The 115,343-nt window shown below is 50.9% G+C and carries 94 protein-coding genes and 5 pseudogenes; 49 read left to right on the forward strand and 50 right to left on the reverse strand.

The features are described from left to right. Positions 1-419: 419 nt before the first annotated feature. A complete protein-coding gene (locus EI42_RS21210; RefSeq protein WP_111324646.1) occupies positions 420-1,673 on the forward strand; it encodes a hypothetical protein in 1,254 nt (417 codons plus the stop codon). Between the two features lie 439 nt (positions 1,674-2,112). Next, the gene (locus tag EI42_RS21215) at positions 2,113-3,420 is read left to right on the forward strand and encodes a CHAP domain-containing protein (protein WP_111324647.1); all 1,308 of its coding nucleotides are present in this window, start codon (positions 2,113-2,115) and stop codon (positions 3,418-3,420) included. 1,138 nt (positions 3,421-4,558) lie between these two features. Here EI42_RS21215 and EI42_RS34950 read toward each other — a convergent pair. The 7 genes and pseudogenes from EI42_RS34950 to EI42_RS21260 all read right to left on the reverse strand — a co-directional run bounded on the left by EI42_RS34950 (position 4,559) and on the right by EI42_RS21260 (position 12,253). After that, complete coding sequence (locus EI42_RS34950; protein WP_371860021.1) at positions 4,559-4,708, reverse strand: Dabb family protein; 150 nt, start codon at positions 4,706-4,708, stop codon at positions 4,559-4,561. 1,114 nt (positions 4,709-5,822) lie between these two features. Then, positions 5,823-7,181, reverse strand: a complete 1,359-nt coding sequence (locus EI42_RS21235; RefSeq protein ID WP_111324651.1) for an FAD-binding oxidoreductase — start codon at positions 7,179-7,181, stop codon at positions 5,823-5,825. An 828-nt stretch (positions 7,182-8,009) separates the two neighbouring features. Next, a pseudogene (locus EI42_RS21240) lies at positions 8,010-8,426 on the reverse strand (zinc ribbon domain-containing protein); the annotation flags it as partial. A gap of 96 nt (positions 8,427-8,522) precedes the next feature. Next, positions 8,523-9,164, reverse strand: coding sequence for a hypothetical protein (locus EI42_RS21245; RefSeq protein WP_111324653.1), 642 nt, complete (start codon positions 9,162-9,164; stop codon positions 8,523-8,525). Positions 9,165-9,717: 553 nt separating this feature from the next. Beyond that, positions 9,718-10,125, reverse strand: a complete 408-nt coding sequence (locus tag EI42_RS21250; protein ID WP_211326290.1) for a MarR family winged helix-turn-helix transcriptional regulator — start codon at positions 10,123-10,125, stop codon at positions 9,718-9,720. Positions 10,126-10,186: 61 nt separating this feature from the next. Continuing rightward, positions 10,187-11,137: a quinone oxidoreductase family protein gene (locus EI42_RS21255; protein WP_111324655.1), complete on the reverse strand. Its 951-nt coding sequence runs from the start codon at positions 11,135-11,137 to the stop codon at positions 10,187-10,189. A 516-nt stretch (positions 11,138-11,653) separates the two neighbouring features. Next, positions 11,654-12,253 carry an NADPH-dependent FMN reductase gene (locus EI42_RS21260; RefSeq protein WP_170142798.1) on the reverse strand — a complete coding sequence of 200 codons (600 nt, stop codon included), beginning with the start codon at positions 12,251-12,253 and terminating at the stop codon, positions 11,654-11,656. Between the two features lie 136 nt (positions 12,254-12,389). On the opposite strand from EI42_RS21260, the gene EI42_RS21265 reads away from it, so the two are divergent. Then, on the forward strand, positions 12,390-12,767 hold the full coding sequence (locus EI42_RS21265; RefSeq protein ID WP_111324657.1) for a winged helix-turn-helix transcriptional regulator: 378 nt from the start codon (positions 12,390-12,392) through the stop codon (positions 12,765-12,767). A gap of 582 nt (positions 12,768-13,349) precedes the next feature. Here the strand turns inward: EI42_RS21265 and EI42_RS21270 are convergent. Beyond that, entirely contained in the window at positions 13,350-14,036 is a 687-nt protein-coding gene (locus EI42_RS21270) for a dienelactone hydrolase family protein (RefSeq protein ID WP_111324658.1), read from the reverse strand. Positions 14,037-14,375: 339 nt separating this feature from the next. Between EI42_RS21270 and EI42_RS21275 the strand changes: the two genes are divergently transcribed. The 3 genes from EI42_RS21275 to EI42_RS21285 are packed head-to-tail and all read left to right on the forward strand — an operon-like array spanning position 14,376 to position 15,196. After that, complete coding sequence (locus EI42_RS21275; RefSeq protein ID WP_111324659.1) at positions 14,376-14,708, forward strand: hypothetical protein; 333 nt, start codon at positions 14,376-14,378, stop codon at positions 14,706-14,708. A gap of 15 nt (positions 14,709-14,723) precedes the next feature. Continuing rightward, entirely contained in the window at positions 14,724-14,963 is a 240-nt protein-coding gene (locus tag EI42_RS34955; RefSeq protein ID WP_371860022.1) for an ATP-binding protein, read from the forward strand. After that, complete coding sequence (locus EI42_RS21285; protein WP_137686332.1) at positions 14,864-15,196, forward strand: hypothetical protein; 333 nt, start codon at positions 14,864-14,866, stop codon at positions 15,194-15,196. The genes EI42_RS34955 and EI42_RS21285 overlap by 100 nt, the downstream gene beginning before the upstream one ends. Positions 15,197-15,757: 561 nt before the next feature. On the opposite strand, the gene EI42_RS21290 is transcribed toward EI42_RS21285, so the two are convergent. Both EI42_RS21290 and EI42_RS21295 read right to left on the reverse strand, forming a co-directional pair. Next, entirely contained in the window at positions 15,758-16,888 is a 1,131-nt protein-coding gene (locus tag EI42_RS21290) for a hypothetical protein (RefSeq protein ID WP_111324662.1), read from the reverse strand. Between the two features lie 294 nt (positions 16,889-17,182). Then, positions 17,183-18,919 (reverse strand): flagellar export protein FliJ, encoded by a 1,737-nt coding sequence (locus tag EI42_RS21295; RefSeq protein ID WP_111324663.1) that lies wholly within the window; start codon positions 18,917-18,919, stop codon positions 17,183-17,185. Between the two features lie 94 nt (positions 18,920-19,013). On the opposite strand from EI42_RS21295, the gene EI42_RS21300 reads away from it, so the two are divergent. The 9 genes from EI42_RS21300 (at position 19,014) to EI42_RS21335 (ending at position 29,466) form a co-directional block, all read left to right on the forward strand. Then, positions 19,014-20,027 carry a glycoside hydrolase family 16 protein gene (locus tag EI42_RS21300; protein WP_170142799.1) on the forward strand — a complete coding sequence of 338 codons (1,014 nt, stop codon included), beginning with the start codon at positions 19,014-19,016 and terminating at the stop codon, positions 20,025-20,027. A 639-nt stretch (positions 20,028-20,666) separates the two neighbouring features. Further along, a complete protein-coding gene (locus tag EI42_RS34445) occupies positions 20,667-20,798 on the forward strand; it encodes a hypothetical protein (RefSeq protein WP_282957332.1) in 132 nt (43 codons plus the stop codon). Between the two features lie 37 nt (positions 20,799-20,835). Then, positions 20,836-23,247 (forward strand): alpha-L-rhamnosidase-related protein, encoded by a 2,412-nt coding sequence (locus EI42_RS21310; protein ID WP_111324666.1) that lies wholly within the window; start codon positions 20,836-20,838, stop codon positions 23,245-23,247. Positions 23,248-23,797: 550 nt separating this feature from the next. Next, complete coding sequence (locus EI42_RS21315; RefSeq protein WP_170142800.1) at positions 23,798-24,958, forward strand: GntR family transcriptional regulator; 1,161 nt, start codon at positions 23,798-23,800, stop codon at positions 24,956-24,958. Positions 24,959-25,218: 260 nt separating this feature from the next. Then, positions 25,219-26,694: an ABC transporter substrate-binding protein gene (locus tag EI42_RS21320; RefSeq protein ID WP_111324668.1), complete on the forward strand. Its 1,476-nt coding sequence runs from the start codon at positions 25,219-25,221 to the stop codon at positions 26,692-26,694. Between the two features lie 76 nt (positions 26,695-26,770). Beyond that, complete coding sequence (locus tag EI42_RS33405) at positions 26,771-26,965, forward strand: sugar ABC transporter permease (protein ID WP_211326291.1); 195 nt, start codon at positions 26,771-26,773, stop codon at positions 26,963-26,965. A gap of 102 nt (positions 26,966-27,067) precedes the next feature. Further along, positions 27,068-27,754 carry a carbohydrate ABC transporter permease gene (locus EI42_RS21325; protein ID WP_211326292.1) on the forward strand — a complete coding sequence of 229 codons (687 nt, stop codon included), beginning with the start codon at positions 27,068-27,070 and terminating at the stop codon, positions 27,752-27,754. Positions 27,755-27,774: 20 nt separating this feature from the next. After that, entirely contained in the window at positions 27,775-28,635 is an 861-nt protein-coding gene (locus EI42_RS21330; RefSeq protein ID WP_111324669.1) for a carbohydrate ABC transporter permease, read from the forward strand. 30 nt (positions 28,636-28,665) lie between these two features. Continuing rightward, a complete protein-coding gene (locus EI42_RS21335) occupies positions 28,666-29,466 on the forward strand; it encodes a ChbG/HpnK family deacetylase (protein ID WP_111324670.1) in 801 nt (266 codons plus the stop codon). A gap of 53 nt (positions 29,467-29,519) precedes the next feature. Here the strand turns inward: EI42_RS21335 and EI42_RS21340 are convergent, their stop codons facing one another. Continuing rightward, positions 29,520-31,217: an amylo-alpha-1,6-glucosidase gene (locus EI42_RS21340; RefSeq protein ID WP_170142801.1), complete on the reverse strand. Its 1,698-nt coding sequence runs from the start codon at positions 31,215-31,217 to the stop codon at positions 29,520-29,522. Positions 31,218-31,834: 617 nt separating this feature from the next. On the opposite strand from EI42_RS21340, the gene EI42_RS21345 reads away from it, so the two are divergent. Together EI42_RS21345 and EI42_RS21350 are read left to right on the forward strand one after the other, a co-directional pair. Further along, positions 31,835-33,937: a sialidase gene (locus EI42_RS21345; protein ID WP_170142802.1), complete on the forward strand. Its 2,103-nt coding sequence runs from the start codon at positions 31,835-31,837 to the stop codon at positions 33,935-33,937. Positions 33,938-33,982: 45 nt separating this feature from the next. Continuing rightward, a complete protein-coding gene (locus tag EI42_RS21350; RefSeq protein WP_111324673.1) occupies positions 33,983-34,822 on the forward strand; it encodes a GH12 family glycosyl hydrolase domain-containing protein in 840 nt (279 codons plus the stop codon). Between the two features lie 660 nt (positions 34,823-35,482). Here the strand turns inward: EI42_RS21350 and EI42_RS33410 are convergent. Continuing rightward, positions 35,483-35,710, reverse strand: a complete 228-nt coding sequence (locus EI42_RS33410) for a hypothetical protein (RefSeq protein WP_211326293.1) — start codon at positions 35,708-35,710, stop codon at positions 35,483-35,485. A 75-nt stretch (positions 35,711-35,785) separates the two neighbouring features. Here EI42_RS33410 and EI42_RS32710 point away from each other — a divergent pair, with 75 nt between their 5' ends. After that, complete coding sequence (locus tag EI42_RS32710; RefSeq protein ID WP_170142803.1) at positions 35,786-36,250, forward strand: nitroreductase/quinone reductase family protein; 465 nt, start codon at positions 35,786-35,788, stop codon at positions 36,248-36,250. A gap of 95 nt (positions 36,251-36,345) precedes the next feature. On the opposite strand, the gene EI42_RS21365 is transcribed toward EI42_RS32710, so the two are convergent. Then, the gene (locus EI42_RS21365) at positions 36,346-37,659 is read right to left on the reverse strand and encodes a glycoside hydrolase family 140 protein (protein WP_111324676.1); all 1,314 of its coding nucleotides are present in this window, start codon (positions 37,657-37,659) and stop codon (positions 36,346-36,348) included. A 16-nt stretch (positions 37,660-37,675) separates the two neighbouring features. Continuing rightward, entirely contained in the window at positions 37,676-38,746 is a 1,071-nt protein-coding gene (locus EI42_RS21370; protein ID WP_170142804.1) for a LacI family DNA-binding transcriptional regulator, read from the reverse strand. 453 nt (positions 38,747-39,199) lie between these two features. On the opposite strand from EI42_RS21370, the gene EI42_RS21375 reads away from it, so the two are divergent. Further along, the gene (locus EI42_RS21375) at positions 39,200-40,216 is read left to right on the forward strand and encodes a zinc-dependent alcohol dehydrogenase (RefSeq protein WP_111324678.1); all 1,017 of its coding nucleotides are present in this window, start codon (positions 39,200-39,202) and stop codon (positions 40,214-40,216) included. A gap of 262 nt (positions 40,217-40,478) precedes the next feature. On the opposite strand, the gene EI42_RS21380 is transcribed toward EI42_RS21375, so the two are convergent. Then, positions 40,479-40,892, reverse strand: a complete 414-nt coding sequence (locus tag EI42_RS21380) for a VOC family protein (protein ID WP_111324679.1) — start codon at positions 40,890-40,892, stop codon at positions 40,479-40,481. A 1,104-nt stretch (positions 40,893-41,996) separates the two neighbouring features. Between EI42_RS21380 and EI42_RS33415 the strand changes: the two genes are divergently transcribed. Then, a complete protein-coding gene (locus tag EI42_RS33415) occupies positions 41,997-42,182 on the forward strand; it encodes a hypothetical protein (protein WP_211326294.1) in 186 nt (61 codons plus the stop codon). 57 nt (positions 42,183-42,239) lie between these two features. On the opposite strand, the gene EI42_RS21390 is transcribed toward EI42_RS33415, so the two are convergent. The 3 genes from EI42_RS21390 to EI42_RS21400 all read right to left on the reverse strand — a co-directional run bounded on the left by EI42_RS21390 (position 42,240) and on the right by EI42_RS21400 (position 44,748). Next, positions 42,240-42,671, reverse strand: coding sequence for an NUDIX domain-containing protein (locus EI42_RS21390; RefSeq protein ID WP_211326295.1), 432 nt, complete (start codon positions 42,669-42,671; stop codon positions 42,240-42,242). A gap of 762 nt (positions 42,672-43,433) precedes the next feature. After that, complete coding sequence (locus EI42_RS21395; RefSeq protein ID WP_111324680.1) at positions 43,434-43,964, reverse strand: dihydrofolate reductase family protein; 531 nt, start codon at positions 43,962-43,964, stop codon at positions 43,434-43,436. 520 nt (positions 43,965-44,484) lie between these two features. Then, the gene (locus EI42_RS21400; protein WP_111324681.1) at positions 44,485-44,748 is read right to left on the reverse strand and encodes a hypothetical protein; all 264 of its coding nucleotides are present in this window, start codon (positions 44,746-44,748) and stop codon (positions 44,485-44,487) included. A gap of 23 nt (positions 44,749-44,771) precedes the next feature. Between EI42_RS21400 and EI42_RS34450 the strand changes: the two genes are divergently transcribed. The 7 genes and pseudogenes from EI42_RS34450 (at position 44,772) to EI42_RS21435 (ending at position 53,307) form a co-directional block, all read left to right on the forward strand. Then, positions 44,772-44,906: a hypothetical protein gene (locus EI42_RS34450; RefSeq protein ID WP_281279015.1), complete on the forward strand. Its 135-nt coding sequence runs from the start codon at positions 44,772-44,774 to the stop codon at positions 44,904-44,906. A gap of 958 nt (positions 44,907-45,864) precedes the next feature. Further along, positions 45,865-46,962 (forward strand): HBL/NHE enterotoxin family protein, encoded by a 1,098-nt coding sequence (locus EI42_RS21410; RefSeq protein WP_111324683.1) that lies wholly within the window; start codon positions 45,865-45,867, stop codon positions 46,960-46,962. 242 nt (positions 46,963-47,204) lie between these two features. After that, a complete protein-coding gene (locus EI42_RS21415; protein WP_111324684.1) occupies positions 47,205-48,320 on the forward strand; it encodes a hypothetical protein in 1,116 nt (371 codons plus the stop codon). Between the two features lie 90 nt (positions 48,321-48,410). Next, positions 48,411-50,963, forward strand: coding sequence for a hypothetical protein (locus EI42_RS21420; RefSeq protein ID WP_111324685.1), 2,553 nt, complete (start codon positions 48,411-48,413; stop codon positions 50,961-50,963). 254 nt (positions 50,964-51,217) lie between these two features. Beyond that, on the forward strand, positions 51,218-52,129 hold the full coding sequence (locus EI42_RS21425) for a glycosyl hydrolase family 18 protein (RefSeq protein WP_170142805.1): 912 nt from the start codon (positions 51,218-51,220) through the stop codon (positions 52,127-52,129). Between the two features lie 286 nt (positions 52,130-52,415). Continuing rightward, a pseudogene (locus EI42_RS21430) lies at positions 52,416-52,742 on the forward strand (isochorismatase family protein); the annotation flags it as partial. A gap of 193 nt (positions 52,743-52,935) precedes the next feature. Next, on the forward strand, positions 52,936-53,307 hold the full coding sequence (locus EI42_RS21435) for a hypothetical protein (RefSeq protein ID WP_111324688.1): 372 nt from the start codon (positions 52,936-52,938) through the stop codon (positions 53,305-53,307). A gap of 362 nt (positions 53,308-53,669) precedes the next feature. Here EI42_RS21435 and EI42_RS21440 read toward each other — a convergent pair whose 3' ends face one another. Then, on the reverse strand, positions 53,670-54,947 hold the full coding sequence (locus EI42_RS21440; protein ID WP_111324689.1) for an MFS transporter: 1,278 nt from the start codon (positions 54,945-54,947) through the stop codon (positions 53,670-53,672). Positions 54,948-55,177: 230 nt separating this feature from the next. Here EI42_RS21440 and EI42_RS21445 point away from each other — a divergent pair, with 230 nt between their 5' ends. From EI42_RS21445 to EI42_RS21485, 7 genes and pseudogenes are all read left to right on the forward strand, one after another. Next, positions 55,178-56,062: a LysR family transcriptional regulator gene (locus tag EI42_RS21445; RefSeq protein WP_111324690.1), complete on the forward strand. Its 885-nt coding sequence runs from the start codon at positions 55,178-55,180 to the stop codon at positions 56,060-56,062. 1,260 nt (positions 56,063-57,322) lie between these two features. Continuing rightward, positions 57,323-57,472, forward strand: a pseudogene (locus tag EI42_RS35100) (hypothetical protein); the annotation flags it as partial. 1 nt (position 57,473) lies between these two features. Further along, entirely contained in the window at positions 57,474-57,887 is a 414-nt protein-coding gene (locus tag EI42_RS21465) for an NmrA family NAD(P)-binding protein (protein ID WP_111324693.1), read from the forward strand. A gap of 140 nt (positions 57,888-58,027) precedes the next feature. Continuing rightward, entirely contained in the window at positions 58,028-58,963 is a 936-nt protein-coding gene (locus tag EI42_RS21470) for an NADP-dependent oxidoreductase (protein WP_111324694.1), read from the forward strand. A 645-nt stretch (positions 58,964-59,608) separates the two neighbouring features. Further along, a complete protein-coding gene (locus tag EI42_RS21475; RefSeq protein ID WP_111324695.1) occupies positions 59,609-60,355 on the forward strand; it encodes a hypothetical protein in 747 nt (248 codons plus the stop codon). A 61-nt stretch (positions 60,356-60,416) separates the two neighbouring features. Continuing rightward, positions 60,417-60,656, forward strand: coding sequence for a hypothetical protein (locus tag EI42_RS21480; RefSeq protein WP_170142806.1), 240 nt, complete (start codon positions 60,417-60,419; stop codon positions 60,654-60,656). Then, a complete protein-coding gene (locus EI42_RS21485; RefSeq protein ID WP_211326297.1) occupies positions 60,625-61,479 on the forward strand; it encodes a hypothetical protein in 855 nt (284 codons plus the stop codon). The genes EI42_RS21480 and EI42_RS21485 overlap by 32 nt, the downstream gene beginning before the upstream one ends. Positions 61,480-61,732: 253 nt before the next feature. On the opposite strand, the gene EI42_RS33420 is transcribed toward EI42_RS21485, so the two are convergent. From EI42_RS33420 to EI42_RS21505, 5 genes are all read right to left on the reverse strand, one after another. After that, positions 61,733-61,894, reverse strand: a complete 162-nt coding sequence (locus EI42_RS33420) for a hypothetical protein (protein ID WP_211326298.1) — start codon at positions 61,892-61,894, stop codon at positions 61,733-61,735. Positions 61,895-62,229: 335 nt separating this feature from the next. Further along, positions 62,230-62,757, reverse strand: a complete 528-nt coding sequence (locus EI42_RS21490; RefSeq protein WP_111324698.1) for a hypothetical protein — start codon at positions 62,755-62,757, stop codon at positions 62,230-62,232. After that, positions 62,750-63,139 (reverse strand): hypothetical protein, encoded by a 390-nt coding sequence (locus tag EI42_RS21495; protein WP_111324699.1) that lies wholly within the window; start codon positions 63,137-63,139, stop codon positions 62,750-62,752. Before EI42_RS21495 ends, EI42_RS21490 begins: the two co-directional genes overlap by 8 nt. A gap of 28 nt (positions 63,140-63,167) precedes the next feature. Continuing rightward, entirely contained in the window at positions 63,168-63,644 is a 477-nt protein-coding gene (locus EI42_RS21500) for a hypothetical protein (protein WP_111324700.1), read from the reverse strand. Next, positions 63,641-63,895, reverse strand: a complete 255-nt coding sequence (locus tag EI42_RS21505) for a hypothetical protein (protein ID WP_111324701.1) — start codon at positions 63,893-63,895, stop codon at positions 63,641-63,643. Before EI42_RS21505 ends, EI42_RS21500 begins: the two co-directional genes overlap by 4 nt. Positions 63,896-64,299: 404 nt before the next feature. On the opposite strand from EI42_RS21505, the gene EI42_RS21510 reads away from it, so the two are divergent. From EI42_RS21510 to EI42_RS21525, 4 genes are all read left to right on the forward strand, one after another. Further along, the gene (locus tag EI42_RS21510; protein WP_111324702.1) at positions 64,300-64,554 is read left to right on the forward strand and encodes a hypothetical protein; all 255 of its coding nucleotides are present in this window, start codon (positions 64,300-64,302) and stop codon (positions 64,552-64,554) included. 812 nt (positions 64,555-65,366) lie between these two features. Continuing rightward, positions 65,367-67,142 carry a DNA double-strand break repair nuclease NurA gene (locus EI42_RS21515; protein ID WP_111324703.1) on the forward strand — a complete coding sequence of 592 codons (1,776 nt, stop codon included), beginning with the start codon at positions 65,367-65,369 and terminating at the stop codon, positions 67,140-67,142. Then, positions 67,139-69,016: an ATP-binding protein gene (locus EI42_RS21520; RefSeq protein ID WP_111324704.1), complete on the forward strand. Its 1,878-nt coding sequence runs from the start codon at positions 67,139-67,141 to the stop codon at positions 69,014-69,016. Before EI42_RS21515 ends, EI42_RS21520 begins: the two co-directional genes overlap by 4 nt. Before the next feature lie 13 nt (positions 69,017-69,029). After that, a complete protein-coding gene (locus EI42_RS21525; protein WP_211326299.1) occupies positions 69,030-70,976 on the forward strand; it encodes a tRNA-guanine transglycosylase in 1,947 nt (648 codons plus the stop codon). A gap of 1,442 nt (positions 70,977-72,418) precedes the next feature. On the opposite strand, the gene EI42_RS21530 is transcribed toward EI42_RS21525, so the two are convergent. From EI42_RS21530 to EI42_RS21560, 7 genes and pseudogenes are all read right to left on the reverse strand, one after another. Then, positions 72,419-72,592, reverse strand: coding sequence for a hypothetical protein (locus EI42_RS21530; protein WP_174843952.1), 174 nt, complete (start codon positions 72,590-72,592; stop codon positions 72,419-72,421). A gap of 64 nt (positions 72,593-72,656) precedes the next feature. After that, positions 72,657-73,506, reverse strand: a pseudogene (locus EI42_RS34715) (IS3 family transposase); the annotation flags it as partial. A 162-nt stretch (positions 73,507-73,668) separates the two neighbouring features. After that, a complete protein-coding gene (locus EI42_RS21540; RefSeq protein ID WP_111324707.1) occupies positions 73,669-74,124 on the reverse strand; it encodes a phosphotransferase in 456 nt (151 codons plus the stop codon). 319 nt (positions 74,125-74,443) lie between these two features. Beyond that, positions 74,444-74,776 (reverse strand): phosphotransferase, encoded by a 333-nt coding sequence (locus EI42_RS21545; protein ID WP_111324708.1) that lies wholly within the window; start codon positions 74,774-74,776, stop codon positions 74,444-74,446. A 58-nt stretch (positions 74,777-74,834) separates the two neighbouring features. Beyond that, entirely contained in the window at positions 74,835-75,299 is a 465-nt protein-coding gene (locus EI42_RS21550) for a GNAT family N-acetyltransferase (protein WP_111324709.1), read from the reverse strand. A 40-nt stretch (positions 75,300-75,339) separates the two neighbouring features. After that, complete coding sequence (locus EI42_RS34720) at positions 75,340-75,573, reverse strand: DMT family transporter (RefSeq protein WP_111324710.1); 234 nt, start codon at positions 75,571-75,573, stop codon at positions 75,340-75,342. Between the two features lie 15 nt (positions 75,574-75,588). Continuing rightward, positions 75,589-76,758 (reverse strand): RNA-guided endonuclease TnpB family protein, encoded by a 1,170-nt coding sequence (locus EI42_RS21560; RefSeq protein WP_111324711.1) that lies wholly within the window; start codon positions 76,756-76,758, stop codon positions 75,589-75,591. A gap of 184 nt (positions 76,759-76,942) precedes the next feature. On the opposite strand from EI42_RS21560, the gene EI42_RS21565 reads away from it, so the two are divergent. Both EI42_RS21565 and EI42_RS32025 read left to right on the forward strand, forming a co-directional pair. Then, complete coding sequence (locus tag EI42_RS21565) at positions 76,943-77,443, forward strand: HAD-IC family P-type ATPase (RefSeq protein WP_170142810.1); 501 nt, start codon at positions 76,943-76,945, stop codon at positions 77,441-77,443. A gap of 721 nt (positions 77,444-78,164) precedes the next feature. Next, complete coding sequence (locus EI42_RS32025) at positions 78,165-79,241, forward strand: hypothetical protein (RefSeq protein ID WP_211326300.1); 1,077 nt, start codon at positions 78,165-78,167, stop codon at positions 79,239-79,241. Positions 79,242-79,396: 155 nt separating this feature from the next. Here EI42_RS32025 and EI42_RS21575 read toward each other — a convergent pair whose 3' ends face one another. From EI42_RS21575 to EI42_RS21590, 4 genes are all read right to left on the reverse strand, one after another. Further along, the gene (locus EI42_RS21575) at positions 79,397-80,425 is read right to left on the reverse strand and encodes a DNA methyltransferase family protein (protein ID WP_211326301.1); all 1,029 of its coding nucleotides are present in this window, start codon (positions 80,423-80,425) and stop codon (positions 79,397-79,399) included. A gap of 79 nt (positions 80,426-80,504) precedes the next feature. Continuing rightward, the gene (locus EI42_RS21580) at positions 80,505-81,275 is read right to left on the reverse strand and encodes a hypothetical protein (RefSeq protein ID WP_137686341.1); all 771 of its coding nucleotides are present in this window, start codon (positions 81,273-81,275) and stop codon (positions 80,505-80,507) included. A 317-nt stretch (positions 81,276-81,592) separates the two neighbouring features. Beyond that, a complete protein-coding gene (locus EI42_RS21585; protein ID WP_137686342.1) occupies positions 81,593-82,003 on the reverse strand; it encodes an LNS2 domain-containing protein in 411 nt (136 codons plus the stop codon). Beyond that, positions 82,000-82,614: a Uma2 family endonuclease gene (locus tag EI42_RS21590; RefSeq protein ID WP_111324717.1), complete on the reverse strand. Its 615-nt coding sequence runs from the start codon at positions 82,612-82,614 to the stop codon at positions 82,000-82,002. Before EI42_RS21590 ends, EI42_RS21585 begins: the two co-directional genes overlap by 4 nt. A gap of 343 nt (positions 82,615-82,957) precedes the next feature. Between EI42_RS21590 and EI42_RS34965 the strand changes: the two are divergent. Continuing rightward, positions 82,958-84,156: pseudogene (locus tag EI42_RS34965) on the forward strand (RNA-guided endonuclease InsQ/TnpB family protein). Positions 84,157-84,477: 321 nt separating this feature from the next. Here the strand turns inward: EI42_RS34965 and EI42_RS21600 are convergent. After that, positions 84,478-84,930 (reverse strand): hypothetical protein, encoded by a 453-nt coding sequence (locus EI42_RS21600; protein WP_111324718.1) that lies wholly within the window; start codon positions 84,928-84,930, stop codon positions 84,478-84,480. A gap of 211 nt (positions 84,931-85,141) precedes the next feature. On the opposite strand from EI42_RS21600, the gene EI42_RS21605 reads away from it, so the two are divergent. Next, entirely contained in the window at positions 85,142-86,455 is a 1,314-nt protein-coding gene (locus EI42_RS21605; protein WP_111324719.1) for a helix-turn-helix transcriptional regulator, read from the forward strand. Between the two features lie 18 nt (positions 86,456-86,473). On the opposite strand, the gene EI42_RS21610 is transcribed toward EI42_RS21605, so the two are convergent. From EI42_RS21610 to EI42_RS21625, 3 genes are all read right to left on the reverse strand, one after another. After that, entirely contained in the window at positions 86,474-87,175 is a 702-nt protein-coding gene (locus EI42_RS21610; RefSeq protein WP_170142811.1) for a PIG-L deacetylase family protein, read from the reverse strand. Positions 87,176-87,489: 314 nt separating this feature from the next. Further along, positions 87,490-88,317 carry an ATP-binding protein gene (locus tag EI42_RS21620; protein ID WP_111324722.1) on the reverse strand — a complete coding sequence of 276 codons (828 nt, stop codon included), beginning with the start codon at positions 88,315-88,317 and terminating at the stop codon, positions 87,490-87,492. Between the two features lie 2 nt (positions 88,318-88,319). Further along, a complete protein-coding gene (locus EI42_RS21625) occupies positions 88,320-90,038 on the reverse strand; it encodes a MarR family transcriptional regulator (protein WP_111324723.1) in 1,719 nt (572 codons plus the stop codon). A gap of 470 nt (positions 90,039-90,508) precedes the next feature. Between EI42_RS21625 and EI42_RS32725 the strand changes: the two genes are divergently transcribed. From EI42_RS32725 to EI42_RS21650, 6 genes are all read left to right on the forward strand, one after another. After that, positions 90,509-91,339, forward strand: coding sequence for a hypothetical protein (locus EI42_RS32725; RefSeq protein ID WP_170142812.1), 831 nt, complete (start codon positions 90,509-90,511; stop codon positions 91,337-91,339). Next, positions 91,323-92,210 carry a class I SAM-dependent methyltransferase gene (locus tag EI42_RS21630; RefSeq protein ID WP_170142813.1) on the forward strand — a complete coding sequence of 296 codons (888 nt, stop codon included), beginning with the start codon at positions 91,323-91,325 and terminating at the stop codon, positions 92,208-92,210. The genes EI42_RS32725 and EI42_RS21630 overlap by 17 nt, the downstream gene beginning before the upstream one ends. Position 92,211: 1 nt before the next feature. Continuing rightward, entirely contained in the window at positions 92,212-92,610 is a 399-nt protein-coding gene (locus tag EI42_RS21635; protein WP_170142814.1) for an ester cyclase, read from the forward strand. Positions 92,611-92,789: 179 nt separating this feature from the next. Continuing rightward, positions 92,790-93,140, forward strand: coding sequence for a hypothetical protein (locus EI42_RS21640; protein ID WP_211326302.1), 351 nt, complete (start codon positions 92,790-92,792; stop codon positions 93,138-93,140). Between the two features lie 28 nt (positions 93,141-93,168). Continuing rightward, positions 93,169-94,233, forward strand: coding sequence for a hypothetical protein (locus tag EI42_RS21645; protein ID WP_111324727.1), 1,065 nt, complete (start codon positions 93,169-93,171; stop codon positions 94,231-94,233). Positions 94,234-94,246: 13 nt separating this feature from the next. Further along, complete coding sequence (locus EI42_RS21650; protein WP_170142815.1) at positions 94,247-95,206, forward strand: WD40 repeat domain-containing protein; 960 nt, start codon at positions 94,247-94,249, stop codon at positions 95,204-95,206. Between the two features lie 41 nt (positions 95,207-95,247). On the opposite strand, the gene EI42_RS21655 is transcribed toward EI42_RS21650, so the two are convergent. The 11 genes from EI42_RS21655 to EI42_RS21705 form a co-directional block, all read right to left on the reverse strand. Next, the gene (locus EI42_RS21655) at positions 95,248-96,147 is read right to left on the reverse strand and encodes a hypothetical protein (protein ID WP_111324729.1); all 900 of its coding nucleotides are present in this window, start codon (positions 96,145-96,147) and stop codon (positions 95,248-95,250) included. A gap of 346 nt (positions 96,148-96,493) precedes the next feature. Continuing rightward, positions 96,494-96,892 carry a hypothetical protein gene (locus EI42_RS21660; protein ID WP_111324730.1) on the reverse strand — a complete coding sequence of 133 codons (399 nt, stop codon included), beginning with the start codon at positions 96,890-96,892 and terminating at the stop codon, positions 96,494-96,496. Continuing rightward, positions 96,892-98,106: an acetate and sugar kinases/Hsc70/actin family protein gene (locus tag EI42_RS21665; protein ID WP_111324731.1), complete on the reverse strand. Its 1,215-nt coding sequence runs from the start codon at positions 98,104-98,106 to the stop codon at positions 96,892-96,894. Before EI42_RS21665 ends, EI42_RS21660 begins: the two co-directional genes overlap by 1 nt. Positions 98,107-98,218: 112 nt before the next feature. Next, the gene (locus EI42_RS21670; protein ID WP_137686345.1) at positions 98,219-99,391 is read right to left on the reverse strand and encodes a hypothetical protein; all 1,173 of its coding nucleotides are present in this window, start codon (positions 99,389-99,391) and stop codon (positions 98,219-98,221) included. A gap of 436 nt (positions 99,392-99,827) precedes the next feature. Then, positions 99,828-103,058, reverse strand: coding sequence for a DNA-directed RNA polymerase subunit beta' (gene rpoC, locus EI42_RS21675; RefSeq protein ID WP_111324733.1), 3,231 nt, complete (start codon positions 103,056-103,058; stop codon positions 99,828-99,830). Between the two features lie 65 nt (positions 103,059-103,123). Next, positions 103,124-104,287, reverse strand: coding sequence for a hypothetical protein (locus EI42_RS21680; RefSeq protein ID WP_111324734.1), 1,164 nt, complete (start codon positions 104,285-104,287; stop codon positions 103,124-103,126). A gap of 274 nt (positions 104,288-104,561) precedes the next feature. Next, entirely contained in the window at positions 104,562-106,448 is a 1,887-nt protein-coding gene (locus EI42_RS21685) for a replication-relaxation family protein (RefSeq protein ID WP_211326304.1), read from the reverse strand. Further along, positions 106,403-109,474, reverse strand: coding sequence for a type IV secretory system conjugative DNA transfer family protein (locus EI42_RS21690; protein WP_111324736.1), 3,072 nt, complete (start codon positions 109,472-109,474; stop codon positions 106,403-106,405). The genes EI42_RS21685 and EI42_RS21690 overlap by 46 nt, the downstream gene beginning before the upstream one ends. Positions 109,475-109,597: 123 nt before the next feature. Next, positions 109,598-112,414: a helicase HerA domain-containing protein gene (locus EI42_RS21695; RefSeq protein WP_111324737.1), complete on the reverse strand. Its 2,817-nt coding sequence runs from the start codon at positions 112,412-112,414 to the stop codon at positions 109,598-109,600. A gap of 108 nt (positions 112,415-112,522) precedes the next feature. Beyond that, entirely contained in the window at positions 112,523-112,771 is a 249-nt protein-coding gene (locus EI42_RS21700) for a hypothetical protein (RefSeq protein WP_111324738.1), read from the reverse strand. 27 nt (positions 112,772-112,798) lie between these two features. Next, a complete protein-coding gene (locus EI42_RS21705; protein WP_111324739.1) occupies positions 112,799-113,641 on the reverse strand; it encodes a hypothetical protein in 843 nt (280 codons plus the stop codon). Positions 113,642-113,999: 358 nt separating this feature from the next. Here EI42_RS21705 and EI42_RS21710 point away from each other — a divergent pair, with 358 nt between their 5' ends. Continuing rightward, positions 114,000-114,764: a hypothetical protein gene (locus EI42_RS21710; RefSeq protein ID WP_111324740.1), complete on the forward strand. Its 765-nt coding sequence runs from the start codon at positions 114,000-114,002 to the stop codon at positions 114,762-114,764. Positions 114,765-115,343 lie beyond the last annotated feature (579 nt).

Raw genomic sequence — 115,343 nt, forward strand, 5'->3', positions numbered from 1 at the left:
CGATTCAGCGCCTGTACGTGATAGACAACCTGAGAATACAGAGGACCAGCAGGCCCTTGTTTCAGCCGCTCGACAAAGCGCCGCACCGCCTCCACATGCGACACACCTTTTTCGTCTTTGGGAGGATGTAACCGGACGTAGCTAAGAAACTGCTGAAGAACGTTCGTAGCCGCTGCTATTTCCTCTCTGTAAAACGCAAAAGCAGCTAATGCCTCATCTTCCATATTCATAGCCCCAATCTTAGCTCAATGCGTATAGGATGTTTTTCAAGTTCTTTCTGATAGAATTACTATTCCTTTTTCATAAGTACCATGCTGGTGTATAATATGTGCGACAAAACAAAAAATTTCAAAATATCTTTTGTCGTTATTGTTAACGGAGAGAAGTTGTGGAAGTAGATAGAAGAGTCAGGTGAAGACATGTTAAAAGGGCAGAAGGCTCCTAAGTACGTTGATCTATCTGCTTTTACTCACAAAGCAAACGTGCTAAGAGAATGGCGGCTCAACAAGCTACACTGGTATAATACAAGTGAAGTTGTAATCTTGTATAACGAGTTACTAACTATCTTAGGAGAAAAGCCTGTGAGTAAACGATGGTGGGAACGTTTGGAAAGCTCCAATAAAGCGCCAATAGATGAGAAAAGGAGATGGATACTTCATACTATTCTGAATATACCGCCAGCTTATCTAGGCTTGCAGACACTAAATACACAAAGCTTAGATAAAATACTCTACCTTCCTGTAACTTATAAAACGCCTTCTTTAAATGTGGAGGCTTATAAAGAGAGAATCACAGCATTCTGGAAAAATCCTTACAACAACTTTGATGAGGTTGTATCACGCATCCATGCTTTGCAGGACTATATTCTTTATAGAGATCACAGTGATACGACTGTCAGAGTACTCTGTGAATATCTCATTGCAGCAGCAAATATGCAGCGAGCACAGGGTTTCTTACAATCAGCAGAAGGGTACATTAAGAAAGCAATTGAACTGGCTGAAGACAGAGGATTTCAAGCTCAGAAGGCGAAGTCCCTCTATCTACGTTCTTACATCTATCGGGAGAAATGGCGCGTCGGTTTTGAAAAAGATCCTCAGGATATATATAAAGCGCTTGATCTTTCAAAACAAGCATTACATGTGGCAGAAAATTACATGATACCTCCAATACTTGAAAGTGCGATACGCTTCAGTGTTGCAAGTGAAATGAGTAGTATTCCTCTTTCCCCAACAGAGCTATCTATAGCGAAACAGCAATATGATATTGCACGTGTTATTGCAGATGAACACGTGCAAGAGGAATTTCCTCTCTTTTTCAAAATTGACAAAAGCTGGTACACACTGGCAATGGCACAAATGCATTTAAACCTGAAAGAACCATATTCTGCTCTAGACAAATTGCAAGAGATGCCTCCTGTACATCCCAAAATGAGAAGAGTACTCACTGCAACTGTAGCGGAAGCCGAGGCTACAATACAAAGCGGTTTCCTCGATGAAGGCATCAAAATAGCAGAAAAAGCACTAGGAGCAGCCAAGCAATCATCCTTGCACCTTGCCCGGCTGTACAATCTATATCAGGCGCTGAGAAATGATGAGAAGTATACGAAGGAACCGTATGTCATTAAGTTCGGCTTCAAACTATTAAGAATACAACGCCCCGATCTTTTCCAGTAAGCTAGAGGCAGAATACTCATTAATATAATGCGAACAAAGAGCCATCGGGATCCAGCCCGGTGGTTCTTTTTTTGCTTGCTTCAGAGGCACCCTCACAGCAATTTTAATACTTTTTTAATGTCTTTCTGTTGACTATAAAAAGATGAGGTACTTATGTTTATATATGTAAATACAGGCATACAGTGAAAATGTGGCCTATGCGACATGATCTTTAATAGAGAGGAGATAGAACTAAAAGGCAACATGGTGAAAAAAAGATGGAAGTTACATCTATAAACTATGGATACCTCTTCTAGTTCTAATCGTTTCTGTGTTCTCGTACACGTTGGGTAGCATGTATTCAGCAGCCCGCGCTGACACAAACCCGCAGCCTGGTCTAACGCCAACCGCGGAACCAAAACGACAAGCAGAAACATCGGCATCAACACCACAACCACAAATGCCAGATGCTACACCATCAACTCAACAGCCACAACCCGAGCAGCAGCTTGACTCGACGCCGAAGCCCGAGCAAATGCCTGCTCAACAACCACAACCCGAGCAGCGGCCTGACTCGACACCAAAACCCGATCAAGCACCTGCTCCAATACCAACACCGGAGCCCAAGCAAACGAAGGTGCCGGCACCTACACCAACACCACGAGTACCGGTACCTACACCATCAGCTCAGCAGCCGCAACCACAACCAAAGCAGCAGCCGAGCAAAAGCACCGCTAAACCACAAGCAAGTGCTGCAAAGCAGGATACTACAACGATAGACAAATCAAAAGAGCAACAACCACAAAGTACTGATAAGCATAAAGCCGTCGTCTGGTTTATAAATAGCACCTTTCAGCAGGTTGTATTGTCGGCGCCCCAAACGATCAAGCTCGACAAATACCGTGTCAACCTGCACTTACCGTCGGCTATCACGATAGCACCTGCAAAATCAGACAAGGAGCTAGGTACTGTGTATGCCAATGCCAATGCCCTAGATGCTGTTGTAGACGGAGATCCCAAGAGCTTCGAGCAGGATGAGCTAAACGGCGTGTTGCCGGGTGGCGATGAGAAGAACGGCAATGGAGTGTTCTACCATATAGCGCTACAAGGGACACAGAGAGCGCTCGACTATCAGCACCAAGCGCAACAGGAAATAGGCCGATCAATCGACGGTACTATCTTTCTCTCGAATTTCCGTGACCCTATCACCTTACCTGAAAGCTACCAGATCGAGTCGGCATACGGCACGATCACGCTAGCTCACTCTGTAACCGTCCCGAAGAGTAATTTTCAGGTGGCTACCTATGTTAAAGCCATACTGAGAACAACACAGCAGCATGTACCTGATAAAATCACCGGGCAGATCTATCAGGTAGGCGATAAATTGACCTCGATCACCTATGGCTTCTTTACTGGCAACGCGGAAAAAGATGCATTGAAACGAGAGCAGGCGAAGCAGCCAAAGCAGGCGGAACAGAAGCAGCAACCACCTGCACAACAGCCGAAGCAACTTACAACAAAGGCGATACCCGGGACTGGCAACTATTTCCCGGCTGGACAATGCACATGGTGGGCAAATCAGCGCTATCACGAGCTCTTTGGAGTATGGGTACCCTGGACGATCAATGCCAATGCGTACCAATGGGTAGACCGAGCAGTAGAATTCAACTGGCATGTGAGCGATAAGCCGGTTGTTGGCTCGATTGTTGTGCTAGCACCAGGTGTTACAGGGAGCGAGCAGCCAGTATGGACATGTAGCTATGATTGAGCACATTAACTCCGACGGCACGGTTAAAACCAGTAACCTGAATTGGGGGAACTATCCGGAGCAGGTAAGCTACGTGACCTTTAAGCCAGGCGTAGGCGTCAAATTTATCACGCGCTACCAATACGACTAGCAGACATCCTCGACTACTTTCTATTCGCTGGACTGACCAACTAGATACCCATTCTGGAAGGTCAGTCTTTTCACAGTCTTTTCATCTATAGGAGTGAGCAGCAATGAAAACCGAAGATGATATAATGCTCAACTTCAAGACAGCATCCACATCTAAAACCATCGAGACAGCATCCACATCCGAAACTCACACAGAAAACGCGTGGACTGATACAACCACAATCATACCCTGTCCCAACTGCCAAATATTCGTTCGTAACGGTGTAGCCCGCTGGAAATGCGATGACTATCATCCCGAACTATTCCAGCGGTTGGAAGAGCAAGACTAGAAGCGCAGGCGACAACCTCTAGAGATCAAGCGCACATAACAGCTTGCTTAGGAACTACTATTTCTGTTGCTATAAAAGACTTTGAACTTTATAATAAGCACCAGGATAGCTGTATACCTCATAAATCCTGAAAGAGAGCTAGTAAGGTTATCGCCTTACTGGTTCTTTTTCCCGTGACAGCACTGACAGCAAAACCCGTTTACAACCATTTACAACTATTGAAACTGATTTTAATAGTAAAGCGCTCTACAAGCTATAAGGCTAGAGACAATAGGCTAGTTTTTAACGTACATATAATTACTGATTATAGTTGTATATCATATGTAATATCTGTTTATTTGCTTGATGCCAGTGTCGTACTCTCGCAATCAGATGTCTATCCTACGCAACGTCTCATTGATAAGCCGGTGCTTCGCCAAGCATTGCACCAGAAAAAAATTGCCTCCGGAAATTGCTTGGAGCCAGGTTCTCTGTTTCATTTCTACGCGGGGCTGTTGCAGGGTCGTGGCCTGCTCAAGCCGGGCAATGAATGGAGACAATTTGATGTGCTTTGAGGAGCAAATTGATGAACAGTGCAGGTTCCCGCTCGAAATGGAGCGGATAAGCTGGCGCTTTTGCAATGTTTATGCTTGTCCCCGCCATGCAAGGGGGTGAAGATGTACATTTTCCCTTCATCCTCGCTACGTATGTGCGAGATTAAAATCAAGAATGTGTGTGCAAAGACGGAGCAATTCAGCGCTGGCAAGCGTATGCGCTGGATGTGGTATGTATGCTTTCAAGCGTTCTAAAGTGCTAAACCCCATGACAAAGCCGTAGGTATACCGAAAAATTCAAGCTCTTTCCTGCATGAGCTGAGGAAATGTCCGGGATCTTCTCTTGCAGCTCTCTTGCTTGGTCGAAGCTTACTATTGCGGAAATATAGGGCCATATTCCAGAAAATCCGAACGTCGTCTCAGCAAAGTTCCTTGAACCCATAGAGCAAGAGCTTGCAGTAGTTGAAACAGTGCTTGTAAGCATGGCTGAGAAGTATAGTATGGACTACTCAACTGTGCAGGGGGCAAGTTTCTTCCCGCCCCTGCAATATTTGTGTCAAAAACCCTTGCTTAGAGGCAAAAAATCCAGGTAAGCTACTTTGTGGAGAGAGCTTCATAAGGGAATCTTTTTCTGTCATAGAGCTCTGTCAATCAGAAAGGAACAATCGTGCCTGGACAGAGCTACAAGTGCTACGAACTGGCTCAAGCCCTCTTTGTAATAATTGCTTTTTGGATTCGTACAGCCTGACATACTGCTTCATAGAAGGGAAAACAATGGACGAATCAGATAAAAGAATGCAAAGTTCCCAGGCGAAAAGCATGGAACCGGGAGCCAAGCAGAAGAAAGTAAGGTATTGGGGTTCATGGGTGAGCATCGTTTTGGGTATTCTCATCCTTCCCGCAGGAGTACGAACCCCCCGGCTCTTGCTCACGGGAATGTTAATGATTGTGTGTGGATGTGCATATATGTCACGCAAGAGACAGATGTATCGACACCCTGGAAAACGAAGCATAATAGAGATGATCTGCCTTCTTCTTGCTCTCATCCTGGTTTGTCTTGCGATCATAAGCACGAATGTCGAAGCTCTGTATTATACGCCTTTCACCGAAACTGCGCCCATCATTGTGGCGATATGGACAATCATAGCGTATCTATTCTTCCTGAGAAAATATCGCAAAGTCGAACAAAATCAGCAAAACAGGTGATGAGATCTATAACGTAAAAAATAGAGAGGGAGCGGGAGAGTGGAGGCTGTTCCTGCTGGCTGTCAGCCCTTTTCTCGCAGACGAAGATCTCCTGTGAGGGTGGTGAGATGAGAGAACATGCGTGAAGAGACAGCGAAAGCAGCTTGTGCAGAAGCTCTTGCATAAAGAAAAGCCGTTCTGAAAGCTGCTCCGCACGGTTTCGTCTTTACTGGAGGGTGATTTCTACTGGTTTGCTGTTTTGATTCTGATTGAACAGATTGTCCGGATCGTAGTGGGCTTTTATTTGTGCCAGACGAGCCGCAGTCTCAGGAGGATAGACAGCTGCAAGGCTGGCTTCGCTAGCCTCGCTCAAGAAATTGAGGTACGCCCCATGACTGAAGGCTGCGAGTGGGCTCCAGGCGGCTTGCCTGATCTGTTGAGCCTGCTCTTCTGGCACAGTGGTTGGTGCGAATGCGGGCACGATCACAAGTGCCTCACTATCACGGTGGACGAAAGCTGTCTCCTGCGGAGCAACCCGGGCCATTGCCCCACCTAGGTAGCGAATCTGAGCAATTGGCTTGCCCGGGCGACCATAGTTGGCTGCCAGTGCGGAAAGAACGTCCTGGGTCAGCTCTTTGATAAAGCCGTTATGCCCAACCTGCTTGAGGCCCGGAGGAAGTGCCGTTGCGTCTTCCAGCATTGCATCATAGGGTTTCTTGTGAATATCCTGTGCCTGGACCGTTCCCAGATGAAGTAGTGGCTCAATCGCTGCGTGCGCAGCAGCTTCATTCTCTCCAGCGTAACAGAGAAGAATGGAGATGCGTGGCGGAACCTGAGGTCCAAACCCCGAGAAGAGCACAAGCGTTGAGTTGAGTTCCTCGGGGGCTGAGCGCATGGCCTCTACCCATCCAGAGAGCACGCTTTCTGCTTCGGTAGGCTCGTAGTGGATTGCTCCTCCAATCACCGCTGTACAGGGGGTTGCAACGAAGTCAAAGGTAGTCACGACGCCAAAATTGCCGCCACCTCCCCGAATAGCCCAGAACAGTTCGGGATGTTCTTTCGTATTGACACGCAAGATGCGACCATCTGCTGTGACTACCTCGGCTGCGTGCAGGCTGTCGAGGGCGAGACCAGTGGTGCGCACCAGCCAACCGATGCCGCCACCAAGTGTCAGGCCACCAACGCCAACCTGTTTAGTATCGCCTGAAGAGATGGCAAGGTGATGCTCACCCAGGATACGTGCCACGTCTCCCCAATGTGCTCCAGTGCCGATACGGACAAGGCGCTTCTGAGGATCAAGGATTGTAACCTGATTGAATGCTGCAAGATCCAGGACAATGCCGCTGGTATTGGTGGCGTGACCGCTCAAGCCGTGACCGCCGCTGCGGAGAGAGAGGGGAAGCTTTTGCTCACGTGCGAGACGGAGCGTCTCCACAATATCGATAGTGGTGTGGGCGCGGACAATGACAGCCGGGCTTCCGCTCTGATTGAAAACATGCCGTGCGGCCTCATAGGCCTGGTGCTCAGGGAGGATCACCTTTCCTGTAATGCGCTGCTGAAACGCGGTGAGTAGCTGTGTATTCATGGAAGAATATATCCTTTCTCAGCTCTTTCAAAATGACATACTGTCGTCAGGTCATACGGTTTTTAAAACAGGCTGTCTTTGATTTGCTTTTCGTTTCTGCTTTATCTGTTGTGTTTGGCTTTCTACTCTTCTGACAGAATACAGAGCAAGAATGTGACAGAAAACAGCGGTTTCTTTGCCTCAATGGAGATATCTGCGGTTGAGAGCTGAGCCAACGTGTTGAATGTGGAGCTGCATGAGCTGGGAGGACGTGCTCGGAATGTGGAGAGAGCCACTGTATGGTGAGAAGAGAAAGGAAGATGATGGGGTTTATAACTTCTAACATGGTGACGATCCCCTGCACCATCATGAGAGACGTTCTGCTTCCAGCAGCAACGTCCTGTTTTGTTTCAGTCGTGACATGGTAGTCTCAACTTGCCCTTGATTGGATGCTCTTTCTAGTCGAATAATAGGCGCCAATAAAAAAGAGACCGAGATGAAGATGTCAGCGAAGGCCAACAAGGGGGGACTGAGCCGGGTATGAAGCCATAGACTGGTGAAGGGCCTCACTATGCTGACCTCCTGCCTGATATGCAGACCCGCAAGGAGATGTGGTTGCTCCTTTGGAGCCGGAAAAGCCCATGTTGTGTGGTGAACACGATCTCGACCTGTTGACGCTGCTCGCATATACTGCCAACTTGCCGGAATATTTTGCTTGTCGCATTCCCTTTCTCCGTTGATAGGAAGGAATCAGCATTCTTTCTCGAAAGGCTCGACTATCGTCCCGAGTCGAAGCAGGGAGAACGGCACGGTCAGGGAGGGAGGAATGTTCACCTGTCAATGACGCCCCTAAAGGGGGAGGCTTGTGTCTGAACTCCACCACAACTCAGAGAACCGGTGCAGGCGCTCTGCTTTGGCTTCCTTGTCCGACACATCAGGGACAAGTGACACCTGCCCCGTTCTCGTCCGGCAGGACTGGGCGAGAAGCGTTCTCAGTACCAGATTTCGGGCCCCCACCAGATCCGCATGCAAGCTGTACCGACAGCGCTGACAGACAAAGCGCAACCCCTTGCCCGGTCGGTTCTCTCTAGCAGTATGCCCACACATCGGACATGCCTGCGAGGTGGAACCAGCGTCGACCGTGATTGCCTGGTTCTCCTGTCTGAGCGCTTTGAAGGCGATCAGGCTCTGCAACTGGGCAAACGACCACTGTGAGAAAACCGCGTTGGCTGTGTGCTGCTTCTGACCGGCATGCTTGCCCTTCTTTTATGCAGTGAAGTTTGTTCCCATTAAGGTATTTCACGGCCTGGAACAGCACACCAGGGAAAAGGCTACGTCCCGATGAGACGTGGCCTCACTTCTTTATCCTACAGGAGTAGGTGATGACGCGTGCTGCGCAAAATAGAGCTGTTTGAGAAATGTCGTAAACTCACGCATCTCGGCCTGGTACTCCTCAAGTTTCTGCCTCTGTACTGCTTCAGGCTCTGTGATAAAGAAATCGGCTGTTCCCTGGTTCTGAAGGCGCGTCCTTACCTTACTTATCAGAACGAGGTGGCGGTCAAAGGGAACCAGCCGCTGCTCATAAAAGAGACTCAGGTAGTGCATCAATTTTTTGCGAGGCTCCAATTGCATCCTACGCATCTCTCGTTGAAGACTGTGGAGAGTCGGAGCCAGGGCGAGCGCTTGTCCTCTCACCTCTTCAATCTGTTCCGGGCTGGTCCCGGTTTCCCTCATCTTGTCGATATCCTTATAGTACCCCTTTATCGCTTCTACAAGTGCTTCTTCCTGCCGGCGGAGTTCCTCAAGGCTTGGATCGGGCGGGTCAATGTCTACCCAGGGCAACAACAGCCCTCGCTGATCTAGATGTCCACCGCAGGATTGCACGGTCGGGATCCCCAGGGCATTCAACACGACTACTGTTTCAAAGATCTCCTCATCGATTCGCTTTCCCAACCCATCAGTCACCGTTTGAAAATGCGCTACAAGTTCGTCCCACGTTTGCATGCGACACTCCTTGATTTACGATATAAAAGACTGTTTTCGCTATTTTACCAGAGAACGTCAATCAACAGGAAAGGCTAGTCAGATGTGAAGGATTTTCTTAAAAATAGTATGATTATGTATTGCAATGTATCTATTAAGAAGGTAGAATCAAAACTGTAGAAAGTGGTGTGAATCATAAAATAGCAAACAAATGCAGGAAAGGAGAAATATCATGGAAGAAATGAAGAACCAGGAAAGCGGTGAGCGGTACAAGGATGATACGTGCAATATGTGCGGCGGTAGCGGAACTGTAGATGACAAAGGAACGATATGCCCTGATTGCAAGGGGACGGGGGTGGTGATGGCTTGATAATCAAATGGCCCCGCGGGGAAGGTCTCCCTGCGGGGCCATTTTCTTTTGCTATGAGTTGAGGATAAAGGCCGCTGCATTCCCACCGCCTTCAGGAAACGTTACACACAACGCCTCAACGGGAGCTTGATCCAGTGAAGCAAGAAGCGAGAATGCGCCGAGCGAGCAGACAAGTGATCTTGTCCGGAGAGAGCCATGAATACCTCATCCATCGTGTTCGAGCCTTCGGGAGAGGTTGTCCTGGATCTGCTTCATGGTTCGCACCATGCTCGCGAGGTCTTCCTTGCTCACCCCTTCCAGAAGTCCCGCCTCGAAGGCATCTGCATGGATTCCCATCTCTGAAAGGACCTGCTGACCTGCTGGCGCAAGGGAGACCAGGGTAAAACGATTGTCGCGAGGATCGACCCGGCGAGTGATCAAGCCAGCTGCCTCCATCTGTTTGACAAACCGGGTCAGCAATGCTCCTTCCATGCTCAAGCGGCTCGCCAGTTCCGTCTGGCTGATTTCCCCTGTATGCCAGAGTTCATGCAGGACGAGCAGGCGAGAAAAGCTCATTCCTATCTGTTTGGAGAATGCTCGCGACATATCTCGATGCAGATGAGTGAGAACCACAAAGGGATTCTCGGTTTCTTGTTCCTGCGGTACGTGCTCTTCTTCTGATCTCATAGCAGCCTCACGGGAGGAAAACCAGGCGACGGCCAGCAGTGTCTTGACGCTGCCAGGCGTTCTCCACCTCGGCAAGGGGGACCGGATCAATATCCATGCGCAGCTTTCCCTGTGCGGCGAGCGCAAACATCTGGGGAAAGGTTTCAAAGATTGCCTGTCGCGCAATGCTGCCCTCACCACTCCCAGAGATTTCCACCCCTGAACTGCGCAGGACCGCGGCAGGAACGGAGACGGTCGATCCGGCCATCTCCCCGATGGAGACAAAGCGGATACGCGATGCCTTTCCCTGGAACTCTGGACAGGTCAAAGCTCTCATCAACACCTCAGCGGGATGTCCCCACAAAAAATCAAGGATAATGTCAAACGAGTGGTGATCTGCTTCGCTGACGAACGCTTCTGTCAGTGCTTGATCCGACTGATTGAGGGAAATCACAGCATCGGCCCCAAGGTCTGCCAATGTAGAGAGGATCACTTCATTGCGTCCGGCTGCCACCACGCGTCTGGCTCCAAGATGCCTGGCAACTTGGATGGCGAGTTTGCCGGAAACGCCTGTTGCCCCGAGGATGAAGACACTGTCCCCAGGTTGGAACTGTGCGCGAAAGACCAGTGCCAGCCAAGAAGCCATGGCGGCGTTCGGCAAGGCGGCAGCGGTGAGGTCATCTACCTCATCAGGAACGGGGATGCACCCGGAGCGAGGGACAACGGCGCGCTCAGCCATCATGCCGTACGGAAGCCGACACCCGCCACAGTATACTCGCGTCCCGTCCTCAAGCAGGCCTACTCCATTCGCCCCACACACAACGGGAAACCGGGGGGCACTGTTTGCTCTCATCTTGCTCAGGTTGGTCAACGCGGCAGCCTTGACCTGTACAAGTACCTCGTCTTGCTCTCTTGTTGGTTCTGGAAACTCTTCAAAGCGAGGAGGATCCCCAGGCGTATGCAGGACAGCAGCTTTCATCGGCACATCCCTTTCTTTTTCTTATGCGTGGATGATATTTAACCTGTCTATGATTAACCAGTTAATAATTGATATATTTATTATAGGCGAAGAAGAGGAAGTAGTCAATCCTTTCTGAAGGTTGAGGAGGGAGTGTCCTTTGTTCTCTGTTTTCTACAGCCTCGGTGCGTATCTCGTGGGCAAAACCCGTGCAGGTTCAACAATGACGCATTGACCGTGAACCCACTTTGGCTCGATGTAGTTCAACCACGGACTCTTGACCGGCAATCAGCAGGGTATGATCCTCACTCCAGCCATCTCAGAATCTGTCTTGTATTGTCTGAAAAAGAGCGCAAAAATAAATGTGGTGCAACAAACCGTTTGTTGCACCAGTGTGCCCTATTACTCTATATAGAAGAAATGGATCTCGGTTTAGCTGTGCAGATAGTGGCTGTCCGGGGGAACCGGCTCATGCTCAACCGTTCTATAGCTCCTGATGACACCGGCACCCTGAGCTGATCGTGCTCGAATGCCTTGTTAGTCTTGAGACAGCCGATCACGTTCGCGAGCCGGAATAAGGGTGGTAGCCCACCACAGCAACTCGGTCATCATGCCATTGAAAGACCGGTTGAGAAATGCTCCACCTGGCGAAGTAGAGGCATCAGAGACGTTGGGAACCCAGTTGGGGACCAGAGAGACGCCTACTTGCTCGCGGATAGGGACCATTTTGAGTTCAATGAGGACCTGGCGCAACTGCTCTGCGGCTCGATACCCTGCGGCGAAGCCACCATAGCTGACAATAGCAGCAGGCTTATGTGCCCACTGAGAATAGAGATGGTCAATGGCGTTCTTGAGAACTGCCGAATAGCCATGATTGTACTCGGGGGTCACAAAGATAAAGCCATCGGCCTGCTCAACCTGTTCTGCCCATTGCTCAGCTTCAGGCGCGATATGTCCGTGCACTGGCGAGGCAGGGGAATCAAAGAAAGGAAGGGAGACATCACGCAGATCAACAAACTCAAAAGTTGCATCGGTGCGCAATGTGAGGCGATCCATAAGCCAGTTTGCCACGGCTTCACCTCTGCGACCCTGCCGTGTACTCCCAAAAATCACCAGGATATGGGGTTTCGTACTCAATTTTTCTCTCCTTTTGTTGGTAGAATGAGCGAGCAGAGTTATAACTCTCTATTTGTGCTATACTCACTATAAGAGAGTAAAAGCTTTGAGACAAGAACGCACTTTTGTGTGCATAACTTACCAGAAGGTGAGTGTCATGAAAACGGGAGAATTGCTTAGGAAAATTGCTGGATCTGACGTATGGAGTATGCGCTGCCCATCCCGGCGCTTGCTCAATCTGATTGCCGACAAGTGGACTATGCTGGTGCTCGTGGCCCTGGCGGACGGGCCCAGGCACTATAGCCGGCTGAAGCGTGATGTGAGTGGGATTTCGCACAAGATGCTCAGTCAAACGTTGCAGCGGTTAGAAAAACAATGCTTTGTCACACGGACGGTCTACCCGACTGTTCCTCCGCGTGTCGAGTATGCACTTACGGCACTGGCTCAAACACTGCTTCCAACGCTATGTGAGCTTATCGAGTGGGCCCAGACTCATGCTGCCGAGTTCCTTATGCTTGAGGAAGAGGCCAAGTGAGCGGGTAGAGGGCTGCTATCCATTTGAGGTTGTGGGGCTCTATGTTTCATATCCGCAGATGGCAGGTATCCAGGCTGCTTGCCTGCGCCATTGGATGGAATGTTTCCTCGGGTGGTGTTCTCCTTGCATAGGGGAAGCGACATCTTCCCCTCAATAGAGACATGCGGCATGTCACCCCAAAACGGACAGTTTTGTGAACCTGCTTTACCACAAGGATCTCTAAGGATATTTGCCCGCTTTTACACAACAGCTTGTTTGAATCTGCACTAAGTGGTAGAATTGCGAAGCTCATAGGGAATCACTCCTATGGGGATTTTTGTTCATGCAGAAAATATTTTCGCAGTAGTCTGAAAATTACTCCTAAATTGGGTATAACTCCTATCCTGAGGTAATATAGTAGATATAGAGATAATGATGATCGGGATACCTGATTACTGGGTTGTATCTCGTTATCTTTATCTCAAGCGCTTGTGTGGTTAGCCAATCCTTTTAGCCTTTTTGGACAAGATTGCTCCAAAGAGCATGAATGCTTGCTGGATTTGATTTTGCGCAGCAGAGCCAAATCCAGCGTTGCTCGAGTGCTTAATCAAGCTGCTCGTGCAGGAATTCAATAGTCCGCTCCCAAGCCACATGAGCAGCCTGGGCGTCATACTCCGGGCGATTTTCCTCGAAGAACCAGTGTGTCGTTCCAGGATACGTATAACTGGTGAGCGGCCTGCCCGCGGCCTTGATCTCCTGCTCCATCTCCGCAAACGCCTCAGGCGGATCGAAAGGGTCATTTTCCGCGAAGTGGCAGAGGTACGCAGCTCGGGCACGGCTATATTCTAGTCCAGGGTAGGCGCAATAAAAGGTCACAACTGCGGCGATCTTTTCGGCCTCCTTGATAGATAGGTCGAGCGCGTAGGCACCTCCCAGCGAGAAGCCGACGACAGCGAGCTTGTCCTGCTCCCGCCCACCTGCTGGAGATGTCGCAACGTGTTGGAGCAGAACCTGTACTGCTCCCGCAATGTCGTCGCGCACCCGCTCCTTCTCTTGATTTAGCGCATTGACCAATGCCTCGGCTTCCTCGATTGCTGTGGTCGTCTTGCCGTGATAAAGGTCGGGGGCAAGCGCAACGAAGCCAGCCTGCGCGAGCCGATCGCAGATCTGTCGAAACGGCTGTGTCAGCCCCCACCAGGCATGCAAGACTAAGACCCCTGCTCCGCTGCTATGTTCAGGCTCGGCCAGATAGGCGTTGATCGTTCTTCCCTCACTTTGAAATGCTCTCATACTGTCTCCTGTACTCATCTTAAAAAGCTCGTTTCATAGTTCTAAGTCTACCAGAAAAACAGGTTAAAAAACGCCCGCATTACTCGCACTTTGTTGGAGCAAAGTCCGGCAAGTATTGCACGTCTTCTCTTGAGATGGGGTGAACAGGCTCGCGGCTCATATCCTGGTCCAAATGCATTCTAGCAGTACCCACAAATGCTGTTGGCAACTTGCTGTGTAATGGAGTGCTTGCTCCCCTGTCGCCACTTCAAACGCTAAGGAGGGAAGCGTGCTGACAAACAACTCGTAGATCATTCCGTCGCGCTCTGTGCTAACGGCGGGAGAAGAGCCTGTGGCTGTATGGGTAGCGATGACCGGGTGCACGTTTGGGACCAGCAGGAGTTAAAGGAACAGACGCGCAATCGTAGAGCGCTCGTGAACGTGAAGCACCCCAGAGAAGGAGTGCATGAGGATGGAACGACGAGATCACGGATTGGAATCGCTGGTGGCGTGCTTAACATGGCAGACCCGGCCGCCGCAGGTGACGGTGCTCTCGCTTGTGCAGGGGGCGACAGAGGAGCGCTGTGCGCAGCGCCGAGGTACAAGCAAGCGACCTTTGAGCGCTTTGATGCGAGTGTGCCGGGAGTGGCAGAGGCCTATACGGCGGCGCTCGGCTATGCCAAACAGCCATGAGGATGGCTAGTCCTGCTGGGGTCCAATGGCTGTGGCAAGACGCATCTGGCGATGGCGATTGTGCATGAACGGCTGGCGGCCGGGGAACGAGTGGTGTTTCTGACGGTGCCGGATCAGCCGGATCATTTGCGCGCGTCCGGAAGGTGGAGCTGCCGGTGCTCGATGATCTGGGGGCGGAGCATCGGACGCCCTGGGCCAATAAGAAGCTGTTCCAATTGCTCAATCACCGCTACAACGCGATGCTGCCGACGGTGATCACCTCGAATCGGATGGCGCTGGAGGGGAGAGACCATCGGATTGTCTCGCGTTTGCATGATTGGGAACTGGTGAGACAGATCCTCATGGATGAGGCGCAGGAGTATCGCGTGGGCCAGAGTGGAAAGCAGGCGTTGGGAGAGCGGGAGCACTCGAAAGGCTCGCTGCTGCGTCAGGCTGGAGGGGCCAAAATGCAAAAAGCGGGGAAGCAAAGACGTGTTGTGGATCGGTGAAAGAGCGAAAACCGGAACAAAGACAGGATGGCTTCTGGCGGGGGAGGTCTCCCCAGAACCGAAGTATGCAGAGAGAGGAACGCGAGCCTCTTGCTTCAGAGCAGAAGGTGTTGTGTTGTGCCATCCTGTCTTTTTCTGTGATCTGCTCTCATCTGGCGAAGATGTGCACATAGTATGGAGCACGCCATTTCAGTATTTCTTCTCTGCGTAACATTCAATGCATTTTAAATATATTTATGACATTTCTAATTGATTTCATAGGAGAAATATCCTATATATCTCTATTGTGCTTCAAAATGCAGTCGTAAGGGTAGTAGAGAGATAAGAAGGATCAAGCGAGGAAGAGTATAGAAACTCTGTGAGATGAAAAATAGGAGAAAAGCTTGATTCATCGCTCCTGGTATCCTGTTTGTCTGCTATTGGTATTCTATGCGGGATACAGCGAAGGACCGAGGTCGGACAGTTTTTCCGTTATGAGGACATCCAACTTAAGAGATGTCCTCACGCTTTAAAGAAGTGCTCTCCTATTCTCTGGAGAGGGTGAGCAATGTTTGACCTTGCTTATGTCACCTGAATCGTAGCAATATCGAGATAGCGCTGAGCCTGCTGACCCAGATCTTTCCCCTGTAGAATTGCCTGGCGTACTTCGGCATCAATCAACCGCCAGTTTTCCTCATCGAGATTCTCTTCCAGATGTGCTTGCAACACGGCGATATCCTGCTGTAAAGCGGTCCAGAGGCCACGTAGTTTCTGAATGGCGGGAACAGCAACGGCCACATCCACGCTAACAGATGACATTAAAAGCTCAGTTTTATGAGCCGCAAGGTTTGCAATAGCCTTTGCACGCTCGATGTTGGCCGCATTATAATAGGCCTGCATCAGCCGCATCATTTCCTGCATATACCGCTGCCCCTCACTGGCACGTTGCGTATCAGTGGGTGTAGCGAGCACGCCTAATGGCTCAATCCATTGATAGTGTGCTTGTTGTGATGCGTGTGTAACCTCTTGCTGATAGGTCGCATTAAAGGCGACTACCCGGGTTTGAAGAGTCTTTCCCTCTTCTACCAGGGAGTTCATCCCGCTGGAAGGTCGGATAAAGTTGCTATATTCCCGTTGTCGTGTCTCCAGAAGCTCTTGAGACTCCTCAAAGCTGCGGGTCAGCAGAGTGGTTTGCTGTTCCACCTCAGCGGCGTGAAGCGCAAAGGGTTGAATCTCATCATACATCATCTGAAGCAGCAGTTGTAGTTGCTCAAAAGGTGGTCTACGTTGTGCCGCATCGGGAGCGTTGATTGCCTGCTGTGCGAGCTGATCCATTTCCTCGTAGCGCTGCTCAATGCGTGTGCTGTAAACGACCACATCGTGTGCCAGGTGGAGATATTCCGGAAATGTTTGGGTCAGGAACGTCTCGCTGTTTCTCGCGATACCACCAAAGACATAGGCGAAGGGGCCTCCATATGGAAGGAGAAACGGGCCATAGGTTGAATAGTTTTCGATGGGATTCATGACTTCTTCCGGGGTGAGCTCAAACGTCAGGGCGATAAGCTCGACGAATGAACGGGGAAGATGCCGACCTATTTCCAGTGCAGCCTGCAAGGCCAGCATCTCCTCTTTTTGGAGAGGAAAATGCTGCTCTGCTTTTTCTCCTGGGACAAAAGCAGGAGCGAACCAGGGTCTCTGTGCACGTTGTATCATTCTGACACCTTTTCTTTTGAGTAATTCATCTAAACATGTGTCCTGACAAGAAGAGAAACTTTGCCTGAGTTGAAAGCGGACCCAAACACATCGCGTTGTGTAAAGGACATGGAGTGGAACATCCTCCTATTTTCCGCCTTTTCCCTCATACGCTCCTGATTCAAGATCAGGGATAGCGTTTATCAATATCTGCTGCCAGACAAAGGAGGCAGAACAAGCAAGAATTCACAGGAATTCTTGCCGTATCCAGCGAGAAGATGTTTCTGTAGGCCTCTTCTCGCCGTGCCTATTGCTTTAGGTCTGTGCAGCTGTGGGATGAGTAATCACAGCCTCCACTTGCCAGAGGAGCTTAAGGGACTGCAAGGTAGAGAGATCTACGATGCCTTCTGTATCATCGAGGCGCAGCGTCCATTGGGTGAAAGATGTTGGACGGGCATAATGGCTCTTATACTCTTCCGCAACCTCACCATCAACGAAGATGGCATGCTCTACCCCAAGCACATCATCGACAATAGTCTTATTTGCGCCTGAATGCCATTCCTCATAAACGAACCTGCGGATCGAGGGACGTGCGACAAACTGATAGGCCTCATGCTGCCAGCGATCGGTATGAATACCGGAGCTCTCTAAACTCAAAGAGATACGCCTTCCTTTGGGGACTGGGACCCCTTGTAAGACACAGCGCCAGCGTTTGACTCGTACTCGGTCCAGGCCCCGAAAGCTGAAATCGTGCAGCGGAATGTTGATCGTCACCTCTTTATGCTGCTTGAATGTCTCCACAACGCCATCATAGTTGCTATGCTCGGCCTCTATCTCCTCAATAAATTGTCGGGGATCAGCTGTCTGAGGCGGTGGATTCAGTTCTTCTAGAATTCTGTTGAGCCTCACCACGACATCAGCAAGCGCTTGTTCCAGTTCCAGGGCACTCGCTGTGATGGGAGGGACTTCCAATCGGTCAATGATCGTCTCATATTGATAGGCCCAGATCAGATTCTGCAATGCCAGGAAAATCCAGCATTTCTGATTGAGTTGCTGCTGGAAGAGCAATTGCAGCAGAGCAGTATGAAGCTCCTCGCGTTCTTCCAATTCATTGAGGTAATCTTCCAGTGGTTGTTGCTGACTCTGGCTGATTTGTGCCTGAACCAGCAGTTGCCAGAGCTCTTGAGCCGCCTTTACGACAGCCGCTTGACTGGCGAGAAACGCTTTGCCATAGATGCCCAGTTTCGTGGACTCCAATTTGTAGGCCATCGCCCCACCAATATTTTTATCGAGTGCTTGCTGAAGGTAGATATCGGTTGCGGCAAGAAAAACATCCCATTCGGTCTGGCCGGAAATGTGATCCAGATTCGGGAGCGAAAAGTCAGGGAATTCGATGATAGCATCTGGATCGGTTGAGGTCAGAGTCAGGAGGCTTTGCATCAGATTCTCGAGTTCCTGCACCAGCCCTTCCAGATGTTGCATGCTCTCAAGTGCTCGTGCCATCTCTTTATAGAGAGCATCGGTCTCCCCGACGAGTTCAAGCATGGCTTTGAGAGCATCAAGGCCGCTGGCAATCGCCTCGGCAGCGCTGCCTCCGCCAGTAGCAGCAGCCGTTCCCACACTGATCGCAAAATCTCCAATAGCCAGGAACATCCGACGCATCGCGTTCCACTTTTGTTCGGCTTGCCACTCTTCCAGACCACGTTCGAACTCGATCTTAGCAAGTTTTGTCTGATATTGTTGATCTTCGCACTTCTGTTTGGCCTGCTCAGCTTGCTCCTGTGCCTGGCTTAAGAGATTCTGGGCCTGAGTGATGAGCTGGTGGTGCGCATCGATTGTTGCGTTATTCTGCTGGATCATCAGGCGAACGGCGGCCTGTCGGTCTGCAAGATCCGAATTGATATCCTGGAAACGGGCATACTCCTGTTCATAGGATTTCACTGTGCCAAAGAGTGCCGCGGCCTCCTGCTGATAGGTTTCGAGTGAAAGCGGAGGCACAAAGACCGCCGTGCTGGGAAGCTGATCTTTGCAGATGACTTTCGCTCGACACAAGCAAATGGGTAACGTGCTGGTTCTGGGCGAGCGTGGAAGATCAGGGCTGTACTAATGGGGCAAATCCCCAGATCTCCATGTGCTACCCCGCAATGTGAGCGTTAGCGATGGTGCATTGCATTTACGCACGGTCAAGGAAGACTACACGCCTCCCAATAGCAGCACTACGTATCACTGGACAAGCGGTATGGTCACCACGGATCGGATCGGCGATGCAGGCTCTTCGAGATTCGCCTTCACCTACGGGTATATGGAGATCCGGGCCTGGTTAGCTGGTGGAAATGGAGTCTACAATGCGTTCTGGACCGGTGCGGAGGATCATAGCTGGCCCCCTGAAATCGATGCGCTTGAGCTTCTGGGAGATCGTCCAACTATCGACCATATGACATATCACCGGGATGACAATGGGAAACATGTCTCTCTCTCGCAGGATTCTATCGGGGCAGATTTCACCGCTGGCTGGCACACCTTCGGCGTTGATTGGCAGCCGGGACTGCTTATCTGGTATGTTGATGGACAAGAGGTCACACGCGAGATCGTGCCCACGGATGCCTTTGCGAAAAATCTGCATCTGTTGCTCTCCGCCGAGATATGGAAGCAGAGTGGCTGGACCAATGGCCCGGATGACTCGACGCCTTCCGTTTCTCAGATGGATGTCGATTATGTCAGGGTCTGGCAGCGGGAGGGTGATCCCTCCGATCCCTCGCCTGAACTGCCTATCGTTCAGCCTACAAAGCGCTTTGGCACGCCGGGCAACGGGGAAAGCACGTATGAGAAAGCAACCGATGGTGATGTCAATACCGCTTTCGATGCCGTTGATGCGACCAATTGTGCGACCGGAATCGATGTCGGGGAGCCAACAGTTGTCAATACAGTGCGTTATGTGCCTCGCCTCTATGCTGGACAACGCATGCCTGGAGGTCAGTTTCAGGGTGCCAACAGCGAAGATGGCCCCTGGACCACACTGTTTACTGTCCCGTATGCGCCGAATGATGGGGACTTTACCACTGCCCGCTTTGTGAATAGCGTTGCCTATCAGTTTTACCGCTACGTTGGCCCGCCGGACGGACATTGCAATATTGCCGAGATGCAGTTTCGGAACCAGTAACGGGCAGTAGCAGGCTCTCTGGTGCACGCTCTGCTGCTTCCTTCAGGGCGTGCACCGTGTTTCCGAGAGCGCTCATGAGGAGGACGAAATTCTATGCAATCCAGGCTTCTGCTTTTTTTATGACGAACAGTATCCACAGGCATGCTCACAGAACACCCTATCGGCATTACTCCCTGTTCAGTGCGAGAGAGTGTGTGCTGATGAACTGACGCATAAAGTAAGAGGGGGGCAGCTCCTCACTGAGCATGAGAGAAAGGCATCTGGAACCGGGTGAGCAGTTGTGTTTTCCCTCTAGCTCACAGGTGTCGTTATCCTCTTGTGATGCCTGTCGAGGAGGAGCATGCGACGGTCCTGATGCTTGACGATCAAAGTTCATCATTTTCTTATGAGTGATGAACCATCCGGCCAATCGATATGATAGCATACGCAGGGTGCACACCTTTTCGCACTCTCGCGGTCGGACGCAGAATTGACGGTGGTCGTGGTCCCTGATGAGAAGGTACATGTGTCTACCTCCTCTGGCGGGTCTGTAAGGTGCTCGATCAATTGCCATAGCGCCTGAGTACCTATCCATTTCTTATCCGGGTGGAACTGTTCTGGCAAGTGATTGGCTGAGACAAATGGGAGCGTAATCCGCTTGTGCAAAGCAGAGAAGGTGTCTTCAAAATAGCCAACTGCCGACATGCTCTGCATCTGGCAATGCTTCGGCGTCATCAGCAGGGCTGGAAGGATTGCGATATCTGGTTTGACTCTGCATCGCTGGCCTCTTGAATGTCGTGAATAAGGAAGGAATAGAAAGGAGAACATCGTGATACAGAGAACCCTGCTTACCGACGCCCCTTTTGATCAGAGAGATATGTCATGGTCGATACGAGGACGCTGGCCCTGCTCGTGGATCTCAGCCCCCTTTCCGCTTGCCCCTCCCTTTGTGTTGGCCTATCGTCTTCGTTTCATACTGGAACAGGCAAGCGTATTCCGCCTGCATGTGACGGCGGACGAGCGCTATATCCTGTATCTTGATGGCATGCGTGCCGGCTGTGGCCCTGAAAGAGGCGATGTGGATCACTGGTATTTTGAAACGTATGATGTTTCTCTGGAGGCAGGGGTTCATATGCTTGTCGCTCAAGTATGGTCCCTGGGTGAGAAGGCCCCATTTGCCCAGGTGAGCGCTCAACCCGGTTTCTTGCTTTGTCCCGAAGAGGACGCATACCGGGATGTGTTGGGAACGGGGCGCGCCTCCTGGGAAGTAAAACAGCTTGCCGGTTACACCTTTCATGAGCCCTTGAGCGCCTTCGCGATTGGCTATACGCTGGAGTTGGAGGGAAAACAGTTCGCCTGGGATTTCGAGCATGGTGTTGGGACAGGCTGGTCTCCTGCGCGTGTATTGCAGCCGGGGGTAACCGCCCAGTGTAGCGAAGTGGCCCCCTCACAACAGCAGCTTCTCCCTGCGTCTTTGCCTCCGATGTTATACCAACGGTATCGTGGGGGCAGGGTGCGTCACATCTCGGCGCCTTCACTTTCCCATACCCACTCGCTTGCTTTTCGAGCAGCCGAGCACCTGACAGAGGAAGAGGAGGGATGGAGGGCATTGCTGGCGGGTGATAGCTCCTTGACCTTGCCTCCCCATACGCGTCGTCGTGTCCTGATCGACCTTGAGAATTATCTGTGTGCCTATCCTGAGATCGTCGTTTCACGGGGTGAAGCTGGTAGTGTGCGTGTCAACTGGCAGGAGAGCTTGATTGCTGACACACATACCTGGAATAAAGGGCATCGTGGAGAAATTGAGGACAAGTACTTTACCACCTTGTGGCGAGATCGAGATGGTATCGGTGATAGCTTTCATCTGGATGGGGGGGAGCATCGTCGTCTCACTACGCTCTGGTGGCGTGCGGGGCGCTATGTTGAACTGGTGGTGGAAACAGAGAATCAGCCGCTGACGCTTGAACAGCTCCATTTCTATGAGACGCGCTATCCGTTAGAAATGGAAAGCAGCTTCAGCGTCAGCGATGAGCGCTTACAACGATTGCTACCACTTGCCTTCCGCACGCTACAGATGTGCGCTCATGAAACGTATATGGATTGTCCTTTCTACGAACAACTGATGTATGTTGGTGATACGCGACTTGAATGCTTGCTGACCTATGTAAGCAGCCGGGATGATCGCTTGCCGCGTAAGGCGCTCAGGCTGTTTGATTACTCGCGTCTGCCTGGGGGCCTGACGCAATCACGTTACCCCTCGCGCGTTCGCCAGATGATTCCGCCCTTTTCGTTGTGGTGGGTTGCCATGATTCATGACTACCTGATGTGGCGTGACGATGTGGCCTTCGTGTGTTCTCTGCTCCCCGGCATGCGTGCTGTCCTGGATGCCTTTGTCTCCTTGCGCGATGAAGATGGGCTGGTTCGTTCTCCAGCGGGCTGGAATTTTATGGATTGGCTCCCTGCCTGGCCGGATGGGGAGCCAGAGGGATCTCATGAAGGGGAGATCTGTGTCTCACTGAACTGGTTGTATGTCTATGCGCTGCAAAAAGGTGTTGAGCTGGAACAGGCGTGCGGTGAAGCGGAACTGGCTGCTCGTTATCAACGTCTCGCCAGAGAGACAGTCGAGGCGCTGACCGCACAGTACTGGTGTGAGGAGAAAGGGCTGTATGCTGACAATGCCGAGCATACGAACTTTTCGGAGCATAGCCAGTGTCTTGCTGTACTCAGCAGATTGCTTTCAACGGAACAGTGCAGGCGTATTGAGGCCGGAATCACGGGCGCCTCAGAGCTACTGCGACCGTCGGTCTACTTTCTGCATTACTATTTTGAGCTCTGTCAGATGACGGGCCGCTCCGATCTCTTTTTTCAACGCTTGCAGGCCTGGTATCAGATGCTCGATCTGGATTTTAAGACCACATACGAGAATCTGGACCCGTTTACCAACCGCTCAGATTGTCATGCGTGGGCGGCGCATCCTCTCTATCATTACTTTGCGACGATTCTGGGGATTCGTCCTGCGGCCCCTGGCTTCCGCTCGGTCATGATCACGCCGTTGTTGGGTTCGCTTGCCAGTAGCGGTGGAACACTGGTTCATCCACAGGGAGAACTCAGAGTTTCCTTCCAGCAGCTCGGCGGTGCTCTACATGCGACGATAGCCCTTCCTGAGACTGTGCAGGGGACCCTGGCGTATCACGGACAACAATGTGCATTGCATCCAGGAGAACAACAGCTTCGTCTGTAAGCTGTGTGGATATCGAGAAGCGGGAAATGGGCAGAGCAGCCCTTCCCGCTTCTCAAGCGTTATCAGGCACAGTGATAGCTGCTGATCGGGTCAGTGCACGAGGAGGCTCGAAGAGGAGACAGGGGACGAAAACAGTATCACCAGCAGCGATGCACTTCTTTCTCAAGTGGATCAGTATATGCGTAGCTTCCTTGCTTGGCAATGGTCTTTTTTTGCAAGCTATGGTAAATCGACCTGATGGATGCGATACAAGAGCGGACACTGTCAAGCCATCTCGATGAAGAAGCTTGTTCAACATAAAGCCGCCAGGGTATGCATGATCCCATTTGCCAGAAAATCTGATTTAGAACAAGCGCCTGTTTCTCCGGGCTGTGAGCAGTCTGTACCTACCATTCTGTTTCAAGAAGTGAAACCGGTGACATAATAGTGCAGGTAGAACCAGAAAAGGTGACTTATTCCCTGTGCTTTTCTCTTGACAAACGATGTTTCTGCAGGTATGCTTGTTTTAAAACAGAGGTGGGTGACAAACCCAGAGGTGAATACACATTCTATGGACGATATGATTAAGAATATTGAGGAGCAGTATCTGATCTCGCCAAAGCAGCGCCGTCAGGCCAGTACAAAACGTGTCAATGCGAAGATTAAAGAGATTAGCGATCGTATACGGGCGTTAGCCTTAGAGAAAGGGCCGGGGAGCCGTCTGCCTACGGTACGTGAGCTATGCGAGCTTTTAAATACATCCAGCGCGACCGTGACTGCGGCACTTGATTTGCTGGAAGCAGAACAGCTTCTCAGCCGCAAAGAGCGGCAGGGTGTTTTTGTTGCTGATACGATTCATCAACGCTCTATTCATATCGTCTTTAACATGTTTCCTCTGGCAAATGTTGGTTCTTCTCCATTCTGGTCATTGCTCTGGGGACATCTGGCGCAGGAAGTTGAACAACGAACCAGTATCAAGAATGAGCATTATGCGTTTCATTTTCTCTGGAGGCCGATGCCTCATCAATTGCCGGATTCTCATATTGCTCTGTTAAATTCGCCCACAGTTGATGGATGTGTTATTATTGGCTTCAATGCGCACAGCTTTGATCACCGTTCGCTGTTACAGGTGCCGCATGTCGTCTATGCCGGTGGGGGTGACTGGATGGCGAAGACCGATTGGCGCACCTCGGGACGTTTAGCGGCCGAGGCGCTGATGCGGCAGGGATGTCAACGTATCGGGTACTGGGCGGCTGATGAGTGGGCGGTTCCGCTGCACGAAGAGCAGGAGATCTTTCATTTTCAGCAAGCGCTGCAACATGCCAGACATCCGATCTATCCCGAACTTTTTCGCAGTGCGCCCACTCCTCCCGCTACCGGGCGGCGAACGCTGACGAATCAGGAACGTGGTTACCTGCTGGTAAAGGAGACCTTTGGTCCCTCGGGGAGCACGCGGCCGGATGGCATCTATATCAGTGACGATCTGGTCACCGATGGGGCGCTCGTTGCGTTCGATGAGCTCGGGATTCAGGTTGGCAGGGATGTGAAGATTGTATCGCTTGCGATTGCCGATTCGCCGATTCTTTTTGGTCGTACCAGAGAGATGACCTTGATTGAGGTAGATGCTGCCGATATTGTACGCGGTATGTTTACCCTCCTTGACACATTCGAGCGAGGAGAGAAGCCTCATGGTGATACGGTCTTTATTCAGCCGCGCCTACGGACGCATTGAGGTAAGATACTAGCTATTGTGGGTGGTGCGCTGGTTCATAAAGTCGAAGTTGACTTTCTCGCTCTAACGTCTTTTCTATGGGCGTTTGGCTGGGTTCATAAAATATTGTCATCAGGATGAAAGGAGGTGCTCTACCCCTGTAGAAAGAGTCCATTTATGTGCGCCTGGAGCCTTTTGGATGATCTTATCAGAGATGATAAGCAGTAGTACAGGAGATAACGACTTTCTCTATTTTGTGTAGCAGCGAAGGAGCAAACTGCATGGCACACTATATAAGTCGGCGGCGTTTTTTGCAGACTGCGACAACCACAGCCAGTGCTGCAACCCTGGGGAGCGTCCTGGCTGCCTGTGGAGGAGGCCCGGGGAGTTCTTCCAGCATTACAATCACGTACTGGGATCACTTCGTCACGGAATCGCCCTATTATGATAACGAGATCAAGCTATTCCAGAAGAAGCATCCCGATATCAAGATCAAGAGGGTATCACAGAGCAGTGATAATTACGACAACCTGTATGCACTTGCGGAGAGGAGCAAGAATACCCCTGATATTGCCCTGATCCCTCAGAATCCCGCGTTTTATGATCAGATTAAAAAAGGATGGTGGCAACCGCTGGATAAATGGGCAACGAAGGAATGGCGTGCCAAATTCCCGGCTCTGGCGTTGCACGAGGGAAGCAACATTTTCAATGGGAAGCTCTATTCGGCACCGTTTGAAGGTCTGGTGGTCCCCTTTCAGCTCTACATCAACAACCAACTGTTCCGTGAAGCAGGGTTGGTGAACGCCGATGGCTCGGTCAAGGTGCCGCGCACCTGGGATGATGTGACACATGCGGCCGAGGCTATTACGAAGAAAAGTAATGGGCAAGTCTATGGGCTTGGGTTTGGCAATGGCGGGACGAAGGTCTTGCTCTGGTGGCTCTTTGTCTTCCTGATCGGTGCAGATTGTCCCGGGGGCCCCGGCGATATGGATTTACGTGTTGGGAAATATACCTATGCCAGTAACCGGGCCTATGGCGATTGGATGCGCTTATTTAAGGAATGGAAAGAGAAGGGTTATATGTACCCCAACTCTTTGAGCATCTCTGATGAGGTCTCGAAAGCCTATTTTGAGCGGGGCAAGTACGCCATGACCGTGGGAGGTATCTGGAATCAGGCTCCCTGGGTCAGTCATGGCTTTAAAGATTTTTCGCTGACAACCCTGATTTCTCCAGAAGCGGAGCCACGCAGCTATTTCCCGACACGGCCCGGTGGAATGACCTTTGCCATTTCGGCTCATGCAAAGAATCCTGACGCGGCCTGGGCCTGGCTTGACTGGCTTTATAGCGTCGAAGCCGGGAAGCGCTTTGTCCAGCAGGGGCGAGGTATCTCAATCTATCCGCAAAACAATGACCCGAAAAATAATACGTTCCCACCCTTCTCGCAGTATGTAGGGACAGCAAAATACTCCGTCACGGGGCCTGATCCCACTATCCGGAATCCGGCAACAAGCTATGTGACGATCAGTAACCCGGTCCATCCAGATCTGACGGAGCTGCTCACTGGCTATTACACCGGTCAGGTGAAGGATCTTGATGCGGCACTCCTGGAATTGCAACAGAAATCGCAGGCCAAAATGGAGGAGGCGATCAAGCTGGCAAACCAGCAGGGGCATAAAGTGAGCATCAAAGATTATATCTTCACTGATTGGAAGGATCTGAAAAAGCCCTACATTACAGAGCCGGGAAAAGGGTATTAAGAGGGGTCATAGTAGCTGGATGTGTGTGCTGCCTTCAGCGAGAGCACACACATCTTCTTGCGGAAGGAAACGCAGTATGCAAACGGTCAAAACTTCTCCTACTCGTGTCATGGAAGTACAGGTGAAACGAAGCGGCGAGAGGCTGTGGCAGAGGGTACGCGCAGGAGGCTGGTCGTATCTTTATGTTGCCCCGATGGTGCTTCTGCTCGTTGCCTTTACAATTTATCCAAACATTGCCTCTCTGGGCTACACGTTCTATCAGTGGAACTGAATTGGGGACCCATCGAGTTTTGTCGGGCTGGAAAACTTCAAGGCGGTTATTGCCGATCCGTTTTTCTGGGGAGCATTCTGGCATACCCTGCTTTACACGCTTGTGCTGGTACCCATTCAATTGGTGCTGGCCTTGAGCCTGGCCCTGATCTTAAACAACCCGAAATTACGTTTTGCGTCCGTCTATCGTGCTATCTTCTTTATTCCCTCAGTGACATCGGCGGCAGTGATCGCGGTCGTGATCCAGCTTATCGTGACGAATTTCGGAGACAATATTAACAATCTGTTGAACCAGCTTCATATCACCGACCAGCATATAGACTGGCTTGGTGATCCGCGCTTCGCGTTAGGCATTATTATTGTGGTTGGTATCTGGTTGGGGTTAGGAATCAACCTGGTCTATTTTATGGCAGGCTTACAGACGATTCCTCAGGAGTTGTATGAGGCGGCGCGGATTGATGGAGCCAACAGCATTGCCCGTTTTTTCTTTATCACTATACCGATGCTGCGCTCGATCGGCGTCATTATCGTGATTCTCGCTTTGCTAGGAAGTTTGCAGGTTTTTGATCTGGTGCTCGTTCTGACCAATGGGGGGCCTTTTGGAGCAACCGAGGTTGTCAACACCTATATCTATCATCAAGCCTTCGGCGACACCCATCTGAGTATACAGCCAGACGTTGGTTTTGCTTCTGCTGCCTCCTTCTTTTACGGTGTTATCTTGATGATATTGTCGGTTGCGCAGGTCTTTGTCTTTCGTTCGATTAATCGACAGCGTGCGCAGGGAATCTAGCGTCAAAGGAGCGTGGAAGTATGATACTACAGATGCCTGTTCAGCGGAAAAAGTGGCGTCAACGCCTCTCTGCCGGATTTGTTCATATGGTGCTTCTTGTCTTCAGTGTTTGCTGGATGTATCCCTTTTTGTGGATGCTTGGGAGTTCGCTGAAGACGGGGAAAGATTTCTTTGATCGTGGCCTGAACATTTTCCCGGGCGAGGTATCCTGGGAGAATTATGTGCACGCCTGGGAGACGGGCAACTTTGGTCTCTATTTTATTAATACGGTGGTGGTCTCTCTGGTCGTCGTCGTTCTCGTCGTGATCTTTACAGCAATGGCAGGCTACGCACTCTCGCGTACGGACTTTCCCGGGAAGAAGGTGCTTTTAGGGCTGATTGCGTTGACGCTCTTTTTGCCGCACGGGTACACAATTATCCCTGTTTTTGATCTGATTCAGCGCCTGGGTCTGATGAACTCATTGGGCTCGGTGATTCTGGTTGAGACAGCCGGGGGAATGGTCTTCAGCACCTTCCTTTTCATGGGCTATTTCTCCTCGATTGATCGCGATATTGAGGATGCTGCGCGTGTGGATGGTGCCAATTATCATCAACGCTTCTGGCGGGTGATGTTGCCGCTGGCCGGACCCATGATCGCGACGGTGACGCTCTTTACCTTTATTGGCTCCTGGAACAACTTCTTTATCCCGCTGGTCTTTACGCTCGGTGTGCCCGAACTGCGAACGCTGGCTGTTGGGATGTATGCTTTCGTGGGTGAGAACTCGGTTGACTGGACCTCATTGGCCGCGGCTTCGGTGATTACACTGGCACCGATTATTCTCCTGTTCCTTCTGTTGCAGCGTTACTTTATCAATGGTGTGGCGGGAGCAATTAAATCATGAGTCTATTGGCATACTGGAAAAGAGTTTCTTATGACTGATGGTGAAATCCGTCTCATCACGCGTGGTGATGATTGTGGTATGTTTCGTGCCGGGAATCTGGCGATTGTGGATGCTTTTGAGCGTGGTATCCTGCGCAATGCCTCAATTATGGTACCGGCCCCCCAATTTGAGCATGCGGCTCGCCTGTTGAAAAACAGGTCGGGCCTGTGCCTGGGGCTTCATGTCACGCTGACCGCGGAATGGGACAGGCCGCGCTGGGGAGCGGTATCACCGCCAGAAACAGTGTCTTCCTTGCTAGATGAGGATCAGTGCTTTTTTCGTTCCTCGATGGAACTCTTTCAACATGGGGTAGAACCGGAGGAAGTGGTGCGTGAGGTGCGTGCGCAACTGGCTCGTGCGCGCTCGTATGGTCTTGATATTCGGTATCTTGACGAACATATGGGGATTGGTTGGGTCTACCAGCAACATGATCCTGAGATACGATGGCGTATTATGGATGCGCTGCGTGAGCTGGCTCAACAGGAGGGTTTGATCTGGACGCGGGATCTTGTGCCGACACTGCCCGCGCCACAATCGGTAGCGGAGCTTCGGGATCTGCTGACGACGCTGTCTGAGGGGACGTATCTACTCATCACTCATCCTGCGAGTGCCAGTCAGGAAATTCACCTGACGACGAATCGTGATAACCCGGTTCCTGGTCAGGTCGCGCGGGCGCGGCAGAATGATTACGCGTTGCTGTGTCATCAGGAGATTTTGCGTGTTGTGCAGGAGCAGCGTATCCGCCTGACGCGCTATGATGAGATCGCGATGCCCTGTACGAGTACCATGTGAGGTGTGTTCCAGAGCAACCGATCCCGTTTGATTGCTCTGGAAGCAGATGAGCGCTATTCCTGCGGGCACCGATGCAGCCAGATGGCAAGCCGAAGGAATACAGCAGCCGTCCAGCAGATACCCGGGCACCGAAGCCCCTGACCTGTTAGCGCGTCATAGTTCTCATAAAAGGTTGCGTCTCTGGCGACCATATCGCAGTAGCGGCGGGCAAGCAAACGGGCCAGCTCAAGTTCACCGGCGTCAACCAGTCCGTCTACGATCAGATAGGTAGGTGGGGCCCAGATTGGTCCACGCCAGTAGCCATCTGCAGTGTATGCCGGGCTGGTCGGGGACTCGCTTGCCAGGCCATAGGGGGTCAAGAATGGGCCCCCGGGTTGGAGATCAGCCTTCATGGTCGCGAGCACCGATGACGGGAGGCGCTTCCCCAGAAGTAGAGGCACGTAGTTCAGCAGAGAATGGGGGGTGACTCGCTCGCCGCTGGCTGTGCGCGAAAGAAAGCGGTTCTCCTGAAGTCCAGTTGTAAGCAAGACTGCAAGCTGTTGTTGTGCTCGTTGTTGCCAGTCCTGTGCCTCAGCAGCACGTCCGAGGAGTTCTGCCATCAGGGCCAGGGTCTCCATCTGGAGCACAAGATAGGCGGCCAGATCTACGCCCTCGATGGGCAGGCCCGAATCAAAGACTGTGGCGTTATCCCACCCGGAGTCATTGCCATCGTAATAGCAACACATGCCGCTTGAGGTGCCGCGTTGTCTGTACCACCACTCGGTCAACCGACAGAGCGGCACATACAGGCGGGTAAGGGCAGGAAGCGATGCCTCAACGCCAAGCATCTGGATCAGTTTGCGAATCGTCCAACCGTAAATAGGTGGCTTGGTATAGCCGTAGAGCACCTTGCTATCATGAATGACATCGGGCAAGACGCCGTTTTCTGCCTGGTGATCGAAGACCAGAAAGAGCTGTTCCCATGCAAGTTCCGGGTCGATGTCGGCGAGAGCCAGCGCGTGAAAGCAGTTATCCCAGGACCAGACGCCGTTCATGGCGGCCTTGCTTGAAAAAATGGCACGGCGGGTCAGGTATCCCTCTACCGGGACCTGACAATTCCAGAGCAAGAAGAGCGCCTTTTCAGCAGTTTCCTGGTAGTGATCCGGGACGGCCGGCAGGCGTTCGCGCCACCGATTAAATTGTGTGGCATAGATGTTCGCCGCCGCTTCAACATCTATCGATGGCATTCCGTTCCAGAAGGTTTCATGGGGAACGAGCCGGAAGGCACCATGTGTGATATTCTCCCGACGCTGGAATGTAATCGTTCCCACAACGGGCGCGGTAAGCTGTGTCTCCGGGCCGGGGCGGAACTGATGAACGTATTGTGTGCCGGTATCGACCAGGTTGAGTACACCGTCCGGCGTTTGATAGTGTGCTTTGTAGGGCTTGCAAGGGACAAAACGTACATCACAACCATGAGCCTCGAAGATAAGGGTTTGTGGATCAGCGAAGGTAAATGTTGCATCTGCACCGGTTGCTGTGTGCAGTTCAAGCCGATGTGGATAGGCAATCCAGATATAGGGAAGCACACTATCCTGCTCGAAAAGCTCGATTTCAAAGAAATTGGAAGCCCAATACGACTGCCACTTCTCGGACATGGCCTTCCGTGCGCTGGTACTGTAGATGAGACGGTTTCCGCTTGCATTGGCTTTCAAGGTCAGAAAAGAATCGGGAACGCTGAAATAGATGGCGTGGAGGTTGTAGGTAAGCATAGCTTGGCTGTCCTTTCTTGTTGGCATGAGTCTGGTTGTCTTTTCTGTGTTCTAAAACAATACACGATAAAATCGAGAAAATCCAGAGTTATAAGCGGTATTTTTGCTGTATTTGGGCTGCTTTCTTGAAAAAAAACTTGACTTTTCTCGTAATTATCGGTAGTCTTGTTTTAGGACAGAAAAATGCGATGGGAGATAGGAATGCGGAACGAAGGAGGGTCTGTCTGGTTTATCAAGAAGTTGTACATGTAACAGCTTTATAGAAAGGAGAGAAGGTGATAAGGAGTAAAACGCGTTGCCTGTGTGTTTTTGTTCTGTTCACCGCGCGATGTGATGCTGCTTTGCGCAAATGAGAGTTGTCGCTGCTACAGTTCCTGAGCACCTCGGTACTTCTGCCAATGGTGGCCTTGTATAGGACAGCAAGATGCAAGTGCCCGGACGGATGGTGCGATAGGAGAAAGGATTCTACTATGTTCAGTGGAACGGTCAAGCGAAAATGTTACAGCGTAGTTTCTTCTTGTCTTCTGGGAGTGATGATCCTCTCATCGTTCTTCTGCTTGTTTACCACATCTGCACAGGCTACATCCCTCAAGAAGAAGCCGAAAGCAACAACGAGTTTGTATACATGGAAGCAGCTCAAGATAGGTGGAGGTGGTTTTGTGACCGGGCTGGTCATCCACCCGAAAAGGCCAGACATTATGTATGCACGTACTGATGTTGGTGGCGCCTATCGTTGGGATGCTAATTCGCAGAGCTGGAAACAGCTTATTACCTCGCAGGGTGTTCCTGGCGCAAGTGTTGCGGATTATAGCGTTGAGAGTATCGCCGTTGATCCAGGCAAGGACCAGATTATCTATGTTGCGGTGGGAAATGAATATAGCCCGACCGAGACCGACACCGGGCGGATTTTAAAGAGCACCGATCGCGGTGCGACCTGGCAGGATATCAGTAAGCAACGCTGGTATATGGCGGGCAATGGCGATAATCGTCAGGGAGGCGAGCGTCTGGCCGTTGATCCGAATAACAGCAATATTCTCTATTTTGGCTCGCGGAACAAGGGCTTATGGGTCAGTACGGATGGGGGAATAAATTGGGCCCAGGTGAATGCTATCCCAACAGGAACAAGCGGGAGCAGTACACCCACTGGCGTCAAATGGGTGACGTTTGATCCTGCAAGTGGGATCAGGAATGGAGCAACGAAGCGGCTCTATGCCGGTGTGGCCGGTCAGGGGGTCTATCGTTCTGATGACGCGGGCATAAGCTGGCAACAGATTTTAACGACGACGGAGACCCCTTATGATGAGGCGCTGGCCCATGATGGGACGCTTTATATGACGACAGTGGGGGCAGGAAGTGTTCAGAAATATGATCCCGCTACGGGGAACTGGACGACGATCTCTCCGAACTCTGGCGAGGGTTGCTACTCTATCGCGCTTGACCCATTCAATAATCAGCGGCTCTTTGTGGGGAGCTGTGGCATGCGCAATGACCACTGGTGGCGTTCAACGGATGGAGGGATTCACTGGGATACCTTAAAGGTCAGCCTGACCGCACCAGACATCCCCTGGATCAGCCAGACCGACGAGACAAATTGGCTTTCAACGGGGCGCATTGTCTTTGATCCGTTTGTACAGGACAAGCTCTGGTTCGCTCAGGGAACCGGCGTCCTGTATGCAACGAATCTGAGCGATGCTACCACAAACTGGGTGTTTACCAGCAAAGGAATTGAAGAGATGGTTGCCACTGATGTGCTTGCGCCTCTGAGTGGACATCCTTTGACGCTGACCTATGACCGGAACGGCTTCTATCACGAGGGGCTTGATAGCTATCCTGATCGGCCGATTCTGAATGAGAAATTTTCAGCAGGCTTGAGCGGGGATTATAGCGGGGGGGACCCTCCATTTGTGGTTGTTGTTTCCTCGGATACGCGCTCCATTAATCCGAGCCAGAGTGGCTATTCAACGGATGGGGGGAAGACCTGGAGCCTCTTTAGTGGGCAAGGAAACTATCCCGATCTCTATGGTGGCAATATCGCTGTCTCGGCAAACGATACCAATAATATTGTCTGGCTGCCGACTAATAACAAGAAGCCCTATGTGACAACGGATCGCGGTGCAACCTGGACGCAGATATCTGCCTTTGCGAATGTACAGACGTTGCATACTATGATCTGGTGGGGGTCGAAGAAGGCGCTCGACTCCGACAAGGTTGACGGGGGCACATTCTATATCTACAGTACCGACAACGGGGGCGAGTTTTATCGCTCAACGGATGGTGGTCATACCTGGGTCAAGACGGCTCAGGCTCCGAGCAGTACCGACAATGATGCGCATGTTTTCGGTCAGATTCGTGCTGTTCCGGGATATGCCGGCTCGGTCTGGGCCAGTACGGTGCAGGGAGGCCTGTGGTATACAGAGAATGCAGGTGATACCTGGAACCCTGTCACCGGGGTGCAGCAGGCGCGTTCATTCGGCTATGGAGCGCCACTGAATGGCTCTTCCTATCCGACGATCTACCTGTATGGGCAGATCAACGATACCTGGGGCATCTGGCGCTCGACGGATAAAGGGGCCAACTGGGATCTGATCGGACAGTACCCGCTGAATCTGGCGGATCAGGTCAATACCGTCAATGGGGATATGGGGCTTCCCGGGCGTGTCTATGTTGGTTTCTCAGGGAACGGCTTTGTCTACGGTGACCAGCAGAATACGACGAGGTAGAAGGAAAAGGAATGCAGGCTTTCATGGAAGAAAGGAGCATTGCTGATGTACGCTTTTCGTCACAAACTCGGGATGTTTGGTATGATCTGTCTGGCCTTGCTTTGTGCGCTGTTTGTGCCGACTGCAACCGCTTTGGCCGAAACCAGAACCGGACCGAATGACACGATTGCGTTCGGGAAGTACTTTGTCCAGAACAACCAGTGGGGGAAACAGTACAACAACTGGGGAGATGGCTATCAAAGCATCACCCATGATGCGAGTCAGGACGGTTCGGGAGCCTGGTCAACCGATTTCCATTGGTGGAATGTGCTTTCTGATGATGCCTGGCATATCAAAGCCTGGCCCAGCATTGTGTGTGGCTGGCAATGGGGGAGCTGGTCTAACAATAGTGGCCTACCGGTGCATCTATGGGATAACAAAAATGTCGTCACAAGCTGGCATTTTCGGATGAATGGTGGTAGCTCATATCGGGCTGATGCCGCGTATGATCTCTGGTTGCATGATGAGAGCGATTGGTATTGGCCCACTGATGAGATCATGATCTGGCCCTGGTGGACAGATGAGGAAACAGGCGCGCATAACGGCACCCATATCGCGACGGTGACGATTGGTGGGGCGACCTGGGATGTCTACAAAGACTGGGCCTCCAATGCTCAGAGCCCGCGCGGTGGCTGGACTTTCTGGAAATTTATCCGCCAGGGGACAACTACACAGATCGACGGCCTGAACATTAAGGATTTTCTGATGTATCTTCAGTGGGGCTTGCCCGATGGCGTTGAACGTGTCCCCAATGCTCGGTATCTAACCAGCATTCAAGCCGGAAGCGAAATCTGGTATGGCAATGGCTGGTTTGCGACCGATCTCTTCTCCGTTGACATCTCGTGATCACAGGACCGGAGAACGTGCGCTGTTTGTGCGTGCTCCGGCTCTTTTTTCTCTGGTAGTTTGCAAAACAGCTAAAATGTCCCGGGTATTGCCACTTTCTGGAGTAATAGCTGTAATCTCCCCGGTCAGTCCAGAGGGACATGTAGTTTGTGTCTGTTGGGCTGACGGTAATAGTTTGCCTGAGTTATTGGCGCCTTCCCCAGGCCCTTGGTCTTGCTTGTGCTCGTAGTATGGTTTATGTTCTATTTTTGTGGCCACTTTCAAAAACATCGCTCTTATTTTTTAGAGCGCTCGTTTGTGTTCACTTTTCCCGGATCATATTGCTTCTCATGCTGAAAAAATGGTATAGAGTGAGGTGGATCGAGGTGTGAGGATGAGCCCTGCTGAAGAGGCGTTTACTGAGAAAAAAGAAGCAGGAGAACCCTTATGGTATCTACCAGGTGAAGCAGAAAGGCATTTCGCGTTCAAAAGAGCTGATGACAACTTTGCCAGAGGGGGGAGTCAACTCTACTTGTATTTGTTCAGGAACTGTCCAAATAGGAAGTATCTGTGTATAATCTACCTGTCATAGTATGAAGGCGGAATGAACATTTACGCTGGTTGGGGAACATTTCTCCGAGGCGTGAAAGCGTATGGAGCCATGCACCATGGCCCCTCAGTTCACCAGTCAGTGGTGTTCAGTGTGCGGCGCGCCGCCCAGAAATGCCTGAGCATGCGAACCTCCATTATGCCTGTGGTGTGGTGCTCAACTGTGAGCACAATGCCGCTTTCTGTAACATGATGAAAGCGGTAGCATGTACTATAGGGCACACGGAACTGATGGGCGCGACTCGCACACGCTTCTGGACAGACCGCCTCTTCGCGTTCTCGGAATCTGAGGGCGTGCAAGCGGGCTGGATGAAGAAAGGATTCTCCGTATCAAAAGCGGAGGTATGTCAAGAAAGGAGGGAAGAAAAAGCAAAAATGAGCACTGAAGCGCCTAAACAGGCTGAAGCGCGTAAACCATCACCGGTTATGAATAACCTGGCGAAGTTCATCCTGGGTACGCCTTTGCATGGCCTTTTCAGCAAACGTCTGATGCTGATCTCGTTTCGTGGGCGAAAGAGCGGCAAGATCTTTACCACACCGGTTGGCTACCAGCGCAAAGGTGATACCATTCTCTGTTTTACCGACCACAAATGGTGGAAGAATTTGCTTACCAATCCTGAAGTGACCTTGCGCCTGCAAGGAAAAACCCTGCACGGTCGGGCAGAGGTTATTCATGATGACGTGGATACGCTTGTTCCTGCGCTCGAGCAGTATATTCAAGAGGCTCCTATTGTCGCTCGGGCTTTTCAAATTGAGGTTGATGAGCAGCAGCGTCCCCGCCCGGAATCCTTGCGGGCAAAGGCTCAGATCATCGCAATGGTACGTATACATCTGAACTGATTCTTGATCGATGTCTTATTTTTTGTGGAGGAGGGAGCGCAAATACCCTATCTCTTGCACTCCCTCCCCATTCCCAGTAGCTGCGGAAGGTAGGACTATTGCGTAAAAAAGCTTTGAGAAGTAGCCGGGTCTGCCTTTCTCGATGAGAGTCGCCTGCCAATAAGGAGATAGTCAGCGTTTGCATCAAGCATCTCGATTGTCGATTGCGTCGGCGTGGTAGTCAAGCGAGGTCTGAAAAGAGTACGTGTACTCAGGTGAAGGCCCTCAACGTGATACGTGCTGAGATCAAGGTGCAGATGTATCGGTACACTATAGGGGACATAGATCATAAACGTGCGGTGATCCGGCGTCATGGCAAGCCGTATCTCCTCAGAAGGAGAGGCGAGGAGCTCATTCTGCGGAACCAGCTCAAAGCAGTCATAGCGTTCAATAATCCATTTTCCAAAAGCGACATCGGAGGCACCTGGAAGCTGAAGCGCCACTTTCCAGGTGAAAGGTCTTTGAGACCAGCGCTCATTGTTGAATGTAGCTCCTTGACGGTGCCAGGACCAGAGGCCATGTGCTCCATAGGTAAACCCGGCTGAAGCCCCCGAGAGAATGCTTTGCCAGAATGCCTTGCGGACATCAAAGGCGTGAAACCGGCCATATTCGCCACCGAAGCCATGTCCCTCATAACAGGGTTCGCTGTTGATTACAGGACGAGCAGGCTGTAAACGAGAGAATTTTTCTGCCAGTGTGTAGGGCAAATGCTGCTCTTCGCGTCGGTGCCCGGATTGATAGACATAGAAGTCCAGTTCAGGGGTGGCGACGATGGAGTCAGGGAGATCGGCATATGGGCTGATGTGAAAGCAGGTGAGAGCATTCGGGGAGAGCTGTTTGACAGTGGTTAGCGCCTTCAGATAGGAGTTCGTCGTCTGCTCGCTGCGGAAATCAGTATCACCGCTGATGAGGTAAACAGGGTGATAGGGCTTTAGGCGTTCTACAACTGCTGTGACGTAGGGGGTAATCGCGTCGAAGGGCATGACATGTTCCGGGTGCTGCTGTGAGATCCAGGTATCTGGAACATAGTTGCACCAGAGCAAGGCGATAGCGCACGTCAGGCCATATTCAGCGGCGCGTGCAACCATACGTTCTGCACGTTGGAAGTAGGTGTCGTTAAGGTGCAGGAAATCAAAGCTTCCATCTGCCTTGCATTCAAAGGGAAAGAATGTCTCGGGCGATATGCTGGCATCGTGAAGAATAGGCAAGAAGGAAAGTTGTAGAGCAGTAAAGCCCTGCCCGCTGCGATAGGCTACGTACTCTTCCCATTCAGCTTCTGTGGCCACAGCAAAGGCGTTCCAAGCTGTATCGGCGAGGTAGAAAAAAGGCTGATTATTCGCGACAAAATGGCGGGACGCGATGGTCAACATATGTATTTTGCTCCTTTCACGAAAGACGTTTTCGGGGTCCAGTTGAGCCGCGGACAACCAGGCGAGTAGTAAGCCGGATGTGAGTTGGCTCTTCCTGCTGGTGCTGCTGAAAGTGGCGTATCACCATCTGCACCGCGGCTCTTCCCATTTGCTCCATAGGCTGCTCAACCGTCGTGAGTGGAGGGGAAAGATATGGACTATAGGTATTATCAAACCCAACAACAGAGATATCTTCAGGGATCGAGAGATGTACTGCGTAGAGTGCCTGTAAGACCCCGGCAGCGATAATATCACTGGTGGCAAAGACGGCATCAGGTCGTTTTCCGCTTCGAAGGAGCTTTTGCATTGCATGATACCCCGCTGAAAGTCCATTATCGGCGGATGTATAGAAGCGGTCCAGTATGATCAATTCAATATCGAGTGGGATCTGATGGTGTGCAAGGGTATCGCAATAGCCAGCGAAGCGCTCGTGCTCAATCCTGTTCCGATAAGGTTGGGCTTTGCGTTCGGCTGGACCGGGAGGGATTTCACCAAGATACGCAATTCGACGATGCCCCAGGGTAATGAGATGCTCAATGGCTTCAACTGTGCCCGCATAGTTATCAGCCGTGACCGTTGGTGTAGACAACGCTGTAGGACGCTCTACCTGTATGACCATCAATCCCGCCTCTAAAGCGATCCGGACGTTTTCTTCACAGAGCGGAGTGGTGAAGAGAATAGCATCTACACGCCGCTGGATAAAGGTCTCGACACCTGACCGCTCGCGCTCTGGATCGTGTTGCACATTGAAGGCCAGAATAGACCAGCCATGGTATAACGCCTCTTGTTCGGCTCCCAGTGCGACTCCAATGAAGAAAGGATTGGGAGCTGTTCCCTGAAGAATGTGCCCGATTGTTTTTGTCTGCCGGGCTCGTAAGCCCTGGGCAACTATGTTGATTCGGTAGCCTGTCTGCTGAATTGCCTGCTCGACCCGTTTCCGCGTTTTTTCTGTCACAAGGCTCTCGTTGCGGAGGACTCGGGTGACAGTTGCCGTGGAGACTCCGGCGAGCCGGGCAACGTCTTTTAAGGTGACTTGTTTCTTATTCATAAGATGCTGTCTCATCTTGTAGGCTTGTAGTGAAGGCTTATCTCGCAGAAAAATGCGCTGTGGCGTATGGCTCGTTTCTCTATCTGTTATCGTTATCTCCTCTCAAAGCTTATATTCTCTGACTTGACAGGAAAAGTGAAATTCTGTACACTCGGTGTTATCGATAACATTTGCTTGCTTACCTATTTACAGTATAGGTTATCGATAACATCTTGTAAAGGCAGAGGGCTTCGCGTCAAAAAGGAGAAGAGAAAAAGAGCTTGAGTGGTAGTGAGTTGGTTGGAAATCCATCCGGAGACTGCATCGTTGCGCTTTTCTACTGGAGAGAGCCTGTCTGTCACGGCCCGGTATATCGCCGGATGATTGGTGCCCTTTGGAAGCATGAAAGGAGATCCTGTCGGACACACTTTCTGTAGAGCGCTCATAAATGCTGGATCATGAGAAAGGAAATCTATGCGATCTGTACGTATTCTCTTTACCGGACAAAATCAAGTTGAAATTCAAAATGCCGAGGTTGCAGCGCCCGGCTCTGCTCAGGTGCTTGTTCAGGCACGCAAGTCTCTTATCAGTACGGGAACAGAGACGATCTGTTTAAGCCGAAACTTTGAAGCCAATTCACATTGGGATCGTTGGGTGCGCTATCCCTTTACTCCTGGATACAGCCTGGTTGGTACTGTTGTGGAGATTGGTAAACAGGTTTCATGGGTGCGTTCAGGGCAGCGAGTGGCCTTGCGTAAGCCGCATCAGCAGTATACTCTGGCAGAGGCTTCTGACCTTTACCTTATCCCGGATGGGATTTCGGACGAGGAAGCGACCTGGTTTGGTCTGGCGAACATTGTGCAAAATGGGGTGCGTAGAGCCTCTCATGTGCTTGGCGAGAATGTGGTAGTAATCGGTTTAGGGCTGCTTGGTCAGTTGGTAGTACAGTATATGCGCTTGCTTGGGGCACGCCATATTATTGCGATCGATATGGCTGAAACGCGGTTAACGATGGCAAAGGCGCACGGAGCTACAATGACGCTGGCAATGGATGCTGCAAATGCGCGGGAGGCTGTGCTTGAGCTGACTGAGGGACGAGGCGCAGATGTCGTCTATGATGTGACCGGGGTGGCTGCTGCCTTTGAGGCAGCTCAAGGGCTGCTATGTCGCTTTGGTCGGCTGGTATTGCTTGGTGATACCGGGATGCCCTCCCGACAGCATTTGACCGGGGCGGTGATTACCCGAGGCTTGCAGATTATAGGTGCCCATGATACGAATCCTCCTGCGCTCTCAACGGATCATGCGTACTGGGATCATCAGCAGATGGCGCGGTTGTTCTTTACTTATGTCCAGCGCGGTGATATGCGTGTTGCGGATCTAATAACGCATCGATATACTCCATCCCAGGCACCAGAAGCCTATGCATTGCTTTTGCAGAAGCGAGAAAACGCAATGGGGGTAATCTTAGATTGGACATCGCTTCCTGAATGATATCCGACATATTGGATGGTTTTCCGCTTTCGGCCCCGGTTTCCTGTGCTGCGGGCAGGGCAAGTAGGGAGTCTCGTCGAGCGCTTCTGGGCAGCGTGCCCTACGGGTCGTCGCACCGCGGCGGCTCGCTAGCACGCTGGCTGAAAGAAAAGTCTCCGGGCTTGTGCCCCGGGGAGTGTCAATGATTGCATTGCCGAAGAGGACTGTGAGAAAAGCGATCACCTCGTAGCGTCCGAAACGCCGCCGCGCAAAACACCTCTGTTCACCCCTCTTCAGATCCAAAGGCTTTTCTTGCTTTTTGCGGCGCCTTGAGATAATCTGTCAATCCAATTACATTGCCCCAGGGATCGGCAATTTCAACAATCCATCCAGTGCTCACCTCCCAGGGCTCTTTGAGCAAAGGAATACCAGTGGCCTCTAGCTGTCGGGCGGCAGCACGCGCATCGGCTACCTCCAGCCATACACGAGGTGTGGTGCGTGGGGGGGCAGGATCAATATCCTGGACACGTAGCAAGAGCCCTGGTTCCTCTTTTCCCAGTTGATAGGCGATCACGCCAGCCTCTGCTATTACAAATTTTACTGGAAATCCGAGGCCCTTTTCATAAAAGGCTCGTGCCTGCGTGAGATCTCCGATGGCAAAGAGGATGTTATCAACCCCTAGAATAGGAAGACTCATTTTGATTCTCCTTGTATGCTTTGTTCCCAATCTCGATCATACACGCACCTGCTACCAGGTGCCGAGATTCCTCGCCAGATTTTCTTGTTCTCGTTGAACAGCTCTGGATTTTTTGAAGGGAGGAGTGTGCCTTATTCTTGTAATATATGTCTAAATCTTTTTTTTCAGGGCCTGAGCAGCTAGTTCTGTAAAGAGAAGAAAGCAGAACGAACAATATATGTTGAGTATATCATACGAGATACTTTCTACACAACTTTCTTCTTTTTAAGAAGGCCAAAAGGATTGAAGTTCATTTTCAGAGGAATTGAGAACTTGTGAGGAACATCAGAACAGTACTAATGTCTCCGATGAAGGGATTGAAACTCGGATCAGTTGTGACGTTTGGCTTCGCTAAACGCTTGTGCCACACATGTGGAGCGAGAGCTATTGAGGTTCAAGCGAGGCTAAAAATTGGAAGTTCCCACAAACTGGAAATATGTTCCTTGCTATCAAGTGGGAAAGGCTGCTCCTGGGGGATTTCGATATGTTTCAGAAACGTTTCAGTGAGCTGTTTGATGGCAGGGGCTACGGATGAGGGAGATTTGCTGTTCTTCTCAGAGTATGGTGAGCAGTGTTGGCTAGTGTGCTCTTATTGGTTCTGATGCATCGCTTGAGCAGGAGTGAAAAGTATCATGTGACAACCGAACTCCTTGCTGTTCTGATCGTGCAAGATATAAGAAGGTAGGCTTGTGCTACTCATAGTAGGCGTGGTGAGCAACTCATTTGTTAAATCAGATGATCTCTCTGTTCCGGCCAGCATAGCGATAGGCCAAAAAGGAATCAGGGAAATCTGTGTGTCAGGTGCGGTAACCGTGACCCGGAGACAGGTCTTGACTGCCTCGGCCAGGTTTGCCAATCCGGAATGACCACGGATTCGTGACATAGCCGAAGCCGACTCCAGCATCGGGGGCGCCATAGGCAACCGATCCGCCGGAGCCGGAGTGACCGAACGAGGCGGGTCCGACCCAGGGCATTGGTGGGCTGGCTCACTAGAACCCGAGCGACATGTAGAAGGAGCGGTCTGTCGGAAGAAAAAGTTCTGGTGGAAGCTCACATATCCGTGTCTTGTCGGTCTGGACGGCACTCATCCTCTCAACCGTTGCCGGATCGAGTAGCCGCACGCCAGGCACGCGTGTTCATGTATCCGCTGGTGGGATCTATGGCACCGCCGAGCACGCCGGCGCGGGCTTGCACGAAATCCGTTCCTGGCGGAGAAATAGAGCTGGCGAAGGTTGGGGAGCGTGCGCGTGATTCTGGCGGGAATGATCCTGCTGGCCATAGGTTAAGAAGAGATTTCCTCGTGGTTACCTACTGGTTTGCTTGCTCCAGAAAGCGCTCTATAATCAGTCTTACAGTAGGAATCAAATCCAGGTCAAGCACTCTTTCGAGCGGCGTAAAAACCATAGCCTGCCCTTCACCCAGGACAATATCTTCCTGGCGGGCCTGGGTCTGGACAGAATAGACATGCCATTGACGATAAACTCCTGGCAGTGGGTTAGCAGGAAGGATGCTCTCCCAGAACAGCTTGAGATTGCCATGTACCTTGAGGCCTGTCTCCTCTTCCAGCTCCCTGCGGGCTGCTTCTTCCGGGGTTTCGCCCGGCTCAATCCCGCCTCCCGGCAGGCCCCATTTGTGCGGCCACGGATTTGCAGTGCCATCACGGTGCTGCATCAACAGCTGGCCCTGCTGATCTATGACAAGCACCACGGCAATATGGTGATCCCGAATCTTTTGCTCCATTTTGGATGCTCTTTCTGTCTCTATTTTAGATGAGGGTGCTTCCAACTTGACCGAGCAGGATAAGCTCATCAGAAACGAGGCTTGCTCTCGCCTGAAGGCAGATCAGCTTATGATATCTATGATCATCGACCAAGCGGCACCCGTCCCACCAGCATATCATAGAGCGCAAGCGAGGGCGCGGTCCAGCCTTGCATAGTGATGCCCCCACCTTCATCAATGCATTGCATCTGCTAGCTTTGTGCAGCTTGGCTGTGCATCTGACGTATCGTTGGTGCCTTCCCGATCCTCCGCCGGCCCGGGGAGGAAGGAATTGGGCAAACGCAGTAGCATGGAACGCTTTTGGGGTCGGGTCTTTCTGTTTTTTCACGCGTCCTCGCCCTCCTCTCGTCTCCCTGGTCCACCATGGTTCGGCAGGTCCCCTTGACTTACACGTCCACTATCATTGTCGCTCTCGCTGCGAGCCTGCTGGCCGCTCCGATCTCATCTGCTCTCCCGAACGCGTTTTTTTAGCTCATACATGGGAGGTTTCTGAGTTACGAAATACCATCAGTGGTGAGAACTAGCCCAAACCTTGCTGCGAGATACTGTACAACTCCCAGTCATGACGAGTCTTTAGAGGGAAAGATTCTTCAACGACGAGTTATTTTCTTTCTAGGTTCAATTACTATGGAACCTCGTATTGAAAAGCGGGCCGTCCCCGTCGCTTTGGGCTCAACCCGAGACCAGACTTCAGTGGCGATTTCCATCTGGCGAGTCGCGAGATTAAGCAGGGACATAGGTCAACCTGATCACATCCTCGCCAATCCGATCGTGAGCTATAAGGCGGAGCGGTGGTCGGGGTTCGGCGAAATATGGCTTGCCGTGACCAAGTACGACGGGGTGCAGGTAGATTCGATACTCATCGATCAGGCCAAGCTCGGTGAGGCTGTGCGCCAAGTTCGGGCCAGCAACTTCGATCTCCCCGTCGCGTCCGGCCTTCAGCTCGCGGATCGCGCGCTCAAGATCACCCTCAACAAGCCTGGCATTGGGGCCGACCGACTTCAATGAGCGCGAGACGACCCATTTCGGCTGGTTCCGCCACGCCGCCGCGAAGGCGTGTTCCTCTGCATCCCATTCAGGATGATCGTCATCCCAGTAACGCATGATTTCATATATTTGGCGGCCGTAGATACTGCCTGCCTGCCCCTGAGCCTCCTCGATGAAGTGGCGGAAGAGCGTGGGGCTTGGCGCAAACTTCATATGGTCAACGTAGCCATCCAGGGACTGGTTCATTCCGAACACTAACTTAGCCATATTTACAGCCTTTCTTCACGCGGCACATCCGTGCGGTCATGCATAAACCTGTCCAGAGGCATTGTCGTTCCGATAATAACGTTTCCCATAACACCTCCAGAGTATAAGTGGATGTTTCCTTCTCCCAATCTTACCCGTTCCCCTCGAAAAAAACTTCTCCGATCTTGCTCTTCGCTCCCTACAGTCAGCATCCATTCCTAGAAAAGATAAGAGGCCCACTCTCGATCTCGGCGATGACACCAACTTCTTTTGCTCAATTTGAGTGCGTACCCCTTTCAAGCCTCATATGGTGAGGTGTCTTGTTGAGGAGGGAAGGCTCTCTAGAGCCGGACAGGGATGCTGCCCGGTTCTGGAGAGGGATGGACGCAGGAGACTAGCGTGTAGATGCCAGTGCTGCTTGTGCCAGGAGACAGGAAGCAGTGGCTTGGCTGATCAGGAGAAAGGGACCTGGGTGGGCAGACGAGATGGTTGTGCAGATGCAGGTGGGGCTCATGCCGGAGTATGAGCACGCATGCTCTCGCTAGCATCTGGGAGGGAGAGACATGGGAAGCTCTTCAGCGTTCGTCTCTGGCCAGAACGGACGTTGAGAGATGGTCCCGGTCGCTCCCCGGGTGCTGTGTGCCCGCATGCGGGTTCCCAGAGGGCGTTCAGGCTTCCCCTGATCCCCGATGAAGCTCCCGAAGAAGGCGAGCCATGTGCTGGCCAGTGGCTGGCGCATGCGGGATTGCCAGAAGGCGTGCTCCTGCTGGATCTGCATGTGCAGGCGCTCATAGAGCGTGCGCACGGTCTCACGAAGCGCGAGAAGCTGTGCGCTGCGTTAAGCCTGGGCCTCCTGTTGGCGTGCTGGAGGCGGTGGTGAGCTTGCTGCAACGCAGCCTTCAGATCTCGCGTCCGCTGAGTGAGTCGGTGGAGTTCTGCTTCGAGCAGCCGCAGGGGCGATGATGCTCCCTGAGAAGCGGGTGTCACGTGCTGGTGACGATGACGACGAGGTGCGAACCGAGGATGCTGACGAGCCATAGGAAGAGACACGAGAGATGCTTGAGCATTCAGAAAAGTGAAGTGAGCGAGGATAGGAAGGGGAGTGAAGTGGACAAGAGAAGGGGAAGGCACGAGATGTGTGTGCGGTATCATATTGGTGGTAATGGAGAAGGGGAGAAGATAATAGAGAGATAAGAAGCAAAAATAAAGAGGGAGTGGGAATAAGGAAGCAGGAGTAAGAGAAGGGGAAGGGAATAGCGCTGTCGCGCTTCCCAATGGTGCGTATCGGAGAAAACGCTGTCTAACGCCTGACGCAAATCACCAATTGTGAGCAGTGGATCAACGGGCCTCTCGACGAAAAGGCTGCATCCTTTACATAAAAAAAGAGGTACAAGCGAAGCTACGCGTTTTAGCATCCTATTTTGGTGCGTGTCTGTTGCAGCGCGGCGTCTCTCTTGCATGTCAGGTCATAGCTTTTCAACGAAACGAAAAGAGGGGAGATGAGCGTAGAGAGAAAAGAGTTGAGGAGGAAAACAGAGCAAGGAGAGGTCTATGAGCGTCTCGGCTTCCTTGCCTGAAGAAGATTCTGTCTGTTCTGCGAGGAGCGGCTACGACAGCGTGCCTGGATGAATGAAGGGATGAGAAGCGCTCAAATTGCAATTGTCACTGGTGCGCTTCTTGTTGCAACATGGTCCAGAGATAAGAGTGATTTATAGTACATACATACGGATGTCCTTGATGGATCATGTCATTTCTTGCTATCTTAAGAATGCGTATGCTTGATGGGACTGGCTTCAGATCCTCTTTCGGGTACCTGGGAGACTGCTCCCTGCTGAGAGCACTGCAAGCTATTCTGGTTTGGTCCGATGGATAGTGCTCGTTTTCGGTAATGAGGTAGAAGCGAGAAGAAAAGAGGAACGTTATGACACTGACACAAACGAAAGTCATTCTTGGCCCCACAGTTGAGGCCTTGCCACTACAAGAGAGCAAACTTCCGAACTTGCTGACCTACATCTATGAAGGGATGAAATTGCCCAACACACCAGAATCGTTGGCTTCTTTTATGAAGACAACAAAGAATGAAATCCTCTATTATCACTCATCCTTGCTTTATGACTTTAAGGCGCTCAGGGAACATTGTGAAGATTTTGGGGGTAAGGATAGAACCTACGAAAAAAGTGTGAATGTTGCAAAAGATATTGTGGCCTATAGTGAAAAAGCGAAGAAGAGCTACAATGAAGTCTTGCAATTGATTGATGAGTGGAGGAAAGAACCGAGTAAGGAACAGGAAAAGAAGCAGAAAGTGAAAGATATTCTAGAAGCAAGGAAAAAGGAATCTCAAAAATATCAGCGAGACGTTGAAGCTGTGTATAAAGGAGTGCATGCTTTCCTGGACATTACGCAAAAAGACCAAAAGGCTCTGGAGTCAGATGAAAGCCACTATAATCAAAAACTGATGAAGGAAAATAAGAAGTTAGCTGATTTAAATGAAGAAGTGAAAAAACTACAAAAGGAAATAGAAGAGAAGAATCAAGCTGTGCTTGAGAAAGTGAAGCCGAGCTTTTGGCAGGCATTACGCTTTGTAGGTGTTGGGGGATTGGGGGTATACGCGTATACACAGGAGGTCAAAGATGCCATAGCGAAGCTAAGCGAAGCAAAGGAAAAGTTAAAGAAGGCCCAGGATGAGCAGGACAAGTACTTTAGAGCACTGACGCTCTCGCGAATGATTGTGGCAACTGTTACGCACGCACAGAATAACTTGCGAAAGGCATTACCAGAATTGCAGAAGATGATAGGGATCTGGAGTACGTTGAGTAAGGATTTTGATACTCTCCTGAGCAAGCTGAACAGTAGGGGGATGCAGGAGATTAGCCAGATTCTGACGAAGCTGGCGGTCCAGAGCGCAATCAGGCAGTGGGAGGCGCTTAAGGATAAAGCAGAGAAGTATTACAAAAATGCGTATTCACATGGGGCGACCTGGTATAGCACGATTGATGACCTGCTCAAGGCTGTCGGGTAAGGGGACTATGTTAGTCGCAACAAGGACAGAGAGCTTAAAGCCTTCCTTCCGATGCTAAGTAGGGCGTCATTCTTGCTGTTCATGAAGCATATTGGAGGTGGAAGCGGAGGAGCGGTCTGGAAGAGACTGCATGAAGTAAAAAATCTCGTCCGTTCGTCTGCTCATCAGGCATTGGGTTGAAATGAAACCGGTGCCCGAGTAGAGACAATCTGTGAAACAAAAGGATGAAGAAAGGAAAGATCATGGCTCAAACGAAAACCCAAACGCAAACGAAAAAAGAAATTCTTGGTCCCTCGGTGGATTATTTGCCGCTGCAAGAGGGTAAATTTACGAACCTGTTGATCTACCTGTATGAGGGGCGGAGCCTACCGAATACAGCCAAATTGCTGGCAGACTTTCTTGGGATTTCAGAAGCAGAGGTCAACAGTAAGCATAACTTGTTACTAGGGACATATCAGGGGATCAATACACATTGTAGCGACTTTTTGAAGCCAAAGGAAGGTACCTATGATAAGAGTGTTTTCCTGGCTGGAGATATTGTCGCGTATGGGAATGATGCGAAGGATTACTATGGAGGTATCCTTGATATAATTCAGGAATGGAAAGATGGAAAAAAGAAGGAAGATGATGCAAAGAGCGAGATTAAGGAAATTCTTGATGATAGGAGGAAAGAAGCAGAAAAATTTAAGAATGCAGCGGAAGGTGTATATAATGGGGTTCAGGCGTTCTTAAGTGTGACACAAAAAGACCAGGGGGCGCTCGTAAGAAGGGAAAGTGAATATAAAACAGAGCTGGCGAAGCAAAGCCGGGAATTAGAAAAGTTGAATAAAGAGGTGGAAAAAGCACAAAAAGAGTTAGAGGCCGAGAACCAAAAGGCGTTAGAAACACTGAAACCGAGCTTCTGGAAAGGGCTTCAGTTGGTTGGCTCCGGGACTATTGGAGCGTTGGCATACACGCAACAGGTGAAAAACGCCATCGATAAGCTGAAAGCGTGTAGAGCGAATCTTGAAAAGGCTCAAAGTGAGAAAAATTCAGTTTTTCGAGCGTTGACGATATCGGGAGCGGTTGATGCAAGCATCACTCAGGTGAATTCGCTTATTGGGAAGGCGCTGAAGGAACTGGAAGCGATGGCGGGGATTTGGAGTACGCTATGTAAGGACTTTGACACCCTTCTTAACACCCTCAATAGTAAGGGGGTGAAGGAGATCAGCAAGATTCTCACAAAGCTGGCAGTACAAAGCGCGATCAGGCAGTGGGAAGCACTGAGGGACAAGGCGAAAGCGTATCGCGATGATGCTTACTCATCCGGGGTTACCTGGTATCCCACCATTGATGCCTTACTCAAGGCCGTTGGATAGTACTGTAAGGGCAAGCAGGAGAGTTCCTCTTCTCGAATCCGGAACTCTCCTTTCCTGACTATTGCGTCGCGGATGGAGAAGGAGATTGGCATGAGCATTGCGACCATTTCCACGACAACAATTCCTACGCTCAACTACAAGGAGCTTGTCAAGAAGTATCAGCTTCCAGGAACAGAGGAGATCTTTCGGAGTCATGAAGGCCTCCTGGTGTTTCGTCAGCTTGAAGGAAATCTCAAACCAGTCTATGAGCGATATCTGCAAGAGAAGCAAAAAGCGGCGGGGATTGTCGCTATTGTGCTCTATATGGATCGGCTGGTGATTCCCAAAACGGTGCCCCAAATCGATAAGGATGTGCATGTGATGATCTGTAGCCGCACCATCGAGGTGGAAGCGGGAGGAACGCTGGTGCTCCCTGAGAACAACCCCGATACGGAGCACTCAATTTATACACAGCAGTTGACAGGAAGCCTGACGATTCAGGCGGGAAGCAAATCGGTGAAGTTGGAGCAGAAAGACTTTACTGCTCTGGGAGTGAAGGTCTCCTATGCCAATGGGAAGATCCAGCAGGAAACCTTGAAGGAATATGAACTCGAAGAGTACATGAAATGGGGAGAGCCACTTTTTCGCTTTGCGAGTACCCTCTTTCAGCTCGCAGCGATTGTTTGCGCCAGTGAGAAGCAGGAGGAGTGGGAAGCCGGTCAGGCATTAGTGAAATGGATCTGTGCTCTGTATCAAGCGGGTAAGGACAAAGATGCCCAGGACCTCTACTTGCATAGCTCAAACTTCCTGGCAAACTATCCCCCCTTTGCTGCTGCGAAGACCATCCTTGTGCCGGTACTTTCGCAGCAGGCGCAGCAGGAAGAAGTCGAAGCGATTCTCAAAGCTCTGAAAACCTATGAAGGCTATTACCAGACAGTGATGAATACGGCAAAATCGGTTGCCGATCGAAAAGCAGCAGGAAATTTGATGCTGGAGAAAAGTAAGGATGTTGTGGGAAAATATGACCAGCGGCTGAAGACGATTCAGGGAGAGATAAAGCAAAAGAGAGAATATCTGGAAAATATGAAGAAGAAGTTTCAGAATCAAGAGAAGACAATTAAAGCGCTGGATCAGCAGTTTCAGAAAGATATTAAGACATGGATGGAGGCGCGAAAGCGGGAAGCATTGATTGCTGCTGCGAGCGCGGTCTTTGATTTTGCGGCAGCGGCAGCGTCTGCGGCGGTGACGGGTGGTGCCACCAGTGGAGCGGCAGCAGCGAAAGGGGTAGAGGCAGGCAAGAAAGTGGTGGAAGCGGCAAAGAAAACAAACGAGCTGGCTCAGAAATTGAAGCAATTGAAAGAGATCATTGCGAAGATCGTTGATGTGCTGAAGAAGCTTGCGGTCATGATGAAGCAGATTGAAAATGCTAGAAAGGTCATCAAAGGAAAGGAGACCAGACTTCCTGAAGTGCCGCCAGCAACGGTCGATTTAATTGGGGGACTGGCGGATTGGGATGCATTCGTTGTGGACATGAAAGCGGTGATGAAATTCATCCTTGACGATCCTGGTCCTCCCCGTCCACCACAGATTGTCGGAACGTACCAGAAGGAACTGGAGAAGTTAGCCATTTACGGCAAAGCGCGGTTAGCAGAGCAGGCAGAGGTGATTAAGGCTGAGCAGGAAGAACTGCTGCTGCTCCTGGAAAAACGGGTGCATACCAATGAATCAGGCCGCTTACAGAAGTATATTGATGAATTGAATGAGCAGAATAAGAATAACACGCTGTTGCTGCAATGCCTCTTCCAGAGCCGTCTCTACCTCTCGGTCTGGTGTTTTCTTGCATTCCAGGCATATCGGTCTGCTTTTGCCTATGAGACGCTCTCTCAGCCAGAGAAATCGCCTTCTGCCCTCCAGAGCGCCGGTGAATTCGAGAGTGCTGTTGCGAAGATTATTCAGGCGACGAATACGGCTCGTGCGACGATCTTTCCGCAACAAACCAGTCGCAATCTGGAGATCAAGGCCACTACCCAGCCAGTTGAGCAGGAGATTATACAGCGCCTCAAGAAGGATCGGCAGGTCAGCTTTATCCTGCTGGCGGATCACCAGTTGATGTTGGATCAGGCTGATCCAGCGTGGACGGCGCTGCCACTTCCACTGAAGACCAATATGTTTGATGAGAAGCAGCGTGTGCGTGTTGTTCGGTTGCGTTGTATTCTCGAAGGTGTTCCTCTTAAGGTCAAGCAACATCTCAAGCTCTACCTGGAAGTTGCCGGGCTGTCGATGGATCGTAAGTACCAGAATGCAGGCATAGACTACTATACCTTTGCCGTTCCTCCCTGGCGCTTGGTCTTTGAATACCGACCGAAGGAGCAGAGCGATCCTCCTAATGCAAAGGTGATTCGGGATACGGTACTTGGACTGGATCGGATCATTACAACAGATGGCGAAATAGAGGTCAGCCAGCAGAAGTATTACTATCAACCAACGCCCTTTACTACCTGGAATCTTCGACTCAGTGGGAATAAGAATGACCTTCCCCTCGATCAGCTCTCAGCTCTTCGTCTGGAATGGGTGGTTTCAGCCGGGGATAAGGGGAAGAGTAGTGAGCAAGAAATGGAGCAAGAGGTAGAAGTGATCTTTCAGATGCTTCAAGAGAGTGAGTGAGGGGATTGGGTTGATTCTTCCTGAGAGGACTCTGTCTGAAGGAAAGTATAGGCTCTCACCAGCAAGACCTTCTTGATTGGAACGAGAGTGGCAGCGAGGAGACGTGTGTATGGAGCGCTTCTCGCTGCCAGCAAGTGAGTTGCAAGCTGGTAGCGACGCTGTGTGAGGCACTGGAAGCGAGAATGCTCAGCACCGGGATTCTCGGCGAAATAGTGCTCTCGTTCAGTGTATGCGTCAAGAGAAAGGAAGAAACAGTGTCAGTAAACACACAGAAAAATGAGGGAGAGAATCGCAAAGCTGAAGCTCAAAAAATAGCCCTGTATGTGCAAGATATCTTTGATAAAGAAAATCCGTCGCCAGACCAATTAAAGGAGATGGAAGCTGCTGCTAAGGAACTGGGCGATGCTGGCTTTGGAACGATCATTTTAGCCTTTCTACATGTCCATAATGATGGTTCCTTCTGGTACAACAATATATCGCTGGCAAAGACACAATCGTTTCTGCCGAACATTATCAAAACCATGAAGCAGCCGAAGAAAGTATCAAAGGTGTTGCTTTCTATTGGCGGATGGAAAACGGAAGATTTCCAGGCAATCAAGAAAAATCCTGCGAAGTTTAAGCAGCAGTTTCTGACGTGGAAGAACACGCTTGGAATAGATGGGTTTGATATCGATATCGAGAACGATTATGAGGAGTGCAAGACGACCTTAGTCGATCTTGTAAACTGGGGAGCGAAGCAGGGGCTGACGGTCACCGCAGCTCCATACACAGAGCGAAATTACTGGCTCGATATTCTCAAGCAAACAAGTTCATCAAAGAAGCCTCTATTTGCCTGGTGGAACTTGCAGTTATATGGTAGAGCCAACTACGCTGATTGGGAGAAAGAGGTCAAGAAGGTTGTGACCGATGCCCAGGCTTTTCTTGTTCCGGGGTACACCATAGAATATCAGGCAGCACCAAATGATATCTTGTCAAATCTCAAAAACCTGAGAAAAACGTATTCGGGCATCTCAGGAGGCTTTCTCTGGCAGTATGAGTGGATCAAAAAGCATAAGAAGGGAACTGTCAAAGAGTATGCGACGGCGCTTCAGAACGCGCTGAAGGATCAAAGCACACAGGGTGAAGAGCAGAAAAAAGCGGTGCAGCAGGCCGCGAAGAGAAGATGAGAAGATAAGGAAGAGAAGAAGTCAACCAACTATCCCTTCGCTTTTCATATAGTTCGTTGTGCCAAACCGTTTGTCAGATGAGAGAGAACCTGCAAAAACGGTTCTCTCTCAATGGAGAAGGACGTGTCGCGGTGAGAAGAGAGCGAGAAGGAGTATATGTTCTCCTTTTTAAGGCGCTTCCTTCCTCTCTTGCGTGGCTGCGGGCTTCAGCAACACACTCCATTTTGGAGTATGTATTGTCATGAGGTTTATCCTCTTTGAAAACCGGAGAATAGGAGCAAAATAGATGCCAAATCAAGTTCATAGTTTGCTAACTCCCGGGAATTGTACGGCGATCCTGGTTGACTATCAGCCGCAAATGGCTTTTGCTGTCCATTCCATCGACGATCAGACGCTGCTGAATAATACGGTAGGGCTGGCCCGTGCGCTGCGCGTGTTTCAGGTGCCGACCATTCTGACAACGGTGGAAGCCGAGAGCTTTAGTGGAAAGCTGTTTCCACAATTACTGGAGATTTTCCCAAACCAGACGCCGATTGATCGCACCACCATGAATTGTTGGGAAGATTCAAACGTGCTCAACGAGGTAAAGAAGATAGGGCGAAAGAAACTCATTGAATGCGTTCCTCTCTCTTCTGAAGAGATACAACAGGAAAGGAGCTCGGCTGGAAGAGCAGGAAGCCAGTGACGCGTGAAGCGACGTGGAAACCGACCGCGCCACCTGTTGCTTCAAGTTGTTGCTCAGAGTTCTGTGAGAAGAGCAATGGGTCAATCTCTGGGCGCGATGCGGACAGGGAATCATTTGCTGATTGAATGCTGACAGTGTCGGAGTTGCGAAGATTATCCAGGCGACGAATACGGCTCGTGCGACGATCTTTCCGCAACAAACCAGCCACAATCTGGAGATCAAGGTGGCCACTACCCAGCCAGTTGAGCAGGAGATTATACAGCGCCTCAAGAAGGATCGGCAGGTCAGCTTTATCCTGCTGGCAGATCACCAGTTGATGTTGGATCAGGCTGATCCAGCGTGGACGGCCCTGCCACTTCCCCTGAAGACCAGTATGTTTGATGAGAAGCAGCGTGTGCGTGTTGTTCGGTTGCGTTGTATTCTCGAAGGTGTTCCTCCGAGCAGCTCCTTGTTCAAGGGCCTGCGCCCAACTGGCTGCGCTTCTCTTGTCTGATCTTCTTCTGGATGGCGCGTGTCTCTTGCAAACGTTCCGGCTGCTTTTGCAGACACACTTTGATTTCTTCAAGCAAGCGCGAGCCCCCGGTTCTGCAACGACAGAAGCTGCTGTCAACTCCACTGATCTTCATTCGTGTGGGCGATGTCCTGCTACAGTAGATGCAGAAGAGGAGAGCTGTTTCACTTTGTTGTAAAAACGCAACGTTCATGCTGGCACCACGGCCTTTCGTGCAAACTGGTTGGTTGTATCGCGTTGACACTCAAGTGATAGTAGCTTTGACAGCTTTGCTGATCAGGGATAGCGGTGCCTTTGGCGCGGCGGAGCCCGTTTATGGCCGCGCCAGGGCATGCTGTCTTGTTCTATTTCGATACTCGGGCCCGAGAGCGCGTCAACGCCCAAAAGAGGAGGGCAACGGCACTGATTGCTGCTCCCAACACACTCACACCAATCCAACCGGCACGAACATAGACCAGCGTTGAGGCGATCGAACCGGTTCCACTCCCAATCGAATAGAAGATCATATAGCTGGCCGCAAGTCGGCTGAGCGCCTCTGGCCGCAGACGGTAGATCATGCTCTGGTTCGTTACATGGACTGCCTGCACTGCCAGATCTAACAGGATGATTCCAACGATCACAGCCAGCAGAGAATGATTAAGCAAGCTGATGGGTAACCAGGATACAAGCAGCAGAGCCAGCCCTATGCCTGTCGTCCATTGCTCTAAACCGCGATCTGCAAGCGATCCTGCACGCTTTGCCGCCAATGCGCCAGCCACTCCGACAAGGCCAAATGCTCCGATCACGGTGTGCGAAAAGGAAAATGGTGTAGCACTGAGAGGAAGGGTCATTGAAGTCCACAAGGTACTGAATGCGGCAAAAATCAGCATGGCGATGATGGCGCGAATACGTAAGAGCGGCTCTTGCCCAAAGAGCACGAAGACTGAGCGCAATAATTGTGGATAAGAGAGAGAGGCTTTCGCCGTTTTATCGGATGGGAGGGCTCGGAACAGAATGCCTGCCATAAGCAGCGCTAATATCGCAGAGACGATGTAGACCGAACGCCACCCGGCAAGATCTGCCAGCGTGCCAGCGACTGTTCGTGCCAGCAGAATACCAATCACGACACCACTTGTGACCAGACCAACCACCTGACCTCGTTGAGCAGGAGCAGCCAGAGCTGCCGCACAGGCAACCACTGCTTGCGTCACAGTAGCCAGCAGACCGACAATTCCGATACCTACTAACCACATGGGAAAAATGGAGGTGCTGGCTACCACCGCCAGAGCCAATGCAGACAGGAGTAATTGGCACACAATCAGCAGACGACGATTCACAAGATCACCTAAAGGCACAAGCAATAGCAATCCCGACGCATAACAGAGCTGTGTAATGGTAATCACAACGCCAATGGATGCCTCGGGAATTCCGAAATCATGTGCCATCGAAGCCAGAAGTGGCTGAGCATAATAGACATTGGCAACAGCAACACCGCATGTAATGGCCAGCATTATCACTACCAGATGTGACAAAGAGAGAGGAGAAACAGCAGAAGACCTCTTTAATGCTCTACCTGTCATCATGATTTTCGGTCTAGCTGTCTCCTCAGGGACAACTTTCACTTTGTTTTCACATGTTTCCATATATTTTTGTTCTCCTGATAATCGTGAGCGACTCACAGGTGTTCACATGACTGAACCGGGCGTTTCCACACCTTACGCTCCAAGAGCTTTGCTTACAAACAGTGTCCTGTCTGGATAGAATGTGGAAACGCGCTTTCCTCTTGACAAGCATAGAGGGAGAGCATATATTTGTCAACATAAAGTAAACGAACGTATCCTTCAAAAAAATTGAAGGAAGAAGGGGGCAATGGATGGAACTGCGCCAGCTAGAGACATTCCTCACTATCGTGAAGGAAGGGAGCTTCGCAAAAGCAGCCGAGAAACTTGAGTATGCTCAATCCACAATCACGGTTCATGTGCAACAACTTGAAGCTGAGCTCGGCGTAAAACTGTTTGCTCGTCAGGGGAAACAGATGCAGTTGACCGAGGCGGGAAAGGTCTTATGGGAACAAGCTGCGGTTTTAAGGCAGCGCGCGGTAGCGTTACAACAGACGATGCGAGAGATTATTACAGGGGAAGCCGGGCAGATCCGCCTCGGAGCGATCGAACCAACAGCGAGCCTTCGTTTGGCTCCATTGCTCATCACCTTTTCGCGCACGTTTCCAAAACTCCGACTGGCGTTGGAGGTAGGCAATGCAGCCCTCGTGAATCCGCGTGTACAGGCTGGCGAGCTTGATTTTGCTATCAGCTCTCCCCCTGAAGCGCAGACAGGGTTAACCTTCGAGCCACTTTTTTTTGAGGATTTGCGAGTATTACTTCCAGCACACCATTTTCTGGTCAACAAAGAGCCTCTTGAGGCTACAGATCTGAAAGGTCAGCGAATACTCTTAACGGACCGTGGTTGTGGGTATCGTGCTGTAATTGAGAATGCCTTGCTCTCCCTGGGAATCAATCCCTTTTCTGGTATCGAGATGGGAAGTATAGAAATACTCAAACAAGCTGTTCAAGGGGAATTAGGGATCGCACTGCTTCCCGGTGTCGCAGTGACTCCACCTCCCAGTCAAACAGTTGTACGCAAGCTCCAGGGAGTTGATTTACGTGTGCCAGTTGGCCTTGTTTCTCCTCCCGAAGAATGCCATCTTGGTCGTCCCCAACAAGAGCTTCTGGCATTCTTGCGCGCCCATCTTCAGAAATAATGCATACGAAAAGTACCACGGCCGGGCGAAACGTGTCAGCTCTAGCGACGAACAGGTATGTCAAGTGCCCCGGCTGAAGCCGGAGGCTTGTCCCTTACCTGTGAGGTAAGAGGCTGGATGACAGTCCAAGCAATAATGATGGCAGTGTACCCGCAGGTGACGCTCTGTTAATCAGTCTGGAGTACGGTTGAATTAAGGCTTTTACCAGAAGGCCCTGTTGTATGATTCACTCCCCCTTGTGGATGGGAAGCACCAGGCAGATTGTGAATATTCACACCCAGAGAAGAGTGTATAATTTCCCGCTTTCGGCACGCTGCGGTTTCCTGTGCTGATTGTACAACAAGTAACACGTGTAAAGAAAAGAATGAAATCGTGATGTCTGAATATACAAGTGTTAGATGGGAGAAAGATTGTTTTCAGAATGAATCTGTGAGGCGTCCTGTGGAGCAGGCTGGCTTCAGCCGTCTGCCGTGCTTCGCCTGCGGCCAACTGGTCGCTGCGGCAGATCACTAATGCGGTTGGTTGCTCACAAAATCAGGTCACAACGGGGTGGGATCGCTTCGCTTACACTCCCCTGGATGGCTTTTCGGTGCGCTTCTCGCCTCCCTGTTTCCCCGGCAGCCTTGCTTCTCTCTGTAGGTGCGCTGTCGGCTCCTGGAACTGTGTGAACAGCCTCCTGATGGCTTGCAACGGATGCCTGGCCCCACACCTTGCTCTTCGCGCGAAGCAGTGCGATCCTGAGTTGGCGGACGAGCCGTGTCCCTCGTTCCGGCCGCATGGCTCTCTCGCATCCTGGCGCGAAGAGAGGACACTTGTCGCGCCAGAGCCGTCTTAGAATGATGCCGCAGAAAAGCCTCTTTCATATTTCTTTTCTTCTCCATTCTGGTAAGATATGAAATACAGCTCTTCTTTTAATAAGACTCAAATAAATGCGTAGAGTTCAATAGCCACAGCGCACCCTGGCAAAATAGGCAGGGTGGCGTTCTGGTCATTTTGCCGTGTCTGCTTGCTGCTTTTTCCAGGAAGAATATCGTCCGAAGGGACATATACAGAGCTCTTCCCGGATGATAGAGTATATCTATCTTCTTGCGCAAACAAAAGTTGAATAATAGAGAGAAGGATTTAAAGAGATGAATAAGAAAATAGTGGTAAAGGACAACAGGGAAGTGCGACGGTCCACCATTTACAGAAGCGTGGCTGGCAGATACGGACGTTGGTGCGTGATATCCAGTCAGCTAAAGCACAGCAGTTGCAGGCCCGGGAGTTGAACTGATACAGGGCAATCTGAATGACCCGGCTGTATTGCGGCAGGCGATGGAGGGTGTGTACGGTGTTTTTAGCGTTCAGACATTTTTAAAAGGAGGACCTGGAGGCGGAGGCGTGTCAGGGCAAGGCTGGTGCTGCGCATGACATGGAAGCTTCTCATCTGGTCTACTTATCGGCCGATGGGGTAGAGCATGGAAGTGGTATCGCTCATTTCGAGAGCAAATGGCAAGTTGAGCAGCATATTCGAGCACCTGGGCTGCCTGCTACCATCCTGCGCCCGGTCTTCTTTATGAGCAATCTTCCATTCCTGACAATGACGCAGCTCGATGGCTCCTATGAACTATCCCTCCTGGGCATCTATGCTGCTACTGTTTTACGGATGGTCTCTACTGATGATATCGGAGCATTTGCCGCCCTCGTTTTCGATCAGCCTGGGTGCTTTCTGGGAAAAGAAGTAGGACGGGCCGGTGATGAACTCACGCCAGTGCAGATCGCGGCAACTACGGAGTGTATCACCGGAAAAACCGACCCGTTTTGTGGAGCTTCCGTCGGGAGGTGAGCGTATGTATGAGTGGTTTAACGAGTCGGGCTTTCGCCTCTCTTCGCAAGATATATCCCTCACTGATGACGCTGGAAGCATGGTTACAGCAGGTGGGCTTTCAGCAAATGTGCTAACGTGTTGACAAGAAAGGATAATTAATGATGCGAGCTATTCGTGTTTCTCAATATGGCGGGCCTGAGCAGCTTAAACTGGAAGAGGTGCCGCGTCCGGAACCGCAGGCGGGTGAAGTGCTGATCCGGGTTCATGCAGTGGGTGTGTTGCCGATGGAATGGAAGCTTCGGCGTGGCCTCTTTCAGGGGAGAATGCCGCTCACTTTGCCCTATATTCCCGGGAGCGCTATCGCGGGGGGGGTTGAGCAGGTTGGACCGGGCGTGGAGACGTTTCGCGTTGGTCAGGCAGTTTTTGGTCGTACCAGTAAGGGCGGCTACGCCGAGTACACGACCGCTGCCATCGAGAATCTGGCCCTCAAACCAGAGGGACTGAGCTTTGTGGACGCAGCAACTATCTCAGGTGGGGCAACAGTGGCCTTCTCGGCGCTGTTTGAGAACGCTAAACTCCAGGCAGGGCAGCGTGTCCTGATTCATGGTGCGGCTGGCGGTGTGGGCCTGTTTGCGGTCCAGTTTGCTCGGTGGAAAGGAGCCGCCGAGATTATCGCGACGGCTTCGGCGCAGAATGAGGCGTTTGTGCGTGCCCTGGGTGCTCAGACAGTCATTAATTACGCGAAGACGCGGTTTGAAGATGTCGTTCACGATATCGATGTTGTTCTTGACACAATCGGAGGCGAGACCCTGACTCGCTCTATGCAGGTCGTCAAACCCGGCGGAATTCTGGTTTCGTTGTTGGAAGAGCCTTCGCAGGAAGAGGCAACGCGATTGGGTATTCGAGCAATGTCTAACAAACCCTCTTTCCCCTGGCCCTCAACTGAGCTGTTACAGACAATTGCCCGGCTCATGACTGAAGAAGGGGTAAAGACCGAGATAGCCCGTACGTTCCCATTGCACGAGGCGGCGCAGGCGCATACACTCAGCGAGACAGGACACGGACGCGGACGCATTGTGCTCCTGATACATTGATTCTTCTCAAAAATCAAATTGTTGAGGTGGTTTAGAGAGGAATTCATATACTTTCCTCCTGATGTCAGCTTGTTTCTCTCTCAAGAGAGAGGATTGCTCCTCTCTCCTCCGGGCCCGGGCGAATCAACAATATAGCCTAAGCCCCGACACTTGGGACACCGCTCCTCATACGCGGTCTTGCGTTGCGAGTGGGGTAAGAGGGATTTCTCCCTTCCCCCAGCACCGCTCACAGTGGGGATCGCGCCCTTTACATGTTTCGCATGTCATAATCTTTTACCTCCTTTTAGGATTTGATGTACCACTCACTTGGTTCATGTATAGCACAATGCCTTGTAACATTATTTTCAACAGGAAAATGACAATGCCTTGTAGCATTCTCTTTCTGGTACTTTCAGGCTCAACCACACTGAAATGGTTGCGCGTGTCTCACTTCCGTTAGCGTGATCGCGTCCCTCCGCTCGCTTACCACAAGAGGAGCAAAACGGCTTACCGGCGCCCAGAGTTGAGCTTGAGCCAAAAAACGCCGCCTATCGAAACGCCCTGGCTCCGCGATCCCTATGACTTTTTCCAGCGCGCACTTGACAAAAAATGCTTTGTAGCATTATTCTTTCTTAGAAGATCTGAGGCAAACAAGAGAGGAAAAATATGGAACGAACTGGCCCGATTAATCGCAATGAATGGGTGACAGCCTCCGAGGCCGCTGAGATCCTGGGGACTACGCCTCATTATATACGTACTCTTGCAAAGCAGTATGGGAAATTGGATTACTATAAGCTCAATGCCCGGACATCCCTCTATTACAAACCGCAGCTAGAAGAGCTCACAATTAACCGTCCTGGCCGCCCCCCACGGACAACCCATCCTGAAAAACAGCAGCAGGCCAAATGGAACAGGTGGAACAGTATCAAGGAACGGTTGACCAAGGCTGTAGACGGCAGAGGACGCGGCATCGATGCCGGAATTCTTGAGACAGTGGTAGCGCTGAATGCGCTCAGTCTCCATACGGTCGCTTCCTGTGAGGGACATCTCGGACCCAATGGCGAGGATGAGGGGACTCCATATCCCTGGTTCGAGATAGAAGCCGATCCCGCAAGCCTCGAAGGGCTCCCATCAGGAACAGAGATAGAGATTCGGCAGCACCTCCTCGCACGGGCAAAACTTCAGCTTCTCCTTGACGATTTTTACCGAAGTCGATTTGTTCCTTTAGATCAACATCTCGTCATTCAGGGACTTGTGCTCCCTGGAAGTGTCCCAATGACAAGGGTCGAGCCACAGGGAGCCGGGCTGCAAGATATCAGGAGCCCTGAAGAAAAGAGACACGCGTTGGTCACATATCAACAAGAGATGAGGGATTTTACCAATTTTTTGAAAGAGCGCTTCTGGAAGGAATAAAGAGCTTCAGGAGATCCTCCAAACGATTGCCGAGAGGCGGGGAAAAAGCGTCAGTCAGGTCATGTTGAACTGGCTTTTGCGCAGGGATGAGCATATCATTCCCATTTCAGATCGCTCGACGCTCTCCCACTTTCTCGCAGTGCTCAACCAAGCCACAGTCGAGTCTCTCCGCACGCTCTTTCTGAAAGACCGGCTGGCTCGCCCTCTGGAGAAGGACGAGAAGCCAGGGGGATTGTGGGATCGACAGGGAAACTACAGACTGGTGTTCGATGTGGATGGTACCAGGCAAGCTGCCCGCTAACGCGCCTTGCCATCCACTCCTGATCTCCTACCGGCACAACGCCGCCTGGATGAGATCTGTGCTCCAGGCTATCTCGGGCGCAAGCGGGGTGAAATCGTCCGCACCCGAACCACTGTGCTCCAGGCGCATACACACCAATGGCTCGGCACGTTTTCGGGAACATCGGGAGCGGGCAACGGCGATTACCGAGGAGAACTGCGGCAGGCGGTATAAAGGCAATCAGCGCATATATCAAGCCCAACCTCTCCAGCCTGGTCAGGCTGAAGTCCGCCTGGATGGGCAATATGGCAATGGGGTTATTGTCGCTGACCTGGCCGGACTCGCCTACGTCATGCGAGGCAAGGACTATGATCTGCTCGACCTGGAGTTGGTGCAAGCCCGCCTGGCCCAGTTACCGAATCAGCAGACCACCCATCCCAACACGGGAACCTCTCGGGCACTCTTTGACTTCTCTGATCTTTCCCTTTCGCCAACAGGGCCACGCACACGGGTGATCGTTGCCATGCATCAGGCAGCTCCAACCAAGGCTCCCGTTGGTACCACACGTGGCGAGCTGGTCTACGAACTGTTCTACACCGGCCTGCTGCCAAGCGCGTTCACGCCTGCTGATGTCGTTGCCCTGTACTTGCATCGCGGGGCCTTTGAAACTGTGCTCGCTGACGAGGACAAAGAACAGGACCCAGATCGCTGGTGTTCGCACACCGCCTGGGGCCGGAGTTCTAGCTCATTCTCGCGCAATGGATGTGGAACATGCGCGTGGAACTGGGTCATGTGCTCCATCCCACGCCTATGCGTACGACGGAATTTGCTTCTGCCCAGATAGGTGAGCCTGCGGAGCTTGCACCTGATCCTGCCTCGCGGCACCTGAACCAGCCCCCATTGCCTACGGGCCGCTGCAGTGGGCGCACCTATCGTACACGAAAGGGGTTGCCGGAGCCGATTTCTCTTTACAGCCGGATGGGACACTACGCTGTCCTGCTGGGCAGTTCCTATATGCGCAAGAACGGCGAAAAGAGACCAATGGTTCGTTGTGGGTGCTCTACGCCGCGCGGATCGGCGATTGTCGCTCATGTCCGCTACGCAAACAGTGTCAAGAATCGGCAACCACTATCAAGGCGAGATGGGTCAGCGCCGTCTGCCAGTCTCTCCACAGGAGCCGATTTCAAGTGCGTTCCCACCTGCCCCAGGGGACCCTTCACCTCCATTGGCTTCTCATTGGTGCAATGCATCTTGGTCATGCTGCGTGTGGTATTGCTTCAGGAGTGCTCTTTCTTCATCTGGATGAAGGAAAGGAGCCGCGTCTGTTTCTCTTTTGTCTCTGGTGAATGCATCTTCCATGATTCACTCCTGGTTTTCAAGAGCAGTCCGTTTCACATCCCTTGATCCTTTTTTGGCTGCGCTGAGATGTACCCGGTCGCTTGGATGCTCGAGAGAGAGCCAACAGAGATGACTTCCTCCCCCAGCAGCTCTCACCAGCTCGGGCATCCAAGCGACCGGGAAGAGGAAAACCTTCTCGTTGGAAAGGAACCATGCGCTTGCATGCTGGCAGAGAAGCACGTTCTCTGTCAGCGGGTCAGTCCCTGTCGGCAAACAACTCGCGCATGGAAACCCGGAAGACGCCCGCAAGCTTTTCAAGCGCACTGAGCCACGCATCAGTGTCGGGGAAAGCCAGAACTTGCTCAATGCGCGCCAGCGGGAGCCCACGTTGCTCCGCCAGCGTAGCTGCACTCATACCTCGGATGCAGGCAAGCTCTTTGATGAAGAGCCTCCAGTGAGGAATAGAGGGCACGAAGGCGCACGTTGGGAGTCTCTCACCAGCAGGGTCAAAGATGAGCAGCGCACGTTCATCGGCAATGGCGTATTTCACGGCATGGCGCGCATCTTCCTCCGATGAGAGCGTGAGCGCATATGTACATGCCGGCAAGAGCAGGTGATAACAGTTGTTGTCGGACACAGGAGCATGCTCTAGCTGGATCCCAAGCCGCTGACACCTTTGCTTCACCTCAAGGGAGGCATGTGCCTTGATGTGCACGGGATAAAGCAGCAGGCGCCCGTCCTCCAGCTCCTTCACGGTCACCGGGATGATATTCATCTCATGCATCTCTTTTCCTTTTCTTCGAGACAAGCATCACATATCCATCTTTGCCAGCACTCAGCCATCTCTCACCCAAAAACAAGTGCTGACCAAGCATCAAACGCCACTGACTCAATTGCCTGGAAATGGTTGAAAGACGTTCCTCAGCCGCTCTTTGTCCTTCACGCGACAGGCGAGGAAAAGCCTCCTGTATCTCCTGCACTTCCCGCAAGAGTGCCGCCACCTCCATGAGTGTGGGGGACACCGGCCTGTCAAGATCCTGCAAAAAGCGCTGATACAAGGACAGAGCGGGCGCTTGCATCAGACGGTTCCTTCCCTGAAGCTGTTGTTCCAGGAGCTTTTTGACGCTTTCGAGCGTAGCCTCATCGGTCTCAATGCGTCTGATCATCACTCCACCCTGTTCAACTGGATCTGGATCATGTCTTCGATGGTGCGCTGCAAGAACCGAAGCGCCTGCACCAGCTCGTCACGCTCCTGAGACCGGACCGTGAGCCGTTTGATGAGGGTGAGGAAGGCTCGAGCACCTCGTTCAGCAGTTCCAGATCATCGAGTGTCAGCAGGAGAGCCGCACTCGAGAGGGCACCTTTTTGCTCATGGGCAAGCAAGCCGTGCAAGCGCGCGCGCAACTGACCAAGACGCTGGATTTTGGCACGGTGTGACGGCTTTACGTGGGATGTCTTCTGAAGGGACGTGGAGTAGGAAGCAATGATGTGATCGACGACGCGCACATCGTTGAACGACAGATGCAGGTGGGGGACATTGAATGCCCCGTCACTCTTGCGGACCTGTTCGTAGACAGGCCAGACCAGATCGGTGGTGGGCAGGGAGGTGGAGTCGTTGGCCTTCGGAAACAAGGGCGTGATGTGCTGTTGTTGCTTTTTCTGCCGTCTCATTTTTCGTTCCTTTCTTCTGGATACACCGCAAAGCTGCCTTCATATGGCACTCGACACCCACAGATAGGTGACACCAGCGACCAGCAACTGCACCCAATCGGACGAAGCACCATCGGCCTGAACCGGGTGTGCAGGTCAGTCGCCAGAGTTGGCGTTTGCGGCTGATAGAGCAGGCTCAGACAGATGAAGACAGAATTGAACAGGGCGACGAAAAAGACACTCCGAGCACCCAGGAGCGAGACCACTTTCATCCTGCTTGATTCCTTTCCTATCTCATGTTTTGATTCTATTCTTTTTCAAAAGATAACAGAACATTTACCTTTTGCGTATCTTTTCTCAATCTCTTTTACGTCTTTTTCAGGTCCTTTTCAAAAAGTGATTTCGTCGAAAATAGATAGCGATGGGAAGGAGAGGAGATAAATGTGCTGTTATGATTGAGTGAGTAACAGACTGGAGAACATCCAGAGAAAGAGAGGTGGAGCGAATCGTACTCTTGTAATGATGAGTGCCCTTGTTACAACATCTTGCACACTGAAGAGATACCTGACCTCTTCAGTGTGCTCTTTACCAACGTCATAATCATTGCAAATGTCGAATAAATCGTCTGCGCTCACGATGGAGACGATTTATACAGACGTCGATAAGAAGCGGGCACATGTGGTCGAAGTCCTCAATGCGGGCCAATGTGAATACCTTGCAACTGCTCGAAGCGGTGGTGCGTGGTAACTTCCATGCGCAGATGGCTTTTGAATCGGTTGTGGCCTTCTTGCAGCGCTCCGGCTTGCTCCGCATGCTCTCCTTTGATCGCGACTCCCAGTGGGTGGGTAGTGTCTCGGCGCGATACTTCCCTTCTGCCTTGTGGCGCTTTTTGCAGTGTGTGGGCATCTCCCCCAATGTGGTCCCGCCCTAGCGGCCTGATCGGCAGGGATATACGGTGGCCGAAGAGTGCAAAGCCAGACAGCACGCCCTCGCACGACGCTTGCTTTCCTCGTAGAAGATCCTGTTGAAGAGTCTGTTTGGAAGCCGTCATTTATGGCGGGGAGTGTCAGAAGGAGAAGCAATTCCTCTGCTTATGAGCGAAGTCTCTCTTCTCGCGGAAAATCTTCGATCGGGTCTGTCAGAGGCACATCGAGGACATCTGCAATTCGGTCTAGCGTGTGTGTGACTTGCTCTCGCGTTCTCTGCTCTCATAGCGGGAGAAGCCAACAAAGTGCAGCTTCTCTGCACTCCGCCGATTGCGTCTCTCTCAGCGATATACGTCAATCGCTAGGCATAGAGGCCGGTTTGAGAAGCCTCCTGCGAGGTCTGTCGCACCTTCAGTGGTTCGATACACCCATACCTCACCCTTTTGCGCAGCAAAATGTGCTCCGCGACTAGCTCGTTGCACCAAATCATTGGCCGGAGCCAGTTCTGTATGGAGATGAGGGGCACGCCAGGAATTAGCCCTCCACTTTTTTGTAACTCCAACTTTAGGCATGGGATAGAGAAACATAATAGCTTCAGGTAATAGTGACAAAGTGCTATTCTGTGAATTTTCAGGGGAGTATGGCGAGAATAGTGGTAGTGCCTTTGTAAGGGGTGCATAGTAAGTTGGTAAGTGAAAGAATAAATTCTTATTCTAATTGATAAATATTTTAAATGAGGATATAATAGAAAATAGAAATAAGTGTTAGTACTTGGTAGTATAAGGTAGATATACCATCTCCTTCAGAGGAATAACATATGACGCAGCTTGCATTTCCCTGGCTTTATACAAAGGATCGGGGAAGGTTGAATGCATTACGCAATATTATCTCTGCTGTAACAGATGAGTTTAGACAGAAGGGGTCTGTGGCTACTGGAATAGTTCGCTTCACTACTGAACAATTGCCGGGCATCATACTTCGCCAAAAGGCTCCATTTGAAATTATATCTGCCGATCAGATGTCCAAGCTCAGTCCTTATCCATTTCAAATTCATGATTTCGTCTCCACTCCTGATCGCCCAGATGTATTTGAGAGTGCCGCTACATTGTTTCAGGTCATAGATGCGCCGACCCTGGCCGCACCGCTCAAAGATGCTGAGGTGATTGGTATTGATGAATCAAAAGTTGATATTCCTTTTCCTCATAGCTCACTGGCATTTCTCAAGTCAGTGGCTTTTCGGATGTATACAGGGCCTGATGGAACGCCTGACGAGTCGGTTGGTCCGATTGTCAGTAAGGTGCGCATGCAGCCACAGGATGATGCAAGATTTGATTTAGAGAATCAGTTACTTGGATATATTAGAAATAATTTTGTTGCCTATATTACATCACTTTCATCCTTGGCTGTTGGTAGGAGACCGTTTGTCGTGCTACATGGCCCACTTCTTCGAGCGATTGGCAGCTTCAGTGAGATCTCTTTCCCCTATGAAGTCGCACGCGATCTTTTTCATATGAACCTGGGAGAAGCGGGCGAATATGAGTTGCCTGATAATTATTCCCATTCCATCTATAAAGGAGACAAATTTACTGAGCAGAATATGTCCTTCATACCTGAAGAAGCGATCAACGGGGATAAGAATCTTGAACGATTTAATAATTTTTGCCTGAATTATTGCCAGAGAAGGTGTGCTGAATGTCGGGCCTTTAAGAATATGCAAAAGGCGGTGCCTCCAAGCCAAAAGAAGGTGACGAAAAAAATGATGCGTGAGCGTGAGTATCCTGGTTTTTGTCTCTATTTCTGGATGCTCCGTTCACTTTTTGATCTGGCTCGTCTTTCGGGAACAACTATCGCATCTGTTGTTGAAACAACCTCTGCATCAACCGAGATGGCACGCATTGTTTTGCCATCACTGCTATCGCTTCCAAAGGTATACCAAGAGATACAACAATCTGCTCTCATGCCAGTACTCCAAACTCTCGGTATATCAAATCTTAAATCGCCGCAACAGAGCAGGGAGTTCTATCGTCAGGTAAGAGATATGATAGAGAAGCTTCATCTTGTGGATGCGAATATATTTTCGTATGTGTTGACTGAGGGGCAATTTACGGCTCCAGTTCAGATTTATCGTTATCAAACAAAAAATACATTTGGTAAAGCGCTAGGCTATGATAGCCTTGGTATATTGAACGATTTTGAAGTAATTCTGGATACGCTTTTTCCTTCGAGGCCTTATCAGCTTCCTAAAGTAGCTGAGGAGCATCCCGGATATGTTGCATTGATGTCTTATCTGAGAACTACGCCTTTGAGAGAGCCAGTGCGAGTGGAATACTTTCATCTTCCTCATCTTGCGGATCCTAGAAAAGTTCTGGGGCCTCTCTACCTGTTGAGCATTCCTTATCAGGAGTATGGTATGCCTATCATTCTTTACTATGTAGATAAGCTCGCACGTACACCAACACAAATAGCGCGAACAATTATCGAGAGAGCATATTTAGAAATGATCTTTGAAAATCACTTAAGTGACCCTGTATCCGTTCAGACCGTTCTGGGGCATTTTGCACGAGGATATTTGCAAAGAGAGGGTTTGCGATGAAAATAGGAAGTGTCTATGATCAAACCACCACAACAGAATTTGTGGCCATGCTCCGTCCAGAGTACGATGGAGAAAAATTGCTCTTTAGTTATGTTGAACTGGCTCTGGACGGAGGAACGCCCCAGGCTGGGAAAGAGCGTATCGTGGCTCGGATTATAAGTGTCTACAAGGAGAACCCTCTTTTGAGTCGGGACCAGGCTGGCGTATCGGCATCTATGAATCTCGAAGATTTAGGTATCAACTTTTCCCGCCGGTTTACCTATGGTTGGGCTAGATGCTCTGTTCTTGGCACATTGACTGATCGTGGTCTTGATATTAACCGGAGGGGCATCGCCCCCAATGCTGAGGTTCATACACCTTCTGAGGAGACACTACGCAAGCTGTTCTTTCATCCCTCTCCATCCTATGTTCCGCTTGGCTCTGTAGACACGTTTGGAGGAGACAGAGAGATTGAGGTACCGGTTACCTTGAATGCGGACCAGCTTGCCACAAAACATTTCTGTATCTTTGGAATGACTGGCTCCGGGAAGACAACGACCGCCGCGAAGCTCATTGAGGAGTTTATGGCTCGTGGGCATCGTATGATTCTTTTCGACTCGCATGATGATTATGAGAATTTAGAATTGTTTACCCAGCTTTTTAAAGAGTATACCAGAAATGGGAAGCGGATAGATATCCAGTGCCCAGTAGGAAATAGAGCTTGTAATGCTGTTCAGTATCTCTTGCATTGCCCGGATGCGATCTTTAGAGAGAATAGACCAAAGAATGAACAAGCTTGCGAACGATTACTCAGGACGGCGTCAGTGATGTATAAGAATGAGCCTGCTCGTAAGATTGTCAAGGAGGGATGTAAACATATTATCACTGCTGACTTTGTCAGACAGCTTGTGGCTACGGAGACTGGTAGTAGCTTGCTGAAGAAGAACGCCGTACAGAGCTTGCGTGTTTTTCCTGAGTTGAAATACTATGGAGACAAATTTGCGGATTTTTCAATAGTTTTGCTCCAAGCTTTTCAGGGAGAGTCATTTTCTTCGGCTCAGCGGCGTGTGTTAAGAAGAATTATCAAGCAAGAAGGTACAGGTGAGGCTTTTATTGCTAGACTTCATGATAAGATATCGAAGAGCCGATTAAACCCAGTAATCAGAGATGCTTTGCTTCCGAAGCTTGAAGGAATCAAAGCAGTATACCAGGATGCAAAGGATAGTAATGCAAATCCATTGGATTTTGAGCTGTTTTTTAAACAGGTTGCAGATCGCTCTTTGTGCTTACCAGAATCAGTGTTTCGACTCTCTCTTTCTGATCTCTCCAGCAATCTGAGAAAAGCGCTGGTCTATGGAATAGTTACTTACTTTTTCCGCTCGTTTAAGTTTGGGGAGTATAGTGTTCGCCCTAAAGGAAAGGAGAAACCGGCTCATTCCATTCTTTTTATTCTGGAGGAGGCTCGGTCGTTAATCCCTCGATCGTTTGGTATAGATGATAATGATGTTGCCGGTACGCAGGCGAAGCGAGCCATGAGAGAACTTGCTTATGAAGGTCGAAAGTTTAGCCTGGGCTTTGGTATTATTTCACAAAAGCCGTCAACAGTGGATCCCGAAGTCGTATCGCAGGCGAATACCTTTATACTTCATCAGTTGAAAAGTCCTGAAGATCAGGAGTATGTGCGCACCATTACGGAGAGTATGTCCAGAGAGGAACTGGATATGATAAAAAATCTCGGTACCGGACGAGCTATAGTGGCAGGGGTGGCGGTTCAGTCTCCTGTGCTCTTGAATGTCTATCCTCGATATAGTGAAGAAGGAATTCAGGAACCGACTCCGCTGAAAGATGCCTTATCCCCTCTAGAGGCTGTTCGAAAGCAACTGGGAATAGAATAGTAATTGCATATCTTTGGGGAAGGAGCCAGCAGAAAACAGACATACTGGCTCTTCTTGTGTAAGGCGAGATAACAGCCTATTGTCTGTTATTTTTGATTCGGTTCATTTGACAACGAGGATGTTTTTTGTTACGATCGGGCATATGAAAAGACAAATGGAAGCAATATTATATCCAGTAACATGTTTTATTACGGGGACCACACCCAATGGTGGTGGTATATGGAAATATATTCTTCATGCATCCCGACATGGATTACTACGAAGGAATATACCTGTACTGACTCAGGTCCTCCACTTTCTGGACTTTCGGGTATCGCCTCGACAATTGGAAAACCGTTGGCGTAAATCCCTCAGAGAGAACTACAATGGAAATTTTCAATTACAGTATAAAGCGCCGATATTTACAGATTCTGGTGGCTTTACTTTGATGTTTGATCCGGACCTTGATCTTTCGGCATATAACATTATGCCTGATCAATTGGCTGAAGGTATTTTACAATTGCAGATAGACTTAGGTGCAGATCTGGTGACCTCTTTAGATTATCCGATTCCTCCAGGTTTAGATATTTCGGAAGTCGAGAGAAGGATGGTTTCTACGCTTGACAACGCGATGCGATCTGCAAGATATATTGCAAATCTTCCGCAAGCACAGCGTCCCCTTCTCTATGTGCCTATTCATGGACCGACCCCAGAACTATTAGGGAAGTTTGTTTCTACACTTCTGGAGCGCTTTGAAGTTGAGGGTTTAAGCAGTATTCTAAGTGGTCTTGCGTTAGGTTCTATGGTCCCGCTTCGGAAAACCCATCGAACTGAGGAAATCGTGAAGTTTACTCGAGCAGCTCGGCGTTCGATGCCCCAGGAGATGCCGTTACATGTTTTTGGGGTTACCGGAGTCTTAGTTCCCTTTTTGATGGCTGAGGGTGCTAATACTTTTGACACGAGCTCATATGTACAGAACGCTCGTAACCTTAAATATATGAATCCGGTGACAAGGAAAAGTATTTCCTTCAGAGATATGGTTGAGTATAACTGTAACTGTATTGTTTGCCGTGAACGCAATTTTCATGAGGACATAGCTCTTATGGAAGGGAGGAAAGCAGGATTGAGAAGCGAAGTGTATGCTGCTATAGCACTCCATAACCTGGAGCAGGATTTTGTGCTTCTCAATAGAGCTAATGAGGCATTAATTAACAATGAATTGTCTGAATACATTGAGGAAGTAAGTTCTCGATTTGAGGGAGCAAGAAAATTATTGGCTGCACTGAAGGCGGAAGATACGACTTGTGATCTGAAGCAAGTGACTGTGCACCAGGGAATCAGGATGCATAAGCCTGAGGATTTTGATATTCAGGAGCGAAATTATACTCCGCAAAAGCCAATCTGTCTTCTATTACCTTGCTCCCAGGAAAAGCCATACACAAATTCTCAATCTTTCCGGTTTATATGGAAAAATTTGGGCGATTCCATTGAAAGGATGGATAATATAGAAATAGTTTTCCTCTCGGGTTTGTATGGTCCTGTTCCTGAAGGATATGTTGAAGAGGATGCTGTCACAACTTATGATTTTCTGTTGCATCATTATGACCAACAAGGGATAGAGCGAATTGCAGCGAGGCTTAGCCAGTTTCTTGATGAAAATAAGCAGTATTTCGAAACAATTGTGGCTTACATGACTCTACCTGCATATAGAAAAGCAGTCAGATTAGTTAAAAAGAACCATCCAGAACTGCTGGTTCTTCCAGAGACAAAAAGATTGGGTCAGGCCTCCTTCTATAAGAAGGAGAACCTTTACCAATTAATAGAATGCTTACGGTTTAAAGTTAGAACTGAGGCTGTCTCTAAAGATGTGGATGCACAAGAGTTGGTCGAAGCTAAACAAAATAGTAGCGCCCATTTCCAGGCCGCTATGGAGCGTTGTCCCCTTCCATGCAACATCGATGACCAGCAGGGTTTTATATAAGATGGGAAGCCGATAATGACGAACCTGCAAGCCAAGCCTATTGCTTGGCTTGGCCACATGATAGTCACTGTTGGCCAAAGATCAGATTCATATTCAGCTCACGGGCTAATTCCTTGATATTGTTGTGGTCATTGACTTCTCGAATGATGACCATATCGGGATGCTGCTTCCGTGAGATATGTGCGATGACTCTCCCCCATTAAGAATGTTCCAGAGCAGAATGCATACGCTTTGAGCCGAAGAGGTGGCGAGAGATGTGAAAGCCTCTTCAACAGGCCTACGAGAACGGGTAGTGAGTGGCGTCGAGGAAGGCCACTCCTGGGAAGGAATGGTCCATCGCTTTGGAGCGACTCATATGACTATCAAACAGTATACGAAACAGCTCCAAGGAACTGAGAATCTGGTCCCCAAGCCTCTTCCGGGGCTCCAGACAGTCAAAGAAGAAGCTTTACGAGCAGGATTATGAAGCCAGTGAGAAGCCAATGGGAACACAACGTCGGAAGAACATTGCCTAGATGGGAAGTCTCCTTGGGCTGCGGGTAAGCGCAGCAACCATAGGCTGTGCCATCGAGAAGTTGAGCAGGACGCGCAAAAAAAGATCCTGGTGGCCACCGAGCGCGACGAGGAGACTCGAACCGCTTGGAGAATCTACGCAGGAGAGGAACAGCGAAGAGATCGACTGTTTGTTGATGTGTGGAACGCACATCACGCTGACGCCGCTTTCCATTCGCTCACCCCAAGAGATGTGAGCCTCTGGCCATCATAGAAGCACTATCACCTTGGTCGCCTTGCTTTCTGTCAACGGGATGGGGGAGGCATTCATCCTGGATGGTGCTGTGACTGTTCGTGCATATGCACGGTACGTTGAGCAGGTTCTGGCTTCTCCAGCTTACAGTTAGAACAAACAGAGGTCATGGCTAATCTGCGTACTCATCAAACAAGGCCCACGTATTCGTGAGGTGATTGAAGCGAAAGAATGTTCTCTCTGGTACTTACTTCCTCCTTTACCTGCTCTTCTGCCGATTGAGCTTGTCTCGTTGCTAAAAGGCCTCTGCCAGACATGCAGCCCTAGATGATCGTGCCAGGCTGTCATGATAGAAAGGGACATAGATGTCCGTAGAAATTCTCTGTCAAGTTGTTTCTGTGCAGACCGTGCGGTCGGGCCACACGCTTTCCTCTGTTAAGGAGATCACCGTGCCAACTTGAGCAAATGGTGAGCTGCTCCTGAGGAGCACTCACCCTGCGTTGTGATGTACCGGCTCTTTTATATGAGAGCAGCAGTACGATGTCAAGCTCCTAATTGGAAAAAATCTTGAGGGATCGCGGGTAAATCTGGAGGTGACTTGAAAAAAGGCAATACCAAACTAAGCCCACCCTACTTTGCATTTTGAATATTTTACTTAAATACAAAGAAATAGGTGGAATAGTTCAAAGTGGTTATGTTAGGCCTTTTGTCGGATCACCTCTTTGGGTTCGTAGAGTCGGTTGGTTCGCAGCAGATAGTTGACCAACCGCACCAATTTACGAGCTGTAAGCGCAAGGACACGTTTTTCGGCGTATTTCGCCGGATCCGCTTTCTTGAGGCTGTAGTACTGTGCAAATGCGATGTCGTGCACCTGGACACTCTTTGCGGCTTCCGTGAAGTAGTACTTCAAGTAGCGGTTACCAGACTTAATAACGTCATGCGGTGTAGACCGACGCAGGTGTCCGATAACCCAGCGACTGATGCGGTCGGTAATGATAGTAGAACTCGAAGTACCGATGGATGCCGCGGTGCGCTTCTTTGGGCGAAGCGTACTCTTGCAAGTAGACTTCCTCGTATTTCAAGCTGCGCCAGAGTCGCTCCGTAAAAAATATTATCCACAGCGCGATTCTTGCCATCCATACTGATGCGAACTTCGCTGGTTTTGAGCAGTTGAATGTATTCCGTGCTGGTGAAATGGCTGCCTTGATTGCTGTTCATAATTTCGGGCTTGCAGCAGCTCTGCACCCGGCTGACGGTCTCGAAGACAAAGGGCAGCTCCAGGCTCTGATCCAATTTCCAATCGATCACATAGCGTGAGAACCAGTCCAGAATGGCGACCAGATACATCCAACCGCTTTGCAGCCGGATATACCTAATGTCGATCTCCCACACCTGGTTCACGCGGTCAATAGACAAGCCGCGCAGCAGATGCGGATAGATGCGATGCTGCGAATTGCGTTTGCTCAGGTTCGGGCGGGATAGATCGCAGCCAGTCCCATTTCTCGCATGTACTTCTGAACAGGATTGCGATGGCCTTCACTTCCTCGCGATTCAGAATCGCCGCGATCCGCCGGGATCCCAGAAACGGATGCTGCGTGTAGATTTCATCAATCCGGTGCTTGATGCGAAATTCCTCCGGGGAGGGACCGGCTTGTAGTACAGATGGGAGCGATTGAGGCTGAGAATGTCCGTTTGAGCGGTGACCGGGAGCTCTATGCTTTGCCAATCCAGCATGGCCAGACGCTGTTCACATGCCTGATCCGTAGCCAGATTTTTTTTGATCCACTTTTCTTAGTCCATTATAATGGCAACACAGCGTTGTAGATTCCATTGGTGTACAAGTTACGTTGCAGCAATGGACGGGATCAACCTGGATTGATTTTTACCGTAGCCTGAAAACGGTCAATCGTCCGAGGTAGACTACCTACCCCTCTTCATAAATACATCTTACATATTCCGCAACTTATTAGGAAAATAAAGCCGTCGAATCTTGCTTCCGAGGATCCCAGCCTTCCTTTTTTTCCCATACAAGCTCTCCAGCTCTGTAAGATGAACGAGAGCTTTTACATTATGCCGCGTATACTCCGGGTACCCCTCTTGTCCCTTGAACGCTTGATCCAAATAAAATAATACTTCGAGAAGTCGGACGCAGCGAACGAAAGGAACGATTCGTTGCAGCTCTTTTGCCGGAACGGGTCCGTCCGCCAACTTGTAATGCCAGATAAAAGCGTTTGCCTTGTCCAAGTCTAGCTTGTGATCGTCGGCGTTATGGCAAAACTCCCAAACCGAACGAGCCAGTTCGTAGACGAACCATTCTTTCGCGCATTCATCCCAATCGATAATGGCCGTAATTTCACCGCGATTGTTCGTCAACACATTTCCTGGGTAAAAATCCCCGTGTATAAAACCCGCTTACGAAGCCCGGGTCGTTTTCCCGCAGTTGTTGCACCCATTGCTGCATCTCCTCTTTTTGAGCCTGAATGAACTTCCTTTCCCGGTGAATGTCCAGCATACATCGTTCTTCCATCGGCGAACGCGGCTGATTGTTTTCCCATACGCGTTCCTTGTCAAAAAAAAATGATGCCCCAGCAAGGCCCAGTTCCACATCGGATTAAGGTTCCAGTTCAAATCGCATAGAGGTTGATGCCCCGGCTTCTGGGGAAAATCGGGATATTGCAACGATACGCCATGGAGCAGCGCCAACATTTCGGCGGCATTTCTCCTAACCGATTCGCAATCGGGATTGTGGGGCCCCTTCCATAAAAGGAAAAAGCGTTATCCATTTATTGTTGCAGGAAATAAAAGTGTCGCCGTTCTCCGCGGGAACCGGAGCCGGGACTTCTTGGATATGGGGATGCACGACGGCCATCAACCGATGCTCGTATTGCAGCCGATTCAAGCTTGTGGTCGGATGACTGATTCGCAGGACATAGCTGGCCGTTCCCGTCTCGAGTTTCAATACCGTGTTCCAGTATCCTCCTGTTAGTCTGGAAACATGAAGGATATCGCCTATTCGATAGCGATTTCGGACCTCCGCCAGCTGTTCGGGATACATGGGCTATCTGCCTCCTTCCGGAAATCGATTTCAAATGGACCGACGGTCCGGAAGTTCGTTACTGCTCTTGCGACGTCGCCGGATCCGTCGCTTCGGTAACCAACGTTTTCTTCAACAACCGTTCGTCATCCTTCGTGTAACCGCAGTTCTCGTAGGTACGTATAGCAGCGTTGTTCCGTTTGCCCGTCAACACTTTAATCTCGGTAACCCCGCGCGCTTTCAAATTTCGTTCCAGACAAGCGACTAGAGAAGTCGCGATCCCCTTCCTTCGAACGGAGCTTTCCACATACATCTCGGTGATTTCGCCCAGAAGCTCGCGGTAACAAAACGACTTGTAGCTTTGGGCGCAACCGAATCCGACTATCTTCCCGCCCATTTCCGCGACGGCAATCAGTTCGGTGCTCGTTCGCATACTTTCCTCGATTTCGGCGGCAGGTCTTCGGCCCCCACCGTTAAACCGTTGATTAAGAGTTGAGAGCTGTTCCGCATCTTCTTCTGTCGCCAATCTAGTTATGATTTCCAACTTAATTACCCCCTCCCAAAACGGTTCGCAAGCTTCCAGTTCAATTTGCCAGTTTCAACGCGGCGATGGTTGAGACTATTCCAACCATACACCACATACGCATTCTGCTCCGCGGCTCATGGAAAAAAATCATTCCGCCAGGTGCAGCTCCTAAAGAGTCGATTCCGGTCCAAACTGTATATGCGACGGATAGCGGTATTTCTTGCATCGCTTTCGTCAATAGGCTAAAACTAACGAGAATCCCCCGTTTGACCTCCTCCCCCGGCTCAAGCATGGGGGATTTTCACCCTCACGGGCGGGCTTTCCTGCTTCGACGAGGCGTGCCCGCTTTGGTTTTCACCGCATCGGGTCTTACCGCCTCTCCACAGGCTGACACCGCCAGCCCGGCGGCCACCATGTTCTTTGCTGCGTTGATATCACGGTCATGATGGACCTCACATGCAGGGCACGTCCATTCACGCACATCAAGCGCTAAGGCGTCGAGAAGATGCCCACAAGCGCAACAGCGCTTCCTGGATGGGTACCACCGATCCATCTTGACGAGGGTTCGACCATACCAGTTCGCTTTGTATTCCAATTGGGACACCCACTCCGGCCATCCGACATCGCTGATCGCTTTGGCGAGTTTCTCGTTCTTGACCATGTTTTTGACTGCCAACGTCTCGACGCAGATCGTTTGGTTTTCACGGATCAATCTTGTCGAGAGTTTCTGCAGGAAATCACGGCGTCGATCAGCGATCCGGGCATGAATACGAGCCACTTTCTTGCGAGCCTTGTTCGATCCCTTTTTCTTTTTCGCGTGTCGTCTTTGCGCTTTTGCCAGCTTCTTTTCGTCTTTGGCGAAGCATTTGGGATTGCCGACCATTTCACCCGCAGACAAGACCACCAGGGACTTCAAGCCAAGATCAGCACCGACAGACTGGACAGAGGGAGGCAGGTGTTCACTGTCCTCTTCTACCAGGATGGAGATAAAAGAGCGCTCAGCACTATCTTTGGAGACGGTGACACTGGAAGGCTTACTGCCATCAGGCAAGGGACGCGACCATCGAATGTCAAGCGGCTCGTTCATCCTGGCAAGAGTGATCATCCCATTGCGCCAGACAAAGGCATTGCTGGTATAGGTCGCGGATTGCTGATGGCGCTTCTTTTTGAATGTGGGACACTGAGCACGTCCCTCAAAGAAGGTGATGAACGCCTTCTCCAGATGACGCAAACGTTGTTGCAGGGAAACAGAAGAGGCGTCGTTCAGCCAGGCATACTCATCTTGCTTCTTCAAAGCCGTCAGCATCTCGCTCAGATCTTTGTAGTAGATCCACTTGTGCTCGTTGTAGGAGGCATCGGTCTTCTGACGCAACGCCCAATTGAAGACAAAACGGACACAGCCGAAGGTGCGAGCAAGACGATGCTTTTGCTCATCGGTTGGAGAGATGCGGTACTTGTATGCTCTCTTCTGTTTCATGCGTTACATGGTAGCACCTATGGTGTAAAACATCAACAGTATCTCCCCCACCCCATCCGCCAAACAAGGACGGGTGCTTTCATCCCCCGGAGAAATCCAGGGGGGCCCGCGCCCGTTCTATAATCTGTTACGCCTGGCTGCCATTGCCGAGAAGCTGAGTGAACATCCACCGGGGTGAGCCGTGGTGCAGGCTGCCCTCGCGCGAGAGCTAATCATTCCTGATCCAGAGGAGTTTATTGTCCTGCCGGGGCTGGGTGTACAAGCACGGATCGAGGACAGTGAGGTCGTCGTTGGTCGCCCTCGGCTGCTCTCTGAACAAGGCATTGCCGTAGAGGAGGAGGTCGCAGCCCGCGCGAAGAACCTGGCTGCCGTAAGGCGCACTGTGATCCTGGTCGCGCACAACAATCAAGTTGCCGGGATGCTGGTTTTGGAAGATACGCTACGGGAAGACTCTCGTTCAGTGGTCGCACGGCTCAAGAAATCGGGCATCCGCATGATCCTGGTGACAGGGGATAATGTCGTGACGGCTGAGCGAATGGCGGGAAAACTGGGCATCAGCGAAGTTCATGCCGAAGTCCTGCCTGCGCAGAAAGTAGAGATCGTCAAGCAGCTCCAGGCAAGCGGACACCACATCGCCTTTGTCGGAGATGGTGTTAATGAAAAAACTCTTCGGGGAATGTTTTGAACATGGCTGGGGCAAATACAAGTTGCGGGGACAGGATGAAGTATGGCTGGATAGTGATGCATTCTGTTTCTGTGTGAATTGCTCTCAACAAGCGAAGTCGGATGAAGAGCGAGTGCGCTTCCTTGAAGAGGCAGTAGGGTATGCCCTGCGTGGACCTTTTTTGAAACATCAGGAGGTGTGGAGTTGGTTAGGGCCGGTGCGCGTATGTATTGCTGATGGTTGGGTCTATTGTGTTAAGGAGTTGAGCCGCTGTTATGAGCGGGCAGGCAAGTTGAAGGAAAAAGAGGATTTCTTGCGTGCAGCGCGTGTAAGCTATCCTGACCAAATGCTCTTACAGGAATATCTTATCAGGCATTTGTGGGAGCACGGAAGAGCAGCGGAAGCGATCGATGTGCATACTCAATTTGTACAATCTTTACAAGCAAATGCTGAATATGATATACATAAGAAGGATATGCTTGATCGTTTGCTTGCATCTCTTGAAGAGAAGAAACAAAGTCGAGAAGAAGTGGTCATCTTGGAAGGGAGAAGTTCTTTCTCTTTTCTAGGTGCCGCTTCTTCTTTTTCATATGTTGGTCACTCAGAGAACCCACACGATTTCTTTTTGGAGTTGGAGTCGCATGTGAATACACTCATGTTGTTTCACATGCCGCCGCTGTTTATTGGTAGTTCGGATGTTCTTTCGTTGGTAAAAGAAACTCAGATAATCCTTCACCGGGAGATGTCAATGGTGTATCAGGATTTTCCAGAAAACATGTCAGAGCCGCGCCGTCAGTTTTTCAAGAAAGTTGGAAAACTTCTGGCAGCGAGTATGATGCTGGCAAATATCTATGATGTCAGCGATCGGCAGTATCGCGAACGGTTGCCTCTTGTTTCTGGGTTGGTTGCTAGTTGCTGGCACACGCTGAATGAAGGGAATTTTGCTCAAACTCATGAAACAGCCAGGCAAGTTCTTCCTTTTCTTCAGAATATGGTTTGTTCAACATCAGGAACACTTCAGCAGAGTGGAGCATTCTTGCTGGCTCAGGTCTGTCTCCTTCAGGGCTTGCTTGTCTATCATCAGGGTCGATTGCAGGAGCGGGTAGGATATTGCCATAATGCGGTCGAATATGCCAAACTTTCGGGTGATACTCGATTAGAGGCGGCCTGTTACATTCATCTTGCGAATGCGCTCTGTTTTGGCATTCCTGTTTCCCCTGGCAGGGAGGCATTTCTCCCGAAGGCACTTGCACTGTTCCAGCGGGCAGTTGAGCTGAGTCAGAATGGGGGCACTCATTTCCTGCGCGCCAAGTCATTGGCGGAGTATGGATCAGCACTGGCGGCCGCAGGGAATGAATATGAAGCCAATCGTCATCGGGATCAGGCGTTTGAAATATACTTTGGAGGGGAAATCAGTCAAGAACCGCCCTATCTTGCGAGCGATTTTGGCCCTGGGCCATTGACTCTTCAGACGATGATCACCTGGGATCAGCTTGCAGAGCATGGGAAGAAGTCGTACTACAAGCAGGTTGAAGAGAGCTATGATGAGTTTCTTCGGTTGCGAGTTCAAGTTCCAGAACGTTTTGCTCTGGAGATGCATAACTATCTGACAGATGCGGTGTTAGCGCGTGGTGAGCTCGATCGTGGTGTCTATATGTTGACACAGGGCTATCATGGGGCTCAACATCTCAAGAGTACAAAGCGTCTGCTGGAAGTGCAGCGCATCCATACGAGGGCGCAGGAACAATTCCCTTTGTTAAAACAAAAGACGGATTTTGTTACCCTGGGCCAAGAGCTTGCTTTGGTCCAGGTAAAGTAGTATGAGCTGGAGCCATACTACTCCAGCTCATTCAATAGGAAGTCTGGCGAGGGTTCTGAAATCCTCGCTTTGCTTTTTAGTATAGAGTGTCAATCATTCTGTGTCAATATAGGCTGTGGCTTCTCTTTTTTGTTATGTGAATATTTTGATTGTTGTTATCCTGTTGTAGAAAGCATTGAAGGAAATGTTTTCTTCTGTATTTTTTTTGTTGTAGCCTCTTTTTCGGCTTTCTTCTGCTCTCGCTGTCTGCGTTCGTCTCCTATCTCCTCAAGAAGATGCCTCTGAATACAGGTCCAATCCAGTTTCTCAGGAGGCGTATAGATCCTGGTTATACGTAGTGCCATATCGAGATCATGCTCGCAGTATCGTTTTACCTCTTTTAAGAATGCCGGATGATTGAGTTGCGCAGGGATATTCTGATCGAGAACGTTGCGAACAAATTGTTCTCGCAGGCGGTAGATTGGCTGATAGCTGGTCATATTGTATTCTGCCCGCCAGGTATAAAAATTGGGATATCCGTTGTATTCCTGTCCTGCTCTGTTCTCGCTATACTTGCGTAGGCAAAACAGGATGACAGATATCGTGACAGAGTGGATGTCATTTTCAAATTTGAGGTTAGGAAATGGCTGTACGAATCGTTCATAAGCATAGAGGAAAGAAAGGAAGTCTTTTTCCTTTTGGGTACGAGGAACAGAAAGATACTTTCCTGGTAAAATCACATAGATCATGCCTCCTTCTCTGAGCATAGACCAGGCGTGCATCACGTGTTCGATATGTACCGAAAAGGGTGGATTCATCAGGATGATGTCATATGGTGATTCCGGATGGTAGTTTAGAAAGTCGCGGCCAACTGGCGTATAGCCCTTCTCGGTACAGAGGGTGTATCGACTCCGATCGAGTTCGCAGAAGTGGTACTGTGGTACTTCAATAAGGATGGGATAGATGGTTTCTCTTTCTTCTCTGTTTCGTTTGTCGATGAGCTGTTTGATTATATCGAGCCAACGTCCATCACCTGCCGATGGTTCAAGGATTCTAAGGTTCTTGCGACGAAGGTGATCGGAGATAAATTTTATCTCATCCTTAAGGATCTCTTCGATCAGGGATGCTGGAGTTGCATAGTATTCTGTTGGATTCCATGCTTTGGATCTTTTGTGTCGCATCCAGGTACTCCTTTTCCTCAGCAATTAGCGTGAGATAAAAAAAGACCGGTGCATCCTGAGCAGGATGGCCGGTGCCGTGGGTGGTGGTGACTCGAAGGTTCACTTATTCAGTGAGCGCAGTTCGAGCCGGGGTAATGAGCGGATCGCCATGTAACTTTCTTTGACAATAGAGGTAGAGAGCGGCGCGGTCCTCTGGATGTAGTTCCGTCTCCCGAAATTCCATCCTTTCTTCATCACAGGCAATATTACTTTTGCCTGCGTACTGCTTAAGCAGTTTTTTTGTCGGTTGGACCAGAACATGTCCGCGAAACTTGAGTCGATCATCCCAGTCGGGATAAAATGCCAGTAATGTACAGTCTTCATAGATCTCTTCCCCGATGAGATGTCGCTTCCCACTGGCAGAGGTGCGCTGTTTTTTGCCTAGCGAAATGCGAACAGAGGCGTCTGTCCGCAGGATGATATTGCCGTCATCACTGCGGACAAAAATGCGACTGGTTTTTCTTAAGGGTGTGGGGAAAGATATATTAGCTGGAAGCTGCCCCATAAGCTGCATCTGCCGCATCTGTTGTGCCGCCTTGATAAAGCCGAATTCCTCGATGGAATGAGCTATCCACTCATTTGCATATTTCTGTATGGTATCCTGCTTGTCTGGAAACATGTCCTCTAACTCATGCATCAGTGATAATCCATCGTCTTCTTTCGCCATTTTGATCGCGATGACGTGGCCGGACTGATCGCAGGTGGCTTGTAGAGAGATTGGGTACTCTGTCTCGCCAAGTTCATTATCTTGTCTCTGAAGCCTATTGTATTGGTAATAGCGCTGCCCGGTTGCAGAATCATGCCAGCTCTTCAGTAGAAGGCTTCCTTGCCTCACTTTTTCTTCATCAGGAGAGGGAGGCCAGAAAATGTGTAGGTGACATTGTGCTCTGTTCTCGAAGTCTTCGCGCCGTTCGAGGATGGTTGCCAGTTCGCGCAACCGATGCAGGAATGGGGGCGAGTCCTGTTCCAGAGGATAGCGTGAAGGTCGCGCGTTGCTGTGTCCTCCAGGCTCCCTCTAAGCAGGATGCGAGGATCGCCGAGCTCGGCGATGGCTTCTCGATTTTCTGCTCTCCCGTCAACAAACACGACCTAGGAAACCGGTTCTCCCTGCTTTTCTGTTGTCTGAATAAGGCGCTGCACTTCGCGAGCCTTCTAGGCAGATGTTTTCATGAAACGGTCGCCTGTATCTATTTGTCCGTCAGGGTCTTTCTCGTCGGTTCCGTAATATTTGAAGACACAAGGCCGAAGGAGATGGTGCTCTGATAACCATTGCTCTGTTGTGTTCTTCATTGTATGTGGGCGGCTGGTGAGATAGATGATCCGTGCTCCTCGTGTCTCTAGATGTTCGATCAGTTCTCGGGCCTGAGGCTCCGGAGTATCATGCTTTACCAGGTCCGAATCAAATAACCTTCGATAAAAGATATTATTTCGGTGTCGTCCTGTAAAGTGATTGGCGTATTCGTGGGCCAGCCGTGAACGTTCACGGCTGTTGACCACCAGCGGTTGCGCACTTTCGTTAGAGTCTAACTCAAGCAGGATCAGAATCATGTATAATCCCTTCATTTACGGAGATCTACATCGGTGTAAAGTTCATCAATGTCAATTTCGAGGTCGAGAAAATCGATTTTAATGCTTCCAGCAGTGTATATTTCTGGTTCCCAGTTCTTTTGACGAGTGTACACCTCCACCTCTACTCTATCCTGATGTACTAAAATATATGTGTTAAAAGTTTCGGATTTTTTATATCGTTCAAATTTCTCAGTTCGGTCAAACTTCTCAGTACTCGGAGAAAGAACTTCGACAATCAGTTCTGGTGAACGAATTCTCAAAGATGTTTTGTCGCGGTAATCGTTTACGTCACACGTTACGACAATATCGGGGACGCTACTAGGTTCTCCCGGCATGATAACATATTGTTCCATATAAACTCTACAAGGACCACTTCCTTTTAGCTGACGACGAAGCTGGAGGTACATGTTGCCAGAGAGGTCTGCATGTGCAGGTGAAGAACCTGTCATATCGACGATGGTTCCTTCTCCGCTGGCTGGATCGTAATGCATAAATTCGTAGTGCCGTTGTGATTCTCCCTTGATCAGGCGCTCAAAAGCGTCGTATGTTGCTTCAATTCTTCCCTCATGCTCAGAGTAGTCTTGGTAGCGGTTATGCTGTGTCATTTGATGATTTCTTCCTCATCACGACTGTCGTTAGACTGATTCTACGCTTTCTTTCTCTTCTATACTACTATATAGTATACTGCTGTGAGGTGAGAATTCTCTCTTCTCATAGGAGCAAAAAAGTATCGCTCTCTAGAAAGATGAGCGATGCTTTTTCTTTTTGTCGGTTCTCAGCTCTCGCTGAATTTTAAATTACCGGAAAGCGGCAGAAGGCCGCTGGCTTCAGCCAGGGGGATGGATGGCGCAGGAAGCCAGCAGCGGCAGGACGTTCCCCTTCGCTTGACAGAAGACAATCGTTGTGCGAGAATACACGAAGATAGTGAGGACGAACAAGGAGCAAGGGATGCTGATCTACGAAGACAAGCTCGATGGGTCGAAGGCGCAATTCGCCGCCATCGAGGAAGCCATCCGCACCACCCAGTTCATTCGCAATACGTGCCTGCGTCTCTGGATGGATGCACGTGGCGTCTCCAGGAATGACCTGCAGCACTATTGTGCTGTGCTGGCCAGACAGTTCCCTTTTGCGCTCTCTCGCAACTCTCAGGCCCGGCAAGCTGCCGCTGATCGGGCGTGGGCTGCCATCGCCCGCTTCTACGAGCACTGTCGCCTCAAGACACCCGGCAAGAAGGGCTCTCCTGCCGTTCCAGCATGTTTGTCGCAGTGTCGAGGACAAGCAGACGGGCTGGAAGCTGGATCCTGATGGGGGCACCTTCGCTTCACGGATGGTTGTGGACATTGGTCGGCTGCGCCTCATCAGCTCTCGTGACAGCATGACCTTTCCCCTCTCACAGATCAAGCGGGTACGGCTGCTCCGGCGGGCTGATGGCTCTTCTTGTCCATTTGCGATGGCGGCCACGCGACGCGTTGAGCATCAGCCCTCGGGCAAGCAGATAGGCATTGATCTGGGGCTGCGTGCCTTCTTCACTGACTCCGAAGGCCACACCGTGGCTCCTCCTCAGGATCTCCGCAAGGCGGAACAACGGCTCAAGCGGCTGCATCGTCGGCTCTCGAAGACGCAGAAGCGCAGTCGCAATCGGCGCAAAGCCCGTCAAGCCCTCAGCAAAGCGTCTCTCAAGGTGCAACGGCAGCGCGAGAACGTCGCCAGGAAGACGGCGAACGCGCTTGTCTCGTCTCACGATCCTCTTTGCCTACGAAGCCTTACAGATCCGCTATCTCGTCAAGCATCGTCATCTGGCCGGGAGTATCGCTGATGCGGCGTGGGGTCGCTTCCTCTGGTGGGTCAGGTATGATGGCACGCTGCATCGTATTCCGGTGATCGGGGTGGAGCCAGCCTTTACGGCCCAGGAGTGTTCTCATTGTGGGCAGCGGGTCAAGAAGAGCTTGCGTGTGCGTACGCATCTGTGTCCCGGCTGTGGGCTGCTCCTCGACCGCGATCACAACGCCGCCTTGAATATCTTGCACAAAGCGCTACAGGGTACCATCGGGCAGACGGGAACCGACGAGGAGGTCTCGTCGAACGCTTCTGGACAGCCTGCCGCTACGCGTCGTCGCACTGGGGCGCCGCGCAAGCAGGCTGGATGAAGGAAGAATCTCCGCCCTTCAGGCCTGGGGAGTGTCAATTTGGAGAGTCACTGCACCCTTCAATCCTTCTCTCAGGCACGCAATATCTGGATAATGCGCCGTTGTACCCATCGGCCCGTGACATCATCGGAAAGCAAAGTACCGCGCTCTATCACACCAGAGCGGGAGGGCTATTCACTCTCTGAGAAGCTTGTTCTACCAGAGCGATAAAAGCATCCGCGTCACAGCAGAAAATATCCTGACTATGCAATCTGGTGCCACCAGGTTGATCTCTGAAAAAAAGAAGATCTCTACTCAGAGCAGGATGAATCGTCTGGTTCATCAGCTGGAGTTGTATGGTTTACCGTCTTCAGCGCGGCGCGGTTTTCTTTCCTGCGTGTACAGCAAGCATCCGATCTGCACGGGAGGAGCAGCGATGATTTTCTGCGCTGTCTCCTCACCAAACCGTTTGCGTCGTAGATCCATCGTTTCCCACATATCCCGGAGCCAATCGCAGAGTATGGCAATCTCTTCTGTATCACCGCATTCAGTAGGCAGCGTTGAGAGGATAGAAGAGCGGCAAGGGATGTCAGGGATGCGGGAAAGCGTCTGGTTGTAGATGGCCAGGCCCTGCTGTTCTCCGACAAGAGCCTGTACCTGTCCGAGAAGCAAGCCCAAGCGCTCAGCTTTCGCTTGATGCGTACTTTCTCCAGCGGCTAACCCTGTCAGGCCCAACGTTGCCGCAGAATATGTTGCTTCAATTTCTCTCCGTAAATGGACAATGTCACTTGTCATCTCATCGCTCCTTCTATTCAGAACATCCCTGAAGTGTCATCCTTAAACAATACTGAGAATGAAATGAAAAGCAATTTAAAACTTCTTAAACGTAGAATATGTTATAAAGCAAGCGTGAGATGTGGAAATATATCTGCTTGCTTTATGATTCAGAAAGCGATAGAATACTCTCTATAAGAGTTACTTATGACTGAGTGGAGAGGTGTATTTTATGAGTCAGATGTCTCGCTATGGCAAGTATTCCCCCGGTAAGTATGGCTTCCCACATATGGGAGAGGTGATTGCTGACTATCGCCAGCGGGCAGGATACAGTCAGGAGGAATTTGCTATCGTTTGTGGAGTGGAGAAACCAACAGTCGTTTACTGGGAAAGGATGGAGTATCTAGCAGATATGGACAGACGGATTTTTCTTTGTAAATTACTGGGGATAGCCCCCGCTCTCTTAGGACTGAACTGGCGTAACCTGGTAGGTGAAAGTCAGAAAGAGACTCTTGACTATATAGCTTCCTTTGAAGCTCTAGCGGAACAATGCAAAGAAAATACATACGGCATATATGAAGATTATCTTACCATATCATATACTTCACCCTATAAATTTACTCCCATATACGCATACAGGCTTTTTAAGCATCAACAGGATCTTGAGAATTTCGCAAAGACTGCGCCTGCAAGTGAAGTAGATAGTTGGAAAGATTTGTTGAGCCGATACTATCAGTTTTCTTCCCTTATTGCACAACATCATGAGAAACGAGAGCAGGCTTTAGCACTTGCTACTGAAGCAGTGGAACTTGCTGAAAACCTCGATGCAGATAGAATATGTACAGCGCTCTATAGACTGGCTAGAGTATATCTTATACAAGAAAGGTATACTATGGCTAAATCAGTTATTGATGAAGCAATCAGTAAATACGGTAAAAATGTGAGAATATCACTGAAAGGGAATATGTACTTACTGGCAGCAGAAATCAATACTCTATTCGCTGGAAATAGCCCAAAACAAAGGGGTATATGCAGGAACTGGCAGTCACAAGCTCTTACCATTGTCCACAAAGGAGGCTTAGAGGAAGATGAAACTTTTTTACATTTCAATCTCTACGCGGTACATCATGAACGAGCAAAAACGCTATCTCGCTTCTCTTTGTTTCATACATCAAATAGTGAGTTAGTAGAACTGTTAAAGAATCCATATAAACGTGCGGATCGAAAGACACTAAGCGAAGCAGAAGACGCATTAAATCTAGCAAGAAAGCATATCAGTACAAGCAAACATACTCGATTCATGCATTATACTCTTACTGAGTCTCGAATGCGTCTCATAGGGAAAGAACTAGAAGAAAGCGCAAGGTCAGCAAATAATGCTCTTAAAATAGCAAGAGAAATAAATTCAAATCAAGGTATAAAAGATGTAGAAATAATTTATTCTATGTTATCAGATATAGAACCAAATAATCCATATGTTCGCCATTTAGGCGTCAAGTTAGGATACTTTCCTCCACTGCTTCAAAAACGAAGCGGCACCGTCTAAAGGTGCCGCTATACAGAGCTACACACTCAGATGATGAAACATCTCGGCATAGGTGAGCTTATGTTCAGCCCCCGCTACGATAGCCCTATATTTTACCCTTTCTACTATGTCGAATCCTCTTATTTGGCTTGCATGACATTGTGAGGCCGCTATTTTTTTCTCCAGAACGGAACTAATATCAACCCAGTGGTTTGGTTTATCGGTCGGGAAAAGATAAACCTGTTGTATGTTGTGGGGAGAAATGCCGTTTGTGAGTTGTTCAGGGAAGTAAAGGCGACCACGAGCACAGGCTAATGCGTCAAGCGCACAGATGCCCACTGCTCGATGATCGGGGTGAATTTCACCACGCCGCCAGGGATCGAGCGTAAAGAGCACATCCGGCTTCCACTGCCGAATCACATGAGCAATCTCACGCCGGAGCTGCATAGTAGGCTCGACCTCACCATCAAAATACCCATCCAGGAACGTGACCATCTCGACTCCCAATATCTGAGCAGCCTCACGCTGTTCTCCTTCCCTGATTCGAGCGACCTCATCAGGTGTCAAGTCTCCCTCATCATCTCCTTTCTCACCGCGAGTGACAAGAAGATAGTGAACGTGACAGCCTTCCTCAACAAGGAGCGCCACTGTACCAGCAGCTAAGAATTCCGCATCATCCGGGTGCGCCAGGACAAACAATAGACGTTCACCACCAGGAGGCAGTAGGACGCGTGAAGCCATTTCGTTCCCTCTTTCTAGCTCATGGTAAGAATATGCTAATTGACTACAGTATATCATCTTGTACTGCTGAAAGAGAACTTGGCATCTCGATATGCCTCCACATCTGACACGTCCTTATTGCCGTAAGCTTGCCCATCTCCCTTATTTGCTCAAACGGCTTGCGGCAAACGTCCGTGACCCTCCTTAATTTCTTTTCGCCCGCTCCAATGCCACCCATCAAGCTGAAAAAACGCGGAGGCTGGAATAATCCGGTGCCCTGCGTGTAGGATTCACGACGATCAAGGTGAATCCTGCAAGCTATCCTGCCTGAATGCTTATTCATACATTTGCATGCCGCTCTGGCACACGCGATAATCCTGTGCCTCATCCATGATGACCTGTCTCACCAGCTCCCGATCATGCAAACGCGAGACAATCCGATGGTCTATCCCCTCCAGCGCCATCCGGTTCGAGGTGATCACCGTTGGCAACATCGCGTTGTAGCGATGATTGAGCAGCTGAAAGAGCTTCTCATTGGCCCAGGGTGTCCGATGCTCCGCGCCCAGATCATCGAGCACCAGCAGCTCCACCTCCCGGACGCGCGCAAACAGCTCATCATAGGTTGTCGGCGCATTGGGCGCAAACGCTGCGCGCAAATGGTCCAGCAGATCTGGCACCGTTAGAAATACCACGCGTTCCCCGGCCGCCAGCCGCTCATGCGCAATCGCCACTGCCAGATGTGTCTTACCACAGCCATAGGACCCCAGCAACACCAACCACCCACTTGGCCGTTCGGCATAGGCGAGCGCCGCTGTATAGGCCTCTGTCACTCCCGGCACACTCGCATCAAAGCGCTCAAAGGTCGCTTGCCTGTACCTCGGCAACGTATCCAGCCGCGAGAGCTCTCGCAACAGGGCTGCCTCCCTTGCGTGTTGCACTTTGCGCGTGCATACGCAAGGGAGGGCTTTGCCAAACTGCGGATGTCCAAACGGAACCTCCCGCCGCACAAATCCGATGCCCCGGCACTGCGCACAGTGTTGTGTGGGGGTCTCCTGCTGTTCCTGCACAGGTAATTCCACTTTCACCTGCGGGGGGCAGGTCCGCCATGTCGATCGCGCCAATAGCGCCCCGAGCGGTTCTAGCCCTCGATCTCGTTGTTTCATCCTCATGCACTCCTTCTCTGCTGTGCTTCACGCGGGCTCATCCCTTTGATGAGTCGTAGCCCCTCTACGGCTTTGCTCACCAGCACCTCTCTCGCTTCGCTGGCTGGCGTCTTCCAGCGCAAGCACACCTGCCACCCGCACTCGGTTGGCTGTGCCGCGCTCTCCAGATGCAGCCCCAGGGAAGCCGCCTGTTGCGCCAGGATCGTGGCCAGTTGCTGAGCTTGTCGCTGCGTCAGCCCGCTCGAGTGCTGTGGTTCCTCTCCTCGCATCTCACCACGCATCAAAGGTTGCTCACCCGGCTGCGAGACACAAGCAGGCTGTTCCCGCCCTTTTGCGACAGCTGCCGCCCGCTGCCTCGCCATCACCGCGTAGGGGATCTGCTCTTGCACCTGCGACGGGCAAGAGCGCTCCACAGGCACCCGGAGCCGCAGCTTCTGCTGCTTGAGATGCTCCAGAAAGGCATGAACTCGATAGCGTCCATGCGAATCCCGATGCACCAGATCATGCACATGCACCTGTTCCCCCTGATGCGTGCGCCGCCAGTATGCGTCCGAGCCATGCGTCCATGCGGTCTCAATCTCCTGCAAACTGACCTTCGGTTCCAGCGTGAGCAGGCGCGTCGCCGCCCGCAGTTCGTGCCCGCGTTGCTCCCGCGAATACCCCTTTCCCCGCAGTCGCTCTACCAGCGTCACCACGGCCTCAGCTTCGACGGATCTAGCATGCAAAACGGTTGAGCCTGGGGAACCTATCTCACTCGCTTCGGCTTCAGCTGGCTGTATGGTTGAGGCTGGCAGCGCTTTCCCGGCCATACCAGGGACCGGCACGGTTTCTTGCTGAACCTCAGCAGCAGTAACGACAGGGGGTGCAACACGAGGAGAGAGCGGGGCCTGCTTTCCCTGGTCCCCCTCGACGCCTGGTGCGGCAGAAAGCGAAGAGCGCTTCATACTCGTGCTTGTTCTGCCGCTTGGTGCTTGAACACCAAGCCCATCATCCAGGAGATAAACAGCAGCAGCACTTTCTCTCTCTGTTCGCTCCGTCTGATGAGTCGTCTGCACGGAAGCTGCTTCTTTTGGCTCTTGCTTTTCTCTTTCTTCTTCTTTTTTCTCTTTCTTATATGGGCGCCACTGTGGAAGGGGGGTGCCGCCATTTTGGAAAGAGGCATTGTCATTTTGGAAAGGGGGCCCACCCTTGTGGGAAAAGGCGTCTCCATCATGGACAGAGAAGCCGTCAACGCTCTCGCTCATCTCTTCCTGCCAGAAGAACTGATGCGGTTTCGCCATGTGCGGCAAGGCATCGAGTGCCTGCTGGATTGCCTCCACCTGGAGCTGATAGCGCGCTCGGCCCAATGGATCCCCTGGCTCCTGACGCACCTGCACATACCCTCGCTCCGTGAGCCGCTTGAGTGCCCGCCGCAGCGTCGTCTTACTCATCGAGAGCGGCTGTCTCGCTCCTCCCACCTTCGCCGTATCAAACTTGTAGAGGCGCGAGAGTAGCTGGGCCTGCGAGAGCCGCACCCACCCCGACGGCTCCGGCGGCACAGCACGGCCGATTCGTTGGATTGCAGCAGCTTCCTGTCGCCAGCGCTGTCGCTGATACTCAAGCTCACCTTCCAACACCCGCAAAATCTGGGCCTCCAACTCATTTCGGGTCAGCAGCACATACTCCAACCGCACCATCAAAAACACGCCATACGGAAAGCGAAACAGGCTTGTGCGTTCCATGCATCTTCTCCTTTTCTGGTAGTGAGAGCATTGGAGTCGAGTCGATGGCTTCCCCTCTCTTTTGCGAGAACATATCCTGTGTGTCAGTGTCATGGCGGTATTCCATCGCTCTAGGAGCGGACGAACTCCCATGTCTGGTACTTCTCTTGCCGGGGGAAGGCTCTCTTTCCTCATGCTTTTCGTAAAAATCTTTTTCTTGTTGTACAGAATGATTCCGGTTCTCGCTCGGAAAGAGTCCGGAAAATGCCCTGAAAAGGCTCTTCCTTTTCTCTAGCACTTTTTAGTATGTTGTTGTGTGATTTGCTAATGTCATTGTTTTTACGAGAGTAACAAGGATAATGCAGGAAGAAATGGGGGTACCCTTCTTTCCAGGGATTGCTTTTTTCATTTCTTTTGCGTACAATATGAGGAAGTAGAGAGCTGTACTTATTTTAGCAATTACTATTTATCTTTGCTAAAAGAGGATATTGATGGATTTTCCAAAGTATTTATTGCCTACCATTGCTCCATTGCCTAAAGCTTTTGCTGTGCATATTTTAGCGTTTATGTGCAAGAAATATGAAAGAAAGAGCGAAAAAGATATCCTTCACTTTTTTCTCAAAAGTTTGCAGGAAAAGAGATCTATAGTCTATAGATTTGCTCATCCCTTTGTACTTAATAGGAACAAAAATGTCCCCGTATTTGTCAAGCTCTCTACTGAGTGGCTGAAGAAAGCATTATATGAAAATGCGCCAGAGGCTCTTTCGGAACATGAGAGACGCGTTCCAGCTTCTACATATTCCTATTGGGTACGATCAGGATACATTTTACATGATGGTTTCGGTCGCCCAAATCCCCATAGTGCTGCTGCTGTGCTCATGATGAGAATGCTTATAGATGAGCCCTGGAGATTATTTCCTGAAGCTGTTCCGGAACATGAGCGTTTTTGTTGGGTGCAGCTTACTCCCAAATCGGCTCCTTTTGTTTGCCAGATCACTATGCTTGAGCATTTGCCTCCATCCGCGTTAGCCTGGAGTCCCTGGGCTGGAGAAGCAAGCTGGGAAGGGAGTTGGGAGCGTATTGGGGACTTTGGATCTATCCGTTTTGCTGGATCCAGATGTGTTGATGGGCGCCTATGGTGGACACTGCAAGAGGCAGATTTATGGAGCTGGGATCCGGATATTCGCTCTCATGTCCCTGCCTTTCCCGGGGATGAAGCAGAGCTTTTTCAAGCCGCGGCTCGTTTCAGCTTACATCGCTTGGCCAAACATCGTTTACCTTATCGCTTTTTGGAAGGAGAAGAGCATGACAGAGTATGTTGATTATTTTAATCAGGCGAAAGCCGCTCAAGAGCAGACACGTTTGGTGCTTCAAAGCCAAATGCTTGATAAGAGCCTGGGGAGTATGCTTGCCGTCTTACCTGAGAAGGAACAAGAACGTATCCGGGATATTGTTGACATTGGTTGTGGGCCCGGGACGACCCTTATAGGGGAGGCTATCGCACATCCAGAGAAGCGCTTTACTGGAATAGATCGGGAAGAAAGTATGATTACGTACGCGCTTGCGCGTATGCACGCGAGTGACCTTCATAATATTCAATTTCTCACTGGCGATCTTCGTCAAGCATGGCCCTTTGTAGATGCCTCGTTTGATATGATTTTTGGGCGCCTCATTTTTGGCTTTATTCATAAGTCCCATTACACTACGTTTTTGCAAGAAGCATACCGTGTTCTTCGTCCAGGTGGATATCTCCTCTGGTGGGAGACAGATTTCCATCTCTACACAAACAGCCAAGCTCTGGCCAAACTGTATGCTTTGGGCAAGTTGGCCTTTTTCAGGCGAGGGGTCGGACTGTCCGTTGATTGTTTAAATATCAGTTCCTCTTTAGTAAGGTGGTACAAACAAATTGGTTTTCATGATGTGAAATGGCAGATCAAAACAGTTGATTGTAGTGCCGGTACCCAATTCCGGGAGCAATTTTATCAGGATCAGTATCACTTTTTTTCGATGTTCAAAGATTATTGTAAGGAACAAAAGGTAATTAATGATGCTCCCCATCCTGACTATGAGGTCACTCAAGAAGAGTATGATTCCCTCGTCGAGAAGCTTGAAAGCGAAATGCTTTCAAATGATCACGTTGCATTTTTTAATTTTATTGTGACATATGGAAGAAAACCAGAGAAAGGAGTATGAGATGTCAAGCAAGGCTGTGGTTTCCCAATTAGTGGAGGCCTGGAATGCAAATGATATGGTTCGCTTTTATGATTGTTTTGCGGAGCATTGTGTCTTTCATTCGTTAGATGATTTTGGCCTTCCCCCGACGCTAGCCGGGTACCGGCAGATTATTTCGGCTTTCGTTGCGGGTTTCTCTGAACGAAGGATGACGCTTCTCGAGCTTGTTGCGCAAGACGAACGAGTTGCGGTGCTGGTAAGGGAAGAGGGGCGTCATACCGGGCCCTGGCAGGGCATCGCTCCAACGAACAAGCGAGTGCAGTTTGAGGAAGCGGCCTTTTATCGCCTGGCGCATGGCAAAATTGTCGAGTGGCGGCTGGTTGCCAATCCGGCTCAGCTTCTGCACCAACTCCGCCCCTGACTCCTGGAGAGAGGTCTTCCCTCTCTCTTGTTCACACACGCATTGTACTTTCGCCATTGGAAGAGGGATCTTGGATGTATCAACGAAGGACAACAAAAAAATGTGCACAGAATCCGCGTATTCACCACTTTAGCTTGCAAGGATTACCAGCAGGCCATACGTTGGCCTTGAATCTGGATTTGGGGACATTATCTTACCTGGTGTATGAGCATGACACGCTTCGTTTACTGGCACAGGAATATTTTTGTCCCTCAGAGCTGAGTGTGCTTTCTCCCTTATTGGAGCAACATCCGTATTTTTGTCCGTATGAACATCTCTATGCCTGCTACTATTATAGTTCGACCCTGCACGAAGCGATAGAGCGCGCCCGGCATCTTCTGCTGAAGGCGGCGGAAGAAGGAAAATGGGACCAGGAAATTCGACCGATTCGCGACGCGCTCTCTCGTACACGAATAAAGTTGCGGAGTCTGGGCTTAGATGTTTTGACGTTGCATCAGATGGGCTACCTGTTGCATTGTAATGTCGCCTGACATGTTCTCATGTTGTAGAGGTGTACAGATGAAGCAAGCCATTCTTGTGGAAACGAATGCTCCTCTCACTGCTTCCCAACGCTTGATGGCAGGGCTTGTGTTGGTGCTGGGCGGGAGCTTGCTGGTGCTGTTTTTTTTCCCGACGACGCTCCCCCAACCGGGGACCCTGCGCTTTTTGCAGACGGTCCAGGGGAGCAGTTGCGTAGAGGTGACGCTTCAGGCGCTTTCTCCCCCCCACCATCAGTACTTTCTCTGGCTGTTACCAGAGAAAGGCGATGATACACGAAAAGCAATATTGTTAGGCTCTTCAGGACAGACGGTGCACCTCAAGCGTTGTCTTGCCCAGAGCAATCTCCTGGCATCCTATAGCCGGGTGCTGGTGACAGATGAGGAGGGTGGGATGCCCACGGCCCCCACATTAGATTCACGTCTGTGGCGATATGAGGGGGCTTTTCCTGATACGGCAGGGGGGCAGCGCTTTAGCGCACTTGATCATTTGCGTCATCTCCTGGCTGAAGAACCTACCTTGAAGCAGCTTGGCCTGGATGGAGGATTTGCCCTGTATCTTCAGCATAATGCAGCCAGGGTAGATGAGTGGTCTCGGATGGCTCAACAAGCCCATGAGGAGAAACAGATTCGCCAGTTTTTATACCAGAGTATCCAGTATCTGGATGGGACCGCGTTTGCCTGGAAAGTCTTACCGCCCGGGACACCTGTGTTTGTTGGGAGTGAGGGACGGCTTGGGCTGTTGGAAGAAGCTGATCAGGAACTCCCGGGCTATTTGAATCATATTCGAGAGCATGTCCGGGGGATGAGTGAAGCGCCGGGTGTCTCAGTGACGCAACACGAACTCGCCCTGCATCTTGATGACATGATTCGGAGCGAACTGATCCCGGCCTATCAGCAGATACGAGGACGTGTCCTGGCCCTTTTGCAGATGGAAACGTTGGGAACGCCTGAAGCAAGAGAGGCCCTCGCGCAGCTTGCTGCAACGGCTCATGCTGCCTACGCGGGTAACGGCAAAAGCGGAAGTATCACGAGCCTGTGTGCCCAACTACAGCAACTGGCGACAATGGATATTCTGCCTGTCTAAGGAGGAGGGTATCATGCGGAGTCGGCGGATCTTTCTGCTGTTTCTTGGTGCGTGCTCGGTCGCTGGTTTCGCTTCTGGCGTGACGACGGCGTTCCTCTCATCCGCACACGTAGAAGAGCCTCTTCCAGATGAGGGGATCTCAATGACGCCTCCCACCTCTTCTCTGGCGCTTGAAGGGGTGCGGGAAATGCAGGAAGAGATTACAGCCCTTAGTTGGGCTTCGTCTCAAAAACGGCTGGCTGTGAGTGCAGGGGCACAGGTGTCTCTCTGGACGGCTGATCTGGCATTTCGACAAACACTTGCTTTTCCGATGCGCTGTTCGCTCCTGGCCTGTAGTGATCAGTATATAGCGGCGAGTGATCAGGAGCTCGTGGTGTACGATTGGAAATCCGGTCACTATGTCGAAATTCCTGCGGTACCGCGGCCTATTACCGGCCTGGCCTGGGTTGCAGATACATTATTGTGTGCATGTGATCAACAACTCATTTCCTGGCGGCAATATCGGCTGCAGCAGATCTCCGTCTTCCGGGCTCCGATCCAGAGGCTGGCAGTTGTTGCGGACAGGTGTGCGATTGCTGTGGGGCAGGAAGTGATGCTCCTGCAAGGTGCTTCATGGCATGAGGTGGCGACGATACTGTTGAGTCTGCCTGTACGAGCTTTGGCCTGGTCTCCTGATGGCAGATTCCTTGCCATTGCAGATGAAGGTGGGGGGCTTGCTCTGTATCGAGGCTCACGGCAGGAAAAAAGGGTGCTGAGTGAGCATATCGCCTCGTTAGCCTGGTCTGCCGATGGGAAGTGCTTCATCTCGATAGGAGAAGGAGGCCTGACGGTTTGGGATACCAGCTTACAACAACAGGCACAAACGCTCTATCAAGGACAAGAGGTAGTCTGGATTTCTTCAAATCATGTTCTGTGTAGCAACAAGAAACAGCTTACGCTCTGGAAGCAGAACGAAAAAGAGGCGGCGCTGTAGCAAGCGCCGCGCCTCTTTTCTTCCGAGAGGTGGTCAGGATTTCAAGGAACATCGAGTATTTCTGGCGGTGGGGCGTTGAGTGCATATGTCGTGACGAGCCAGCTCTGGCCGGTGGCCGTATTCAGCCCTGCAAGGAGCAGGACTTGCATATGTTGGATGAGAGGTTTTTGTGTTTTCGGATCAAGGACGGTGTGCTCGTCTCGTTTTCCTGTTTGATCTGCTAACGACTGATACAGTGTAAAGGAGACATCAACCCAGGCAAATAGCTCATCTCCGTCCTGCTGGATCTTGTGAATCTGAGTGGATGGATGAAGAACCATTTGAACAAGCTGTTGCTGCTGGACCTGGTCAAACAGAACATTGTTGATCATCCGCCGATCATAGTGAAGGAAGCGTTCTTTTGCGGCAGGCGATAAAAAGGCCATTGCTGCTGTAAAGGTCCCGCCGTGCTGTTCCCGAATGCCAGCGTTGCGATAATCCAGATTCATTTCAGCCTGGACAAAGTCAATGGCCACACGTTGAGCACTGAGAGCGTCAATGGGGGTGAGGCCTGCTTGCTTCCAGCCGTTCGGTACGGGAAGAAGAGCGGATGACTCTGGTGGGGAAGCGGTAGGTGATGGTTGTTGTGTTGGTTGGAGTGGGTGTTTAGGAGCGTCTGCTGTTGGTACCGGGAGTGCGACCGGATACAATAGCAGAAGAAGTACACCGACAGCAAGCATGATGGTGAGGCCTGCAACCCTCCATTTCCAACGGCGCCGTTTGAGCGCAGGTTCAGGTGCGGTGGATGGTTCAGATCGGGGCTCAAGCGGAGAAAGAACCGGTGCGGCCTCTCCCGATGGCTGAAAGGGGGCCTCAAACGGGGCATCATCGAAGGTGAAAAAGAGGTCTTCCTTGTCTGGGAGTGTGTGTTCCTGTCCGTCTTTGTTGTGCGTTGATGGCATCTTTGTTTCCTCCTCATCGCAATAGTTTTGTTGGGAATATACTGTGTCCGTGAAGGAAGTCCGCAGAATTCCCCCGGGAACGATTCGGAAGGTGATCGGGAAATGGGCGGAACAGATGTATGCTCAGGGAAGGTGAAGGGGTGACCGTGGTTCGTCATGGAGGAGAGCGTTCCTTTTTTGTCTCTCTCTGCTTATGAGCCTTTGCGTTGGTGGTGCAGTGTGGCTGGTGAAAATTGCCCACAATCAACTTCGCTTGATAGGAAAGCAGGAGCTTTGTCCCTTGTGTGGGGGAGGAAGGCTTGAGCTGTAGAGGAGAGAGCCCCATACAGCTCAAGGGGTTGCTGTGTCAGGAGGGAGGAGCAAAGAACAAATTGAGCACTTCGACCGCTTCCTCTGCAATATCATCCGGGGTGTCAGCGGGTGGGTGGAGCGAAGCAGGGTGCTCAGATGGGCGGTGTTCAAGCATCGCGGGGATACACCCGTATCTCACTACAAAGCAGATCAGTTTCTCAAGATCAGGAAGCAGGAGTTCAGCCAGGCGGCGTCCTTCATACAGACCGTAGCAACCTGTCGGGCCGGGAGGTTCGAGCGCTGCCCCAAAGAGTGTCCCCCGCTCGAACAGTGTTCTGACTACATCATTGAGGTCTCGGTCATGCTGTTCTGCAAGGGCTTCTGCTTGTTGAATATCACGGATACGGAGACGAACATGTTTTAGGATGAGGCCACCAGATCGCTGCTTTGCCATTATGCCAGGATCCCCCTTCTACTTTGTTTCCGTTTTGCCAGATTGAGGAGCAGAAAGATCCCCGCGATGTTGGCGATCCGGGCAACATCCTCTGCCAGACATTTGATCAGGTGGGGAGGATGGTGTTGTGTTTGGCGGCGAATCTGGTGTGCCAGATCAATGGAGCCGCCCCCGGTGAATGCGAAAACCGCATCGAGAGTAGGATGATGGGCCAGAAGCGTACGAATCAGATTTCCCCCCTCTCGATCTTTGTATGCGGCTATGAGCTGTTTGCCTTTCTCTTGCTCTGCCCCTTCTAATGGGAGCCCTCCAATATAGACCTGGCCGCGGCGCATCATCTCCAGAGCGGAGCCATAGGAGAGAGGTTCCATCTGGGAGAAGTGTGCTTGGCGAAGAAAGATTCCCATATCACGGACAACGCTTGCCATTCCATCGGCGATTTTGGTGCCTGTGACCTGAAGCGACGCGTTGCGGCGGCGAACGGTGACAATGTGGGCGTCGTAGAAGCCAATATCAAACCAGACCCATTGAGGAACCTCGGGATGAAGCGAGCGGCCAAAAATATCGGAGTCAAAGGCAAAATGGCTCCCGAAGGTTTGGGGAACTGCGGGCAAAATCTCATGAATATGGATGTCATATCGATCAGTATCTTTGTACCAGAGGACGAAGGACTGTAAGCCAGTGGAGAGCGCTGCCTGAACCTGTGGGCTGACGCCCTGGCCAACGATGACTTCTTCGTTGCGACATCCCGGGCAGATGCCAATGAAATGGGTGCCCGGGCCATAGCCGGCCTGGATCAGGGTACTGACAAGACAGGCTCGGTTGAAATTCACAAAACGGTGATCGTTCCAGCGAACGTCTGTTTTGCCGATGGGGAGGCTGGCTTGCGCGTCAGCAAACGATCCGATATGGAAACGGGGAGAGCGAGAGCCGTCACGTTCTTCAACCTGCCACCATTCTCCGGTATCAGTGGCGTAAATAAGGGGGGTTGTTTCTTCCTCGTAGAGAGAAGGAGTTTGGGTGATGACCGGTGTATGGGTCGTTGCATGCAGCGTCATGACACGCGTTGCACTGTTGCCATTCTCCAGCGCCATCTCAATAACGGGGGCGCCATCAGCAGAGAGATACACCCCTGAGAGCGGGCCATGAGGGAGATGCAGTGGTTGCTGAGTTGTAATGAGATCAAGAAATGAGTGAGCGGGAAGAGACGTCATCGAAATCTCCTTTAGTTGAAAGATATCGTTTTGTGTTCTTTTTGTGTGCGTTTTGTGTTCGTCTACTTTCAACTTCCCAGTAGATGAAGGACACAAAAAGAACACAAAAATATTATGGTACAAAATCAAATGACTCATAGCCTGTCGAGGATTGTTTACGTGCCGTGTGCAGCACCTGTTGTGTTTTCTCGCTGGGAGACCAGGCCTGAGACGAGAGCCGACGCAGATGCTTGTAGTAGGTGGCCCAGGTGGTGTCAATATGATAGTGATCATTCAATTGGGTCCAGAGCCGAATGGCGTAGCGCATGGCTCGCTCGCTGGCTGCAACCCTTTCACCCACCTCTTTGCCCTTGAAGGAGATTTTGAGATCAAGCCGATTCTCTACGGCTTTCTGAGCATACTGAGCGTAGAGGGATGCAGCTTGTTGGAGATGTGCGGATGCGGCTTCGCTGGTTGCCTCTTTGAGTGCCTGTTCTCCCTGATGCTGAGCATGCTCTGCGAGCAACCAGAGGGCTTGCAGATACCAGTCGCGGTATTTGGTATAAGGGGCTCGGATCCAGGAACTATAGAGCGGCTCGAACTCTTCAGGATAGAGAGAGACCATTTCCTCAAAGAAATCGCCTGGATAGCTCTTGATCAATGCCTCCCCCGCCTGACGCTTCTCTTCTTCTGTGCCAGCAGTTTGCATGCGCTCATAGAGGTGAGTGAGCTGCTCGATGTCAGTGATATGACAGAGCGAGGTGAGAGCATATTGTTTGTGTTGATGCGAAAAGATCTCTTTCGGCGAAAGGGAGAGCCCGAGGTCAGCATTGGCCTGTTTGAGCGCTTTTTGCAGATCTTTGCGCAGCAATTTCTTGTGGGAATCAAATTGTTCTGATAATTTCTCCGTGGTCGCTTCCTCATCGGACAGCGTATGACCAAAGATATTCTCTAAGATTTTTTCGCGTGCAACTGGTTGATGTTCCCCGATATAAGAGACGAGTTGTAAGCGTCGGGCATTGCTGGGGGTTGGGAGGGGATACCGATGCATGGTATTGTTCTGCTGGATGACAAGAGTGAGACTGATGCTTTTAAGCACGGTAATGTCGAGGCGGATGTCTGCCAGATGGCATGGTTCGCCTGCTTTTCTCTTCTCCTCATCATGTTTTTCCTCTGCTGATGCTTGTTTCATTCGATAGGTGTGATAGAAACGTTGACGTCGTCTTGCCAGGAGCTGCTGTGCCCGTTGTGAAGGGGAAGATTTGGGGCGTGGTGGGTGTGGCCGTGGAAAGGTGAATGTCCTCATATATATTTCCTCTGGAAGCGTTTCTTGCATTTCGCTTGCGAAGGTCTGGTGATTTTCTGCAAAAGCGTGATGAGGAAGCGAGGAGAGCTCAGCGAGGCGGCTCCGCATAGTGTCAAGAAGCAGTTTGAGTGGGGTCAATGAATGGAAGAACTGGGAACTGATACCGATAATGCTAACCGCAAAGAGCGGGGAAAGGATTTTGATGAGGATGATGATGATAATAAATCGATAAGATGGATATTTCCAGAGAAGAGGTAATTGTGATAACATTGGCAAATGAGGGAGAGTACCAAAATAAAAAGTAATGCATGCTCCTCCTAGCATGCATAGAGGGAGGATCAACCTACGAGACATATTTTACTCCTTCTATAATCAGAGCGACAAACGAATAATAATCTTAGTATAGCGCAAAAGGTCGTAAAAAGAAACAATATAATTACTCTCTAAGAAAAGATGTTGGAATTCTTTTTCCCAGAAGAACATGCTCTTTGAAGCCGAGTCCCATGTCGTGTTTGCCCAGAAGAGCGGCTTCGCTGAGGACCCGGCTGGTTTCCTGAAAAGAGGCCGCCGCGAGCCAGCTTGCTGTCTGGAAGATGCTTTGAGAGAGCCCCAAAAGGATTGGACGGGCAAGAGCGGGGTGTCCTCCCTGAGCCAGGATGGCTGCGTTTTCACGGAAGAGGGTGAAGCGATCAATAGTTGTTCCTGGAATGAGTGCAGTATCTCCTGAAGCCAGTATCTGGACAGAGCGGAGTTGTTGGCGCAGGATCACTTCGATGTGCTTATCATGCAGGGAGACGCCAGTTGTTTGGAATACATGTTGAATTTCGGCCAGCAAATAGCGAGCAGTTGCTTCGCTACCGCGAGAAAGCAGGATCTCATGTGGATCGAGGGTCTCTGCTGTCAAAGGCGTCCTGGGTGTGGACCGATGGGAAGGGTGCCGAGCTTCAAAGAGTTCGATCACACGAGGCAGACCGAAGCGGATGTCCCCTTGAGCATTTGCGATGCCTCCAGAATGAAAGGCTTTCATCGAGAGCTGGGTTCCGGGTTCACCAATAGACTGCCCTGCGAGAATACCGACGGCTGTCCCCGGGTTAACCAGCTTTCCTGTTGCGAGATCGCTTCCATAGCAGAGACGACAAAGTCCATAGGAGGCCTGACAGGTCAATGGTGAGCGCACACGGATCATTGGCACATCTGTCAGGTGTTGGATCATGGTTTCCTCAATGAGAGTCCCGGCGGCGAATGCCCCTGTGGGCTCTGCAAGAACCCGACCAACGAGGCGCTGATGCGCTTCTCGGGTATGCACTGGCATGAGCAGTCCATCAGTGGTCCCACAATCATGAGTGGTGATCCATACTTCCATTCCGGCTTCGACCAGTTTTCGTGTGAGATAGCCGGTGGTGGCGGTATTCAGACTTCTTCCCATAAAGCCATTGCGTGCGGCAGAGGCGGCAATAAAGGTTTCTCCTACGCTCAAACCCTGTAGATAGTTGCCTCTCACTGGCGTTTCAATGATTGTTCCGTTTGGGCGGGCTAAAAGGCCTCGGATACCGGAGAGTTGGCGAATCTGCTGAAATTTGGCTTTTGTGGCTCCACTTTGGATGATGGTGGAGAGGCTTCCCCAGGGATCAAGGGCAGCTTCCAACCGAGATGAGATATGTTCGGTGACCTGTGTCCAATGCGAAATCAGTTGGCGCGATCGTTCCTCTCCTGTCATCATGCCGGCACTATACTGTTCCTCTATTTTTTCTGCTTCGGCATCAGCTTCTTGCAGAAGAGCATGCTTTTCTGCTGGAACCACGATATCACTGATAGCAAGACTGATGCCTGATCTGGTGGCATAGTGGAAACCAAGCTGTTTGAGTTTGTCGGCAAGCATGGCTGTCTGTTCATTGCCAAGCACGTGCAAACTTTCCGCAACAAGCTGCTTGAGGGCTTCTTTGGTCATAGCATAGTTGCGATATCCCAGTTCTGGAGGGAGCGCCTCGTGAAAAAGCAGACGTCCAACTGTTGTTGTGATACGTTGATGGAGCGGACCTGACTGGAGAGTACCGGGAGCAGTAAAGACCGTTTGATTGAGGCGCACAACAAGCGGAGTGTGCAGATCAAGCTGACCATGCTCGTAGGCCTGACAGGCGTCAGTGCTATCTGCGAACACTCTTCCCCCCTTCCTGGAAGAGGGACGCTCTTGTGTGAGATAAAACAAGCCGAGCACCATTTCTTGACTGATACTAATCGACGGCTCGCCTGAGGCTGGATGACGCAGATTGTGTGTCGAGAGCATTAAATGACGCGCCTCGGCCTGTGCCTCTTCAGAGAGAGGTAGGTGCACCGCCATTTGATCGCCATCGAAGTCCGCGTTAAAGGCCGAACAGACCAGGGGGTGAAGGTGAATGGCTTTGCCTTCTACGCGAACCGGCTCAAATGCCTGGATAGAGAGCCGGTGCAGGGTTGGAGCACGATTGAGCAAGACAACACGTTCAAACATGACTTCTTCCAGAAGATCCCATAAATCCTCTGATCGCTGGCGTGGCCGTTCAATCAGTCGTTTGGCCGCTCGTGGAGAGGGTGCGAGGTTTCGTTCCAGCAGTTTTCGAATCACAAAAGGTTTGAATAGCTCCAGACAGATATCAGTGGGGAGGCCACATTGATGCAGTTTCAGTTGAGCATTGCCAACAATGACCGAACGGCCAGAGTAGTCCACTCGTTTCCCGAGCAGATGGTGACGAAAGCGTCCATACTTGCCGGAGATCTGATCGGTGAGACTTTTGAGCGGTTGGCGTCGACTGTTGAGTTGAGGGTGAGTCATATGTTGATTATCGAAAAGCGCGTCGACGGCTTGCTGAAGCAGCCGGTATTCATTGTTGAGGAGAATTTCCGGCGTGTTTTGCGCTAAAAGGTGCTTGATCCGCTGATTGCGATGGATGACGCGCTCATAAAGAACGTTGAGATCGGAGGTGGCCAATCGTGCGCCGTGCAGGGGAACCATCGGGCGCAATTCAGGAGGCAAAACGGGAAGCACCGTGAGAATCATCCACTCCGGTTTGATGCTGGAGCGGCGCAACGCTTCGACGATGGCAAGCCGCTTGAGCCTTTTTTTCTCCTGTGAAGTGGACTGTTGTGTCCTCAGGGAGTCGGAGAGTTGATCAAGGTCGAGTGCGCGAAGCATCTGCTGAAGAGCCTGCGCACCTGTGAAGACAGATCGATGAGAGGCAGCGCTTTTGAGGTCAGCAGCGGTCTGCTGATCGACGAGCGTGTTGCTTTGCTGACTATCAACGACGAGATAGTTTTGACAGGTCAGGATAGCTGAGAGCTGTTGTGGGGAGAGATCGAGGAGGAGGCCGAGGATACTCGGTGTGCGTCGGGCATACCAGGGGTGCGCAACTGGCAGGGCCAGCTCGATGTGTCCCATGCGTTCGCGCCGCACGGTCGCAGGTGCCAGTTCCACACCACATTTTTCACAAATCGTACCAGGTAATCGTTTCTTTCGATACTTTCCGCAGGCGCAGCTCCAGTCTTTTGTTGGTCCGAAGATGCGTTCACAGAAGAGACCGTCTTTTTCTGGTTTAAGCGTGAGGTAGTTCACGGTCTCCGGTTTGGTCACCTCTCCTGAACTCCAGCCTCGAATATGTTCCGGGCCGGCAAGACTGATGCGAATTGCTTCCATAACATCTCCTGGAGTAGAGAAAATGAGGAATCCTGCGAGAGGATTCCTCATGCATGGCTTTCTATCTACTGATGTGTGTTACCTTTGGAATTGCTTTTTGCGTGAACCTTGTGTGCAAATCGGGGCAGCGCTGGTATTGGCTCTGTTGTCGGATCCGCATGTGAGGGAAGCAGGAAATCCCGGGTATCAAAGGTCAGCGATTGCGTGTCGGCGGAGCGCAACTGATATGTTGACCCAACCAGCGCCGTCGCTTCAAGTGGAATCGGGGCGATATAGATGCGGCGGCTACGCCCATCCTGGATAAGCAGTGCTTCATCTCCATTGGGATTTTTCTGCCAGCGTTGCCACCAGGGGCGCTGAGGAGCGCTGCCTGAAAGATAGATCTGGACCGATGATGAGGCTACGATTTGTCGTTCGCCCGGGCCTAGATCAGCAGGCGTGCCGGTAGCGACAAAAAGACTGCCATATGGCTCTATGTGACTGTAGAGAGATGTAATCTCGCCAGGCTCAAGCAAAAGTTCTGGATGCCGGAGTAAGACAAGCACGCTCTGGTTTGTACACAACTCTGTGAGATAGCAGGCAAGTTCGGAAAGGAAGAAGCGTGCATGTAATCTGGCTGTTTCTGGTCTACTCCATGCGGCGAGGCTGATGTAGCAGGCATCCACATCTGCCAGAGTCCAGCCTCCATTGAGGGATTGTCCAATGAGAGCGTCAAGGGAGGCAAAGCGCAAAGGGAGCCCTATGTAATCTCGAGAGCGAATCTGCTTCAGCAAAGAGGCTTGCTCCGGAGCTCGCTGGTACAGTTGCTGAATGAGTGCGCCCAGGCTGGAAGGTAGAGTGTGGGAACGCTGTAATTGTTCTGTTAAACCGAGGATGGCGATATGTTGGTCATAGGGTTCTTGAGGGAGTGAAGCGAGCTGGAGAAGTTGCTGAATAAGAGCCTGTGGAGGCTTTGCCATGCCGAGCCCGTCGTAGGCTTCGTACGGGAAGCAACGAACGCGTTTCGGTTTTCCTCGCTGCATGGTTGCAGTAAACGTGGCAGCTTCTGTATCTGTGGGTTGAAAATCGAGATAGATGACCTTCCAGCCAGTCTGAACAGCGTTATAGGCAAGGCGATGCAGCATAAGGCTCAGATATCGCTCAGAGCCAAAGAGGCTGCCCCGATGCTCAGCCAGATCAAGGCGTACTGGTTTGTGGTTGCGGAGAGAAAATCCGATGGTCTTCTGCATAGGAGTCCTTCTTTCTTGCTTGTTGATCTGAATCGAGAAAAAGCGGTTGGAGCGCAGGAAGATGAGCATTGTTGGGATTGGTGACGAGCACTCCAACCACTGAAAACGATACAAGCAGGATGGGGAAATATTCCGGGAAAAGAACAGGAACCTCTCTGGAAAGCGGCAGAGACCCAGATGTGGCGTGTCTGTTTCCGGGAGTTTCCCGTCTGCGGACGCGGAGCAGTATTCGAGAAGAAACCGAATATTGGCGGGATACAGCCGTAAGGAGGGCTCAAGGGAAACGAGTATTCAGAAGATCGGCAAGGAGAGGCTGCAGGCCGTATCGATGTATCTCTTCTTCTGAATGAAGGAAGATGTGAAGCTCTCTGGCCTCAGCCTCTTTGATCGCCTCCTGGATACTTTTCCGTTTGTGCGAGCGATGCAGAATAAACAGGAGAGGCGGAAGATGTTTCCCCGTTGTTTGTTGATAGTCTCCATATGCTTCGATCTTGGCGATATGTTCACGAAAAAATGTTGTTCCTCTATCATATTCGATGAGGAGAGATTGAGGGAGTGTATTCCCCGGGAGTTGATAGATGAACTCGGCGTCGGGACGGATGAACACAATCTTGTGTGAGAGCGCATCCTGGTGCCATCGTATTGCCTCTTGTGCATTCTTCCAGTACATGATGCTATACGTTGTAGGGGAGGCAAGTGCATAGATAGCTCGTATACACCGGTATAATTCACAGGTATGGGAGTGTTGGTTATGAAGTAGCGTGATTCCTCGTTGCTGCCAGGAACCAGAAGGAGCCGGGTGGAGATAGGATGTAAGGGAGCGTCGATGCCGGATGGCCTGATAGCGGAGGGCTATTTCAGTGACGTGATAGCGGTTACGTTCGCGCTGTGTGGGAGCATCCTCCCAGAAGGAGCACTGCACGAGTTGGAGTGCAATCAGGGGCTCAAGGTGTCGATGCAGAAGGCGAAGGTCTGTTTTTCCAGGGTGTAAGAGCGTGAGAAGATCATCATCTCCCAGATATGGATGTCGTGTGAGCCAGGAGAGAATAGTTTTTTGCTGCTGATTCAGAAGCAGTGAAAGCATAGCGGCTGTCTCGATCTGAGTCTTTTTCCCGCCTCGCAGCGCTTCGAGCATGAGGTGCGCTTGTTTGAAGGGGGCCTGGGAAGCGAATTGTTGTGCTTCATGTTGAAGGTCAGCGCCTACATACACGGGCAATGAGCGAGAGATGCAGGGAGCTTGATCGGAGGAGTGAATGCTGATGGGGGAAATGGAAGTGTTCGGTAACGATGCAGATGACGGGGGGAGAGGGGGGAACAAGCTGTGAAGGTGGTGGAGTTGTGTGGTGTTACGCGGCCAGTGGGCAAGGTGTTTCAAGGGGAGCCAGATCTGTTCATTGATCTGTTCGAGCTGGAGAAGATTGCCAATTGCCCCTTGCAGGAAGGGCAAAGGAGCAATGAGATCTGCCCAGAACGAATAGCGGGCAGGGATAGAAAGGAGTAGAAAGACCGGGCGAGGGCGGCCTGGTTGAGGGGTGCTCTGGCTCCGTTGGATATGCGTGAGAAAAGAGCGATCCTCGCGGGAATGAAAGGGCCGATCCGGGAGATCTACAGAGATGGCATAATGCAGATGTGCTTTTGAAGGAGTACGCACAATATACAAGGCGTCGTAAACCACAAACCGCTGTTGGCCCCGGGAACTCCGGAATGGTTCTTTCCAGGGCTGTTGATACCAAACCAATTGGGAACCGGCTGGAGAGGTGGCAAGGAGGTGACTTATACATGTTGAGAGAATGGCGTGAATGTCTATTCTGGCAAGTCTGGCCTGTAAATCAGCGCGGGTTACTGGATAGCTTTGAGCCAATGGGAGGGGGGAAGGAAGCTGAAGAGATTGAGCGAGATACTGGAGTCCCTGATCTGTAAGGTAATACCGGAAGATCCGATGCGCTTCTGAGAGAACGACATGAGAGATAAAGTTGCCTGTTTCTAATTGATGCAGGAGTCGCCAGATCGTTTTTGTGTTTTTGTGTTGGATGCGGGCCAGCTCCTCGACTGAGCTGAGCGAATGCCAGGTTAGCCAAAGGAGCTGCTGGTGTTGTTCGGCGCTGAGCTGCATGATCAGGCTCGTTCCCGGCTTTCGCGTTCTTTGCCTGCTCGTCCCCATGAGCCAGAAGATGAGAAGAATGGACGCTGTTCTTCATGTCCCTCTGGTGGGGGCACCGTTTCCTGCTGAATAAGTCCCGGAGGAGGACTTCCAATGGGCATTTTCGTGACGGGGGTGGGCTGCTTATTGCGTCGACTCCGGGGATGATTTCGGCGCCTTTTTGGCTCGCTGGCCGCGTGCGGTCCTGCTTCCTGGGGGACAATGGTCGGTGAGGTGAGGGAAGTATGCTCGTGCTGTTGTTCCTTGGGTGCGGTCGAGAGAAGCGGAGTGGATGTTGTAAGCGATGAAGGAGAAGGAGGCGACGCCGTTTCTGCCTGAGGACTCTGCGAAGCAGGCGAGAGATGGTATGATTGTATGTGCTGAGCGAGTTCTGTGGCCTGCTCTTTTTTCTGCTTGCTCTGTTGTGCTCCTTGTGCCTCACGTTGAATTTTTTGCGCAAACGTCTGCATATCGAGAAACTGTTTGAGGTGTTTTGCATGGTTGGCATCGATCTGGGTCGCTGGGAGGCAACGAGCTTGAGCCTGGCGACGAATGTGCTCACGAGTCGCATCTTGACTCGCATTTTTTTGCCATCCATCTGGATGGGCTACCTCAAAACTGGCGAACTGAAGTGGATGGCCTGGAAGCGAGAGGCGAGTATAGCAGTGCAGCCTGGGTTGAGAAAGCAGGTATTTTTGCGTCACTTTCTTCTGAAATTCTTCCTCCAGGAGTCTGGCGTCTGTCGCAGAGACATTGAAGGACCAGAGATTTTCACAATTTGCCAGGATGATTTCGAGCAGGCCGTCTTTGATCTGGTTTAAACGTTTCAGGGATTGGGTTGAAAGCAGCATGGCACACCCGTATTTTGCGTCCTCACTGAGAAGTTTGTCATACATGCTTCCGCTGAAGGTTTGAAGTTCATCAATGGCGACGAATACTTTGCGTCTTTGAAGCAGGGAGAGATGCTGCTGGGTGGCAAAGGTGCGGTGCAGGAGATTGATCAGGGTTGATCCCAGAATATTGATCGAGGCATCATCCAGGTCACGGGAACTGAGCGCACAGAGGACAATCTTGCCGTGGGTGATGGCTTGCTGAATGGGAGCCGTGGTGACTGGTTGGCCAATAATGCGCCGAAGCACCTCATTATCGTTAAAGACCCCGAGTTTGGAGATGATAGGCATGATTACTTCCTGCCTGAAGCCGCTTTGTTTGGGAAGCGCAAAATAGACATTTTGCCACCAGGCTAAAAGTTCCTGATGCCAGGTCTCGCTCATATCAAGATGACGCAGGACCTGGATTGCATAGTTTTGGTATTGTAACAAAGGATTGATATCCAGCAGGGTGTATTGCTCGTGTGCCTTCCCTGCTGCTACAAGGCGTTGGTTGAGGCTGTATAAAAGCAGGCAGACCGATTTTAAAAAGTAAGCCATGCGTGGTCCCCAGAACTCCTGCCAGACACGTTCAAAGCAGGACATGAGATTGCTTACAGCCTGATCACGGGTGAAGCCCATCGTGGCATCAAGCGGATTGAGGCCAACAGGATAGGCGGTTTCCGTGAAATCCAGAAGGATCACGTCGGCGATGCGTGTTGGCGGAATGCAGCCCAAAAGATCCTCGATCAGATCATGATGAGGGTCGATGACGAAGATACCCGGTTGTGGCAAACCATCTGTAATAGGATGCATTGCCCCTTGAAGCATCAACTGCATCAGCACTGATTTCCCTGAGCGAGATCGCCCAACCAGAAATTTGTGACTGAAGAGCGTGGCAAAAGGGAGATAGACGGGCGTTGCATAGCCTCGATGCTTTGAGTACCCCAGTAAGACCGGTGGAAGCGGAGTTGGAGCTGTACTGATATGATGAGCAATCTCAGGAGAGAATAAGAGGTGTTTAACACTCATTCTCTGCACGAGAGGAAGGTCTGTTGTTTCTTGCGGGAGATGAAAGGCCCCTGCAAGTTCCAGCCCGTTCCACACATCGTTGCAAGGGGCTCCTCTGTGGAGAAACCGTACGAAAGGGTGATGATAGGGAAAGGCTGAAGGAATGCCTGGAAGCTGTTTGGCCTGTCTCTGTTCGGGGGTAAGATGACGGATCCGCTTGAGGGAAAGGCCGTTTGCACTTGCCAGCGTGAATTGATGATAGGCTGTTTCCAGATGAGTGAGCAATGTGCGGAGTCGCTGTTCTGTTGTGGTTGTTTGTGGGCCGATGATGATGACACGCAGGTGTGTATAATATGCCGCACGCATGAGTTTCTCGGCGACCAGCTTCATATCATAGATGCGTGGTGGTTTCCTTCGAACGAAAAACCACCAGAGAAGGAGAACAAGCGTGATAACGGTGCCCGTTGCTAGAAGCGTGAGGGGAAACCAGGCTTGTTGCTGATACCAGCGATAACCCGAGAGAATCACCATTCCTCCAAGCAAGCCACCAAGAATCCGGAGACCTCCGGCATTGGGGGTGCTGGTCTCCCTGCTGGCGACGACGGTCCGGTTGCGCTCCTCCTGAAGTGGATGCTCAACGGCTTTGCGAATGTCCTTTGAGATCCAGGTTTCAGGTGCTCGCTGCAAGGCCAGTTGACTGATGATACGTTCACGCGGAACAACGGCTTCCATAGCTGCCAGAATGCCCGCAAGTGGGTCGGATCCTGTTTCCGCCAACGTTTTCCCGCTAAAGGTCTTGAGAGGCATCCAGCTCGGCTTGAGAAGGGCAAACTCGCCGATAAGAGCGTGTTCGCCGGCTCGAAGTATCAAGGGATCTGCGGAAGATGCGATCCGTTTGATTTCAGCCTGAGGATATTGGGCTGCGAGCTGCTTTGAAAGGAGGATAAGCTGATCTTTTGAGGTGGCACGGAGCAGGAACCCCTGTGCTTTGCTGGTTCCGACCAGTTCAAGTGCAAAAGGTTCCCTGGTGCTACAGGCTTGAAACCAGTTTTCCATTGCCTCCGCCTGAAGAACACCTTCTTCATGGGGCACAAGCTGAACCAGATGCTCGGCTCCCGTGGCCTGGCATGGAATAGGAAGCGTTGATGTAGTGGAGAACTGCGTCATGTCTTTCTCTCCTATACAAGGATGGGATGTGGAAGCATACAACGTCCAGCGAGGAGCAGCAGGCCAGAAAGAATGAGGAGAAGGAAGCGAACAAGCTGTGCCTGTTTGGTGCTTTGTCTCTTTTTACGCATCTGTTTGCCCTTTCCTGGTATGATCATGGTGTTTTCGTAACGTTCGGCGTTCCTGCGGGTCTGTTGTCAGGAGGTGGCGGATTTGCGGGATTGAAGCAATCGTCAGTGCTGCAAACTCATTCCCACAGCGCATGACCGCTTGACCTGGCACAGCCTCTGTCAGGACGCGCTCAAGCTCTGGAGAAAGATTGAGTTTGGCGACTGCATTGGGCTGCATACCAAGAAAGAAGGCCGTACCAGCATTTGACAGGATCACAGCGCCTTCTTCCAGGAAATCCCCGGGGTGCTGACTCAACGTGATCTGCGCAATGCCTAATTTTCGGAAGCCCCGTGAGCCGGCTTCGAGATACCGTCGGCCCGCTGGATGTTTGAGCATATAGCTGGCCTCCTCGACAAGGTAGGCGAGATAGCGTTCATCTTGACGCAAGGCACGATGCCGATACAGAAAATTTTGCACGACAAAGGTCATGAGAGGGTACCATTTCTCATCAAGGTCGCAGATGGAGAAAATGGTCATCGGTTTTGAGATTGAGATCCGGGTTTCTCCCGGGAAAAGATACAGCGCCTTCTCCAGGCGTTCGAGCAGAGAAAGTCGCATCTCTTCAGAAGAAGCTTTTGTTTGCTTCATGGTCACAAGAAAATCCGCCAGCGTTGGAGCCGGGATGAGTAAAGTTGCGGGATCGTGGCGAATAGCTTCACTGGTAATCCCTTTTGCGGCATAGGTATGCCGGGCGACCTGCATAAGATATGCCTCTTCAATTTTAGAGAGTTTCGCGTTGCCATTTTCTGCATCTGTCACAATGAGTGCCAGCGCTACCATCAGATGGTTATCGAGAAACTCGGAGAGGAGATCAATAGGGGCATCTGGATCTACATGCTCGGGGCCAAAGGGAAGATCAAAGAAATTGATGGGGCAGCTTTGTGCCAGATTGTAGCGTTGGCTTTCGCCTGCTAAGGCATTGTGGAGCGGGAGATAGTCGTCATCACGATCCAGCACAACGATGTCTGCAATGCCCATGCCTGCAAGTCCAGTCACGAAGGTCTTGCCAAGCCAGCTTTTTCCCATTCCAGATTCGCCAACCACAACGATATGAGGATTCGGGATCTTTTTTTCGGCAGACCAGGGATTGAAGTAGACGGGTCGGCGACTGAAACCTGAGCCGGTGAAGCCTAAGAAGACACCCGTTGGCGTTCCCACAACGCCGGAAGTCGCATGGAGGAAAGTGGAGCAGACATCGCCTGGTAAGTTTATTGCGTGGTCAAGGAGGACAGCCGGGCAGGTCGGAAGGCTGGCCTGCCAGAGCACGTCTTGCTGCCGTAGGCCTGGGAGCACCTGAAGCTGCCTCTGGCGCAAATGGGAAAGCAGGTAGTGAGAGCGCTGTTCCAGACGCTCAAGGCTGCTTGCATGAATGCCAATGGTCATAGAGACGACAAAGATCTTCAAGCGACGTTCGGCCAGCTCACGGGTTATGTGCTGGATTTGTTCGGCCTCAATGTGTTGATCTGCTTTCGTGATACGGAGCGCTTTCTGATCTGCAAATCGCTTGCTTTCTAGCTTCACTAAATGCTGCTCCAATCGATGAAGGATGATGCGTGTGTCTAGTGGTTCAAAAGTGGTAGAAACATGCATGGGAAGTCCCAGTTCCATGAGCTCGTTGACCCAGCCACATGCTAACTCATGCCCATAGGTCACCACCGTAAAGTAGCGCTGGTAGCGTTTGCCGCTCTGTCCTTCGACTTCAAGCATGTGAGGATGGATCGTAATCCGTTTTGGGGCGAGCAGATCTGCGAGCGAGTGGTCTTTTGTTGTTGTGTGTGGAAGATGCTTTGCAAGGATGCCTGGCTCAACGTTTGTTGCTCCAGGGACCAGGCTCGAAGCGAAGACACGCAGGATTTCTTGATCAGAAAGGAGTGTGATCTGCACCTCCAATTGCTGGAACAGTTTTTTAACCACCGAATAGCGAATACGGAGTTGATTGAGAAGGTGCGCTTTTGAGATGGATGGTGTGTGGGTACGACCTGGCAGACGGAAAACGGTGAAGAATGCCCCTTGCTGCGCTCCTTGAGCAGTCCGAATGGTTTCTTCCTGTGTTGAGACTGAGAGGATGACGAAGTGCCTGGTAAGCGTACAGTTGGGTATGTGCTGTTGCTGAAAGTGCAGGCTTGCCTGTTGGAGCCTGGCAAGCTGCGGGGTATTGGATACATGCTGAAGGGCTTTCTGTTGTATGCGTAGTGGCGCAAATGCCCGGGGATGAACCTGCTCTGTATGAGAGATGAACTGAAGACGGAAATCCAACCCCGCTAAAAAGGTCTCAAAGCGTTTGAAGAGTTGTATCTGTTCTGTTCGGGGCAGGTAGCGGATATTGCGTCCTGTGATCTCAAGAATAATCCAATAATACTCTCCTCCTTTTGATGTGCTATAGCCTGCAATCCCGTGTTCCAGACGATTAAACCGAATCCAGGTGGTTTGAATGGATGGCTGGGAGCGCCGCTGTGCCTTCTGTTCTGCTTGAAAAGAGCGATATGTTGTGTGGCGCGGGATACTCAGTGAATGACCATAGAGATAAAGCCAGCGCAGGAAAGTGTAGCCGTGTATTTTCCCGTGAACAAGTACGAGGACTGGTAGAGCCAGAGCGATGCCGATGAGAAGGCGGGTGGTCAGCGGGAAAGAACTGGTAAGTGCCAGGATGCCGGCTCCAGCCCCCAGATCACAGAGAAGTTGTGGTAAGGTGAATAGACCGAAAACCTTTTCCTCAAACGAAAAGAGGTGACCGGGAACTCGTTTCAAGAGCGAATCGTGTTCGTGCATATTCTCTCTCCTCAAAGAGGGAAAAGGGTGTGAAAGAAGGAATAGTGCTTTTTCTCGCCCTTCTCCCTTTGGGTAAGTTCGCCGTCAGCGACGACGAAAGATGCGCTATTACAACATATGCGCCAGGGATTGGGCGAATTGGATGAGCGTCCCCGTTGCTGCAATAATGCCCGCACAGATAAGAACTTTTTGGAGTTGTTCCCAGCGCTGGCTTCTGGTTGTTGGGCTATTGTCATTCGTGAACATGATCATCATTGCATAGATGCCGACCATTAAACCTGCCAGGGTGATGCCAATGGTCGCGGCATGCACCTGTAATTGTTCAATAAGAGTGTTGAGGTTATTGAGGGTATCCATTTTTCGTATCCTTTCTTGTGTTTGTTGCTATACAAGCAATGTAACCGCCTTTACTGCTGTTCCAGCGAGTGCCCCTATCCCTTCTCTGGCGTTTCCACCGGTAACAGCGGTGAAACGTGAGAGTAACCCTGGAATCTCAGCGGTCATGGAGAGCATTGCTGTGGCAAGCAGTAAGCCGGTCAGGCCGGTCTGTTTTGTGGCGATGAGGAACTGAAAACCAAGACCAAAGGTGAGAAATTGTAGAAATTGCTCAAAGATCGTCGCAATATACATTCGTGCCCACATACTGCACACCGATGCGGTGTATGGATGGGCAGAGGTAAGGAGTGCAGGGCCGGAAAGGATGAACAGGAGATTGAAGCGGACAACGCGTTTGATACATTGAAAGATGATGCGAAAAAAGGTGATACAGAACAGGATGACGAGAACAATGGCAACAATAAGGAGCTGCCCGTTGGAAAAAAGTTGGCCGTCATTGACCTTGAGGATAAAATCCTGCACGTTGCCCCTCACTGCTTCGCAGAGCAGGTTATTGAGGAGCAGGAGCTGTTCCCCTATAAAGGCACTCAAATGAATAAGGAGAGCTGTGAACAGCACTTTCGCGACGAATTGCCCGATGGGCATACGAAGCGCTCCGACACTCTGCCCATACATGATTTGAATTGTGCCGACTACCAGTACCAGGCCCAGGGAAAGATCAGCCGCTCCTACCATTACAGCCCAGGCGTGATGCACAATGGCGTTTTGTGTTGTGAAATGAAGAGGTGTCGTACCAATGAGATCAATAAATGGGTGAATAGGTGAGGAGAGGACTAACAAGAGTTCTGTTAGTCGATCCACGAGCCACTGAAGCAGATCAAAATGAAACATATGTCCTCCTCTTTCGTCCTGACCAGGACCTTTGTTGACAAACTCTACTTGCCTGAGACTGGCAAGAGGCAGAAAAAGAACGGATATGCTGGGGAATGATCGGAAAAGAAGCGGAAAGCATAGCATGCCATTGGTTCTGCTCGTTGAGTCACCTTGCCGTTCGGGATGTATTCTCCCTCTGTTCCGGGTTTGGCCAGGATCGAGCAGTTATGCTAAACCTGTCTTCGCGAAGTCAAGTTGATGTGTTGGCATTGTAGATAGTGTTGCTTTGGTTATTCAGCGGGTTCTCCTCGCTGGGTAACCAGCGTTCATGGAGGGCCTTCTGACCGTTTGAGATTCATTCTAAGGAGGGTCATCCATGTTCCAGAAACCTGATTTTGCAGTAGCTGAGAAAGCCTTTTTTGATTGTCTCCACCTGATGAATGGGAAAGAACAAAAGGAAATCCAGGAACTCCATCAGAAGGTGAAGGGTGAGTTAAGTGACCTATGGACGTCACTCTTAGAGATGGCAAGATGGGAGAGGCAGGTGCAATTGACCGATTTTCTCTGTCTCCACGCGCGGGAGAGAGCATTGTATCAGTTTGAAGTGGGAGCTGTTTCATTGAGTCCTGCTACGCCTGGACTCAGAGAGGCACTCCGGGCAAACCTGGAGCGAAAATACCGACAAGCGGTTGATGAACTCCAGCTCGAAGCCGAAAAAGCGCGAAGAAACAGAGAACGGGAAGCAGAACCGTTGGTGCAACGGCGGATCCAGGGGACGGAGCAACTGCTTGAACGCCAGCTCAATCTCAATGGCGAGCTCCAACAGCGGTTGTTCCAATCTTTTGAGGCCCAGTCTCAGCTTATGCGTGAAATGCATGCCGATTCTCGACAGTCTTTGCAACTTGCGATGACAGGCGTGCAGCAACTTCAACAGGGGCTGCCAGCATTCGTAACACCGGCATTGGAGTTGGTGAAGACCAGTCAGGCCCATTTACAGCAGCATTTGCCGTCCTCCGTAGAGGAAGCAACCGTCCGTATGGAGGGACGAAAGTTTCGGCGAAAGCTGGTCTGGCTTGCGATCGTTACAGGTGTCTTAATCCTACTCCCGTTAGTCGCCTATGGGTTATTGCAACTTCTCTGAACTCCGAATCTCATCGTAGGGCGATCGAACTCTGAGATTCGTTGTAGGGCAGATACTCTCAAGAGATGAAGGTAGATTCCCGCTGTGGGCTTCTCCTTCTCTCTTGAAACTGTTATTTTCAACTCGATCCAATAATGCTGCAAGGTCACCTACTTCCTCAGCAATGAATCGTTTCCTGCATCTTTACTTTTTCTCCCCTTCTCCGTTTCGCCTGTCACGTGACCCTGTGCTGTTTTTTCTGGATCCGTTCCGAGAATTTTCCGGCCTGAGTGGGTATAGTGAAAGTGATGAGAAAAGAGCACCTCCCAGAAGGGAGCTCTTGGCTGACAAAATGGTGAGCCAAATCAAAAGCCAGATAGCAGGGCGCGTAAGCGAACTCTCTGGTGGAAACAAATGTTTGAAGTATGAAGTCCTGATTGTATGTCAGTATACTTTGGAGTGTGTTCCTGGAACAGGAATTCTGAAGTGCGTTTTTCGTAGAGCGATAGAGTAGAGCAATGTCGTTGTAGGTTGTTCTTTGCTGACAATAGAAGTACAGATGTTTTGCAGCGGAAAACGCAGGAAAGTGTGTTCTTGCCC

The sequence above is a fragment of the Thermosporothrix hazakensis genome (assembly GCF_003253565.1).
In the GTDB taxonomy this organism is placed as follows: Bacteria; Chloroflexota; Ktedonobacteria; order Ktedonobacterales; family Ktedonobacteraceae; genus Thermosporothrix; species Thermosporothrix hazakensis.

Excerpts from the sequence above, each read along its gene's own strand:
- EI42_RS21210 (WP_111324646.1), top strand. The coding sequence starts at position 420 with ATGTTAAAAGGGCAGAAGGCTCCTAAGTACGTTGATCTATCTGCTTTT.
- EI42_RS21215 (WP_111324647.1), top strand. The coding sequence starts at position 2,113 with ATGCCAGATGCTACACCATCAACTCAACAGCCACAACCCGAGCAGCAG.
- EI42_RS21235 (WP_111324651.1), bottom strand. The coding sequence starts at position 7,181 with ATGAATACACAGCTACTCACCGCGTTTCAGCAGCGCATTACAGGAAAG.
- EI42_RS21245 (WP_111324653.1), bottom strand. The coding sequence starts at position 9,164 with ATGCAAACGTGGGACGAACTTGTAGCGCATTTTCAAACGGTGACTGAT.
- EI42_RS21255 (WP_111324655.1), bottom strand. The coding sequence starts at position 11,137 with ATGAAAGCTGCTGTCCTGCATACGCCTGGGGATCCTCCTCGCTTTGAA.
- EI42_RS21265 (WP_111324657.1), top strand. The coding sequence starts at position 12,390 with ATGAAAACGGGAGAATTGCTTAGGAAAATTGCTGGATCTGACGTATGG.
- EI42_RS21270 (WP_111324658.1), bottom strand. The coding sequence starts at position 14,036 with ATGAGAGCATTTCAAAGTGAGGGAAGAACGATCAACGCCTATCTGGCC.
- EI42_RS21275 (WP_111324659.1), top strand. The coding sequence starts at position 14,376 with ATGGGTAGCGATGACCGGGTGCACGTTTGGGACCAGCAGGAGTTAAAG.
- EI42_RS21290 (WP_111324662.1), bottom strand. The coding sequence starts at position 16,888 with ATGATACAACGTGCACAGAGACCCTGGTTCGCTCCTGCTTTTGTCCCA.
- EI42_RS21315 (WP_170142800.1), top strand. The coding sequence starts at position 23,798 with ATGGACGATATGATTAAGAATATTGAGGAGCAGTATCTGATCTCGCCA.
- EI42_RS21320 (WP_111324668.1), top strand. The coding sequence starts at position 25,219 with ATGGCACACTATATAAGTCGGCGGCGTTTTTTGCAGACTGCGACAACC.
- EI42_RS33405 (WP_211326291.1), top strand. The coding sequence starts at position 26,771 with ATGCAAACGGTCAAAACTTCTCCTACTCGTGTCATGGAAGTACAGGTG.
- EI42_RS21330 (WP_111324669.1), top strand. The coding sequence starts at position 27,775 with ATGATACTACAGATGCCTGTTCAGCGGAAAAAGTGGCGTCAACGCCTC.
- EI42_RS21335 (WP_111324670.1), top strand. The coding sequence starts at position 28,666 with ATGACTGATGGTGAAATCCGTCTCATCACGCGTGGTGATGATTGTGGT.
- EI42_RS21340 (WP_170142801.1), bottom strand. The coding sequence starts at position 31,217 with ATGCTTACCTACAACCTCCACGCCATCTATTTCAGCGTTCCCGATTCT.
- EI42_RS21350 (WP_111324673.1), top strand. The coding sequence starts at position 33,983 with ATGTACGCTTTTCGTCACAAACTCGGGATGTTTGGTATGATCTGTCTG.
- EI42_RS32710 (WP_170142803.1), top strand. The coding sequence starts at position 35,786 with ATGAGCACTGAAGCGCCTAAACAGGCTGAAGCGCGTAAACCATCACCG.
- EI42_RS21365 (WP_111324676.1), bottom strand. The coding sequence starts at position 37,659 with ATGTTGACCATCGCGTCCCGCCATTTTGTCGCGAATAATCAGCCTTTT.
- EI42_RS21370 (WP_170142804.1), bottom strand. The coding sequence starts at position 38,746 with ATGAATAAGAAACAAGTCACCTTAAAAGACGTTGCCCGGCTCGCCGGA.
- EI42_RS21375 (WP_111324678.1), top strand. The coding sequence starts at position 39,200 with ATGCGATCTGTACGTATTCTCTTTACCGGACAAAATCAAGTTGAAATT.
- EI42_RS21380 (WP_111324679.1), bottom strand. The coding sequence starts at position 40,892 with ATGAGTCTTCCTATTCTAGGGGTTGATAACATCCTCTTTGCCATCGGA.
- EI42_RS21390 (WP_211326295.1), bottom strand. The coding sequence starts at position 42,671 with ATGGAGCAAAAGATTCGGGATCACCATATTGCCGTGGTGCTTGTCATA.
- EI42_RS21395 (WP_111324680.1), bottom strand. The coding sequence starts at position 43,964 with ATGGCTAAGTTAGTGTTCGGAATGAACCAGTCCCTGGATGGCTACGTT.
- EI42_RS21410 (WP_111324683.1), top strand. The coding sequence starts at position 45,865 with ATGACACTGACACAAACGAAAGTCATTCTTGGCCCCACAGTTGAGGCC.
- EI42_RS21415 (WP_111324684.1), top strand. The coding sequence starts at position 47,205 with ATGGCTCAAACGAAAACCCAAACGCAAACGAAAAAAGAAATTCTTGGT.
- EI42_RS21420 (WP_111324685.1), top strand. The coding sequence starts at position 48,411 with ATGAGCATTGCGACCATTTCCACGACAACAATTCCTACGCTCAACTAC.
- EI42_RS21440 (WP_111324689.1), bottom strand. The coding sequence starts at position 54,947 with ATGGAAACATGTGAAAACAAAGTGAAAGTTGTCCCTGAGGAGACAGCT.
- EI42_RS21445 (WP_111324690.1), top strand. The coding sequence starts at position 55,178 with ATGGAACTGCGCCAGCTAGAGACATTCCTCACTATCGTGAAGGAAGGG.
- EI42_RS21465 (WP_111324693.1), top strand. The coding sequence starts at position 57,474 with ATGGAAGCTTCTCATCTGGTCTACTTATCGGCCGATGGGGTAGAGCAT.
- EI42_RS21470 (WP_111324694.1), top strand. The coding sequence starts at position 58,028 with ATGATGCGAGCTATTCGTGTTTCTCAATATGGCGGGCCTGAGCAGCTT.
- EI42_RS21475 (WP_111324695.1), top strand. The coding sequence starts at position 59,609 with ATGGAACGAACTGGCCCGATTAATCGCAATGAATGGGTGACAGCCTCC.
- EI42_RS21480 (WP_170142806.1), top strand. The coding sequence starts at position 60,417 with ATGTTGAACTGGCTTTTGCGCAGGGATGAGCATATCATTCCCATTTCA.
- EI42_RS21485 (WP_211326297.1), top strand. The coding sequence starts at position 60,625 with ATGTGGATGGTACCAGGCAAGCTGCCCGCTAACGCGCCTTGCCATCCA.
- EI42_RS33420 (WP_211326298.1), bottom strand. The coding sequence starts at position 61,894 with ATGACCAAGATGCATTGCACCAATGAGAAGCCAATGGAGGTGAAGGGT.
- EI42_RS21490 (WP_111324698.1), bottom strand. The coding sequence starts at position 62,757 with ATGCATGAGATGAATATCATCCCGGTGACCGTGAAGGAGCTGGAGGAC.
- EI42_RS21495 (WP_111324699.1), bottom strand. The coding sequence starts at position 63,139 with ATGATCAGACGCATTGAGACCGATGAGGCTACGCTCGAAAGCGTCAAA.
- EI42_RS21500 (WP_111324700.1), bottom strand. The coding sequence starts at position 63,644 with ATGAGACGGCAGAAAAAGCAACAACAGCACATCACGCCCTTGTTTCCG.
- EI42_RS21505 (WP_111324701.1), bottom strand. The coding sequence starts at position 63,895 with ATGAAAGTGGTCTCGCTCCTGGGTGCTCGGAGTGTCTTTTTCGTCGCC.
- EI42_RS21510 (WP_111324702.1), top strand. The coding sequence starts at position 64,300 with ATGTGGTCGAAGTCCTCAATGCGGGCCAATGTGAATACCTTGCAACTG.
- EI42_RS21515 (WP_111324703.1), top strand. The coding sequence starts at position 65,367 with ATGACGCAGCTTGCATTTCCCTGGCTTTATACAAAGGATCGGGGAAGG.
- EI42_RS21520 (WP_111324704.1), top strand. The coding sequence starts at position 67,139 with ATGAAAATAGGAAGTGTCTATGATCAAACCACCACAACAGAATTTGTG.
- EI42_RS21545 (WP_111324708.1), bottom strand. The coding sequence starts at position 74,776 with ATGTATCCCGAACAGCTGGCGGAGGTCCGAAATCGCTATCGAATAGGC.
- EI42_RS34720 (WP_111324710.1), bottom strand. The coding sequence starts at position 75,573 with ATGCTTGAGCCGGGGGAGGAGGTCAAACGGGGGATTCTCGTTAGTTTT.
- EI42_RS21560 (WP_111324711.1), bottom strand. The coding sequence starts at position 76,758 with ATGAAACAGAAGAGAGCATACAAGTACCGCATCTCTCCAACCGATGAG.
- EI42_RS32025 (WP_211326300.1), top strand. The coding sequence starts at position 78,165 with ATGTCAATGGTGTATCAGGATTTTCCAGAAAACATGTCAGAGCCGCGC.
- EI42_RS21585 (WP_137686342.1), bottom strand. The coding sequence starts at position 82,003 with ATGAAGGGATTATACATGATTCTGATCCTGCTTGAGTTAGACTCTAAC.
- EI42_RS21590 (WP_111324717.1), bottom strand. The coding sequence starts at position 82,614 with ATGACACAGCATAACCGCTACCAAGACTACTCTGAGCATGAGGGAAGA.
- EI42_RS21600 (WP_111324718.1), bottom strand. The coding sequence starts at position 84,930 with ATGACAAGTGACATTGTCCATTTACGGAGAGAAATTGAAGCAACATAT.
- EI42_RS21605 (WP_111324719.1), top strand. The coding sequence starts at position 85,142 with ATGAGTCAGATGTCTCGCTATGGCAAGTATTCCCCCGGTAAGTATGGC.
- EI42_RS21610 (WP_170142811.1), bottom strand. The coding sequence starts at position 87,175 with ATGGCTTCACGCGTCCTACTGCCTCCTGGTGGTGAACGTCTATTGTTT.
- EI42_RS21620 (WP_111324722.1), bottom strand. The coding sequence starts at position 88,317 with ATGAAACAACGAGATCGAGGGCTAGAACCGCTCGGGGCGCTATTGGCG.
- EI42_RS21625 (WP_111324723.1), bottom strand. The coding sequence starts at position 90,038 with ATGGAACGCACAAGCCTGTTTCGCTTTCCGTATGGCGTGTTTTTGATG.
- EI42_RS32725 (WP_170142812.1), top strand. The coding sequence starts at position 90,509 with ATGGATTTTCCAAAGTATTTATTGCCTACCATTGCTCCATTGCCTAAA.
- EI42_RS21630 (WP_170142813.1), top strand. The coding sequence starts at position 91,323 with ATGACAGAGTATGTTGATTATTTTAATCAGGCGAAAGCCGCTCAAGAG.
- EI42_RS21635 (WP_170142814.1), top strand. The coding sequence starts at position 92,212 with ATGTCAAGCAAGGCTGTGGTTTCCCAATTAGTGGAGGCCTGGAATGCA.
- EI42_RS21645 (WP_111324727.1), top strand. The coding sequence starts at position 93,169 with ATGAAGCAAGCCATTCTTGTGGAAACGAATGCTCCTCTCACTGCTTCC.
- EI42_RS21650 (WP_170142815.1), top strand. The coding sequence starts at position 94,247 with ATGCGGAGTCGGCGGATCTTTCTGCTGTTTCTTGGTGCGTGCTCGGTC.
- EI42_RS21655 (WP_111324729.1), bottom strand. The coding sequence starts at position 96,147 with ATGCCATCAACGCACAACAAAGACGGACAGGAACACACACTCCCAGAC.
- EI42_RS21660 (WP_111324730.1), bottom strand. The coding sequence starts at position 96,892 with ATGGCAAAGCAGCGATCTGGTGGCCTCATCCTAAAACATGTTCGTCTC.
- EI42_RS21665 (WP_111324731.1), bottom strand. The coding sequence starts at position 98,106 with ATGACGTCTCTTCCCGCTCACTCATTTCTTGATCTCATTACAACTCAG.
- EI42_RS21670 (WP_137686345.1), bottom strand. The coding sequence starts at position 99,391 with ATGAGGACATTCACCTTTCCACGGCCACACCCACCACGCCCCAAATCT.
- rpoC (WP_111324733.1), bottom strand. The coding sequence starts at position 103,058 with ATGGAAGCAATTCGCATCAGTCTTGCCGGCCCGGAACATATTCGAGGC.
- EI42_RS21680 (WP_111324734.1), bottom strand. The coding sequence starts at position 104,287 with ATGCAGAAGACCATCGGATTTTCTCTCCGCAACCACAAACCAGTACGC.
- EI42_RS21685 (WP_211326304.1), bottom strand. The coding sequence starts at position 106,448 with ATGGGGACGAGCAGGCAAAGAACGCGAAAGCCGGGAACGAGCCTGATC.
- EI42_RS21690 (WP_111324736.1), bottom strand. The coding sequence starts at position 109,474 with ATGACGCAGTTCTCCACTACATCAACGCTTCCTATTCCATGCCAGGCC.
- EI42_RS21695 (WP_111324737.1), bottom strand. The coding sequence starts at position 112,414 with ATGCACGAACACGATTCGCTCTTGAAACGAGTTCCCGGTCACCTCTTT.
- EI42_RS21700 (WP_111324738.1), bottom strand. The coding sequence starts at position 112,771 with ATGGATACCCTCAATAACCTCAACACTCTTATTGAACAATTACAGGTG.
- EI42_RS21705 (WP_111324739.1), bottom strand. The coding sequence starts at position 113,641 with ATGTTTCATTTTGATCTGCTTCAGTGGCTCGTGGATCGACTAACAGAA.
- EI42_RS21710 (WP_111324740.1), top strand. The coding sequence starts at position 114,000 with ATGTTCCAGAAACCTGATTTTGCAGTAGCTGAGAAAGCCTTTTTTGAT.